A 115,343-nucleotide genomic window follows, 5' to 3' on the forward strand; every position below is an offset into this window, starting at 1 on the left:
CGGCAAGACGACCACGCTGGCGAAGCTGGCCGCGCACTTCAAGCTGCGCCAGCGGCGCCGGGTCGCGCTGCTCTCGCTGGATACGCATCGGCTGGCGGCGCACGAGCAGCTGCGCCGCTACGCCGAGGTCATCGACGTCCCCCTGCACACCGCGCAGACGATTGCCGAGGTCAAGCAGTGCCGCCAGGCGCTTGCCGACGTGGACGTGCTGCTGATCGACACGCCCGGCGTCGGGCTGCGCGAGCAGGGCCGCTTCGCCCGCCTTGCCACACTGCTCCGCGCGGCGCGTCCCGATGAGACGCACCTCGTCGTGCCTGCGTCGCTCGCACCCGAGGTCCAGGTGCGCGTCGCGCAGAGCTTCGCGCCGCTGGGCGTGGCCCGCGCCGTGCTCACGCGCCTGGACGACGCCGTCGGCTTCGGCGTCGTCCTGAACGTCGTGCAGCGTCTGAACCTGGGCGTGTCGTACCTCACCACCGGGCAAAATGTGCCCAATGACATCGAAGAGGCTTGCAGCACACGCGTGGCGGAATTACTGTTAGCGCCCAACGCGTAAGGCGGCGGGGCGCGGTCGTCCGATAATGGACCACGTCCACGGCGTGCATCTGGGACGGGTGGCGGAAGGGAAGCCGGCCGGGGGTTGTGTTGTCACGCTCCTCAGCGGCAAGGGCGGCATCGGCCAGACCAACGTCGCGCTGAATCTCGGCCTCGCGCTCGCGCGCCGCGGCTGCCGCACGCTGCTGCTCGATGCACACGCCAGCCCACCCGCGGCCCGACTCCTACTCGGAAGCTCCCTGTGCACCACGGCCCGCGCGCTGCGGCCGCACGGCAGCCGGCGGCCGCGCGCGCCCGCCGAACTACTGGCCCTCGGGTCTGCGCCGGTCGAACTCGGGCGGGCCGCGGACCGCGACGCGGCCGGCATCGAGAACTCCACGACGCTCACGCGCCTGCGCCGCCGTTACGACGTACTGCTCGTGGATTGCGGCAGCTGCCTGAACCGCGTGACCGTGGCACTCGCGCGGGCCAGCGATCTGCGCATCTGGCTCACCGCGCCGGAACCCGCGGCCCTCGCCGGCACGTACGCCGCGGTGAAGGCGCTTACCGCCTGCGGTTGCCTGGGCCGCTCCGGGGTCGTCGTGAACATGGCGCGCTCCCGGTCGGATGCGGCGCAGACCGCCGGGCGTCTGGCGAGCGTGGCGCAACGCTTTCTCGGACTCACGCTGGAACTGCTCGGTTACGTGCCGTTCGATGCTCACGTCCCCGCCGCCGTCCGGCAGCGCCGGCCGCTGCTCGTGCGGTTTCCGCGCTGTCCCGCAAGTGTGCACATTGACGCGCTTTGCGACCGGCTCGGCCCCGCGGTGCCGGGGGGGCGGCGGCGCAGCGGCGTGTGGGCGCACGTTGCCAGCCTGTTTCTTTAGCCTGATCCTCTGAGGGTTTTCCCTGCCCGGGGACGGAAATGCGGGGGTTCGTCGGGCGCTTCGGGTCTCCGGATACAAGGCCGCGCCGTACCAGACCGATAGGAATCTCGGAAGCCGATATGATCCGACACACCGGTGCACAAATCGGTCTGCTCGCATTTGCCGTCGCGGTCGTGGCGGGTCTGTACGCGGGGAACCCGGCGACGGTCATTCTTATGCGCGCGCTGCTGGCACTGCTGGGCGGGGTCGTGATTGGCCAGCTCGCGGGCTGGGCGGCCAAGCTTGTCCTGCGCGACCACCTGCAGAGACGCAAGCTGCACATCGATCGGGAGCACCTGGAGGCCATGCGGGCGCTGACTCCACCAGCCGACGTGCGTGAGGCGACGGCTGAGCCGGCCGAAGTGAGTTAGGATGATGAATCGAGGCATGCGTTCCAACGGGCGGCTTCGCCGGGTCAGTCGCGACCACCACGCGCAGTCGTTCCCCGATGCCGAGAGCCTGGCCACCGCGTGGCGCGAGTTTCGGGCGAGCGGCGACGATCACATCCGCAACCGCCTGATCGAGCACTACCTGTACCTGGTGCGCTACAACGCCGAGCGGATCGGCGCGAAACTGCCGGACGAGGTCGATGTCGATGACCTGATGAGCGCCGGCATCTTCGGGCTGGTCGACGCGCTGGACGCGTTCGATGTCGAGCGCGGCGTGAAGTTCGAGACATACTGCGCGCCGCGCATTCGCGGGGCGATTCTGGACGAGCTGCGCAACATGGACTGGGTGCCGCGGCTGGTTCGCCATCGGGCCCACAAGCTGGCCGACGCCACGCGGGCGCTGGAGGCCGAGCTCGGCCGCGTACCGAACGATGAAGAGGTGGCCCGCCGGCTGAACATGACCCGGCCGCAGTTCCACAAGCTGCTGCAGGACGCGAACGCCGTCTCACTGATCTCGCTGTCGCGCAAGTACACCGACCCGGACTCGCAGCGCGACGTGTTTGAGATCGACGTGCTGCCCGACGACCGCGGCAGCGACCCGGTGGTCGAGGCGCAGAAGCAGGATCTCAAGGACCTGATCACGCGCGGCCTGAGCCGGGCCGAGCGGCTGATCGTCGTGCTGTACTACTACGAGCAGATGACCATGAAGCAGATCGGGCAGACGCTGGACCTCTCCGAGTCCCGCGTCAGCCAGATGCACTCCGCCATCCTGGATCGTCTGCGGGCCCAGTTGCAGGCCCGGCGAAAGGAGCTGGTGCCCGACCTGCAGTGACCGGCGAGGACGACCCGTGTCCACCATCCCTCCCAACTGGCTCGGCTCCATCATCCAGACCCAGGGTGCGCAGACGCGGGCGGTCGGTGACAAGCAGAGCGCCAGCGCCGCCCAGGCGGAACGCACCGGCGACGGCTTCGCCGAGAAGCTCCAGGACGTGATCGAGGAGACCGACCGCGACAGCCAGGTCTACTCCGACGCCGAAGGCAGCGGCAGCCAAGGCCGCCCCAGCGACACCCCCCCGCCCGAAGAGGAGCTTGCGGCGGAGGACACCAGCCCGCCGGACACCGGCGGTGGCGGGTTGGATTTGCAGGCCTGACCGCCGCCGGGGGGGGGAAACCCATTCAGACGGCCGTGTGCTCGCCGCGCGCGTCCAGCGCATCCCGCAGCGCCTTGAGGGCGCGCTGTGTAAGGGCGACCACCGCGTCCTCGGACTTCCCCAGCCGCTCGGCTACTTCCGTGAGCGGCCGGCCGTCCAGAAAACGCAGCTCGATGACGCGGCGATAGGCCTCGGGCAATTGAGACACGCACGTCATCAACGCCGCGACGGCCTCGTCGTGGCGGACGATGCGACTGGGAGTAGTCGAATCACGATAGATCTGGTCGAGCAGTGTCCCGTACGAACCGCTTTGATCGCCAATCCCCGGCGCTGCCTCACGGGCGACGTCCCGCTGCGCGCGATGCGCACTGCGATACAGATCGACCAACTTGTGGTCGAGAATCGTCAGGACCCAGTTCAGGAAGGATGCGGGTCCACGCTGCTCGAAGCGGGCCACCCGCTGGAAAAGCTGCAGGTAGAACTCCTGCAGCACGTCCTCTGGGCTCAGGCGAGCGCGGATGCTCGGATCGAGTCGCGTGTTCACCCGTGCAACCAGGATCGGATGATACGTCGCCAGCAGCTTGGCCAGGGCCAATTGGTCCCCCGCGGCCGCCGCCGTGATCCACAGTTCAGTCTGGCCGCTGGCACTCATCCGCTGACCTCGGGGCCTGCTGGCCGCCAGAGAGGCGTCGCTATTGTACCGCGCGAGCCGGACGCGCAGTGGCCAGGCGTGCCCGCGTGCCCGCACAGGATTGCCGGCAGACTGGCGGCGAATTACGATGCCCATGTCACCGGGGCCAGAGGCTTATGAGTGTCGGTCCACCCCAGGATGACATGCCCGCCAGCCCGTTGATCGCGGCGCTGATCAACGAGTACTTCGATCGTCGCCAGTCTGGAGAGGATCTCAGCCCGGAGCGCTTCGCGGCCGAGCATCCCGAGGTATCGGCCGAATTGCGTCCGTATCTTGATGGTCTCAGCCTGATCGATCGTGCGCGCTCGGCCGTCAGTGCGGATTCGTTTGCCCCGCCGCCCGCGGCCACGGCTGGGCTGCCGCCGATCGCCGGCTATCAACTGCTGGAAGAGATCGGTCGGGGCGGCATGGGGGTCGTCTACCGCGCCTTGCAGATCGCCACGAAGCGCATCGTCGCGATCAAGGTGATGCTGGCCGGACCATTTGCCTCCGACACCGCGCGTCGCCGGTTCGCGCGCGAGGTCGAATTGGCGGCCCGACTCGACCGGCCGGGCATTGTACGCGTGCTCGAAAGCGGCACCGTGGCCGGGCAGCCATACTATGCGATGGATTACGTCGCCGGCGTCGGGCTGGCGCGCCATCTGAAAGACACGGCGCCCGATGTCCGCCAGATCGTCGCGCTCTTCGCACTAATCGCCGCGACGGTCGAAGAGGCGCATCAATGTGGCGTCGTGCACCGTGATTTGAAACCCGCCAACGTGCTCGTCGATCAGGAGGGGCGCCCGCGGATCCTCGACTTCGGCCTGGCCAAGGCGGTCGATCTGAGCGGGTCTGATGCCGCCTCGTTCTTTACGACGCTGTCGAGTCCGGGGCAGGTCATGGGCACCCTGGCCTACCTCTCGCCTGAGCAGGCCGCGGGCATTCCGACTGAAGTCGACGCCCGCACGGATGTATATGCCCTGGGCGTGATGCTCTTCGAAGCGCTCACGGGCCAGCTGCCGATCGACCCCAACGGCCGCCCGTCGGACGTCCTGCAGCGCATCCTCGAATGTCCGCCCCGCCTGCCTTCGCACCTGGCGCCCCAGGTGGATGCGGACCTCGAAACGATCGTGTTGAAAGCGCTGGCGAAACAGAAGGAGCATCGTTACGCCAGCGCGCGCGAGCTGGCGGAGGACCTGCGCCGCTACCTGGCCAACGAGCCCATCCTCGCCCGGCGGCCCAGCAGTCTGTACTTGGTGCGGAAGAAGCTGCGCAAACACCGGCTGCAGATTGTCGTCGCGGGGGCCGCACTGGTGGTCGCCGCGCTCGTGCTCTGGGGTGGCGGCGCGTGGTTCCAGCGGCAAGAAGCACAGCGTGCGGCCCGCGAGATAGCCGATGCACGGCGCGAGGCCCTCCGCGCCCAACAGAACCTGGACGTCGGCGACATCAACAGCGCGGCCACGCTCGCCGCAGGCATCTACGCGCGCTACGCCACGGTGGTACCAGACGCCCTGCTGGTGCTGGCGAAAACGCGCTTCTATGGGCGCGCCACGGATTCCGCGATCACAGAGCTTGAGCGGCAGCCACGCGATCTGCCGGACTACTGGGCCACGCGGGTATTGCTGGCCGAAATCTATCGCACGCTGGGCAATTCCGTGCGGGCCGACCAGTTGGTCGCCGAGGTCGCCCCACTCATTCCGGACACGGCGGACGCCTGGTATCTGCGCTCGCTCGCCACGCTCAGCTTTGCGGAGGCCGCCCGGTGCGCGCAGCGCGCGGTCGAACGCGATTCAGGGCACGCCCTGGCCTTGTCGCGGCTGGCACGCCTGCAGACCCAGTTGGACCAGTTGGATGAGGCCTTGGCGACGGCGCGCCGGCTTGTGCAGGTCCAACCCGCTGATCTCGACGCACGCCTGCTTGAAGCCGAGGTTCTGCTTCGCCGACACGCCTTCAAGCTGGTCGTGGACATCTGCACGGAGGTTCTGCAGGCTCACCCCGATTTTCAGATCGCGCGTGTGTACCGGGCACATGCGTACCGGCGGCTGAAGCGCTTTGACTTAGCGCTGGCTGATTACGATGCGCTGATGGCTCCGGGAACGGCCCGACCGGGCACGGTGCCCATTTGGTACTGCTACCAGCGGGCTGCCGTCCTATGGATGATGGGCCGCGCCACAGACGCCTTGGCTGATTACGAGCAGGTGCACGCGGTGGTTGGACGCCCGCACTATGCGGACGCGCGGCGCGCTGTGATCTTGCACGAGCTGGACCGCGACACAGAGGCGCTGCTTGTGCTCGATGAAGCTATACGTCAGACCGATGAGCCTTGGCTCGCGCAGATTCTCGCCTGCCTGGCGGGCCGGACAGCGCCCGCGGAACTGGTCCAGGCTGCGGAGGGGATGGCACCGACGGCTCCTGGCGTGCGCGCTCGGACCTGCGAAGCTTTCTACTATGCGGGTGAGACCTGCCTTTGGAGAGGCGAACACAGCGCAGCCCGCGCCTGGTTTCAGCGCTGCCTGCAGACGGGCGTCGAGTTTGACCCCGGCGTCTTCCGCCCGACGCCCATGAATGAGTACGAGCTCGCCGAATGGCGGCTGGCAAACCTGCCCGCCACTGACTCCCAGCCGGGCGGCCCGTAAGCACCCTCAGAGTCCTTGGAGCGCCAAACAGAGCCCCCCTCCTTCTCAGGGAGGGGGCCGGGGGGAGGGTCGAAGCGCCAGGCGTAACACTCCCATCCTGGGAGGAGGACGGTCTTGACCGCCGTTCTTGCTATTGGCGCGTCGTCTGTGAGTTCCGGCGACGTTTCCTTATTAGGCCGGCGGCCTGACGCTTGCCCGCAGGCTGGGCTCGTGGCCGCCCGCCATAAAGGAACACGCGGGCCGGGAAGGGGCCCTGCTCACAGAAGGAGACGAGATCATGAAAGCGTGCACGAGAGCGCTGGGCGTGCTGGTTGCGATGCTGTGTAGCGCCAGCCCCCTGCAAGCGGACGCCGTGGAGTGCCAGGTATCGCCCAACTTGCCGTCGGCATACGATCGTTTTGGCTGGTCCGTTTCGGTTTCAGGCTCCTTGGCGACCACCAGGAGAGCCGTCGTGGGTGCTCCGGAGTGGGCCAGCAAGCCTGGCTCGGTCTACGTTTTCCAGCGCAGCGGGAGCACGTGGCCGCAGCAGGCGGAGCTCAACTTCGGGGGCCCGAATACGAGCTATTTCGGCTCGTCCGTCTGCATCGACCGGGGCAACGGCCTCTTCATCGTGGCGGGCGCACCGGGCAGCGACTCCGGGACCGGCGCCGCCTACCTCTACCGCTACTCGGGCGGGAGCAGTTGGACCCAGATCGGCGCGCTCGCTCCCGCGATGGGGGAGCTGTCGAACGGCGATCGCTTCGGCAAGTCGGTGTCGATTGACCTCGAGAACACGGTCGTCGTGGGCGCTCCGCTGCACCACCACGGAGGCCTGATCGACTGCGGCGCCGCCTATGTCTTCTACAAAGACCCGAACGACCCGAACGATTGGGGATTCAAGAAGGAGCTCGTGGCCAGCGATCGGGCCAAGTGGGACGAGTTCGGCACGGCCGTCGCGATCAGCCCGGTCTACCCGACTGCCAACAACGAATACATTATCGTCGGCGCGCCCAAAGACGATCACAGCGGGCACTCTGACGCGGGTTCGGCTTACATCTTCGAGCGCCACTACGGCGGGATCGACAACTGGGGCGAACGCAAGAAGCTCATCGCCGCGGATCCCACGAGCGACTATTTCGGCTACTCCGTCGCCATCGACGGCGATTACGCGGTCGTGGGCGCGCCCATCAAGAGCGACTTTGACACCGGCACCGGCGCCGTGTACGTGTTCTACCGCAACCAGGGTGGCACGGACCAGTGGGGGCAATTGCACAAGATCTACTCTCTGTTCCCGTCCAACAACGCCAATTTCGGCACTTCGGTCGCCATCCAGGGCACGCGGATCGTGGTCGGTGCGAAGTACGACCTGATCTCCTGCGGCGCGGCCTACGTCATCGAGTTTGACATGTCCGGCTGGGACCAGGTGGCCCAACTGGTACCCAGCAACGGCGCCTATCACGACTACTTCGGCTACTCGGTTGCCGTGGTGGACGACCTGGTGCTCGCCGGGGCACCGGAAAACGGCGCCAACGGCACGGAAGCCGGCATGGCCTACGTATACGACATCAGCGATCTGACGCCCTCCAACGACGATTGCGGCGGCAAGGCCTCCCTGCCCATCGGCGAGGTGCTCGACCTGCCGTTCGCGACGAATGCGGCGACGTTTGACGGGATGGGCACGTGCATGTCGGGACCGAACGTCTGGTACTGCTATACGCCGTCCTTCACGGGCACTGCCACGATCACCCTGGATGCCGCCTATGACGCGAAGCTCGCGGTGTACGACGGCTGCGCGTGCGGCTCCGGCACGCAGCTGGGCTGCGCCGGCGGCCCCGCGGCGCAGTGCACGCTCTCGGTTACTCAAGGCAATCTGTACCAGATCGAGATCGGCGGCAACGGCACGGAGACCGGTCCGGGCCGCTTGAGCATCACGTGTGGCGCCAGCGCGCTGTGGGAGGTGGATTTCAATACCGGCATCCCGGGCGATTGGACCATCATGGACTATGCCGGCACAAACGTATTGTGGCAGTTGAACACCACTTGGGTTGACGACAACTGGACCGGCGGCGACGGCACGTGCGCGGAAGTGAATGCAAACAAGGCCGGTAACAAGCGGTACGACACCGCGCTCATCAGCCCTGAGTTCATGGTCCCGCCCGGGGCCGTGCTCGAGTACGACACGAATTACCAGGACTTCCAGCCCGGCTACGACCTGGCGGACGTCGACATCAGTTTCGACGGCGGCAGCGTCTGGTCCAACCTGTCGCGATGGGACGACGACCACGGCATGTTCAAGAACCTCCCCGGGGAGCACGTTCAGATCGAACTTGGGGCATACACTGGTGCGACCGTCCGCGTGCGTTTCCGCTACTACAATCCGATCGCCAGTTCGAACGAGTACTGGCAGGTCGACAACGTGATGGTGACCGGTCAGGGGATCGTGCTCGCGGCCTGCTGCTTTGACGACAGCTCGTGTCAGTATGTTACGGAGTTGGAGTGCGGCGGCGCCGGCGGCACCTGGCAGGGCGTTGGCACGAGCTGCGAAACCGTCACGTGCCCGCTCATCGCGGGTGCCTGTTGTGTCGGCGGCGCGTGCGTCGCGACCACGACGCAAGCCGCGTGCGTGGCCCTCGCCGGCGAATGGCACGAGGGGGAGGACTGCGTTCTCTTTGAGTGCCCGGTGGCCTCCGTCTGGTACTTCGATGACGCGGGCGTGAGTGGCTGGGGCCAAACCTACGAGGCGCCCCTGTGGGAGTGGATGGACGCAGGTCCGCTGCCGGAATGCACGATGCAGGACCTGGACCCGGAGAATCCCTACTATGCCGTGACCCCAGCGATCACGTACGATTATTCCGGTTACCACTTCTACGCCAAGATCTGGCTGGCGAACAACTATCCCGAGTCATTCGAGCCAGTCACGGTTGAGCTGCACCGCGGCTGGGGTGAGGGCGAGGGCCCGCTCATCGCGTCCACGACGGTGTACGTGACCGAGCAGATGAACGAGGTTTTCCCAGGCTGGCCGCACATCTTTGACCTCGGCACGATTTCTGACCTGGTACTCAACCAGGAATCCCTGGTGCTCAAGATCATCTACACCGGTTGGGGCGGCGACACCCACATCTGTTGGAACGGAGAGTCTTGCCCCAGTGCACTGCACGCGCTGGCCCCCAGCGAGCCCCCCGGCATTGACACGGTGGTCTGCGAGCCGCAGGGCGGTGACAACCCCAGCCATCCGAGCACCTACTGGTATGACGTCACGCCAGGCGATGCGTATGGCCGGTGCGACTTTCACGTGCAGGTCTTCGACCCCAACCCCGAGAATTACCTGGCCTGGTCGATCACGCCGGAGCCCTGGCCGGCAGGGAACGAACCCACCTGGGAGTTCTTCGTCCAGCAGGTGGGCTCCGAGTGGTGGGCGACGTGGCGGGATCCGAACTGCGTCTACCCCATCACGACCGGTACCACCCGCTTTACGTTTGAGAACAGCAACCCGCCGACGTGGGGCGACTGGCGCGTCACCATCGGCGCGAGCGTCAACCCGCATGTCTGGGTCAGCGATTTCAGCGGCGCGCACTTCATGCAGTCCGACGGCGATGGGTACCGCGTACACGTCCCGCTGGCGAACATCCACGCCTTCAACTATACGCAGGACCTAGTGGGCGTCTGGAAAGCGGATTCCGCCTGGGGCGACCTCGACGGCGACGGAGACCTCGACCTCGTCTACTCGGGTGAGAGCAATGACGGACTGGTTACGAAAGTGTACACCAACCAAGGCGGCACGCTCACGTACGCCTACGACCGCTTCGGCGTCCAGAACGAGAGCAGCGGCAACCTGGCGCTGGGTGACTGCGATGGTGACGGCGACCTAGACCTCGTCGTCGCCGGCAACTCGAACGCCGGTGCCAGCAATCGCCTCTACCGGAACGACGGTGCCGGCGTTCTCACCTGGGACCAGACGCAGACGCTGGTCGGCCTGAACTACGCCTCGCTCGCGTGGGGCGACTACGACCTCGACGGCGATCTCGACCTGTACGTCCAGGGGCACGACGGCACCGCCGCGCGGGCCATCCTCTACCGGAACGGCCCGCTCGGCACACTCACCGCGGACACCGGACAGACTCTGGTCGGCCTCTACGCCGGCTCGGCGGACTGGGGCGATTGGGACGGCGACGGCGACCTGGACCTCATCGTCACCGGCGTCGATGGCACCGGTCGCCAGACCATCCTCTACAAGAACAATCCGACCGGCACGCTGGTTAACGACGGCAACCATGCCCTGCCAGGTGTGAGCCTTTCGGATACCGCCTGGGGCGACCTCGAGGGCGATGGCGACCTGGACCTGGCCTTCACCGGCGAGACCAGCGCGGCCCAGCGTTACGCATGCGTTTACACGAACGATGGGGCCGGCGGCTTCACCATGTACGGGCCAAACGTGCGCGCGATCTACCGCAGCTCGTGTGCGCTGGGCGATTACGACAACGATGGTGATTTGGATGTCGCGTTCTGCGGCTACGATGGTGGCGGCCTGTATACCGTCGTCGGCACGAACACAGGGACCGAGTTGTCACAGGACTACTACCTGCAAAGCGTGCGGGAAGGTTCGCTGAACTGGGTCGATGTCGACGCGGACGGCAATCTCGACCTGTTCATGACGGGCGCCGACTGGGGCCAGAAATTCGCCCGACTCTACTGGAACACCGGCGGCCTGCTCAACACGTATCCGAGGCCGGCGAGCACCATGCTTGCCCAACAGTGTGGGGGCCTGTCGCTCGCTTGGGACGGTGCCACCGACACCGAGACGCCCGGCCCGGGGTTGTACTACTGCGTCCGGGTCGGCACCACCAGTGGCGGGAATGACGTCATGTCGGGCACGTACAGCACGCCGTTGATGGGCAATGCCGGCCAGGGGGCCGCGTATTGGCTCGATCTGCCGGCGCACCAGTATTTCTGGAGCGTTCGTGCGGTCGATTCCGGGTTGGCGGCTTCGCCGTGGACGCCCGAGCAGGTGGCCTGGTGCCTGGGCGACGTCAACTGCGACGGCGTCGTCAACTTCCGCGACATCAACCCGTTTGTACTGCTGCTGAGCAACCCGACGGCTTATCAGGCGCAATACCCGACTTGCCCGACGGCCAACGGCGACATCAACTGCGACGGCGCGGTCGGCTTTCGCGACATCAACGCGTTCGTGGCGCTCATCGCGAGCGGCGTCTGCAGTTGATGGGTTCTGCCTGGACATGACGTCCGGCGTGCTGAGAACGGCGGCCGGCACCGAGCGGCGACTGCGGTGCCGGCTGCCGTGACCTTCCCGAGGCCGCCTTTGGCGCCAGGCGCGGGGCGCCGGTCGGCCGTTCTACAGCACCAGCTTATACCCCACGGCGTGCGCGGTCAGGATGTATCGCGGTTTGGCCGGGTCCGGCTCCAGCTTCCGCCGGAGGCTCACGATATGGTTGTCCACCGTCCGGTCCGCCGGGCCGACGCCCACGCCCCAGATGCGATTCAGCATGTCCGCGCGCGGCACTGCCTCGCCCACCTGCTCGTGCAGCATCCGCAGGATCTCGGATTCGTAGTAGCCCAGCGGCAACTCGCCGGTGGGCGCGATGATCACCTGCCGGGCGAGGTCCACTTCGCGGTCGCCGATGCGGAAGCGGACCTGGGCCGCCGGGGGCGCGCCGGCGGCGCGGCGCAGGGCGGCGTGCACGCGGGCCAGCAGTTCGCGCAGGCTGAACGGCTTGGTCACGTAGTCGTCGGCGCCCAACTCGAGCCCGCGGACCTTGTCGATCTCCTGTCCGCGGGCCGAGAGGATCACGATCGGCATCGTATAGCCTGCGGCGCGCAGCCGGCGGCAGATCTCGAAGCCGTCCAGATCAGGCAGCATGATGTCCAGCAACACAAGGTCGGTGGGGTGCTCGGTGACCAGCCGCAGGCCGGTCTGCCCGTCGGCGCCGTGGGCGACGGTGTGCCCCTCGAATTCCAGGTTGTCGCGCAGCCCCATCGCGAGATCAGGTTCGTCTTCGATGATCACTATGCGGGCCATGTCAGGTCTTCACGTTCGCGAAGTGCAGGACCGCCACCGGGCCGAACACCAGCACGGGGATCGCGGTCGCGATCCGCGCCTCGGCGGCGTCCGAGGACATGCTGTGGCTGACGAACACCAGCCCGAAGCACGCCCCGGTCAATAGCAAGGCCTTGCCACCGGCGACGAGCACGTTGCCCGGCTCGCGCGTCAGGAAGAACGGAATCGCCAGCAGCATGAGGATCCAGGTCAACAGCGGCTGTGTGAAGCGGATGTCGCGGGCCTTCGCCACGGCCGGCAGGTTCGGCAGATTGCGGCTCTTCAGCAGCATGTTCATCTGCGCGATGCTCATCAGGTCGGCCCACTGCGACGACTGGCGCAGCAGGATCTGCTCCGGCGACAGCCCGAATGCATACTCGGCCAGCGGCTGCCATTGAATGGGCCGCGCGAGCCCCTCTTCTTCGAACGCCGGCCCCATGCCCTGGCGCGCCCCGCGGTCGAGCACCCAGACCTGGCGGTCGGCGTCGTAGCGGGCCGAGTCGGCGCGGAGCAGGTGCTTGGGGGCGCCGCTTTCGTCCGGCTCGATGATGTAGACGCCGTTGAGCACGCCGGCCTGCAGGTGCAGCTCCTGGGCGACGAGGATGGCGTTGCGGTCGTCGCGGACACAGCTCACCTGCACTTCGCGCACGTCGGTGAGATCCGCGTGCCGCCGCGCGATCTTGTCGGCGAAGCGCGGCACGAGCAGCTCGCTGTTCGCCATCCACAGCGCCACCAGCGCGATCGAACACACCAGCGCCGGCAGCGCCAGGCGCTGCAAGGGCACCCCGGCCGCGACCAGCGGCGTCAGCTCGTTGTTCTTCAGCAGCATGGCGTAGGTGAAGGCGGCGGCGATGGCCATGAGGACCCCGCCGAGCTGCGCGTAGTACAGCGGCAGGTTGTGGCCGTAATAGTCGGCCATGTTGACGAGCACCGCCCCCGCGGAGAGCGTGCGGTCCTTGGTGAACTCGTCGAGGTTTACGAGCACGTCGCTGAAGATGTACAGGCCGAAGCCGATCAGCATCAGGATGAGATAGCTGCCGAGAAACGTGCGGCCGACGTAGCGGTCGATCGTGGTCATCGCCGCACCCCCAGGCGCAGGATCATGCCGTCGGCCAGCAGCATGAGCACCAGCCCGCCCCAGGTGACGAACGGACCGATCGGACTGATGTGGGGGTCCTCGGTCAACTGGCGCCCCAGCACGAGCAGGATGAGCACCACAAAGAACGGGATCAGCGCCAGGCCGAAGGCGGCCAGGGCGCGCGAACCGCGGAAGATGATCCCCAGCGCAGCGCCCATCAGCAGCGTGACCAGTGCGCTGCTGCAGTAGGACAGGCGGAAGTTGATCGTCCCGACGATCTTGCGCAGGAGCTGCTGGGCCGACTTCTGGAGCCCGATGCGCCGGTCACCGAGCGCCTGGTCGAGCGGCAGGTCGACGTCCGGGTCGAGCACGGCGGCGGCGGTGACCCGCTGGGCGTCCTGCACGACCTCGGGCGGGATGTGCAGGCGGTCGAGATTGAGGGTCTCCTTGCGGCGGGCCGCGGCGGGCTGTCCCGGGCGCAGGTCATATTCGAGCACGTCCTGCTCGGGTGACTGCACGAGCCGGAGCTCGACGAGCGGGTCGGGCAGCGGCAACGTGCTGACGTCGATGCGGTGCGCCTCGTACGCGAGCCGGGGTTGCCCGTCGGCACCGCGGACCGCGACGCGGCCGCGCGTCAGCGTCAGGCTGTCGCGGCCGGCCTGGGCCCGCGCGGCGGTCAGCGTGTAGGCCTGGCCGTAGTCGTCGTGCAGTTGCACGGCCTCGCCCGCCTGCAGGCGCACCACGCAGTGCTCGTAGAAGCGGGCCCGCGTGACATCGATCAGGAAGCGCTGCAGCTCGTCGGCGAGGCGCGGCGATTCCCACGGGGCGCGTCGCCAGCGCAGCAGGAGGCGCAGATCGGTGGTGGTGAGCCGGAACGGCGTCGGCGTGGGCACGGTGATGCGGGTTTCCTGGTCGGTGATGGTCAGCGCGCGCTTGCCCACCTCGAAATCCTGTCCGTCCCGGATGTGGAAGGTGACCTCGAGCGGGGTAACGCGCGTGTCGAACGCGCACAGCACGTAGCGCGCCGCGGCGAAGCGCACCAGGTCACCGTTCCGGTTCAGCTGCAGGAACGTCGGGTTGGTCACCAGCAGGTAGTGGAGGCCGTCGGCGACCTCGAAGTACTTGGCGCGCAGCGCGGCGTCCGAAACATAATCCACCTTCTCGGCGGTGAACGTGTAGCGGTCTTCGCCCTCGCGCCCGCGGTGGACAAAGCCCTTCTGCTGCAACTGCTGCGCGACCAGGTCGCGGATGTTGCTGCGCGTGAAGCTGTCGATACGCTGCATGAAGCTCGGGATGATGAAACTGCCGAACAGCAGGCTGAACGCGGCCACGAAGACCGACAGCAGCACTGCGGCGAGCAGCAGGCGGTGGATGTTGATCCCGGCCGCGCGACAGGCCAGCAATTCGTTGTCCGCCGCCAGGCGGCCGTAGACCATCGCGGTCGCGAACAGCGCGGCCATCGGCATGGTTAGCGTCACGACAATCGGGATCAGGATGGGCACGAACCCGAACACGTCGCCGGCGGAAACGCCCTCGTAGCGCACAATGTTGTACAGGCCGCCGCCCATCGTGAAGAGCACGGTGAGGGCCGCCAGCGCCAGACCAAAGGTCTTGAGCAGCTCGCGCAGGACGTAGGTGTGCAGCGTGACCATTAACGCAGCCTGCGCGCAGGGCAAACCACGGGGTGCCGGGCCACGGGCGTGCGGAAAACCGGATGCATCCGGACCAATCTAGTGCCGGCCGGGGGGCTGTCAAGCGGCCGGGCCGCGCCCCCCGCGCCCGGCTGCCGCGAACCGGGTTGCGACCAGCGCGTTGAATTCCGCCGCAAGCGCCCGCTCGTCCAGCGCCGCGATGCGTCCGTCCTGGACGACCGCGCGCCCCGCGACGTACACGCGCTCGGCCCGCGGCGCTGCACACAGCACCAGCGCGGCGAGCGGATCGTGCGCCGCGGCGCCCGCCAGCGCGACGTCGTCCAGGTTGAACATCGCCAGGTCCGCGGCGGCGCCCGGGTGCAAATGACCCAGTTCGGCCCGGTGCAGGCACGCGGCCCCGCCGCGCGTCGCGAGCCAGAGCGCCTCGGCAGCGGACAGCCAGGGCGCGCTGGACTGCGTCAGCACCGGTGGCATGCGGCCAACGAGCAGCGCCTGCTTGGCTTCGGCGAGCAGGTTGCCGCCGTCGTTACTGCTGCTGCCATCGACTCCCAGGCCGAGGCGCACGCCGCGGGCGCGCAGGTCCGCGAGGCGCGGCAGGCCGCTGCCGAGCCGCAGGTTCGACGTCGGACACAGGCTCACCGCGGTACGCGTGCGCGCGAGCAGCTCCAGCTCGGCGTCGTCGAGCCACACGCAATGCGCCAGGTAGACGTCGGGGCCGAGCCAGTCGAGGTCGGCGAGATATTGCACGGGGCGACAGCCGAACCGGTCCAGGCAGTACGCCTGCTCGTCGAGCGTCTCGGCGAGGTGCGTGTGCAGCAGGACGCCGCGTGCCCGGGCCAGCGCGCGGGTGTCGCGCAGCAGCTCGCGCGTCACGTTGAACGGCGAGCAGGGTGCCAGGTCGATGCGACGCAGCGCGTAGGGCGCCGGATCGTGATATGCGTCCAGCACGCGCTCACAGTCCGCGAGCACGTCCGCGTCGCGCTCCACGCAGTCGTCCGGCGGCAGCCCGCCCCGGCTTTGGCCGAGGCTCATGCTGCCACGACAGACGTGCATGCGGATGCCGAGTTCCGCGGCGGCGGCGAGCACGGCTTCCAGCCGCACGTCGCTTTGCGGCGGGAACAGGTAGAAATGGTCGCTCGTGGCCGTGCAGCCGTGGAGCAGCAGCTCCGCGATGCTGACCTGGGCGGCCAGGTGGACGGCGCGGTAGTCGACTTGGCGCCAGTGCGTGTACAGAACGCGGAGCCAGTCAAACAACGGCACGTTCTGCGCCGCCGGGAGGCAACGCGTCAGCGACTGGTACAGGTGGTGGTGCGTATTGACGAGGCCGGGGACGATGGCACGCCGTGTGCCCGGGACGACAGTGGCGAATGCGCCGGCCTGCCGGCGGGCCTCGAAATCGCGGCTGGGGCCCAACTCGGTGACGCGTCCGCCCGCGAGCACGAGGCTGTGATGATACAGCACGCGGACCGCAACGACGGGCGTCGGCGCGGCGGTCAGGTCGCCGGTGGGCGCGTCGGGCGTGATGATGGTGGCGTCATGCAGGAGTATCTGGGTCACAACGACCTCGCACTTGATCGCGGGAGGAGTTTCGGCGATGACCGGCCGTTGTGCAACCGCGGCGCATTGAACGCGGCGTGATTATCGCTAGACTAGGTTATGAGGGGTTGGCCGTTCCCGCCGTGTTGGGCGGAGAGCGCCGGCGTCGAATGTCGGGCGGGAAGCGCGGTTCGCCGAGAGAACCAATGCGGCACAAGGAGTACCGTCTGAGCGCTTTGGGTTGCACGAGTTTGGGAGGCGCGCGGCTGCTCGCCGGGGCGGCGCTGCTGACGCTGTTGGTTGGTTGCGTGGTGCCGCAGCCCCGCGGTGCCGGTCAACTGCAGCGGTTTGTGGAACCGACGACCCGGCGTCCCTATTACTTGTACCTGCCCAGGGATTACATGGCGGCGGATGACACGGCACGGGCGGCGCGCCGCTGGCCGCTGGTGGTCACGTTCCATGGCATGAAACCCTACGATATTGCGCTCTACCAGGCTCAGGAGTGGCAGCAGGAAGCGGATCGCTACGGGTTCGTGGTCGTGGCCCCGGTGCTGACGGCGTTCGATTTCTTCACGGGCGAGTTCCCGCTGCGGACCCTGAACCGGGCGTTCAAGTCGGACGAGCTGGCAACGCTTGCCATCGTGAACCACGTGCTAGAGACGACCGCCGCCGACCCGGAAAACGTCCTGTCAACGAGTTGGTCGTCGGGCGGATACCTGGCGCATTACATGCTGAATCGCCACCCGGAACGCTTCACTTGCCTGGCGGTGCGCCAGTCGAATTTCGCGGCGGAAGTGCTGGACGCCGTCTCCACTTCGCAGAGCCTGTACCACCCGATCCTCATCGTCGGCACGGAGAACGATGTGCCGATTTGCCAGGAGGAGTCGCGCGAGGCGATTCGCTGGTACGAAAGCCACGGGTATCGCAACTTCGCCTGGGTCCACCTCAATCGGCTCGGCCACGAGCGGACGCCGGACACCGCGGCGGATTTCTTCGCGCGAGTCGCCGGCGTGACGCCGAACAAGCCGCCACACGTGCTCGTCGGCCGTCAGGCCATCGACGGCAACCCGGCCGGCCTGGCGCTGCTGGCGGGCAACCTGGGCCAGATGCAGCAGGCCCCGGGCATGGCCGCGCGTGCGCCGGTCGAAGGCGGTGTGCCGTCGCGCCCGGTGACCCAACCGCGACCGGTGATGGTGGCCGTCACGGCTCCGCGCGGCGGACCGGCGTCGGCGCCGCCGGCGGAACCGCCGCCGGCCGAGCCGGTGACGTCGTCGGTCCAGGCGGAACCGACCCCGGCGCGGCGTGCTGCGGCACGCGCGGCCCCGGTCCCGTCGCCGATCGGGATTCGACTGTCGTCGGCCATCGGATTCCAGCCGCTGCTGCTGGTGTATTCCGCGGAAAGCCCGTCGGACTGGCAGCGGACGGCGAAGTTCTACTGGACCCTGGACGGCGAGGACATCGGCGCGGGCGTGAACGGGCAGCGCATGATCGCGCACGCGGGCGACTACCAGCTTGGCCTCCGGGTGGTGACGGCGGCCGGGGCGGAGCATCACGCGACGCGGCAGATTCGTGTGCTCAAGAGCCTGGAGACGAGCGCCGTACCAACGTCGGTGGCGCCGTAGCGCTCGTCCGGCGTGCCGTGGTGCACCGTGCGGTAGTGCAGAATGTCGGAATACCAGAAGAACCTGTGGGCGCCGTGGCGGATGGAGTACATCGCGAGCCTGGGACCGAACGCGGACAATGGCTGCTTTCTCTGCCGCGCCATCGCGGCCCCACAGGCCGACGCGGAGAACCACGTCCTGTGGCGCTGCCCGCAGACCCTCACCCTGCTGAACCTGTTCCCCTATAGCACCGGCCACGTGCTGGTGGCACCTACCACACACGTCGGTGAGCCGGAGGACCTGCCGGACGCCGTGCTGCTCGAGATGATGCAGCGCGCCCGCGACGCCAAGCGCGTGCTGCAGGCGGCCGTCGAAGCACAGGGGTTCAACATCGGCATCAACCTGGGACGGTGTGCCGGGGCCGGCCTGCCGGGCCACCTGCACATGCACGTGGTACCGCGCTGGAACGGCGACGTGAACTTCATGTCGGTGCTGGGGGACGTGAAGGTCATGCCGCGGACGCTGGTCGAGGTCCGCCGGCTGTTCCTGGAAAAAGCGGCGGAACTGGGCCTGGGACAGGCACACTGACGCGGTCGCGGATTGGGGCAGGCAAGCTTGGCACGGTTTGGGCGGCAACGTGAATATGACCAGTCGCTCCTCAACGTCGGCGCGCAGCGCTTGTAGGTGAATTGGGGGCTTGGTTAGCTGCGGGGCGTGCGCTTCAACCGTTGGCCCAAGATCACGCTGCTCACGCAGACGGCGCGGGTGCAGGCGCGGTGGATACGGCGCGACGCTCGGCCGCGGTGCCCCAGAGCAGGAACACGCCCAGCACGATCAGCATGAGCAGGTGCGCACCCATCAGGCGCGGCTCCGGACGAATCCACGCCAGCATCCCCGCCAGCCAGATGAGCAGGCCGGCGCGCCCAATCCAGCGCTCCCGCGCGCTCTCCACGTGGGCCGCCAACTGTGCGAACAGCACCACTGCGGGAAACGCCCAGACGAGGTAATACTGACGCAGCAGCGGCGAGAACACCATCAGGCCAAGCATGTAGACGGCGGCCTCGGCATGTCGGCGACGCACGGACAACTGGGGCCAGGCGCGCCGTGTACTTACCAGCAGCGCAATGCCCAAGGCGGCCGTGATGCCGGCGGCGATGCCGCGTGACGTCTCGGGGGCGAGCTGCACCGGCTGCCACGGCGTGGGATAGCGGTGCGCGGCCCAGGTCCAGCGCGCGAGCACCTGCACGATGGACTGATTGCGGTGGTTGATGAAATGCTCAGGCAGATCCATGTTCAACAGGCCGCGCGCCGAATCGCCGCGCGCGTTGAGTTCCCACCACTGGCGCTGGTACTCCGCCGTGCGCTGCGGCCCGAATGCGAGCAGCGGCGGCAGGACGAGCAGCGCCGCGCCCGCGAGCACGAACGCCACCGCCGCCGACCAGCGGCGCTTGAGCAGCAGCCACGGCAGGAAAACCAGGGGGAGCAGCTTCAGCACGGCGGCGGCCGCGAGGATGCCGCCGGCGACCCAGGGCTGGTTGCGGTCGAGGGCGCTTAGGCCGCCGAGCAGCATCGCCAGCACGAAGAAGCTGAGCTGGTTGAAGCGCGCGGCTTCGATGAACGCCGGCAGCGCTACCGCCGTCGCGACTGCGAAGACCAGCGTCGTGCGCAGCGCGGCCTCGGTCGGGTTCGCGTGCTCGGCCACGCCCCACCGTCGCAGCACGCGCAGGCTGTAGCCGAGGGCCGCCACCTGCGCCACCGACCACAGCAGGGCGGCCGGCACACGTCCGAGCGCCGTGATGGGGGCGAGCGCTGTCGGCACGGTTGGCAGGTAGAAGGGCAACTGGCGGTCCTCGTCCGAGCGGGGGAACGGAACCACATTCGGATTCAGACCGCCGTGGTCCCAAACGTAACGAGCGTCCAGGTAGAAATGGTGGAAATCGAATTTTTCGCGGGTGGCCCGATGGAAGGACAGCACTCCCAGCGCCACGAGCAGCACCACCAGCCCGAGGCGCAGCGCGCGTTCGTACCGGCGCGGCTCAGGCATGGGCGGGCACCTCGGGCCGCGCCGGATGCGGCGGCGCGCCGTATGGTTCCGGCAGAAGCGCGGGGCGGCGTCCCAGCCGGATCAGCAGCACGACCAGGGGCAGCGCCAGCGCGACCAGCGCGGCCAATATGGTGCCCCGCGCCTCGACATGGATGGAGAACAGCGCGAGGTGCGCCGCGACAGACAGTCCCAGGCCCGCGAGCGCGAGTCGCGCCCACGAGCCACGGAAACCACTGTAGTGCAGCGCCGCGCCGAGCATGGCCACGGCCGGCAGCGCGCAGATCATGTGATACCGGCGCATCACCGGCATGAACCACAGCATCATGAGCACGCACAAGGCCCATTCGCAGCGCAACTGCCAATGCGTCAGTGCGGCCGCCGGGCGCCGCGCCAGCCACACCAGCCCGATGAGACTGCCGCCGAGCAACGCGACCGCAATGCCCGCGACCGCGGGCAGCGGCAGATCGACCACGTTCATGGTCAGCGGCGGGTAGTCGACATAGTCGCGCTGGATGCGCGGGTCGTTGTCAAAGCGGTAGTTGTAGTTTGTCGGGTGCAGCCAGCGGCTGAGCACGGCGCCCACCCCCTGGTTGCGCCAGTCCGTCTCGCGCTGTAGCAGGACGAGGTTGCGGTGTGAGCCGGTGCTGACCGCCCGGTGCAGCCACCCGCGATACGCGGCGACCGCATCCGTGGGGCCAAAGACGACCGCGTCCGCCAGGGGACCGGCCAACGCGACCGTCAGTACGGCTACCGTGACTGTGCGGTATTGCCGCTTCAACGCAAACCACAACACGAGCAGACCGGGGGTCAGCTTCAGCAGCACGGCGAGCCCGAGCCAGAAGCCCGCCACCAGCCCGCGCCCGTGCTGCCAGCAACTGAAACTCCCGACCAGCAGCAGCAGCGTCAGCGTGTCGATCTGGTTGAGACGGAACTCCCAGAGCCAGTAGGGTGCCAAGAGCACCAGCGGCAGCAACTGCGTAACGGGCCAGTCCCGCGGCGGGAGACCGACGAGCTCGCGACCCAGGAGCCGCAGAATGGCCCACAACGCAACCAGGTTCAGTGCGAGCCACAGATACCCGGCCGCGTGGAATGGCAGCAGGGCCAGCAGCGACATCACGCGGGGAACGATCGGCCAGTACCAGTCGAGCGAACCGCGGGCCTCGACTCGCCCGTTCACCAAGTCATAGCCGGGATCCAGGGCGCCGCGCTCCGCGAGCCAGAGACCGCCTTTGTAGAAGTACTCGAAGTCTGGATGCTGCCAGAAGATGTGGTCCGCGCCCACGCAGGCCAACCACAGCGTCACCGCGCCCAGTGCCACGTAGCAAAGCCGCCGCACGCCGTCGGGTGCCACGCCCGGCGCGCGCAGCGCGGTTGGTTGGTGGATTGCGGCGAAGGAAGGCTCGTGCATAGGAAGCGCGATTCTACGGACGCCCCCGACGCCGAACAACCGCACGGTCGCCGTCAGCTTGGCTGGACCGCGCGCAATGCGGTGGCAACTTCCGCCGTGGTCACATCGGCAACGCGCACGGTGGCGCCGGGTTCGCGGAGGAGGATGAAGTTCACGGCTCCACCGGCCACCTTCTTGTCACGGCTGCACGCCGTAAAGACGTCCGACGGGTCGAGCGCGCGGGGGAGTCGCGTTGGCAGGCCCAGGCGCTCAAGCAAGGCGCGGATTTCGTCCGCGAGGGTCCGCGCGAGCAGGCCGCGCCCGCATGCAATCTCGTTTTCGGCCACGATGCCGAGGGCGACGCACTCGCCGTGCCGCAGTTCATACCCGAGCAAATGCTCGATCGCGTGGCCGAGCGTGTGCCCATAGTTCAGGATCGCGCGCAGCCCGGATTCCCGTTCGTCGCGGGCGACCACCGCCGCCTTGATCGTGCAGTTGCGTGCAATAAGGGTCGTGACGGCAGCCGGGTCACGGTGGCCGATCGCCTCCACGCTGGACATGTGCCACTCGAGGAACGCGCGGTCTCGAATCAGGGCCTGTTTCACGCTCTCGGCCAGTCCGGACCTGAATTCGCGGTCTGGAAGCGTTTGCAGAAAATCGGTATCCACCGCGACCATCTCGGGCTGATGGAAAGCCCCCACAAGGTTTTTCCCCTGGGGGAGGTTCACCGCCGTCTTGCCGCCCACCGAGGCGTCCACCGCGGCCAGCAGCGTCGTAGGCACCTGGACGAAGCGCACGCCACGCTGCCAGGTAGCAGCCACGAAGCCGGCCAGATCGCCAGCGACGCCGCCGCCGAAGGCGATAATCACCGCCCCGCGCTCGATGCGGGCGTCGGCCAGGCGGCCGTAGAACCGGCTGGCGGTGCGGAGCGACTTGCTGGCCTCGCCGGGGGCGAAGGTCAGGACGAGGAGCTCGTGGTCGAGGGTGTTCCGAAGCGCGCGGAGGTGCAGGCGTGCAACGGCGCGGTCGGCAACAGCCACGTACTGGCGAGAACCGCCTGCGAACGCGTTGCCTGTACGCAACATGGTCGTTGCACAAGGTCCGATATGTATCGGGTAAGAACGCTCCCCGAGATCGACGTGGACCGTGGTGAGGCCGGGGGGCGGTTGCGGCCGAAACTTCTCGGTCCCATCAGCGTACAAGTTCATGGCTCACGCGTGGCCGCGGTCGTCCGTTCGCGAGTATCGGACCGAACCGCTTGTACGGATAAGTCTTTTTGTAGCAACCAGTTAGAGCTTTTCTTGCCTTCGGCGGCACGCGGAACGACTGTCCGTAGGTTATTGACGAAACAGTACTTAATGGTTATCCTGAGCCCCCATGACGCGGATAGCGACCACCAAGCGACCCGCCCCAGCCAGAACCGCTAGGAAGGCACGGCCCAAGCGAGCCCCCACGCGTAGCCCCGATGGCGGACGTTCTATACGCACGTACCGGGCGGCTTTGGAGTTCCTCAACAGTCGGACCGACTACGAGAAGATGGTTCGCGTGGGCTACAACCACACGAACTTCAATCTCTCGCGCATGCTGCGCATCCTAGCCGGGCTGGGGAACCCGCACAAGAAGCTCAAGACCGTGCATGTGGCGGGCACGAAGGGCAAAGGCTCCACCTGCCACATGGTCGCGTCCATGCTCCAGAACTCGGGGTATCGGACCGGGCTGTACACGTCGCCGCACATCGTCGACCTGCGCGAACGCATCGCGGTGGACGGCAAGCTCGTGACGGAACACGAGTTTACGAAGCTGATCGCGCGGATCGCGCCCGTGGTGAACCGCCTGCGGCGGGATGAGCCGACGTTCTTCGAAATCCTGACGGCGGCGGCGTTCCTGCACTTCGTACAGCAGAAGGTCGACATCGCGGTGATCGAAACCGGGCTGGGCGGGCGGCTGGACTCGACGAACGTCATCAAGCCCGAGGCGTGCGGCATCGTCAGCATCAGCTACGACCACATTGCCCAGTTGGGCAACACGCTGGAGAAGATCGCCGAGGAGAAGGCGGGCATTTTCAAGCCGGGCGTGCCGGTGATCAGTGCGCCGCAGGTGCCGGCGGTGAAGCGCGTGCTGCGCAAGGCCGCCGAGCGGGTGGGCTGCCCGTTGCGGTTCATCGGCGAGGACATCGAGTTCAGCATTCGCTTCGAGTCGTCGCGGGCGAGCGGGCCGCACACGCGGGTGTGCCTGGCGACGCCGACGACGCGCTTCGATCATCTGCGCGTGCCGCTGCTGGGCGAGCATCAGGCGTACAACTGCGGCGTGGCCTTGGGCATTGTGGACGCGCTGCGGCAGTCGGGCTTCGAGGTGCCGGAGCAGGGCGCGATCGACGGGCTGGCGAAGGTCCAGGTGCAAGGCCGGATGGAGCTGATCCGCGACATGCCGCGGACGATCGTGGACGCGGCGCACAACGCATCGAGCGTCGCGGCGCTGATGCGCGCGATCGGCCAGAACATCACGTACGATTCGATGGTCGTGATCTTCGGCTGCTCGGCGGACAAGGACATCGACGGCATGCTGGCGCAGCTCCAGCTTGGGGCGGACAAGGTGATCTTTACCACGTCGAGCACGCCGCGCTCGGTCGATCCGCACGAGTTGCATGCGCGCTTCATGGAGAAGAGCCAGAAGATGGCGCAAGTGGGGGACACGCTCGAGGACGCGTACGCGATCGCGTGCAAGAGCGTGACGCGCGAGGATCTGATCTGCATCACCGGCTCGATCTACCTGGTCGGGCTGGCGAAGCGGCTGCGCGCGGCGGGGAAGCTTCAGTAGCCATACGGTGTGGCGGCGTTTCCGCAATCGAGCGATCGTCGCGCGGAAACGTCCGATAATAATAATACGCAAAGCCTGCGCAAAGCACTGTTGCTGCCCACGACCGCGAATTCCGGCGTTCGGCCGGATTTTTTCAAGCGCTTATCGGGAAGCGGCCGATATCGCTGGTGAGCGAGTGGGTCACGATGCGCACTGGACCGCCGAAGGACCGGCGGGCGACGCGTCGTTTGCGTATTCTCACCAAAGCCAACCCGGAGGGCGAATCGCAGCGGTCCGTGCCCGTTTGGGCAGCAGTGCGAGGCTTGGATTGGGACATGAACGAAATCGGATCCGTCAACGAGAAGCGGGTTGGCCCGGGCCCTCAGATCGAGCGCAGCGCGAGCGAGGCGAAACCGGCGCGCCCGGTTACCACCGCGCGCGTCGCCGATGGGGACCGCGTCGAGCTGTCTGAAGCCGCGGCGCAGTACGACCCCCAGGCGGTTGCGGACGCGGCGATGGATGCGCGGATTCGTGACATTCGCGCGCGCATCGCCGACGGCACGTATCTCACCGAGGACAAGCTGAACGCGGTGATCGACGCGCTGTTCCGCGAACTCGTCGGCGCGGCGTAGCGGCGCTGCGCTTGGCGCGGCCGATCCCCGCACACGCTACGGCGCGACCGTGCGCACCCCCGCATTGCGGACCGTGACGGGCAGTGCCCCCTGCGCTGCGCGCACCCGCAGCAGAAACTCGAGCGTGTCCCGAATCGGCGTCCCGTCGACCTCGGTGATGACCTCGCCGATGCGGAAGTTGGCGCGCTCCGCCGGCCCATCCGCGCTGACCTCGATCACGACGATGCCCTCCGCGGCCGCATCGACGCGCAGCAGGCGCCGCGCTTCATCCGTCAAGTCAGCGAGCCGCATGCCGCGCCACTGCACCGCGCCGCTGCGCATCCAGCTTACGCGGCTGAGCTCGCGCCGCTCCACGGTGGCCTGCACGGTGAGTGGCTGCCCGCCGCGCAACAAGTCGATCTGCACCGCCGCGCCGACCGGCGACTGGCCGACCAGCTCGGCAAGCTGGGCCGGTCCGGTGATGGTCTGACGTTCGTAACCGACGACGAGATCGCCGACCGCGACGCCGGCCAGGGCGGCCGGGCCATCGGGCTCGATCTGCTCCACGACGGCGCCACGGCCGACGCCGAGGATGACCCGCTCGGCGGCGTTCGGGGCGCGCACTGTTAGCCCAAGATAACCATAGTGGATGGCCCGGCCCTGGCGCAGCGTCTCGATGAGCCGCTGCTTGAGAGGTGTTAGCGGGATCGCGAAGCCGATGCCCTCGTCCGCTGGGGCCCGGGTGTGCATGGCGGTGACGATGCCGATCAGCTCACCCCGGATATTGAACAGCGGGCCGCCGGAGTTGCCGGGGTTGATGGGCGCAGTGATCTGGATCATGTCGTTGTAGAAGCGGTCATCGACCTCGCCCAGGCCGGGGAGCTGGCGTCCGAGGTTGGCGATGACGCCGACGGAGACGCTCAACTGGCCGTCGAGCCCGAGGCCGAAGGGATTGCCGATCACGATGGACCACTGGCCGCGGGCGACGGCGGTCCAGTCGCCGATCGTGGCCGGGCGCAGCGCGCTGCGCGGGACCTGCAGGATGGCGAGGTCGCTGCGGGCGTCGGCGGCGATGACGGCGGCGCGTTGCCGCTGGCCATCGAAGAACAACACGTCGATATCGGTGGCGCCCTGCACGACGTGCTCGCTGGTCAGGATCACGCCGTCCGCCGCCAGGACCGTGCCGCTGCCGTTCACGACGACATCCTGTTCCAACGGAGTAGGTTTGCCGTCGGGTTCGGTAGGTGGCACCAGCGTCACGTGGTGGCGCGTCGCGCGAATCCCGACGACGCTGGGGGCGACCTGGTCGACGACCTGCTGAAAAGCGCGCTGCAACGCTTCGAGGTCGGCGACCGCTGCGGTCGGGCTGCGCGGCGGCTCAAGCAGCGCGGCAGCGGGGGGCGCGACCAGGGCCAGCACGCACGCCAAGCTGACCGCGAGGCGGGCCGCACGGGAGGATGACTGGATGCCGGCCGCGAGCTGCATTGCGCGTAGCTCTCTCGCTTCAGCCACCTGCTTGGCGGGCAGAGGCACCGTTGCCCCAGCCCAGGGGCCGCAGCATACTTCGGCCAACGCTGCGCAGTCCATCAGGCGATGCGGCGTGCTGTCGGCTGGACGCCCGCCGCGCTCAGCGTTTACGGGACGCAGCCAGCGGCGGCTTGCGATTGGACCCGCCGGCGACCTTGGCTGGTTTCTTCTCCTCGGGCTTCTCATCGGACCTGCCCGTTGCCGCCGCGGGAGTGGCTGCGTTCTCGGCCGCGGGGCGCGGACGCTTAATTTCCAGTACTTTCTGGCGAATCTGGCGGAACACGTCCGAGTTGTCGCGGAGAAATTGCCGGACGTTCTCGCGGCCCTGTCCGAGGCGCGTGTCGCCGAAGCTGAACCAGGTGCCGCTGCGCCCGACGACCCCGCACTCGCAGGCGAGGTCGAGCACGTCGGTCTCGCCGCTGATGCCGGACTCGAAGAGGATGTCGAATTCGGCCTCGCGGAAGGGCGGCGCGACCTTGTTTTTGACGACCTTCGCGCGGACGCGCGTGCCGATGACCTGCTCGCCTTCCTTGAGCATGCCGATGCGGCGGACGTCGATGCGCAGGGAGCTGTAGAACTTCAAGGCGCGCCCGCCGGGGGTGGTTTCGGGGCTGCCGTACATGACGCCGATCTTCTCGCGGATCTGGTTGATGAAGATGACGCTGGTGCGGCTCTTGGCGGAGATACCGGTGAGCTTGCGCATGGCCTGGCTCATCAGGCGGGCCTGAATGCCCACGTGCGTGTCGCCCATTTGACCTTCAAGTTCGGCGCGGGGCACGAGGGCGGCGACGGAGTCGACGACGATGACATCGAGCGCGTTGGAGCGTACGAGCAGCTCGCAAATCTCCAGCGCTTCTTCGCCGCACGACGGCTGGTTCACCATCAACTCTTCGAGGTTCACGCCGAGGCGCTTGGCCCACGAGGGGTCGAAAGCGTGCTCCACGTCGATGAAGGCAGCAGCGCCGCCCGCTTTCTGGGCCTCGGCGATGATGTGCAGGGTGAGGGTCGTCTTGCCGGACGATTCCGGTCCGAAAACCTCGACCACGCGGCCGTGCGGGATGCCGGCGCCGCCGAGGGCCAGATCCAGCGACAGAGCGCCGGTAGAGACGCCGTCGACGGTGGCGGCCTGGTTCTCCGACAGGTACATGATGGTGCCCTTGCCGAAGGACTTTTCGATCTGGGCCACGGCGCGTGAGAGGGCTTCCTTGCGGTTTTCCTCGCGCTCGTCGCGGCGGGTGTCGTCGCGCGTGTCGGTCATGTCCGCGTCCTCGCCTCAACCCCGGCCGGCGCGTGTGGCGGCGGTCGGGCAACCCGGTGGCCGGCGCCCCGCGCGTCGGCCCGCCTGCGCGGCACTATACAAACAAAGCCCTAACTGTCAAGGGCCTGCGCGGGGCGGGTGTGCGGAATTTTCGTGACTGGCCAGCGTGTCGCTTCATGCCGGGCGCAGAGCGCCGCCCGGGCTGGAGTGGCCAGCCCGGGCGCGCGGTGCGGCGTGCGAGACAGCCGCATGCGGTCCTACGGACACACGATGGGCAATGAAGCCGAACTCAAGAGAGCTACGAAGGGGTTGATGTCGTCGAAGCCAACGCCGCCGTTGCCGTTGATGTCGAAGTTCGCCGGGTTGCACTGCTGGCTTGGGGAGCTGAGGCCCGCGACGAAGGGGTTGATGTCCCCGAAGTTCACGAGCCCATCGCAATTGCAGTCACCCGGGCACGTGCGGGCCAGCTCGCAGGCGTCGTCCAGCCCATTGCCGTTGTGGTCGCCCTGGCAGAACGAGCCCGGCTCCAGGGGTGTGCCGCCGATGTCGTAGCAGAAATTCGCCGGCAGCACCTGGCAGAAGTATCCGCCGTCGATGCAGCACGCCGCGGGCTGGTTGTCTTTGATAAGCGCGGTTTCCAGCGTGTCGAAATCCAACGTGCGCTCGAAGTACGCGTAGTAGTCGAAGTCGCACAACTCATAGATCGGATCCGGCTCTTCACAGGGGCACTTCGGCAGGTCCGCCCAGCGGTTCTGGTTGACGGCGCTGCCCGCGGCGCCGGCGGTCACGGCGTCCAGAAACTCCTGAAACGTAACGCTGTCCTGACCCGGCCACCCGGTGGGGTCGAGCTTCGCGAGCAGGTTGTCGACGAACGTGCTGGGTTCCGGCAGGCACGAACATTCGTCGGCCCCAGTCAACAGGCAGATCTGCGTGAGCTTCTCCAGGTCGCCTTCATCCTGTCCATTCCAGAAGCCGCCGCCGTAGCAGCTTGCGAGAATCACGAGCTTGCGCACGCCGTCGGGGAGTCCGGCCAGCGCCGCGCGAAGATCATCGTCGAGGCAGTTCTGGTTGGGCCAGATCGTCTCGTCGCAGGTGTCGGCCGCCGGCGGCACGGTTTCGCCATCCAGAACGTAGCTGCCGTGGCCGTGATAGATGAACAGAAAGATGTCGCCGGCCTGCATGCCCGCGCCGGCGTTGGCGATCGCGGTGGCGATGTTGGCGCAGGTCACGTTGCCAGTGAGCTTGTTGACGTTGTTCTTCCAGTTGCCCCATTTCTCGAGCGACGCGGCCATCTGATCGGCGCGCTCCTGGGCGATCGTGTCGTCGAACGCCGGCCCGCCGGGATAGGTAGGACCGACGACCACGGCCTTGTTGGCTGCCGAGGCAGCGGTACACGCGATGCCAAGCAGACTGCTGAGCACCGCGCCCCTCCAGATTGACATCATTTGCGCATTCATGGCATTCCTCACTTTCGGCTGTGCTTCGGCTCGCGCTTGGACTACAGGGCGGCGCACGGCGTGGCGTGCACCTGCGCTGAGCCCCGGCGGCCGGATGGCACTCAGAATCGGGTTTGCGGTTGCTGATCCGGTCGCCGGGGGCCGAACATCCGGCTCGACGCGGTTGATCTAGTATAGAACCGAAACTGTGCGATTTGACAGAGGGCGGGAGATTTGTCGGGCAGATTCGCGCGCACAGCGCGTCTATGTGGCGCGGCGCAGTGCGGACCAGGCGAGCGCGGCCCAGCCGACGAGAAAGAGCACGCCGCCGATCGGCGTGATCGCGCCCCACCAGCCGGCCTTGGTCAGGGCGAGCAGGTACAGGGTGCCGCAGAAAATGATGGTCCCACCAGCAAACCCCACACCCGCCGTCGCAGTGCGTCGCTCTGCCGGCAGCAGGCCGAGCAGCACGAGCGCGAGGGCGTGATACATCTGGTACTGCGCGGCGAGTTTGAACACGTTGAGATAGCGCTCTTCAAGGCCCGCCAGCGCATGGGCGCCAAACGCGCCGGCCGCGACGGCGAGAAAGCCGGATACGGCGCCGATGACCAGCCAGGTTCGCTGCATGCACGGATCCTCCTACGTCGGAAGCCGAGACGATTCCAGCAGTCCGGCGCACAGCCTGACTGGTTGCAGCAAGCTACAGACTGAATTCGCCTCGCTGCAACCACGGCGGTAAAATCTAGCCGAAGGGAGCGTGTATGTCCCCACGCCGAAAGACTCGTCAGGTCGCCGTTGGCCGCGTCCGTGTTGGCGGTGATGCGCCGGTCGCGCTGCAGTCGATGACCAGCACGTATACGTACGACATCGATGCGACGCTCGCGCAGATTCACAAGCTCGCCGTCGCCGGCGCCGACTTCGTGCGCGTCGCCGTGCCGGACAAACGCGACACCGAGGCCCTGCAACGGATCGTGCCGGCGGCGCCGGTGCCGATCGTCGCGGACGTGCATTTCCATTTCGAGCGGGCACTGGAGGCGATCGCGGCCGGCGTGCACAAAATCCGCCTGAACCCCGGCAATATCCAGGACCGGGCGAAGGTCCGGCGCGTCATCGCGGCGTGCAAGGAACGCGGCATCCCCATCCGCGTCGGGGCGAACGAGGGCGGGATCGTCGAACGGCGGGACAAGGGACAGCGGGCCGCCGAGCAGGCCGAGCTGGACAAGGACTACGCCGCCGGTCTGATCCGGATCATGCTGGACAAGCTCGACGAGTATCTGCGCGTTTTTGACGCCGAAGGCTTTCACGATGTCGTGATTTCCGCGAAGAGCCCGGACCCGCGGATCGTCATCGACGCGTACACGGCGATCAGTCAGCGGTACGACTATCCGCTGCACCTGGGCGTGACGCACGCCGGTCCGCCGGAGACGGGGCGGATTCGGTCGATCGCGGCGTTGAGTTCACTGCTGGCCAACGGGATTGGCGACACGATTCGCATCTCGTACGCGGCGGACCCGGTGTACGAGGTGGAGGACGGCAAGGAGCTGTTGTGCAGCCTGGGGTTGCGGGCGCGGACGGAGCCGGAGCTGATCGCGTGTCCGACATGCGGGCGGATTGAGGTCGATCTGTTCACGCTGGTGCAGGACGTGCGGGCGAAGCTGGCGGCGGAGATCAAGCTGCCGATGAAGGTGGCGGTGATGGGCTGCGTGGTGAACGGCCCGGGCGAATGCGAAGGCGCGGACGTGGCGATTTTCGCGGGCAAGGGTCGCGGGATCATCTACGTGCAGGGGCAGCAGAAGCAGACCGTGACCGAGGACCGGATGCTGGAGGCGCTGCTGGCCGAATGCCGGGAGCTGGAAGCGCGCGTGCAACGCGGGGAGGCGAAGCTGATCGGCGCGCGCGTCGAGGTGGCGCCGCCGGAGGCGCCGGCGCGGAAGGATGGGAGTGTGCCGCTGAAGGTGCTGCGGCGTTAGCGTGCTCATGGAAATCTGTGGGACAGGCCTCCGGCCTGTCGCTTGACCGACCGGAGGTCGGTCCCCCAAAGCGAGTCGTCACGGGCCCGTGTTCGCGACGCGGCGACGTGGGCGCGCGTCTTGGAGGTTGCCCAAAATGCCGGACAAGGCCGAGCGCGATATCGAAGAGCTCATGCTGGACGACGCGCTCATCGACGGAGCGTTGGTAGACGCCGTCCGTGACGCGCTGCTGCAGCACAAGCGCGCTGGCAATCCGATTGCGGTCTGGGAGGACGGGCGGGTAGTGTGGATTCCACCGGAGGAGATCGTCGTCGAGCCGGGGCCGCGCGCCCCGCGGGATTTGTGAGCACGCGTTCTGGTCTTGCCCGTTAGAAACTGCAAACTATGAAGGGGTGGTACGGGCGTCTCGCCCGTCCCGAAAGCGGGCAGGATGCCCTTCCCACCCGCGGGCAGGATGCCCGTACCACCCAGGTTCCCGACCGGCTGCTACTTCACGCGCCTGCTCGTCCCTTTCATCTCCATCACCTTCATCAGCCCCATGTTCTCGGTCATGCTCCATTCCATCGTGTCGGGGTCGGTGAACTTCAGCGTCCCGGTGTAGCGCGACTTGCCCCAGGCCCCGTAGCTGTCGGAGGTCATGTGCCAGGTGTTGGTCTTCTCGTCGTAGCGCGCCTCGCTCATGCCGCTCATGCCCATGCTGTCCACGAAGTACGAGCGGTACTTCTTCGCGCCGACGTCATACGTCCACAGCTCCATGCCCTGCGTTTCCGGGAAGTCCGCCATGCGCATCACGCCGCGGCTCACGACGAACCACCGGTCACCGTCCCATTTCGCCTCCGACGTCCCGGTCATCTTGACGGGCTCGTCCAGCATCGCGAACCGCCCCTCGGCCTCCCCCTGCCACTTGCCCACGAACGCGTTCAGCCGATCGAGCTCGGCCGGCCGCTGCGGCATCTGAGCCTTCATTTCGTCGAGCGTCATGTGCGGCATGCAGCCGGTCAGCGCGAACGCCGTGATGCCCAACAGAACAGCCAGAACTGAGTTTCTACGGAACATGATTGCTCTCCTTCGATTAACACGCGGACGGCCCGAACTTGGCCGGCCCCTCGTCCTCGGCACACCGCGCGGCAGTCTACGCTGCGACGGGTGTCGAGTCCAGATCGCGGACACCCGGACGCTCAACTGTCGGTTCTTGTCGGATCGCCTGGGTCGCCCCTTGTTCGGCTATACGCCCGTGCGTCAGGATGGCGCAGGCGGACGCGCCGGGGCGGCGCGTCGTTGGGAGGTGTGCGATGAACCTGCGAATCCTGATCGCTCTTCTGCCACTGGCGGTGGTCGGCTGCGCGACGGCGGGCGGCGCCGGCACGCGGTCCGGCTTCGTCGACGTTGACGGCGGCAAGCTCTACTACGAAGCCGCCGGCCACGGACCTGCCGTCGTGCTCATTCATGGCGGCCAGCTCGACCGGCGGATGTGGGACGAGCAATTCGCGTTGCTGGCCAAGGACTACCAGGTCATTCGCTATGACGTGCGCGGCTTTGGCCGGTCATCGACACCCACGCAGCCATTTCATAGCCATGAAGACCTGCGCGCCCTGCTTGACTACCTGAAGGTTGAGAAAGCCAACCTGGTCGGGCTGTCGCTCGGCGGACGGATCGCGTTCGACTTTGCGCTGACGTATCCGCAGCGCGTGCAGCGACTCATCGGCGTCGGGCCGGGCCTGAGCGGCTTTGACTGGTCGCCGGAGCAGGGCGAACGGATCAGCCGCGTCTACGTCGCCGCCCTCGATGAGAGCCTGGAGAAGGCCACCGAGCTGTGGCTGCAGGATCCGTACATGGCGCCGGCGATGGAGCATGCGGAATTGCAGCCGCGACTCCGGCAGCTCGGGCTCGAGAATGCCAAGTGCTACTGGGCGAGTCCCTACCTGGACCGTCCCCCGCGGCCGCTGGCCGCGGAGCGTTTGGGTGAGCTGAAGGTGCCGACGTTCATAATTGTCGGCGAGCGCGACGTGCCGGACATCCAGCGACTCGTAGACCGCGTGGTCGCCGAGGTGCCAGGCGCGCGTAAGGCGGTCATCCCCGGCGCGGGGCACATCGTGAACATGGAGCAACCGGTGGAGTTCAACCGCGCCCTGCTGGAAATCCTGAAGACCGGCGAATAGGGATCAGCGCGACCGGGTGTGTGGGACGGGCGCACACCGGCGCTTACGACTTCTCCGCCGGCTCGATCCCCAGTTCCGCGAGCCACTCGAGCGCCTCCTCGCGCGTGGCTTCGTCCTGCAGCGCGTGCCATTGGTCACGCAGAGCGGGGTAATCGCCCACCACGCGCCGGAATCGACCAAAGGCGCCACGGCCGTCGAGCGCATCTTCGAGGCGCTGGCGCGCGTGAGGGTCCTCCACACGGGCCGCGAAGCGTGACATTAGTTTGTAGTCCGCGTGCGGATCGGGCTCGGGCAGCGCAACGTAGCGTGGGTCTTCGGCCGCGATGGCCCGGGCAACCGGCAGCAGCGCCTGCTCCCAATCCGGGATGTCGAAATCAGATTCCGCGTCCTCGTCGTCACCGGCATCCTGCAGGCGTGACACCAGGTCATGGTCCACGAGCTCGATCTTGCCGGTCTCGGTGTCGAGATAGTGCATGGACTCGTCGAGATGGGTCCGCATCGCCGTTACCAGGTCGTCGAGATCGATCGGCAGTCGCTTCATGGCGGCGTCTCCACGTGAGATGACGTCCGGCACCGCACACCACGATGCCCGCACGGGCTGGCGCTTGTACCGCCGATCGCTCCGCGGGCAAGCGGAACCAACCCCCATTATGGTACCATGCCTTGCGGGTGAACCAGCGGCGTACTACAAGAAGCGGCGCACGGCTGCGGCGCGGACGGGGCGGGCGTCAGCGGCGAATAGTCGTGCATACGGACAGAATCCCCAACGGGAGCCCGCCAGATCGTCTTCAGAGGTCCGGTAGCGATGCAGACACCCGCAACCGATACCGACCACGACGAACGGACTGACGCTCCGTCGCTCGTCGGGCGCGTTGAGACCGACCGCTTCTGCGTCGGCTGCGGGTACAACCTGCACACGCAGGGGGTCTGGCGCGATCCGGCCACGCAGTTACTCGTCTGCCGTTGCCCGGAATGCGGCCGGTTCGATGCGGTCGGCGGCACGGTGACGGCCGGGCAGGTGTGGTTACGCCGGATCGCGCTGCCGCTGTTGTTCCTCTGGATCATCATTGTCATCGGCGTGCCGGTGGGGCTGCTCTTCGGACACGGGGCGTTGGTGGTCGAGACGCTCGAAGAGCTGACCCGCTATCAGCCCGCAAGCACGACCCCCGCGCCGACAACGCAGATGACCTTGCCAAGCGGCCAGGTGATTGCGTACCAAGCCAACGTGCCTTGGACGCGACAGCCGCGCGGGGATTTCCCATATCGCCGACTGGTGATTGCGACGCTGTTGGGCGTTGCCGGGCTGCTGGGCTTCTGCCTCGTGGCGTGGGTGGCGGTCGTGGCGCACCACTGGCGGCGATGGGGTTACTGGATCCTGGCATCGCTGCCGCCGCTCGGTGTCGGCGGGCTCGTCTGGTACATCTGGGCCCACGACTTCCCTTTGCTGCGCGACTGGGCGACGCCGTACGTGGTCGGATTGACGCTGGCCAATGTCGTGGGCGGCGCGCTGGGCGTGTACCTGGGGCGCCCGGCGATGCGGCTCGTGCTGCGGCTGACGTTGCCGCCGCGCATCCGCCAGACCCTGGCGTTTCTGTGGATCGCGGACGGCAAGCCCCCGCCGCACGTGCCAAAGCCCTGAGCGCGTTCAGATTCAGGCCGGGAGTGCATTTGCGTTGAGTTTCACGGGCCAAGCGGGTACATATGCGTATATATGTATCTCACGCTGCGACACTGGGGGGCAGTTCGCGAGGCCGGTTGCCTGTGCCGGCCGGCAGCCCTTATTGGCCTGTGGCTGTGCCTCACCGCGCCGGTGCTGGGCACGACGCTGAAGGAGATGTACGACCGCGCCACGCCCGCGCAGGGCTACGACAAGTACATCGTCCTGCAGACCGGCGTCACCTACAGCGGCGGGCTCTGGCTCGGCGGGACATACAACCCGCTGACCGCCACGTTCGAACCCGGCAAGGACGAGAACGTGCGGATCGTCGGGAACGGGGCGGTGCTCGACCTGCAGGGCGGCGAGATCTGCATCGCGTATTGCACGAACCAGCTTGACATCGAAGATTGCGTCATCCTGAACGGCGATGTGCGCTACCGCGGCTTTGACGGCGGCGAGCTGTACCTGGTGCCGACCGGCTCGGTCCGCTACGTCACGTTCTACCGACCCCACGACTACGGCGTGCGACTGTTCGGCTGCGGCGCGGGCGTTCTGCTGGAGCGAAACCTCGTCGTGGACGCCGTGGACACTGGTGCGGATTTCATGTTCTTCACCGGCGTGTCCAGCGACTGGCTGCCGACGGGGGGCAGCTTCGGACTAAGCTTGCAGGCCGGGTTCAACATCTACGAAAACTGGTCCTATCACGCGGACCCGGCGGCGAATGCGGACCCGGTGCGGCACTTCACGTTGCTGTGCGACTATGGCTGAGTGCTGCCGGCCGGCTGGGCCGGGGCCGGTGCGGCACCCTACAACAATGTGGTCGGTATCGATCCGGAGCTGCGTGATCCGGAGCACGGGGACTATCGACCCGCACTCGGCTCGCCCGCCGCGGCGTATGGCTGTCAGACGTTCGGCGCCGCGCGACCCACGTCGGCGGCTGTTGTGGTCGCGGACCGCGCGGTCGAAGCTGTGCCGCGCCGCGAGACGATCGATGTCGCCGGTCGCATCAGCGCGGACACGGTGTGGGACGCGGACCACGTGCGCGTCGTGGGGGATGTCGAGGTACAGCCCGGCATTACGCTGACCATCGCCCCGGGTGTGCGCGTCGAGTTCCAGGATTACTACCGGCTGGTGGTCAACGGGACGCTGCTCGCGGTGGGCATGGCGGACCAGAGGATTCGGTTCACGACGGATGAGCCGAGCCGGTTCACGGTCGACACAGCGCACGCCGGTTGCTGGAACGGCATCCGCTTCGAGGACACCGCGGCGACGAATGCGCCGTCGCGCCTGGCGTACTGCACGCTCGAGTACAGCAAGGCGACCGGCGGCGGCAGCGGCGCGTATCCGTATGGTGGCGGGGCGCTGTCCGTTGTGGGATTCGCGCAACTGTCCGTGGAGAATTGCGTCTTCCGGCACAACGTGGCGGACTACGGTGGCGCGGTGTTCCTGTATCGGCAGGCCAACGTGCGCATCGCGGGCTGCCTGATCGTGGACAATCACGCGCTGCAGAACGCAAGCGCGGTCTGTTGCGCGTACTCATATCCGGAGCTGACGAACAACACCATCGTGCGGAACCCGATCCACAACGAGGCGAACCCGTACATCGAGAGCTGCGCGGTGCTGAGCTTCATCGCGAAGCCGGTGCTGACGAACCACATCATCCGCGACAACGAGCCGAGCTACGTGTACATGCACACGCAGCTCTGGGGGACGAAGAACTACTACACGCATTACAACAACGTTGCGGGGTACCCGGACCTGGATGACAACCTCGACGTTGATCCGCGGTTTCTCGCGCCCGACGGCGTTGATGGCATCCCCGGTACGCCGGACGACAATTTCCGGCTACACGCGGAGTCGCCGTGCATCGACGCGGGCTGGAATGCGGCGGTGCCGCCAGCGCTGAGCCAGGACCTGGACGGTGTGACGCGGGTCTTTGACGGCGATCTGGATGGAACGCCGGTCGTGGACATGGGGGCGTTTGAGTCCGGCGACTGTGACGGCGACGGCGTGCCGGATGTGACGGAGATCACCGGCGGCCAGGCGGCCGACTGCAACGGCAATCTCGTACCTGACGAGTGCGAGCTCGAAGTGTTCGGCACATCGCTCGACTGCAACGCCAGCGGCGTGCCCGACGAATGCGAGACGCTCGGCGGCGGCGATTTCGACGGCGATGGCGACGTGGACGCGGTCGATCTCGCCACCTTTGTCGCCGCACTGGCCGGGCCGGATCTGGCGCCGCACGCGGCGCTGCCGGAGTGCGTTGGCGCGCTGCGGGCAACATTCGACTTTAACACGGATGGCGATCTCGATCTGGCCGATTTCGCTGGCTTGCAGTCCGCACCGGCGCGATGATCTCCCCCGGTGACCGGGGAGTGCGTCTACCGCGGGAGAACGCCATGGCTGCGGATTTCCTGACGGCGGCATTCGGGCGCGGCGGGCCAGAGGTGTTCCGGCTGGGTCTGTCGGCGACGTATCGCCCGGGGCGCGCTGCGATTCACTACGCACTCGATGAAGGCATCAACGTCTTCTTCTGCTACGGGTTCGATACGCACATGACGCGGACGCTGCGCGAATTGCCCGCGAGCCGGCGCGAGCGCATCGTCATCGCCACGGGGGCGTACAACCTGCTGATCGGCCATTTCAGTCTGCGGCGGACGCTCGAAAAGCGCCTGCGGCAGTTGCGGACCGATTACCTCGATGCGTTCCTCTACTTGGGCGTCACGAAGCCGAAGCACTTTCCGCCGCGGACGCGCGAAGAGCTAACGCGGCTGTGTGAGGAGGGCAAGGTCCGGCGGATCGGGATGTCGTGCCATGATCGTCGATTCGCCGGCGAGCTGGCGGCGGCGGGTGCGCTGGACGCGTTCATGGTGCGCTACAACGCCGCGCACCGCGGAGCGGAGCAGGACATCTTCCCGCATCTCGCCGCGCACGATCCGGCATTAATCAGCTACACGGCGACGCGCTGGCGCTACCTGTTGCGCGCCCCCAGGGGCTGGCCGCCGCGCGGGCGTGTGCCGACGGCCGGCGAATGCTATCGCTTCGTGCTGACGAACCCGCACGTGGACGTCTGCCTGACGGCGCCGTCGAATGCGACACAGCTCCGGGACAATCTGGCAGCGGTGCGGGCCGGGCCGCTCAATGACGACGATCTGGCGTTCATGCGTCAGTTCGGCGACGCAGTGCACCATACGGCTGGGTGGTTCATGTGACCGGGGCACAACGCGTTCTTTTTTTGCGCGGCCTAATTGGCACCCTTCGTTATTGGGACGTTGAAGCTGTCAGCCGTCAGCCCTCAGCCGGAGCCATTAGCCGCAAGCTGCAAGCCGTAAGCCGTAAGCCCGAGTGTGCGCCTCTGGCTTGAGGCTTAGGGCTTATGGCCTCCTCCAAGAAGATACACCGCGGAGAACGCAGGGAATACTAGGATTGATAGATTCTGTTGCTGTGGGCGTGGGAATGTGGGAACGGGGGAACGGGGCGCCGGCGGAGCCGCCAGGGAACGGGGAACAGGGAACAGAAGAGGCACGTGGGGACGTGGAACGGGTTTCCGAGCCGCGAACGGGAGTGAGCGAACCAGCCGCGCCGCCAGAACGTCAACCGGATAGCGACAGGCGTCCCCAGATCCGCGCGCTAGATCCGCTCGATCAAGTGCCATCATTTGCCGCAGCCAAACACCCGGCTTCGGAGAGCGCGGCACGTGGTGTTGGCACAGGCGCTACTCATTGGCGCTTTCGCGCGGCAGCGGCGGAAACCAGCGGAGCCGTGCGGCCTCGCGACCCAGTTCCGTTTTCCCACAGCGCCGCACCAACGCCCTGTAGAACCGCTGCGCGGCTTGCGGATCTCGGCCCTTCAACCAGGATCCGGCTTCGCACAACACCCGGGCCGTCTCATCGGATTCATCGGGCAGCAGTTCCGCGGCCTGCCAAGCCCAGTTCGCGGCCAGGTAGCGGTAGTGCCAGCGCTTGCCGAGCGGGACGCGGCTTCGATCCGCACGCTCGCGCTCATCGGCCGTGCTGGCGGTCAGCTTCTGCCTCGCGCGCGCGCCGCGGACCTGCGACACCGTGGGCAGCTCAAAATCGCCTTCGTACGCCGCGTACCAATCGGGTTCCAGTTCCGTCCCGATCAGCTCCATGCCGTCGTAGCGGCAGAGACGCGCGGCCTGCCACAGGGCCCGCGCGCGCTCCGTGTTGGCCTGCACGTGATCGCGACTGAGTCGCAGGTTCCGTACGTAGGCGTCGAAGTCCGCTTGGCAGCGTGCCGGAAAGTAGGCGCGTGCCTCGGACCAGCGCTCCGCGCGAGTCAAGCGACGCGCGAGCAGATGGCGAATGCGAACGTTGACTTCGCCCAACACACTCAGGCCGGTCGGCGGGTCCTGGAACGCGAGGCCGTCATATTGAGAACGCAGCGCTGCCTCGACTTCGCCGCTGACTGCCGGCCAATTCCGATCGACATATCGAACGAGTTCGTCGAGCGTCAGGACGCGCTCGGCGACATACGCGGCATCCAGCCAGTAGTTCGCCCGCAGCAGCGCATCCAGCGCCTCGACGTACTGCCGGCGCGCCAAGCACAACACGCCCAGCTCGCCGAGTGCGCGCCCACTGGGCGAAAGCCCGCTCTCCTCATCGTCATCGGCGAAGTCGGTATTCAGGTTCTCCCAGCGCGCGTCCGGAGGAAATCCACGTGCGGCAAGTGCCAGTTCGGCAGCGGCTTCATCGGTCTTCCCCGCGCGCAGCAGTAGCTTCGCACGGATCCAATGGCCGACACCCGATTGAGTCGGCGCCAGCTTCAGCCAGCGGTCAGCGCTCGCGAAGGCTCCGGCCTGGTAAGCAGCCCACGCCAGGCGCTCGGCGCCCGCGACGTCCGTCACTTGCGCCGACTCGATCATCTCAAGCCACTTCTGCGTCAGAGCCGCCGGCGGAGCATCGTCAATCGACTGTTGCGGGCCGCCCCGGGCAAGCAGGTATGCCGTGACGACACGCCGGGCGTTTTCATCCCGCGCGGCGCGGCGCAACAGTTCGTCACCGCCCTTCAGGATGCGCGCTGCCATCAGACGCAGCGACCAGACGGCCGTTGGGTCGCCGGTCGCCAGTTGCTGGAGATAGAGCTCGACCGCCCGCTCGACGTGGTCGCGCTTCAGTTCAGCGTTGGCCTCCCAGCCCAAGCTCGACGATGCCAGTCCAATGCTGTCGGCAAACCCGTCGCCGGTCAGGGCGCGCACCTGCTGGAAGCATTCCATGGCTTGGGCCGGATCGGACTTGAGCCACGACTTGCCGAGCATGAACGCCGCCCAGGTCGATCGAAACCGCCGCTCCGCGGGCGGCAAGGCGAGCACCGCGCGCCAGGCATCCCGGGCGCCGTCGAACTCGTCGCGGTAGTAGGCGACCGCGCCCCGCAGGTACAGCGCAAACTCCGACGGCAGCCCCTCCGGAATCGTCACGTCCGGCAACCGGGGCGGAACGCTGTCGGGTCGTTGCAGCTCGTAGCGCGCCAGCGCGTCGGCGTGGGCGCGCAGCACCGCGCGCAGGGCGTCGTGCTGCACGATCAGCCGGTCGCGCTGGTCCGCAGGCGTGCGCAGCGCGTCCAACGCCGTGCGCAGGTCCGCGCGATCGGCGTCCGCAGTCTGGCGCGCGTATGCGGACTCACGGTAGTCGCAATCGTCCGGCACCACAGCCCGGAACACAGGCGCACCGGTCGGGCGCAGGCGTTCGATCTCGATGCGGAAGTCCGCCACCGGCGCCCACAGCACCGCGCTATCGCCGCTCATGAGGAGCCGGTTGGGGAAGAACGGGCCGCACGCCCACGCGACGGCCACTCCAGCGCTCAACGCGATGAGCCCGGCCACCAGGGACGTCCTAATGTCGAGTCGGCGTAACATGGGGTTCCACCTCCGTGTCACCGGCGAACCGGAGCCAGCCGAGTGTGCGGCGTTGACCGGCGGCAATCCACTGTGACTCCATGCCGCGACCCAGGCGGAACCGCGCTTGCGCCGGGCCAGTGTCGTCCAGCTCAAAACCAGCCAGCGCATCGCCGGCCACCAGCCGCGACGACGCCCACGCCGCGGTAACCTCCGCGGGCAGGGCCGCATCTGCGTCGCCGGTGTTCACCAAGTCGAGTTCGACCAAGCCAGGCTCGGGGCGGCGGGCATCCACTTCCAGTCGGCCCTGCGGCACGCGTCCGGCCATGACGGCGACCAGCGTCGGCCAGCGCCAGTTCAGCACATCCGCGTCGATCGGCAGGCGGTACCAGATCAGTCCGCGCATCGTGGCCGGTCGATCCGCGCTCCAGCCACGCACCAGTTCAGCAGTTGCGGCGGGGTCTGCGCGCAGCACGCGCACTTGCGTGTCGGCCGGCCAAGTCAACGCCGGCCCGTCCGCTTGGAGCCCGATGAACTGGCCCTGTTCGTCGAATCCGACGAAGTACCCGTATGTGGCCAGCGCCACGCGGAACGGCACGCCGACCCGACCCGCCTGCTCGACGGCGCGCCGGGCCGCCTCCGGGTCGCAAAGCGTCATCGGCAAGTCCGGCCCGCGCGGCCGTTCGAGGGAGTGCACCTGGAGCACGAAACCATCTGTCGCCGTAGCAAGCGGCTGAAAAGCGGCGCTATTCAGCCAGCTTGGGAGGGCGGTGATGACCAGTGGCGTTGGTGTGATCCGCCGGCGAATGGCGTTGACCCAGAGTCGGTAGCCAACGAGCTTGGAGGTGGCGCAGTCGAAATCAAGCTGCAATTCACGCATCTGCACGCCGCTCGCCGCGGCGCGCTGCAGCAGCTCCGCCGCGAGCGCGGCCAGCGCATCCGCCGGTTCGCCGGTTTCCGCGAATGGCCCCGCATAGGGGCCGATGCGCAGAACAAGGCTAATCGGCCCGGAAACCCGGCCGGCGTACGCCCAGTCAATGTCACCGCGAATCACCCGCGGCTCACACTGCTGCCACTCGATCTCGGCAAACCAGAGTGCCAGTCCGTCCAAGGATGTGGCGGCCCGGTCCACGCCGGTGCGTACATCGTCGGTCCAAACGCGCTGCCAGACATAGGCCTCTTGGATGAGCGCACCGGCGGCGCGCGGTGCAGAAGACCTCGTAAGCCACGTTGTAGGTATGACCGAGAGTGCAGCGCCGGCGAGGAGCCACGGTGCCCAGCGTGGCAGAAGCGAATTGGCGCGCCGCCGTTCCGAACGCATGCTGACGATTGACCTGCGGTCCATCGCACGTCCCCGCCGTAGCGGTTGTTTTGCACCTTCCGTGGCGCATGTGCACATGCGCATGATACCAGCGGTGAGCCCTGCGAGACCACCAGCCTCAAAATCCAGGGATATCGAAGATCTGACGATCCGGGGACACCTCACTCAATTCACCGCCAGCGCCCGCTGCGCGGGCTGGAACTTGAGAGAGGAGAGAGGAGAACAGGTGAGCAGGGGGCGCGGTCCAGGGGTTGCACCCCTGGCAACAGCCGCACGCCCCGATGGGGCGAAGAAGCGGGCGACACTGCTCAAGAGCAGTGGCACACGGCGCGCTGCGCGCGGCCCACCCGCTGCCGCTCGGGGTTCCGAAACGCTGCGCGGGGTTCTGATGCGCTGCGCGGGGCCCCTGCTGGCGCGTCGGGCTCGGATGTATCCCTGCGTGGCTGCGTGGCTGTGTCGCTTCGTCGCTTCAGATGGTGGGCGATGCCCACCCTACAGCGGCGACGTGCTTGCCGCTCGGCGGGGGCAGCGATAGGCTGACACACAATCATCTGGTGTAGCACACGGTGGTGCTGATTACACGCGGAGTCGATGGCGGACGCCGACCCTTGGGGCCGCTCGGCCGGCAGTTTGCGGCGTCTGTCCGTTTGGGAACCGACCTACCTGAGAACACAGCCATGACACGCACGACAACCTTCCTGGCCTTGACGCTGAGTCTGCTGATGCTGGTCGCGCGCAGTGCCGCGCAGGACAACCTGGCCAAGGGGTTTCAGAATCCGCCGGACGGGGCCAGACCGCACACGTGGTGGCACTGGATGAACTGCAACGTCACGAAGGAGGGCATCACCGCGGACCTCGAGGCGATGAAGGAGTTCGGGCTGGGCGGGGCCCAGATCTTCAACGTCTCCGAGCAGATCCCCGTCGGACCCGTGCTGATCATGAGCCCGGAGTGGCGTGCACTGGTCAAGCACGCCGTCAGCGAGGCCGGCCGGCTCGGGCTCGAAATCTGCATGCACAACTGCGCGGGCTGGTCCAACAGCGGCGGCCCCTGGGTCACGCCGGAGCACGCCATGCAGATGGTCGTCATCAGCGAGACGCCGACGAAGGGGCCGACGAAGTTCGCGGCGGCGCTGCCGCAGCCGCAGACCAACCGCGACTACTACCGCGACATCGCCGTGCTGGCGTTGCCGACGCCGCGTGACGACGCGAAGCGGATCCCGGACATCAAGCCGAAAGCCGGGTACGAGGCCCGCTACGGCCAGCAGCCGGCGCTCGATGAGTATCCGGCGGACGCCGTCGTGCAGCGGGCGGCCATCGTCGATCTCACGAGCAAGCTCGGCAGCGACGGGCGGTTGACCTGGGACGTGCCCGCGGGCGACTGGACGATCCTCCGCATCGGCTACACGCCGACGGGCAAGGACAATCACCCGTCGCCGGAATCGGGCCGCGGGCTGGAGTGCGACAAGCTGAGCCGTGCGGGCCTGGACGCGCACTGGGCGGGCATGATGGGCCCGGTCATCCAGGATGTCGGACCGCTGGCGGGCAAGACGCTGAACAACGTGCTGATCGACAGCTACGAGGTCGGCCACCAGAACTGGACGCCGCAGTTCCGCGAGGAGTTCAAAAAGCGCCGGGGCTACGATCCGCTGTTGCTGCTGCCGGTGCTGACGGGCCGCGTGGTGGACAGCGGCGAAGTTTCGGAGCGGTTCCTGTGGGACCTGCGCCGGACGATCGCGGACCTGTTCGCGGAGAACTACTACGGATATTTCGGCGAGCTCTGCCACAAGCACGGCCTGCTGGCGTCGATCGAGCCGTATGACGGTCCGTTCGAGTGCCTGCTGTCCGGGCGGCCGGCGGACATTCCCATGGGCGAGTTCTGGGTCGGCGATGGCGAAAGCAACTCGTGCAAGCTCGCGGCGTCGGTGGCACACACGTATGGGCGGAAGCTGGTCGGGGCCGAGGCGTTCACGGCGAACCCCAGCCGCGCAGGCTGGCGGAGCTATCCGTATTCGCTGAAGGCGGTCGGCGACCTCATGTACTGCACCGGCATCAACCGCTACATCTTCCACCGCTACGCGCACCAGCCGTGGCTCGACCGGTTCCCGGGGATGACGATGGGCCAGTGGGGCACGCACTTCGACCGCACGAACACGTGGTGGGGACCGGGCAAGGCGTGGGTGCAGTACCTGACGCGCTGCCAATACCTGCTGCAACAGGGGCTGGCCGTGGCGGACGTGTGCTACTTCGCCGGCGAGGCCGCGCCCAACAACGCCCCGCACAATCCGGAGTTGAAGGCGAAGGGCTATGACTACGACGCGTGCAACGCCGATGTGCTGCTGAATCGCATGACGGTAAAGGACGGGCGGCTCGTGCTGCCGGACGGCATGAGCTACCGCGTGCTGGTTCTGCCGGACACGCCGTTCATGACGCCGGGGCTGCTCGCGAAGGTGCGCGAGCTGGTGCAGCAGGGCGCGACCGTCATCGGGCCGAAACCGGCCAAGTCGCCGAGCCTGGCGGATCTGCCGGACGGCGACGCCAAGGTGCAGAAGCTGGCCGAAGAGGTGTGGGGCAACTGCGACGGCAAGGCGGTGAAGGAGCATGCGTTCGGTAGCGGGCGGGCGATTGCGGGCCAGACGCCGGAAGAAGTGCTCGGCGGGCTGAAGGTGAAGCCGGACTGCGAGTTCGCGAGTGCCGGGTTCAAGCCGAAGATGGCGTGGATTCATCGCGTGGTGGACAGCACCGACGTCTACTTCGTCTCGAACCAGAGGCCGCGATCGGCGGAGGTGGAATGCACGTTCCGCGTGAGCGGCAAGGTGCCGGAGCTGTGGCACGCTGATAGCGGGACGATCGAAGTGGCGCCGGTGTGGTCCGAGCGGGATGGGCGGATCACAGTGCCGATCCATTTTGATCCCGCCGGCTCGTTGTTCGTGGTGTTTCGGCCGGCGGCGGCAGGCGATCACGTGGTTGACGTGACGCCGTCGAAAGCGGATGAGGTCGAGCTGGCGCCGAAGATCGAAATTCGGGCGGCGCGCTACGAGGCCGTGGACGGCGCGGGCGGTGCGGACGTGACCGCGAAGGTCGCGGCGCTCGTGGCGGCAGGCGAGACCAGCATACCGGCGAACAACTCCACGTTCGGCGATCCGACGTACAACCACGTCAAACGCCTGCGCGTGGAGTACGCGCTCAATGGTCAGGTGGTGACGCGGAGCGCGGATGAGAATGCCACGCTCGAACTGGTCGAAGCGGCCGGCGGTGCGGCGAGCCTGCCGACGTATCGCGTGACCGTCACCAAGCCGGGGCAGCTCGAATTGCAGGCGTTCCATCCCGGCGTATACGAGTTCCGTGCGGCGAGTGGCAAAACGACGCCGGTGCAGGTGCCGCCGGTGCCGGAGCCGGTCGAGATCGGCGGGCCGTGGACGGTGCGTTTTCCGCCGGACTGGGGCGCGCCCGCGAGCATCACGCTCGACAAGCTGATCTCGTGGACGGAGCACGGCGAGGCCGGCGTGCGTTATTTCTCCGGCACGGCCGAGTATGAGCGCGAATTCGACGTGCCGGCGGTGTTGCTGGCGCCCGACAAGGCCCTGTATCTCGATCTCGGCGACGTGAAGTACCTGGCGGAGGTCACGCTCAACGGTCACGACCTGGGCGTATGGTGGAAACCGCCGTTTGCGGCGGAGATCACGGATTGCGTGCAGCCCGGCCCGAACACGCTGAAGGTCCGCGTGACGAATCTATGGGTGAACCGGCTGGTGGGTGATGAGCAGCTTCCGGACGATTGCGAATGGGAAGGTGTGCATCTGAAGCGCTGGCCGCAATGGCTGCTGGATGGCCAGGCGCCGCGGGCGCGCGAGCGGTTCACGTTCACGACCTGGAAGCACCACACGCGGGATTCGCTGCTGCCGGAATCCGGGTTGCTGGGTCCGGTCATGCTGCGCGTGGCGGAGCGCGTGACGATCAAGTGACGCACGGTCGGCTTCAGCCGACGGGCGTTTGCCCCCGACTTCAGTCGGGGGTGCGCAAGAGCGACTCTCCCCCTCTTCTGTCTCCGCCGGGCTCACGGAGCCCGGCGGAGACAGAAGAAAAGCTAGAGCGGGTGGAGGGTCGACCACCACCAGCTAAAGCAGGTGGCAAACGCAGGCCGGCTGAAGCCGGCCGTGGCCAACGTTCACGCCGCCGCTCGGCTCAGAAATCGCCGGCCCCGGCGCGGTGGTTGCCTCGCCGGGGCCTGGGCATATGCAGAGCACGACGGGCTTTCAGCGTCGCATTACGCAGAACACGTAGCCGTAATACGCGGAGTACTGGCGGTAGTTGTCAATCTCCGCCTGGATTCCTGCAATCATGTCCAAGCGCTCGGCGTCGCCGGCGTGGCGCATACGGAGCATTTGCAGGCGGGCTTCGAGCGGGTTGTAGTACTCGTCCGTCCACGCCGACTCGGATAGGACGAAATGGTCCAGCACGGTGTACCCGCAGGCCTGCATTGCACGCACGTTCGCATCGATGTCGGCAATGACGGGGTACTCGCCTTCGATGAACCGGCGGCACTCCGGCGGAGCGCCCGGCCGCAGCCAGCAGAGTTCGGTCACCGCCAGGCAGCCGCCGTCGGCCAGCCACGCGCGGCACTTCGCCAAGCCTTCGCGGAAGCCCATGCAATAGAGCGCCCCCTCCGACCAGATCAGGTCGAAGGCGCCCGAGTCGAGCTCAACGGTGCGCATGTCGGCCAGCCGAGTCACGATCTTGCCCTGCACGCCGGCGGCCGCCGCGCGCCGCTGGAGGGCGTCGAGGTACGGTTGCTGGTTGTCGATGGCGAGGATGGGGCCGTCGAGGTGCCGGGCCAGCACGAGCGATTGAGCGCCCGTGCCGCAGCCGACGTCGAGGATCCTGGGCCACGTTTGCCCGGTGGGCGCCGCGCGGCGCGGGCTGGCCGCCAGGACGATGTTCAGCGCCCGCAGCGTGCAGGCGTCGGTGCCCGGACCCAGGCGCAGCAGAGAGGAGTTGAACATCTCGTAGAAAAACTGCATGCGTTCGTTTTCGTTCACTGGTGTCTGTCCTTTGGACGGGCACGCGCCGTGTCGGGCCGTGCGCCGCATTGTTGTATTCTGGCAAGTCGGGCTTACGACGCAGACTCTCGATGGGCGAAGCCACCGCACCGCGCGCAGATAAGCACAAGCCGTTCGTTTCGGCGTGGCCGGGCGGTCCGTGACTTCGATATCAGGCAGTTACCATCCAAAGCCCATCATATGTTCCGTCCGCGGACCGTCAATTGCGCGGCTATTCGCCGAAGCAAAACGCGAAAACGTCGGCGTCTTTGAGCACGAACCGCAACCGCACGGGCTGGCCGGCCAGCGCGGCAACGTTTTCGCCGCCCTTCCAGGTCACGACCCGTTCAAGCTCGTCGCCCCAGATCTCCTCCGCATCCGCGAGCGCATATCCGGGTAACGGCGTGCCGGCCGCGTCCTGTAGCTCGACGCGGACGCTGCCCACGGCGGATGTGGAGAAGTTGACCCGCAGCCGGCAGCCGGCGAAGACGAGTGGGTGGGTGATGAACTCGCCACCGGCATAGCCGGCGTGCATGGACGCGAAACCATCGAGGCGAACGGTGCCGCGGGCCAAGCGTGGAATTCGCGCGCGACCCTCGTTGTCCGTGCCGTAGTTCTCGGCCCAGTAAACAGACAACTCGGTCGGGCCGGTCTGCACGAGGCCCCAGGCCGGCGTGTTGTTGCCGTGGGCACCGCCCCAGCGGCCGGGGTCCAGGCCGGGACGGAGAAACGCCTCGAGGAGCGGCCGCTGCCAGTGGACGCCGTCGCGGCTGGACATGAAGACCGCGTCGGACAGGCCGTCGGTCTTGCGTGGCGGGTAGCCGACGGTGGCGCGCTGCGCGGGCGGCACGAAGCGCATGGGGAAGCCGAGCAGCAGGTGCGGGGCGCGCGGATATGGTGTGATCGCGTTGGTGTAGAAATGCTCGATGGGCGCGTCGCCGTAGTCGAGCAGTACCGGCGGGGTCCAGTGGACAAAGTCGGTCGAGGTGGCGCGGTTGATATTGCGCTTGCCGTCGCGCCCGATCCGGGCATAGCACACGTACGTGGCGCGGGCGGCGTCCCAGAAGGCGACGTTCTGCGAGTCGAAACTGCCGACGGTGAGAATCGGGTCGTCCTGCAAACGTCGCCAGTGAATGCCGTCCGACGAGACATAGGCGGCCAGGACGGGGCGGCGATCACTCTCGCCCGGGAGTTGGGCCACGTCGAGCGTGACGGCCTTCCAGCGCTGGTCGGGCGGCGCCGCGGGATTGGCGTCAAGGAAGGGTGTGAAGTTATGGGCCTGGCAGTAGGCCGGGTTGGGGCCGGTCCAGATGATGTTGTTGTCCTTGGATCCATTAGACTCGAACAGGCCGAGGGTGGGGCGTGTCCACTGGCGACCGTCCTCGCTGAAGGCCAGGCAGGCGTGTTCGCGGGTCTGCTCACCGCCGCCGCGGTAATACATGCGCCAGCGGGTGCCGTCGTGCAGGATGGCGACGTAGCCGCTTTCGGGGCCTTCCCAGGGGGCATCGAAGGTGAAGACGGTTTCCTGTCGGACGGGGCTGTGCAGGCGCAGCGCGGCGCCCTGCGTGTGGGCGATGAGCGCGGCATCGACGAAGAGCTCGAGCTGCGAGCCGATCGTGACGGGCTGCGTCGCGGGCACCTGCGCGCGGGTGGGCACCGCGAGCAGTATGAGCAGGAGGGGTTGGGCGATCACACGTGCGGTGCACATTGGCAGACCTCCATCCGGCGTCCGACGAATGCGTGCGAGCTACGAAGCGTCGATCGAGCATTGTGACATCGCAGTGGACCTCGTGCGACCTCGGCAGACAGCGTTGACCCGCTATGGCGCCGGCCGCGCTTGGAACGGTCACCGTCGCGCGGTACAGTGCCATGGTGTCCGCCGGGCACGTCATGTCACAAAGGAGATCACGTCATGTCGAACGTAGCAGGCGCGCGTTGGGTAGCGCGGCTCCAGGCAGGTTGTGGCATTGTGCTGGGTGTGTGCGTGTTCGCGCTGTGCGGATGCGAGGTCATCTGCGACGGAACCTACATCGTGGAAGCGAACTATGCGAACTCGGACACGGAGAACATCCGCATGTTCGTGTCCGGGAAGGAGACGTTCGACCTGTCGAACCGCGTGTCGCCGGAGGGCACGCGCCGCGCCCAGTACCAGGGCTTTTTCTTCGAGCCGATCGAGTGGTTCATCCTCACCTCCGATAATGCCGCGATCAATGACTGTGACGACGCAGTGCGGGAGGCGGCGAACAGTCCGCAGACCTGGATTTTCCAGGCGGGCCGCAATGGCGTGGTGCTGGCCACCCAGAACGTGACAATCAAGTACGAAGACATCGAGAATAATCATACATATTCGGTCGACGTCGCCTGGGACGGCACGACCCTGACCGTCACCAAGCGCTAGCCACGGCCAGCCGGGACAACTGAGCCGGTCGACAAGGGCACTGCAACAGCCACGAAGGCTGTTGCGCTTTGGGGGGTGCGGCGTGACCGCCGTCGTGATACGACATCTTGACGCGGTCCGGCGGAGTGACAGAATGATCCGCAGCCGCCTGTCCGGGGTACGTCGCCGCTTGCGGCGCGCGGCGCGCGGTGGGTGAATCCCGATCGTTTTGGCGATGGAGGAAGTCATGGAGCAGCGCCTGGTGCCGGCGTTCGCGACGGCTGCGTTGCTGTCCGCCGCGCTTTGGGGCTGCGCCGGGCCGAACGTGCCCGGGCTGCCCGACCCGTTCCGTCTGACGGAGCCCAAGCAATTCACGGCGCACCGCGTGTCGTCGAACAACCCGGACTGGAGCTCGAACGACGACAGCATGCGTCCGATCCCGGGCGAGACGACCGTGCTCGCCGACCTGGAAGGCCCCGGCATCGTTTCGCACATCTGGATCACCGTCGCCGACAACGAGTACGGCTGGCCGCGGCTGCTGCGCCTGCGCGTGTACTACGACGGCAGCGACACGCCCAGCGTCGATACACCGCTCGGCGATTTCTTCGCGGTCGGCAACGGCGTCGAGCACGAAGTCGAGTCGCTGATGGTGCGCAACAGCTCCGACGGCCGGGCGCGCAACTGCTACTGGCCAATGCCGTTTCGCAAATCGTGCAAGATCACGATCACGAACGAAGGCCGTCGCCGCGTGACGAACCTGTATTACCACGTCGATTGGCAGAAAGTGTCGTCCTTGCCGGCGAGCACGCCGTATTTCCACGCGCGCTACCGGCAGATGCTGCCGGCGCCGGCAGATGGACGGCCGTATGAGATCCTGAACGTCGCCGGGCGGGGCCACTATGTCGGCACGGTGCTGTCGGTTGTACAGTGCGAGGCCGGCTGGTTCGGCGAAGGCGACGAGTTCTTCTGGGTCGATGGAGCGGCGCGGCCGTCGATCGAGGGGACCGGCAGCGAGGACTATTTCAACGATGCCTGGGGCCTGCACGTGAACGACGGGCCGCACTACGGCGTGACGGTCGCCGAGGGGACGGACCTGGGTGCGCGGATGACCGCGTATCGCTGGCACCTGGTGGACCCAGTGCCATTTACGAGATCGCTGCGGTTCGAGATCGAGCACAAGGGCTGGACGTATCAGCCGAGTGGCGCGGTGAAGTCCGCGTTCGGCGAGCGGACCGATCTCATGTCGAGCGTCGCGTTTTGGTATCAGGAGGGCATCGCGCAGGATCAGCCGCCGGTGCCGTACGGTCCGGCCCGGCTGCCGCAGGGCAACGCCGAGCAGATCGAGGTGGAACGCGCGCTGGCGGAGTGCAAGTCTGAACAAGGCAAGGTTTCGATCCTGCCAGAGCTGTTCTGGGCGAAGGACGTGCTGTACTTCGAGGCCCAGGGGCCGGGTGCGCGACTCGCAGTTCCGTTCGACGTGCCCGCGGATGGCGAGTACGAGGTCTACACGGAGGTGGCGCAGGCGCCGAACTACGGGGTTTACACGGTGCTGCTGGACGGCCAGCCGCCCGCCGCGGCACAGCTCGAGCATGAACCGGGGGCGGACCTGCTGCCCCGGACGCACTTCGACGGGTATGCACCGGAGACGTACGTGGGGCTGGGCTTCCAGGTCGGCTGGCCGCACCTGACGCAGGGCCGGCACACGCTGACGTTCGAGTGCGTGGGCAAGCGCGAAGCTGCGGACGGCTTCAACCTCGGCGTGGATAACATCGTGCTGGCGCGCACCGGCGCGGCGGCGTGGGCGGCGGCGGCGAACATCCAGCCGCCGCGCATGCCGACCAGCAGCGTGGCGGAGATCGGGCAGGCTCTATCGGATCCTGACCCGGTCCTGCGTGGACTGGCGGCGATCGCCCTGCGCGACATGGGGCGCGCGGCGCTGCCCGCGCTGCCCGCCCTCATTGCAGCCCTGAAGGATGGCGACCAGAACGTGCGGCTGATGTCCGCGAATGCGATCGGCGCGATCGGCCAGGATGCGCGCGACGCCGTACCGGCGTTGATCGCGGCCGGCTCCGCGAAGGACGAGCACGTGCAGGTGCTGCGGTCGTACGCGACGGCCCTGGGCCGCATTGGCAAGCCGGCCGCCGTGCCGGCGATTCCGCTGCTCAAAGAGCTGGCGAAGATCCCGCGGGTGAAATGGGCGGCCGACGCGGCGCTGAAGAATCTTGAATAGCGGTGCCGGTGCTGATTCTCACGGCACGCAGCGCGCCATGAACACGCCGTGGCGCGGCACCGCGGCCTTGAGCTGGCCGCGGTCGACGGGCAGGTCCTGCTGCCGCCAGAGGTCGCGGACCTGCCGCGGGCGGGCAATGCCCAGCTCCTTCCAGCTCACGCCGATCTCCTGCGGCACTTCGGCGAGGTTGAACAGGCCGACCGCGACGGAGCCGTCCACCAGCGGCTTGGCCATGATCAGTCGCTCGTCGTCGCGCTGGACGACCCGGCCGGCGCGGCCGAGCGGATCCTGATCGACGGCGATGACCTCGGCGTTGCACAGCACGTTCACGGTGAACGGGTCGAGCTGCGTCGGGTCGCCGCTGAAGATTAGCGGGGCCGCCAGCAGGCACCACAGCGACATGTGCGTGTACTGCTCGTTGGGCGTCAGCGTCGTCGGGCGGCTGGAGCCGTCGCCGCCGATCATGCCGATCAGAATGTAGTCGGGGTCGTTCCAAGCGCCGGGCTTGGCCCAGTCATCGAGTTTCGTCGTGGCCAGGCCGACCAGGTAGATGCCGCGCGACAGCGCGCCGCCCTCGTTACCAAGGTCATCGGTCGTCCGCCAGCAATGGCCGCCCACCGCCGCGCCCCATTCCCACACGTTGGCCATGCCGTACTGGCAGAGGTTGTAGATCACGTCGCGGTCGAGCGTCTTCAGGATGTCGCCCATCTGCTGATACGGGGCCGTGAAGTACTCGCGCGGGCGACTCAGATCCCGCGGGCCGTACGAGCACCAGTCGTACTTGAGGAAGTCGAAGCCCCACGCGGCGAACTGCCGCGCGTCCTGCTCCTCGTGGCCGCCACTGCCGGTGTAGCCGGCGCAGGTGGTGGGGCCGGGCGACGTGTAGATGCCGGCCTTGAGGCCCAAGCTGTGGATGTAGTCGGTGAGGGCGCGCATGTCGGGAAACCGCGCGTTCGTGCGGATGTTGCCCGCGGCGTCGCGCGGTTCACCACCCAATTCGGGATTGGAGCTGCCTGGCAGCACGGCCCAGCAGTCGTCAATGTTCACGTATGAGTAGCCGAAGTCGGCCATCCCGCTCGAAATGAGCGCATCCGCCGCGGCGCGCATGGCCGCGTCGGTCACGTGGTCATAGTAGATGTACCAACTGTTCCAGCCCATCGGCGGCGTGAGCGCGAGCGTGTCGCCGACGACGAGCTGGAAGGCCCGCTCGGCGCGTCCGTGGGCGTTGACCGCGCGCAGTGTCAGTGCGTACTCGCCGCGCGCGGTCGGCGTCGTGCCGGTGATAATGCCGGTCGCGGCGTCCAGTTGCAGCGACGCCGGCAGGTTGTCCACGGCGAAAGTCATCGGGCGCTCGCCGGTGGCGGGAATCCGGTACAGAAACGGGCGGCCGGGACCCGCGCCGTAGGCGAGCGCGCTGTTGAGCTGCGGGGCCGGTCCGGGGCGTGGCGTGAGCACCACCGGCTCCTCGACCGGGACGGGGACCGGCTGGGGCGCTGCGCCACGGCAATGGAACGTGGCGTCGGCCCAATTCGCGTGGTCATAGTCGATGCCGTCGTCCGCGGCCTCCACCAGCAGGATGAGATGCCGGACGCCGGTCAGCGGGACATCGACCGGGCGCGCCGGCTGGCCGCCGCTGATGACGCCGCTGTCGAAGAGGCGGCGCTGGTCGCTGTAAACCTTGAAGCGCACGGAGCCCTTGCCGGCGGTCTCATCGTCGACGCCGACGTGGGCGGTGAAGCGTTCGACGCGGCCGTCGAGCGCGAGGTGCAGCACGGAGTGGGCGTGGGTGCCGACGCCGCGCTGGAACGTGCGGCCCGCGATAGTGAGCGGGCGTTCCTCCACGGAGCGGTCCACCTGCACGCGGCCCCAGCCCTGCTGAATCGACGTCACCAGCGGGAGGTCGCCAAGGGAGACGCGCTGCGGTGCGGCGCAACCGGCCACGACCAGCAGTAGCAGCGGAAACAGAAGCAGGCGCGCTCGCGCCGGCGCCATGAACCGGGCAGCACAGGTAGAGATCATCACATACTCCCTCGTTTGCGGGTCATTGCGTTCAGACTGATCACCCAGACGCTCGGTCGCGTGTTTGGCCGCCGAGCAGCCGCGATCTTAACACCACCGGGTTCGTGTGAACCAGTCCGCCGGGCGACGTTGCTCAACCGCCGGCCAGCAGGTTCACGAAGGGATTGATGTCACCGAAGTTGACCTGACCGTCCCCATCGATGTCGCCGTTGGCGGTCGGACAGCCGGGGAACAGCGCCTGGTACTGCGCCGGGTTGCTCAGGAGCAGAATGAACGGGTTGATGTCCGCGAAGCCGACGGTGCCGTCGCAGTTCAGATCGCCCGGCAGGTGCGCGATGACCTGCAGGTAGAAGTGCTCTTCGGCGTAGAACAGGTCGGCCGTGTCGCCGAACTTTCCGGCCACGGCGAAAACGAGGTCGTAGTAGTCGAGGGCGGCGCCGGGGCGAATCTCGAGCGCGTAGCTGAACGCGGCGGGGCCCGTCTCCCAGCGAAAGGAGACGGCGGGCTGCGTGTAGTACGGGGCGGACTCGCCCCACTCCGGCCAGTCGCAATCCGCGCCGTACGCCAGCGTGCCGCCGGTTTCGACGCCGGCGAAGCGGAGGCGCTTGAGCTGGATGGCGTACGTGTCGTTGGGGAGCAGCGCCGCGAGTTGGGCCGTCAGGGGGCGCGTCGTACCCGGGTAGCCCCGGAAGACCTTCAGCGGCCCGCGATCGGGTGCTCCAGTGGCACTCTCGTCGGGGTCGGCCACTATGTTCCAGTTGGCCACCTGGAGCACGTCGGACTGGAGCACGCCGTGGCAGCTCAGGCAATTGCCGCCCCAGGCTGGCTCAAAAGCCACGGCGGTCGCGGCCGTCAGCAGCGGGAGACACAACGCGGTCGCACAACTCAAGCGGTTCATAAGCGCACTTCCGTTCAGGCGTTCGGCGCGGGGGACGCCGGGGCAGCCGGCGCCGCCGGGCGCACTTCAGCCAAAACCAGTTCGACGACTTCGGGCACGCATTGCGCGACCTCGGCCGACAGCTCCAGGCCGCAAGCCACGTTCTGCGGCTGCACGCCGAAGATAACCACTTCTTCCGGGGCAGCGCCGAGGTGCCGCGTGGCCGCCAGGGCTTCGAGGAAACCCACCTCGTGCAGCGATACCCCACGCGCCGGGCACGGGGCGAGGTCCGCCGGCAGCAGGCGCGACACCGTCCCCGGCGGGTGGTGACCGGCGAACGCGTCGATGACGATCACCTTGCGCCGGCCGACGAGCGTGTCGACCAGGGTCAGGCCGGCGGTGGCCCCGTCGACCACCTCGACGCCAGGCGGCAGGCGAGTGCGTTCCAGCGCCTGCACCACGCGGACACCCACGCCCTCGTCGCGGAGCAGCAGGTTGCCCAGCCCGAGCACCAGTGTCGGGCAGGGCCGGGGCGCTCCGTCGGCCAGGTTGGGCGTGCGTCCAGTTAGCATATCAGTCCGTCGCGCGTGGTCGCAGCAAATGCACCGAGCAAGCCAGGCACGGATCGAACGAGTGGACGATCCGCAGAACCTCGACCGGCTGGTTCGCGTCCGCGACGGGCACGCCCACCAGGGCGGCTTCGAGCGGGCCGGGCTGGTCGAGGTGATCGCGCGGCGCGGCGTTCCAGTTGGTCGGGGTGACCACTTGGTAGCGGCTGATGACCGAGTTCTCGATGCTCAGCCAGTGGCCCAGCGCGCCGCGCGGCGCCTCCGTCAGGCCGGCGGACGTCGCCTGGGCCGGGATCGCACTCGGCGTGATGGTCGGTGCGCCGGGGACCAACTGGTCGAGCCAGTCGTCCATCGCGTCGGCGATCTTCTTCGTTTCCAGGGCGCGGGCCATGATCCGGTCCATGGCCGAGATGCCGTGGTTGTAGTCGTTGTTGATCCACATGCGCGCCAGCGGGCCCAGCTCGTAGGGTTGATTGGCATAGCGCGGGGCCTTCGACCACGAGTACGCGCCGGGCTTGTCGGCATCGGGCTCAGTGACGCCCTGGGCGGGATGCAGATTGCCGGACGCTGGCGTGTACCACGCGTAGGTCACCTGCTCGGCGATTTGCGCGGGATCGAGGGCTGCGGGCGCACCGCCCGTGTAGCGCCCGGGCGCAAAGAGCTTACTGCTCCCGCTGGCGTTCAGCTCGAACACGCCGAACGAGAGCAGGTTGCCCGGGCCCTGGCCGAGCTGGTAGTAGGCCGGGAACAGGCTGGCGAGCGTGTTCGCGTCCGCGAGGTACACGTTGTCGACGAACGCGCGGATCTCATCGAGCAGGCTGCGGAACTGCGCGACCTTCTCGGCCGTGACCTGCTCGGTGCAGCCGCCGACGACGAATGAGCCGATGCAGGGCAACTTGCCGCCGAATAGCGCGCCGGCCTGGTGCGCTTTCCGCCGGATGGCAAACGCGGCCAGGTAATGCTCGACGAGCGTGGCCGCGGTGGCGCCGGTGGCCATGTCGGGCGCGACGTAGCGCGGCATCCAGGGGGCCTGGTCGAGCAGGCCGATAGTATTGACGAAATCCAGGACCGAGAGGTGGTAGAAGTGCAGCAGGTGCGAATCAATGAAGTTCGCCCCAAGCACGAGGTTGCGCAGCAGGCGCCCGTTGTCCGGCGCGGTCACGCCGAACGCGCTGTCGAGCGCCAGGCACGCGGCGAGGCCGTGCGGCACGGGGCACACGCCGCAGATGCGCTGTGTATAGGGGGCGGCGTCACGCGGATCGCGCCCGAGGAGGATGATCTCGAAGCCGCGGAACATCGTGCCGGCGCAGCGGGCACTGACAACCTGGGGCTGGCCGCCAACGGTGTCGACGGTGACCTCGACGCCGAGATGGCCTTCGATACGCGTAACCGGGTCGATGTTGATGGTGGTTGGCATGGGCTAGGCACTCCTGCCCGGATCTGTCGTGCGCAGCACCCGGCGCCGGCGCTGTCCGCCGGCACGCGGCGGGGGCGGCGGGCTGGCTTCTTCCGTCTCACCGAGCTCTTCCTGGTGCCTGGGCGTCGGCGAGAAGACGTAGAATGGCGACATGCCATCGGGAAAATTCGGCTGCACGCAACCGAGGCAGGGGCTATGCGCGCCGACGCACCAGTTCACGCCGTACTGACCCGCCCCGCCGCTGTTCCATTTGCGCAGGGGGCAGTCGGAGTAGGTCTTCTTGCCCTTGCAGCCGAGGTGCTCCATGCAACCTTCCTCGCCGAGCTCCTGGGCGAAATGCGTGGTGCCGCAGAGCTTGTGCCGCTTGAAGCAGTTGTCGTGGATGCGCTTGCCGAAGTACTCGAGGGGGCGGCGGTGTGCGTCGAGGGGTGGCACGCGGCCGTTGGTCATGAGATACACCAGCGTGCCCACGAGCCAGTCCGGGTGCGCGGGGCAGCCGGGGATGTTGATCAGGCGCGGGTCGCTGCCGAGGAACTGCCCGACGCCCTTCGCCTGCGTGGGGTTCGGCGCCCCGGATGAAGCTCCGCCAAACGCGGCACATGAGCCCAGCGCGACGATGTAGGCGGCGTTGGCGGCAAAGGTCTGCACGCCCGCGGCCATCGTCATGCCCGGCCACAGCAGGCAGTACTTGCCGGCGGCGCCGGTCGGAATCGCGCCCTCGACGATGAGGATGTAGCCGGGCTGGGCGCCCGCGGCCTGGGCGGCCGAGACGGCCAGGTCGCCGGCCGCGGCCATCACATTGTTCTGGAACTGCACGTTCAGCGTGTTCGCCAGCAGATCGTTCGCGGTCGCGAAGTGGACGCTGTTCAGGAACGAGACCGCGCAGCCATCACACCCGGCCCCTTGCAGCCAGATGACACGCGGCGCGTCCCGCTGCGCGAGCGCCGCCGCCAGCTTCGCAAGGGCGGCGGGCGCGAGGCGGCCCGCGGCCACCGCGGCCGCGGCCAGCTTCAGAAAATCACGGCGACCGATCGTCATCGCTGCACCTCTCCACGCGGCAGCTCAACCAGGGGAATCGCGCTGCGCCGGTTCAACCAGTCCGGCGGCCGGCGCAGTTCCCAGGGCGGAATGCCAAAGAACGTCTCCGCCTCGCTCAGCAGCGCCCGGGCATACGCGGGGGCGTGTGCACCGGTCGAGCGATCGGCGACGACCATCTGGTAGTCAAACTGGGCCCGCCGGTACTGCTGCAGTTGACCCGGACCCAGCGCATCGGGATCGACGTACAGCGGATCGGCCGGATCGAAGCGGCGGGCGATGTCGCCGAGCCGGACGTCGAACTCCTCATGGAGCAGGTCGACCAGGAGCGTGGCCGTCGTCTCGGAGTGGCACGGCTCACATGCCCGCAGGTTGTGCCGGAACGTGTGGCCGCTGTTCATCGGCAGGCCCGGACCCGCGGCCGGCTCGAAATGCACGTGGCATTGGACGCACTCTAGGGGCACGCCCCACCAGTGCGTCGAGTACGGGCCCGTCAGCGGCGTGCCGTTGAGCCGATAGCCGCCGGTGGAGTGCAGCGTTTCGGCCTGCGGCTGCTGGGGCTCCTCGCCGGGCACCGCGCCGCCCATCGTGTGGCAGTCGGCGCACAACTGGTGCGGCGGCAGGCGTAGCTGCCCGACATTGGGGCTTCCGTGCGCCCGGTGACACGCTGCGCACTCGATGTCGTAGAACACCTCCCAGAGGGTGGGCTTTTCGCCCTCGGGCGCGAGGCGGTACTCGGTCGAGTGGCACTGGAGGCATTCGTCGGTGGTGCCCGGCTCCCACTGGATCAACTGGAGCGCCACGGAGTGCTTGGACTCGAGCCACTGCTCATGCTGCGGGTGGTGATTATCGCCGCACAGCCCGTGGCAGGACTGGTGGCACGCACCGCAACTGTCGGAGTCCAGGTTGACCTCGAGTGGAACATTGTTCGGGTCCGAGACGTGGTTGCTGCCCGGGCCGTGACAGTTTTCACACTGCACGTTCGCGAGGTGCGGCGTGGTGGCGAGGTCGATGAAGCCGCTGGCCTTGCCATAGCCGACCGCGTGGCACGGGAAGCACAGGTAATCGTCACCCGAACCGACCTCGAGCAACGTGTTGAAGGCCGTGGCGTGAATGGTCATGGCCCAGTCGGTGTGAATATCGGCGTGGCAGGCGAGGCAGGCATCCGCACCGACGTAGAGCGGCGGGCTGATCAACGGGCCCGTGAAGTTGTGCTGGAGGATCGTGAAGTCCGCGAGGTCCGCGTCGCCGTCACCGGTCAGGTCGGCGCGCCCGAAGTTCGCCGGCGTGCAGGCGGGCGGCACGGTGGCATCCGGCCCGCCGAAGCAGCTTATGAACAGCGTTACATCCGCCTCATCGACGTCGCAGTCGAGGTCAAGGCAGCCGAGCGAGCGGCCGAATGCATCGACGCCAGCGGGGGCGGGGACTTCCGGGCACGAGTCACAGGGATTGCCAAGCCCGTCGCCGTCGCTCTCGTCCTGGTGGGGGCTGTGCAGAGTCAGGCAGTTGTCGCAGGCGTCGCCGAAGCTGTCCTCGTCACCGTCGGCCTGACTGCTGTTGGCAGCCGTCGCGCAGTTGTCGCACACGTCGCCGATGCCGTCGCCGTCGGCGTCCGCCTGGTCGGGATTGTGGCGCGCGGGGCAGTTGTCGGCGCCGTCGAGGTGGCCGTCGCCGTCCCCGTCGCCGGGGTAGGAAATCAGCGGCCAGACGCGGGTAGCGGCCTGATGGACCAGGAAGGGGAATGTGGTGCTGGGGGGCTGCGCCCACGCGATGATCTTGATGTCCTGGGGGCTGGCCCAGCTATCCGCGTCGAAGGTGAAGTCCTGCTCAATCACCTGCGCTTGACCAGGCGCGAGCGTGACGGCCACCGTCGGCGCGGCCTGCTTGAACGTGTTGCGATGGTAAAGCTGCTCCGGCGGCCAGTGGTCGAGAACCTGGACCATGTAGAGGTGCATCGTCTTGGCGGTGCCGCCGGCCTCGATGCCGACCGTGGCGACAACCCGGTAGCTCTGGCCGCCGAGGTATATCGCGCCGAGCGTCAGCGTGACATCGGTGGGGATGGCGCGTTCGGGCAGGAAGTGATTGGTGCGGTAGATCGTGTATTCCTGATCGACATCCGGCACGGCGCCGACAGTGCGATCGCTGCCATCGAAGACGGTGGTGGGCGTGTACTCGCCATTGAACAGCGCGAAGCGCGCGTTGCCCCACTCCGTTTCGTAGCCGTCGAAGTGAACGTGGTACTGGATGTAGGCGAGCGAGTCTGGGTAGACGTCGCTGAGCATACTCAAGGCCGGGCCGGCGTAGGCGCAGCCGAAGCACCAGATGTTGGTGAACTCCTCGCAGAGGACGGTGCGGTCGGCGGCGCGGGCCGGGGGTATGGCGGACAGCCAACCGGCGGCCGTGAGGAACGTGAACACGACGAACGCGCGGCGGCGCGCGGGACTCGGCCGGCGTGAGAACATGCACTGCACCTCGGTCACGGCGCACGGTGTCCGGCGCACACCCAACTTCTTTCCGCGAGGATTGGGCGGCGCTCGGGGAGGTCCCCGGCGCGCTGGCACAAACCCATTACACTCGGGCCGCCGCAGACAAGTCAAGCAGATAATGTTATCTCGTTAAATTGCAGACAGTTATATATCAACCGCCGGAACCTCCGGTATCGGGTGGCTGGCACCAGCGGCGACGGGCGGCGACAATGGCCACGGGCGGCGCGCCGGGCGCGCGGCCCGGTCCTGTAAGGAGTGACACAATGCTGGCCCGAACCCGGCTGGTTGTGACGTTGGCGGGTGCCGTTCTGCTCGTGGGGGCGGCGGTGGGTTGCCGCGCTACGCCTGGCGCGCCACAGCCACAGGTGACTGCGGGCGCGGAGAAGCCGGAGATCGTCGAGGAGCGCTGGCCAAACGGCCAACTCCGGGTGCGCAGACAGGTGCTGACGCTGGCGGACGGGACGCAGGTGAACCACGGCGTCTACTTGACGTGGTACGACAACGGCCAGAAGGAATACGAAGGCGTTTTTGTGCGGGGCCAGAACGACGGCGTCGCCACGAGCTGGCATCGCAACGGCCAGAAGCGCATCGAAGAGCGTTACGCCCTCGGCAAGCGCCACGGCGCCCGGTACACCTGGGACGAGAACGGCACGCTCCGCAAGGAAGAGCACTTCGTCGACGACCAGCCCGACGGCGTCTGGACCACCTGGGACGCCAAGGGCCAGGTCAAAGCCCAGCAGCGCTTCGATCACGGCGTGCCGCAGTAGGAGCGGGGCGAACCGTAGCCTCGGGACGCAAACGGGATGTCACGCCGGCGCACACGGGTGGACAGCATACGACGGCGCGTGCAGAGTGGTCTGCGCCTGGTCAGCCGGCTGTGGGCCAATCCGGACCGCTTGCTGACGACCCTGGCCATTCTCGTAGGCCTGACGACCGGCGTGGGGGCGATGGGGTTTTCCGCCTTAATTGACTGGGTGCAGCGCATCTGCTTCGACTGGTGCGGCGGTGGCCTGGCGGCCCGCGGGGTCTACGAGTGGCTGTTGCCGCTGCTGCCGATGGGCGGGGCGCTCCTGGTCGGCCTGATCACATTCAAGTTTGCCCCGGAAGCGGAGGGCCACGGGGTACCCGAGGTCATGGACGCGATGGCGCGGCGTGGCGGGCGTATTCGCCCGCGGGTCGCCGGGGCCAAAGCGGTGGCGTCGGCGCTGACGATCGGCTCCGGCGGCTCGGCGGGCACGGAAGGTCCGATCATCCAGATTGGGGCGGCAATCGGCAGCGGTTTTGGCCAGTGGCTGCAAATGAGCTTGAATGATCTGCGAGTGCTGATCGGTTGCGGGGCGGCGGCCGGCATCGCGGCGATCTTCCACGCGCCCATCGCCGGGGTGCTGTTCGCGATTGAGGTCCTGCTGCGGGACGTTTCGCTCCGCAATTTCGTGCCGATCATCATCAGCGCGGTCATCAGCAGCACGGTCACGCAGGCGGTGCGCGGGCACAGCGATCCGATCTTCCCGGTGCCGCACGAGTTCTTCAGCGCCGAGCCCGTGTATCAGTTCACGGTCAGCGAGATTGGCAATTACGCCGTGCTTGGCCTGTTATGCGGTCTGGTCGCTGTTGCGTTTGTCCGGTTGCTGTACCTGTCGGAGGACCTGTTCCGCAAGGTTCCCGTGCACCGCGTGGTACGGCCGGTGCTCGGAGCACTGCTGCTCGGCTGGGTGGCGCTGGGCACCCAGCAGCTCACGGCTCGGCACCTGCCGGCGACGTCCGCCGCGGTGCCGCGCCCGGCCGTAATGGGCAACGGTTACCCGATCATTGCACAATCGCTGGAGCCCGGTGCGTATCCGCGGCCCGGCTCCGGCGCGCCCGGCTGGACGCTGAACGTGCTGCTGCTGTTGCTCGTCGGCAAGCTCGTGGCGACGGGGCTGACGCTGGGCAGCGGCGGGAGCGGCGGCGTGTTCGCCCCGAGCCTGTTCATTGGCGCGACCACCGGCGGCGCGTTCGGCCTGCTCCTGCAGATGACGGGCTGGTTTCCGGGGGCGAGCCCGGGGGCGTACGCGCTGGTCGGCATGGCGGCCGTGGTGGCATCGTCCATTCATGCACCGCTCACCGCCACATTGATGATCTTCGAGCTCACCCGCGACTACAAGGTCATTGTGCCGATCATGCTTGCCACGGTGGCCGGCCTGGCCGTCGCACAGAAGCTCGAGCCGGCCTCGATCTACACGCTCAAGCTGTTGCGCCGCGGCGTGCGTCTGGGGACGGCGGAAGCGCGGCTGCTGCAGCGGATTGCGGTGCGCGACGCGCCGCGCATACCGGCTCCCCAGGTCCGGGCCCACGATCCCGTGGACCGGCTGTTGGCATTGATGCGGACGACGGCCGCACAGGACTTCGTCGTGCTGGACGAGGAAGGACGTCTCGAAGGCATGGTGCTCGGTGACGACCTGCGGATCATGCTGCTCGAGGCGGAGGCGCTGCCCCTGCTGACCGTCTCGGACGTTATGCGCGCGGACCTGCCCACGGTGCAACTGGACGAAACCCTGGACCAGGTGCTGGCCAAGTTCGCCGGACAACCGATGCACGCGTTGCCGGTAGTCGACCCCGATCATCCGGGGCAGGTGCGCGAATTGATCACGCGCGGGGCGGTAATGAACCGTTACTACCAGAGCCTGAAACCGTCAGCGAGTGCATGACCGGCACGCGGCTTGCGCGCGGGACACCCTCCGCCACGGCCGCCGCCGTTGAGCGGAGCTGCATCGTGGCCTAAGATAGGACAAGGCACACGCTCCAGGAGGCCCCCCGTGGGCAGCGCGGCTGACAATGAGGCGATGAACCGCAGCATCCTCATCGCGTTGCGGCGGATCATCCGTGCGATCGATCTGCACTCGCACCGGCTGATGGATGAGCACGGCCTGACGGGTCCACAACTCGCCGCGCTGCATGAAATTGCGCGGGGCGGCGTCGTGTCGGCAAGCGAGGTGGCGCGCGCCATGCAGCTCAGCCAGCCCACCATGACGGGGATTCTCGACCGGCTGGAGCGGCGGAAGCTCATTACGCGGACCCGCAGCGGGACTGATCGCCGCACCGTGGACATCGGCATCACGGACGAGGGCCGGCGGCTGCTGGCGACCGCTCCGCCGCTGCTCCAAGAGCGCTTCTCGACCGCGCTGGCCCGCCTGCAACCGTGGGAACAGACGATGATCCTCGCGACGCTGCAGCGGATCGCGGCGATGATGGACGCCGAGGACCTGCCGGCGACGCCGCAACTGGTGACCGGCCCCGAGCAGCTGTGACCCTTCCCCCCGGTCGGCCGGAGGAATACGCGGGGGTGTAACGCCCGGCATCCCGGTCCTCCGCTGGCTGCCGCCCCGCACGGGAGCGATGCGGCGGAAGATTTTCGGACGTTCATCGCGTGCCGGCGTCGCTTGCGGTAGGCTGTTCGCCGGATCGGGCGCGGCCGGCGTCCAAGCGGGCGGCCGGGGCGCCCGATAGTATCAGGACCGGCCCGGGCGTGGCCGCGGCGCAACCGGAAGCACGCATGATCCGAGTCGAAGGATTGACGAAAGTCTTCCCGAATCCGGACGGGACGGAGAAGACCGCCGTCGATCACATCAGTTTCGCGGTGCAGCCCGGGGAGATCTATGGTCTGCTGGGGCCGAACGGCGCCGGCAAGACCACGACGCTGCGGATGATCAGCGGCCTGCTGCGGCCGACGGCGGGGCGGGTTTGGATCCGTGACGAGGAGGTCACCGGCCAGCCCGAGCGGGTGAAGCGGCACATCGGCTATCTGACCGCCAACACTGGCTTGTACGCCCGGCTGACGCCGCGCGAGATGCTGGAGTACTTCGCGACGCTGTACAACATCCCGCGCGGGGTGGCGGACCGGCGGATTGCGGAGCTGGTGGCGTGGCTGAACATGGGGGAGTATGTAAACCTGCGCTGCGGCGCGCTGTCCACGGGTCAGAAGCAGCGCACGAACATTGCCCGCGCGCTGATCGCCGATCCGCCGATCCTCGTGCTGGACGAGCCGACACTCGGTCTGGACGTGCTGAGCAACCGGCTGATCCTCGAGTTCATCCAGACGCAGGCGGACGCGGGCAAGGCGGTACTGCTGTCCACGCACGCGCTGGACGAGATCGACAAGATGTGCCGCCGGATGGGGCTGATCCACAACGGCCAGTTGATCGCCGAGGGCGAGCTCGACGTGTTGCGGCAGCGCACCGGGCAGCAGCGGCTGAGCGAGGTGTTCCTGCACCTGGTCGGCGCGCAGGAATCGGTGTTTGGCGCCGCGGCGCACGTGAAGACGTGACCAGGTAGCGAGGTAACAAGGTGACCCTGTGGGCCCGCGCGATGGGGTCTAGGGTGCGCTGCGAAACGGCCCTGTACCGGCGTGAACAATGATTCGTTTTTCCCGCATCAACACGATCTGGCGCAAGGAGCTGATCGACACGCTCCGTGATCGGCGCACGCTGATCGCGATGATCCTGGTGCCGATGGTGCTGTACCCGGCGATGATGCTGGGCTCGCTGCAGGGCTTCGAGCTGCAGGTCAGCCGGCTGAAGCAGGAGGAGTACAAGGTCGCGGTCACGTCCGAAGCGGCGCGGGCCTGGCTGCGGCAGTTGATCGACAGCGACCCGGCCCGCCGGCCGCTGGCCGAGAGCCGCCCGGCGGAGGAACTGGTCGCGATGGACAAGCGCGGGGAGCTGAAGGGCGAGCCGGAGACGCGCCCCGCGCCGCGCGACCAGTCCGCCGCCGAGGCCGCGCGGGCCGACGTCCGCGAGCAACCGCCGCCCTACGACATCCTCGTGGTTCCGCACCAGGCGGAGCTGGCGGCGCTGGTCGCAGCGGGCACGGTGCATGTGGCCGTGCTGGTGCCGGCCGAGCTGCCCAACCGGGAGAGTACCGGGTCGGCCACGTTCACGCTGATGCTGGACCAGACCGACATCCGCAGCCAGATCGCCACGTCCGGGTTGGAAGCGATCCTGCAGCGCGCCGGCGACTACCTGCTGGGACAGCGGCTGAAGCGGGCCAACCTCGAGCCGGCGTTCATCCGCCCGCTGGAAGTGCGGCAGGCGCCGATTGCGTCGCCCGAAAAAGTGGGCGGCTCGATACTCGGCCAGATCGTGCCACTGATCCTGGTCATCATGACGATCACCGGCGCGATCTACCCCGCGATCGACCTGACGGCCGGCGAACGCGAGCGCGGCACGCTCGAAACGCTGATGGTCGCGCCGGTGCCCACCGTCGACCTGATCGCCGGCAAGTTCGTCGTGGTGGCGCTGATCGCCATGCTCAGCGCCGCGCTGAACCTGCTGTCGATCGGCGGGACGATCTACCTCGGCGGGCTGGGCAAGCTGCTGAGCCAAGGCGGCACGGTCGTGATCCCGCTTGGCGCGCTGCCGTGGGTGCTGCTGGTGCTGATCCCGCTGGCGGTGATGTTCAGCGCCGCCCTGCTGGCGGTGTGCAGCTTCGCCCGAAGCTTCAAGGAAGCCCAGAACTACGTGATGCCGGTGATGGTTGCGGCCATGATCCCCGCCGTGGTGGGCATTCTCCCCGGCACGCGGCTGAGCGGCCCGCTGCTGATCATGCCGGTGACGAACATCGTCATTCTGACGCGCGACCTGTTCATGGGGCGGTTCGACGTGTTCGCGATTGTCTGGGTCACGCTCTCGACGACGCTGTACGCCGGGGCGGCGGTGGCGGTCGCAGCGAAGCTGTTTGGCCAGGAAGCCGTGCTGTTCGCGGACAGCGGCTCGATCAAGACGATCTTCAAGCGCCGGTTCTTTAAGCCCAGCACGCGGCCGACCACGTCCCAGGCCTTCCTGGTGCTCGCGGTCGTGTTCTCGGCCAACTTCTTCGCGCAGCAGCAACTGCTCACCGCGCCCGGCATCGCGGGCACGATGTGGTTCTGGATCGGGCTGGCCGCGATCATCGTCACGCTGTTTCTCGCGTTTCCGCTGGTCGCCGCGGCCTACATGCGCGTGCGGATCGCGCCGGCGTTCGCGTGGCACGCGCCGCCGCTGATGTCCCTGGTCGCGGCGCTGTGCTTCGGGCTGTCCACCTGGGTGCTGGCGCAGGCGTGGTTTGCGTTCCAGCAGACCTGGCTGACCATGCCGGTTGAGATGGAGCAGGCGTACGAACAGATGGTCGCACTGCTCGGCGACATGCACCCGCTCGTGATGATCGTATTCCTGGCGCTGATCCCGGCGATCTGCGAAGAGTGCCTCTTCCGCGGCTACGTGCTCAGCGGTCTGCGCGGCGGGCTCGGCCCCGTCACCGCTGTGCTGGTGGTGGGCGTGGCGTTCGGCATCAACCACCACAGCGTGCACCGCCTGATCGTGACGAGCGCCCTGGGCATCGTGTTCGGCCTGCTGGTGCTGCGCTACCGGTCCCTGTGGCCGGCGATCGTGGCCCACTTTCTGCACAACGCCATCTCGGGCCTGAGCGGGCGCGCGGATGCGCTCCAGCCGCTGCTTGACCGCCTGGGTTTCGCCGTGGGTGCGGATGGCATGCCGCCGCTACCGTGGGTCGTCGGGGCGGGCGTGCTGACGGCGATCGGCGTGGTGCTGTGTCTGTACGCACCTGCCCGGGAAATCGCACTGGAAAGCGCCGCCAGAACACGCCAAGATGAGGGCTTGGGCAGCCCGGAGCCGCGCTGACCTTACGATAGGCCCATGCGAATCACACGCCGCCTGCTGCAACTGGGTTTCCTCGTCCTGACGCTGGTCGGGGTGTTCGCCGTGGGCGGGCACGCCGAACGCTGGTGCCCGTTCGGGGGCGTCGAGGCGCTCTACACGTACGCGTCGGCGGGCAACCTGATCTGCTCGCTGGGCGTGTCGAACTTCTACGTGCTGGGCGGCCTGCTCGTGCTGACGCTGCTGATGCGGCGCGCGTTCTGCGGGTATGCCTGCCCAATCGGGACCATTTCCGAATGGCTGCAGGCGCTGGCACGGCGCTGCGGGCTGCGCGCGTGGCAGGTGCCTTATCACCTGGACCGCGGGCTGGCCCTGCTGAAGTACGTCGTGCTCGGCGTGATCGTGTACTTCACGTGGACGATCGGCGAGCTGGTCTTTCGCGGGTACGACCCGTGCTACGTCCTGATCAGCCGGCACGGGACGGACATCACCATGTGGGCCTATGTCGTGAGCGGAGCGCTCGTGCTGTTGTCGCTCGCGATCATCGTGCCGTTCTGCCGCTGGTTGTGCCCGCTGGCGGCGGTGTTCACGCCGTTCTCGCGGATCGGCCTGGCGCGCGTGCGGCGCAGCGGTGAGACGTGCATTGATTGCGGCCTGTGCCGGCGCGCGTGCCCGATGGCGATCCCCGTCGACAAGGTTGCGGAGGTGACGGCCGCGCGCTGCACCTCGTGCCTGGAATGCGTCGCTGCGTGCCCGAAGAGGGCCGGCGGGGCGCTCACCTGGGGGCCGCCGCGCTTTATCGGCGGGCATTGGCCGCAGGCTGTGGTCATCGGCGTGCTCCTGCTCTGTATCGGCGGGGCGGTCGCGGCGACTTACGCCTTCCCGCTGCCGTCGTTCATCGAGACCATCGGTGAGGCGCCGGCGCAGACGGCGTCGTTGCGGCTGCGCGTGCAGGGTGTGAATTGCCGACACAGCAGCGAGCAGTTCGTGGCCTACCTGCGCCGCGACGACGAGTACAGCGTCCGCGGCTACCTGCGGGTCGAGGCGTGGCCCCAGCCGGGGATGGCGGACGTGCGGCTCGTGTACGACCCGACGCGGACCAACGAGCAGGGCATCAAGCGCGCGATCACCGAGCCGTATTACGACCTGGCCGCGGGCGCGTGGACGTTTTCGGCGTACCGGATTGAAGGCTACGATCCGCTGGCAGAGCCATAGCGCGCGGCGCGCGGAGGGTTGCACACGTGCCCATTCCACGCGGGCCCGACCCACACGACCCGTTCCCGATCCCTGAGCACCCGCGGCTTGCGTACCTTAAGAACCACGTGACCCGGCCGAACATCATCGTCGGTGACTACACGTACTACGATGACCCAGCCGGAGTGGCCAACTTCGAAGCGAATGTCCTGTATCACTTCGACTTCATCGGCGATCGGTTGATCATCGGGAAATTCTGCGCGGTCGCGACCGGCGCGACGTTCATCATGAACGGCGGGAACCACGCGATCGCCGGCTTCTCGAGCTACCCGTTCTCGATCTTCGGCCACGGCTGGGAGGCGGACCTGCCGCCGGACTTCGCGTTTCCGAGCCGGGGCGACACGGTGGTCGGCAACGATGTGTGGCTGGGCTATGACTGCCTGGTCATGCCGGGCGTACGGATCGGCGACGGGGCGATCGTGGCGTCGCGCGCGGTGGTGACGCGGGACGTGCCGCCGTACCACATCGTCGGCGGCAACCCGGCGCGGACCATTCGCGCCCGCTTCGACGAGGCCACCATCGCCGCCTTGGAGGAGATTCGCTGGTGGGACTGGGACGCGGCCAAGATCACGCGCAATCTCGCGGCGATCTGCGGCACGGACCTCGCCCGTTTGCGGAACGCCGTGTGAGTGCGATCCACACTCCTTCCACTGCCCCCTCCCTGCAAGGGAGGGGAGTTCTGCCTGGCGCGCTCAGCTTTTCTTCACGACGGCTTTGGCCTGGATCCGATTCGGTTTCAGATCGACGACCTCGAGCCATTCCGCAAAGGGCTTTTCGGTCAGTAGCTCCGCCAGCGTCTGCGCCGACATCAGGGCCTTGATGCGGAACTGCCCCGCGCCCTTCGTGAAATCGCCCTCGACCGCGCGGATGCGCTCCGGCGCCAGCCCGGTCAGCGCCTTCTTCAGCTCGACGAAGGTCTTGAAGTCCAACCCCTCGACCTCGAGCTCGATGTCGCCACCGGCCGTGAGCTGCGTCGCCCACTGTTCCATCACGGCCTCGAACAGCTTGATCGCCAGCGCTGGCTCGCGCCGTTGCTCGGAGCGCGGAAACGTCGCCGCCACCAGCGCGGCCCGCGCCGCCTGCGGGCTGAACTCGTGCCGCGAACGCGCCCCGCGCCGTGTCACCGGCATCGACTCGCTCGTGAGCAGCCGCCCGCTGTCGGTGTAATACACCTTCGCCTGCACGTCGCAGTTGTAGAACGCTGCCGGCGTACCGTACAGATTCTCGATTCCCGCCCGGTCCGCATTCGCCGATCCGCGGATCAGGATGTGCGCCCCGGCGTCCTTCGCCAGCCGTGCGAGCTTCGTCGCGTTCCTCTCATCCTGTGCTTCCGCCGCCTCGCGCCGCCGGATGTCTTCGACGGCCTCGCGCGAAACCAGGTCGAACCCGGCTTTCACGAACATCTCCTCGATGCGGCTCTCGACGATCGAATGGGGCTCGTACTGCCCGTCGATGCGCTCGTCGATCCAGACCATGAGCTTGGGCCGGCCAAGCTGATCGAGCACGTTCTGCACTTCGCCCCACATTTCGGCCACGGCACTGGGCCGCACGGTCGCCTCGATCGTCACCGCCCACAGACCACCCGCGATCTCGCCTTCCTGCAGGATGCGGTAATCGCGGACGATGCCCGCGGCCCGGCTGTAAATCGTGTCGCGCACCAGCGCGAAGTTCTCGACCTGCGAGTAACCGGCGAGCTGCACGCCCGCCCCCTGCTCCAGCGCCTTGCGCAGCGCCTGCTTGAGCGCGTCGTCCCGGTTGTACCCCTCGGCGGTGACTTTGACCGTCTTGGCGTCGGCCGGCGGCGGCGCCGGATCGGCGGCGGGCGGCGGCGCGACGGGCTCCTGGGCCAGCAGGGGCGTGCCGCTCGCGAACAGCAGCGCGAGAATCACCGCTCTCATGGGGTCGTCCTTTCCGCGGGCGCGGCCGGCGCGCTGGCCGGCAGCTCCACCTCTTCCAGCTTCATGTTCCGCCGCACGATCTCCCACAAGCGTCGCAGCGGCAATTCGACGCGCACCTCCACGCTGCCGTTGCTGGTGGTCTCGGGTGCGCCGACGACGCGGGCCCCGCTGAGAAACAGCGCCACGTCGTCCTTCAGGTCCTGGTGATAGCCGAGGTACTCGGCCAGCGTGACAGGCGGCTGAATGACCAGCGCCGCGACCTGGCGGTTCAGTTGGTCGATGCCGTCGAGGCGGGCGGCAGCGGCCTGCGCGGCCGCGTCGGCGGGCTCGTCCGCCGCGGGCTCATAGCGGCCGACGGCGCTGAGCGAGGTGGCCGCCCAGGCCGGGGCGTTGAACTCGATCGGCTCGTAGCGGCCGCGCCCACCGGTCGCGCTGGGCGGCGCCGCCAGGCCCGTCGCGACCAGCTCGTCGCGCCCGGCCAGCAGCGTCATCTGCCGGAAGTCGGCGGCCGCGAAATCCTGGCCGCGATAGTGCTCCTGGTGGACGCGCGTCAGGATGCGCAGCAGCTCGCGCAGGTCGATGCGGACCTCGACGACCGCGACCTGGTCGGCCGCGAAATCCGCCTTGGCCCGGGCGGCCCGCTGCAGCTCGGCCTGCACCGCGGCGCGCACCTCCGGCGACGAGTCGAGGAACTCGCGCAGGCGGCGGGCGCTGGTGACCTTCAGGCGCCCGGCCTCGGCCAGCAGCGCGCCAAAGGCATCGGCGGTGGCGGCGGCCCGGGCCAGCTCCGCGCCCGCGGCGCTGACGTCCTCCCAGCCGCGGGTGGGGCCGGCGCGGGTGACCCGGTCTAGCGCCGCGCGGCCCGTGGCCCACAGGATCGGCCAGTCGCGCGCCGCGCGCTTGAGCTGCGCGGCATCGAGCTCGTCCGGAAAGGCCGCGGGGTATTCGGCGCGCAGGCGGAGCAGCTCCTCCAGCAGGTCGGCCGGCAGCGCGCGCACGTCGACCTCGCAGACCGCGTCGGAATAGTGGCGGGCATTGCCTTCCCGCGGACGGGTACGCCCCCACAGACGCAAAGCCCGATCGAGTTCGACATCGCGCAGCACCCGGTCGCCAAGCGTGACGCCCTGCGCAACCGGCAGCGCGCTGATGCGCTCCAGCAGCGCGGTGCGCGCCCGCGCGAGCGCGATCAGTTCCAGCTCGTTCTGCTGCTCCGCAGTGGGCGCGGCCGGCTGCGCCGCCGCCGGCCAGACGCTCAGCGCCACCAGCAACACAACGGCACCGCGCGCGGCGCGCGGCACGGCGTGTTTTTCAACCCGGGTCAGCGACACCATGTGCGGGCCGCCCTATTCAACGATCATCTCGCCGGGACTGACTTCCTGCACTTCGCCCTCGCGCTGCTCCTCATGGTAGCGCACCTCGCGGTGCTTGCGCTCGGAGCACGCGCTCAACACGCATACGAAGGCCAGCCCGCAAGCCAGCCATCCCAGTCGGCGATACCATGACGACATGATGGACTCCCTGCACGATCCCAACATCCCCCTTCCTTCCCAGGGAAGCGATAGGGGGAGCGGTGTTGATACCTAGTGCCGCGCCAGATGCGCCAGCGCTCCGTTGATAATTTCCCAGACCTGCATGCCAGGGACCGCGACCGTGACGCGCGCCGCGCTCGCGCTGATCTCGGTCTTCGTCACGAGCGCCGTCACCAGCACCGCGTCCACCAGGCCGCGGATACTTTCGTTCCGGGCCACGAAGTCGCGGACCGTCATGCCAGGCTCGATCTCCAGACCCGCGATCCGCTCCGCAAGCTTGCGCTTCGCGTCCAGCTCCGCGGCCCGCGCGGCCTTCAACCGGCCCTGCGGCGTATCCAGCGCCGGGTCTGTGCCCTCGCCGGTCGCCTCGAGTGGCCCCATCGTCCAATCCGGCAGCGGGACCGCGGCCGACTCGTTGTATCGGCGGAGGTACGGCGGCGGCGGGATGCCTTCGCCGGTCGCCTCGAACTCGCGCTTCACGGCCGACCTGACGACGTCCTCGATGTCGTGGCCCTTGACGTCATCGCCCTTGTAGTAGCGGCTGTGCAGTTCCTTGACCGTCGCGATGACCTGCTCGGTGGGCACGCGCATCGTGACCTCGGCGATCAGCTCATCGTGGTGCAGATAGGAGCGAACCTCCTCGGCCCCCTTGAGGAACGCGTCCATCTGCGCGGTGATTTCGTCGCTTTCGGCGATGAAGTCGCGCACCTGCGTGCGCGCCGTGAGGCGCAGCCCCTTGATGCGCTCGGCGAGCTTCCGCAGTGCGTCGACCCGCGCCGCCCGCAGCGCCATCAGCCGCGCCTGCGGTCCGACCCGCTCCCAGACGGACGGAACAGGCGGCTGGGCCGCCGATGACGCGGGCTCCGGCCCCAGCGCGTCCATGACGCCCAGCGGTAGGTCCGGCGGCAGATCCGGCCGCGGCACCCCAGTGCCAATGACCCGGATGACGTTTTTCTCGATCCGGCGGGTGATCGACTCGAAGTCGGCCGTCTTGAGGTCGTCGCCCTTGTAGTAACGATCGTGTGCGGACCGCAGCGTCTCGACCACCTTGGCCACGGTCACCTCGGCCGGCACCTCGCAGGTGCCGTCTTCGAAGTAGGTCGGGTCACCCAGGCGAATGCCCTTGATGAACGAATCAACCTCGCTGCGGATATCATCCGACTCGGTGGCGAAATCGCGCACATAGGTGCGTTCGTTGATCTGCAGTCCATACACAATCTCGGCCAGCTTGCGGTATGCATCCGCGGTGGCCGCCCGCTTCGACAGGAGTCGGGCCTGCTCCAGCGACGCGTCCTGGGCCGGAGCGAGCTGCATCCCCCCGAACAGGGCGATTCCGAACACGATCCAGTGCGGCTTGCACATCGCGTCATCCTCTTCGGTCCACGGGTCTGGATGACCGGCCGGACATTTCGCCCGGACGGTATCCACGTTGGACAGTCATCCGGCCGTGAAGTTAGTCAGCCCGCGTCCGATATCCACTTAATCCATACTAGCACCGCCCCGCCCGCCGGAATAGCCGGCGTGTTCCAACCCCTGCCGGCGGCGGGTATAGTGCGACGGCCGCCGCGGGTCTCCGCGGCCTGTGCCGCCGGTGCCGAAAGGACCCATGCCGAACGCGCAACTTGAAACCAGCCGCCCGGTTCTATTCCCGGCCGTCGATCGTCTGGCCGAGGCGCGCCCGGACATCGTCCTGATGGCCCCCCTGATGGTCTACATCGGCTTGCTGAGCTTGATCTACGCGGTCCCCGCGCCCTGGCAGCCCGTGGTCATCGCCCTGCGCGGCCTCGCCTCGCTGGCCGTGGTGTGGATATTTCGCCGGCACCTGCCGCCGTGGGGGCGACCCCACTGGACGATCGCCATTGTCGGCGGGGCGCTGGTGGCATGGGGTTGGGTGGTCGGGCAAGCGATCTTTGACCAGCTCGGCCTGGGGGTCCGGTTGCCCATCATGCCGGGGCAGAGAACGGTCGTTGATCCACGTGAGACTCTGGGCGCGGCGAAGCTCTTCTGGACCACGTGGTCGCTCCGCCTGGCCGTGGCCTGCATCGCCGTGCCGGTCGTCGAGGAACTTTTCTGGCGGGCGTTTCTCCTGCGGGCGTTCATCGACTGGCAGAATTTCGAGCGGATCCCGCTGGGCACGTTTACCTGGCTGTCCTTCCTGGGCACGTCGGCTGTTTCAACCCTGCAACATCCGGACAACTGGGGCGTCAGCATATTGTGCTGGCTGGTTTTCAATGGCGTGTTCTACTGGACGCGCAGCATCCTGTGTCTTGTCCTGCTACACGGCTTCACGAACCTCGTGCTGTATCTGATTGTGCTCCGCACCGGCGATTGGTCCTTCTGGTGATGCGAAACGGCGGCCGCATCCAAGCCGTGGTGTGCGTCGTGGCGCTGGCGGGCGCGGCGCGTGCGCTGGCCAACGAACCGCCGGGCGGCGAGCTGCCGGTTGACCGCGAGCAGCAGCTCTGGGAGCGCATCATGCCGCTGACGCAACCGGTGGCGGCCACGCAACCCTATGAAGATTGGTTCGAGGCCGCGCGCCGGCAGCGCCAGGTGTTGCTGACTCGCCTGCGGCTGTACCTGACGGTGTACCCCGGAGGCGCGCACCGCGACGAAGCGCTGCGCCTGGAACTCGTGACGCTCTTCGAGCTGGCGACCCTGCGCGATGGCGCGCTCGACGAGCTCTGCGCGCGAGTGGAGGAACTGCTGCGCGCCCCGCCGAGCGCGGACGTTGGCGAAGAGGCGGCCTACTGGGCGATTCTCTGCCGCCACCGCGCGGCGCGGAGCGCGACCTCGAGGCCGACCTCGGCACCGGTGGGCACGCCGGACCCGACGCTGCTCAGCCTGTACCGTGAGTATTTCCAGACGTACCCGCGCAGCCGCTACGCGCCGCGGCTGGCGGACCTGCTGTTCGCGGATGCGGCCCGCCGCGACGACCGTGCCGCCCTGCAGGACGTACTCACCCAGATGCGCACACACTTTGCCGACCACGCGGTCACCGCCGCGTTGGAGGGACAATGGCGGCGGATCACAGCGGTCGGGGAGTCGTTCTGGCCTGCGTTGCGAACGCTGGACGGGCGCGAGGTGCACCGCTCCGATTACGAGGGGCACCCGACGCTGATTATCGTCTGGGCCGGATTCGACGACCGCGCCTGCCGGAGCGTGCAGGAGGTCAACCACCTCCGGAGCACGCACGCGGAATTGCGGGTCATCGGCGTGGCGCTGGACGAGACCGCGGCGCAAACGGCGACAGCGGCGCGCGAGCTGGGGCTCGACTGGCCGCAATGCAACGATGAACTGGGTTGGGGGGGCGAGTTTGTGCGGAACTGGGGCGTCACGCACGTACCGTTCGTGTTCATCCTCGATCGAGCCGGGCGACTGGTCGGCACGGCGACCGAAGCGGATTGGGCGGAACTGGCCCGGCCGGCCCTGGAACCGAGCCCGAATTGACAGGGGCCGGGCATGCGGGTACACAACAAGCTCGGACAACCGGCGAACCCGCCGAGCCCCGGTCGCCGCGCTCACCGGCGCGCGCCCGGGATAGGTGGGAGTATGTGTCCAGTCGGAGAATTGCCGTGAAACCCCCCATCCTGATCGGCATCGCGCTCGGGCTCGTGATCCTGGCGGCCAGCATCTTCGCCCCCGCGCTGCGCAGCAGCGCGAGCAAGCAGGCGGTGCTGGCGCAGGATCAGGCCACGCTGGCGCTGCGCCAGTTGGCCCGCTACAACCTGGCTCTGCCGCGCCTCAACACGCTGGCGGCCCCGGAGGCGATGAAGCAGGCGGACACGGCGGCGCTGGAGAGCGCGGTGGCGGCGGCCAAGGAGTCGCTGGAGCGGACGGCGCGCGACTACACCCAGGGGGCGCGCAGGGCCCAAGAGACCGCCGCGCTCAACGGTCTGCCCACGCCGGAGCTGCCGAAGTTCAGCCCGGATGCGGCGGGCGTGCAACGGGCGATCGCCGACTTCGCCCGGGCGGTGCAGGAGAATGACGCCCTGCTGGCCAAGGCGGCGCAGGACGCGGCGGCGGCCATGACCACCGATGCCAGCGCGCTGAGCGTGGCACAGACGGCGGGGATGATTGACTACGTGCGGGCGGCGAATCTGAGCAGCGCGGCCGAGGCGCTGCGGGCCAAGCAGGCCGCGGCGCTCGCGCGGCTGCTGGAGGTGGGGGTGCAGTGGAAGGTCACGCAGGGCGCGCTCGATGAGTACCGCGGGCTGGACACGGCCCAGAGCCTGCAGCAACTGGGCGCCGACCAGGAGGAGCTCGGCGGCCTGCGGCGCGCGGCGGACGAGGCGGTGACCGCGCTCACCGCGCAGGTCACGGAGCGTCGGGCGGCCCTGACGCAGGTGGAGCAGAACCTGCGCGACACGCAGCGGGCGCTGCAGACGTTGGAAGAGCAGGGCTTTCGCGCCGGGCACGACGACGACCCGCAGGGTTTTCCCGGCTATCGCACGCAATACCTCGGGCTCCATGCACAGTTACGTGAGCTGCAGCAGCGCGAGCAGGAGCTGCGCAAGGGCGTGCTGCGCGGGGCCGAGCTGGACGGCGACGACTGGGCGGGCAGCCCGCTGAGCGGTGGCGAGGCCCTCGTGGGCCTGGAGGAGCTGGAGCGCCGCCTGGCGACGGCGCAGGAACGCGCGCGCCGCCTGGAAAACGCGGACGCGTCGCTCGACGCCCAGGCCGGCTACCTGACCGAGGTCGGCCAGCGGGCACAAGCCGAGGCCGCCCGGTTTCAGGCACGCCTGACGGAACTGGAAGCCGCGCAGCAGGCACTCACCGAGGAGATCCCCAAGCTGGCAGCCGCCGCGTTCAACAAGGAAGAGGAGGCGTTGCAGGCGGCGCGGCGGGCCAGCGACGCGTTCGCCAAGTCGCAGCGCGCCGCGGATACCTGGCTTAACGCGGCGCGGACGCTCCAGCGCGAGCGCGACCCGAATCGCAAGAATGAACGGCTCGCGCTGGTGTTGCGCGACGTGTATCTCGAGCACGTGGGGCGCAGCGCCGAGGCCGCGGCGCGCCTGCTGGCGGGCCGCATCTACGCCCAGCGCGCCAGCGCCACCCAGAGCCTGATCGAGGACATGCGCCGCTTCACCGAGCTCTTCACGACCCAGCGCTTCACCTTCGACCCGAGCGAGTTCCAGGCTCAGCTTGACGCCGCACGCACCACGGGTATCGAAACGGTGGACAAGGCCGCGGAGCTGTACAACGCCGTCGCGGAAAAGCTCAGTTCGCAACCGACCGCGTGGGTCCCGCTTGGGGCGCTCGCGGCCACCTACCATCTGCGGGCACAGCTCGGCCCGGACGAGGCAGCCACGTACCTCGCGCGGGCGGGCGAGGCCGCCCAGAAGGCCGTCGAGAAGCGCGAGCGGTTTCCCTACGCGGCGACCCTTGTGCGCTTTCGCGACCACCTGGCCGCCGCCGGCGTCGTGGGCATCACGCCCACCGCGCCTACCGCACCTGACGAGCCGACCGAACCCACCGAGCCCGAGAGCGACTTCTTCGAGGAGTAGGACGAACAGGCCCGCCGGCGACTACTTGCTCACCCACAGTGGTATCACCGACAGGCGGCTGGCGCGCTTGAGGTCCATCAGGGCCGCCAGCGCGCGCGCGTTCAGGGCGCGCGCCAGTTGCGGGTCAGTGGCGCCGGGGGCCGCGAGCGAAATCGAATAGAGCGTCAAGTCTGCTTTTTCCAGCATGCGCCCCGTGCGGCTCAACGCCGGGGGTAGCGCGCTCGCCAGGAGCGGCGCTTCGCCGGCGGCCAGCGCGGCGCGATACCACACGCGCAGCGTCTCGTCCAGCGACCAGGTCCCCGGCGTCAGCACGCTGGCGGACGGCACGTACACGATCCAGCTTGGATCGCCGCCCGTGCCGCCGGTGCGCGGCAGGAGCGAGTCCTTCTCGAAGTCGAGCCAGCGGGCGTCCGGGGGGCCGTCCAGCGCGATCATCACGCGCGCGTCCGTGACGTTGGCGGGCGGCCCCAGGCTCAACGCCGCCGCGACCACGTCGGACACGTGGCCCTTTTCGGGAATGACCTGTGCAATGTACCGGTCGGTGTAGGTCTGGCCCCCGATGCGGGTCACGTACTTCTCACGATACACCGCGACGCCACAGGCCGGCGCAGCGCCGGCGCCGCCGGCGGAGCGCAGTTCCAGGATTTCGACAAACAGATAGACCCACGGTTCGTCGTTGCCCAGATCCTGCAGGAGCTGGCCGAGTGAACGCGGGGTCACCGCGGCGCCGGCGTCCAGTTCCGCGGCCTTGGCCTGCTGAATCGCCTGGAAGACCCGATCCGCGGCTGCATCGCCTCCGCCGGCGGCCCCTGCGAGCGCCGCGCGCACTGCCTGCTCCTGCTGCGCCCGCGCGGCCCGCCGCGTCGCCAGGAAATCGCGCGCCAGCGGCAACCCGCGCGCTTCCGCCAGACGCCCGGCCACCAGTCGCACCAGCCAGCCCGCGCCTTCCGCGTCCACGGCCCGCAGCGCGCCGCTGTTCACCACGCGAAACCGGCCCCACGGTGCGCGCGCCGCGTCCAGGGTCGCAGCGGATGCCGAAGTTCCGTTCTCCGGGCAGGCGGCCAGCAGATGGGCGAGCGCCGCCCAGCTCCACAGGTCGCGCGCATCGAGCGCCGCGGCCACGGCGGACCAGGCGGCCGCGTCGTCGCGATATTGCAGCGCGGTCCCGCGCCGGGCGCTGTTCGCGTCGAGGCCGAGCGCGCGATCCACCAGGGCCAGACTCACCTGGAAGGCGGCAGTCACCGCTTCATCCTGGCCTGCTTCGCTGAAGTCCGCCGCCTCGCCGGTCGACCACGTCCCATACGCGTCGGTCAGACGCTGCCGCAGGTTGCGCAGGTCCCAGAACGGCGGCGACTGCGGGGCGCCGGCGACGCGCTCCAGCACCGCGCGCGGAACGTCCCACGCCGGGGTCTCGCGCTGCGGAAACATCAGCGCCGGGTCGCAGCCGCGCGCCAGCAGCGTGAAACGCTGGAACGGCGTGAGCGCGGCATACTCCGCCGGGTCGCTGGCCTGCGCCAGACGGTCCCGGAGCGCGGCCGCGTCCGTCAGTTCATGCGCGGCCGTCGGGCCCGCCGGCTCCGGCAGAGTGGCCCAGGCCGACCAGTCGGCGGCGCAGTCGGCCAGCAGGGCGCCGAGTTGCTGGCCGCGCTGCCGCGCTGCCTCCGCGAGAGCCCGCGCAGCGTCGGCGGGCAGCTCCGGCGCAGCAAGTTGCCGGCCGAGCCAGGCAAGCTGATCACAGGGGGATGAGAGCAGGCGACTCAGTGCGAGCAGGTTCGCCGGATCGTAAGCAGCCCGCGCGTCCTGCTGCGCCAGTTCCTGCAGCAGGGCATCGAGGGCCGCGACCTCGGCCGGCTCCGCCGGCGCGCGCGGCGCCGGCTGGGCCGTGGCGGGCGGCAGCCACAGCACACCCGCGACAAGCAAGCTGGGCAGTAGCAACGGGCGCATCATCACTCAATGAGCGCGGCCGGCAACGGCCTAGCGCCGGGGTGGCGCGACGCGCGGCTGATCCACAACCCGCGTCCGATTGGGGTCGTGAGGACGCCGCTCACCGGACATCTCCTGCCGATCGCGCTCGAGCGTGTCCGTGGCGCGCTCGGCATCGGATTTGGCCATCACGTCAGCGGGCTGCTCACTGCCGGCGGACTGGGCCGCGGGGGGGCTCTCCGACTTGGGTGTCGTCTGGCATCCGAGCGTGGCGCCGAAGACCAGCAGGCAGCCGACCAGGGCAAGCGCCACCGTGCGACGGTGCATGTGAGTCATGGCTGACCCTTCCTCTTGCGATCGCGTGGATTCACCACGGAGAATTGTACGCGGTGGCCGGCAGAACAACAGCCCGCGGACCGGCCGCGGGTCGGCCGGTCCGCGGGCGCTCACAAGCCGGGGGGCGCGCTGCGGGGCGCTAGTTTCTGCGCCGCCGCGTGCGTCCGGCGAGTTGCAGCCCGGTCAGGCCAATCAGGCCGCCGACCAGGCCTTCGACCACGCCGAACGCGCACACGCTGGACACGACCGTCCCCGGGCCGGGGTTGGTGCAGTGCGCGTCCGGGGGCTGGGTCGCGGGGTCTTGCTCGTTGGGGACGCCGTCGTTGTCGAGGTCGGCGTCGCACGAGTCGCCCAGCCCGTCGCCGTCGTAATCGAGTTGGTCCACGTTGTTGAACGTCGGGCAGTTGTCGGTCGGGATCAGTTGCTGCGTGGCCTCGTCGAACGAGTCGAGGACGCCGTCGCCGGACTGCGCCCCATCCGCCGAGCGGATGATGCGGTAGGTGCCGAAGAGGGCCGCGCCCTCGTTGGAGCTGCCGCAGCGGCTGTCGTAGGGGCCGGCGGTGCCGCGCCCGACGCCGCCAACATCGAAGCCGTCCGTGAGCGTGCCGTCGTTGCTGAAGTCGATGCCGAAGGCCTGCTCGACGGTGGCTTCATTCCAGCGGGTGAAGTCGGGGAAGCCGTCGCCGTTGGCGTCCGGCGCCTCCATGAACCCGTCGCCGTCCTGATCGAAGTTGAGCAGGAGGCGCTGGAAGTCGTCGATCGTCTCGGGGAACGTCGCCAGGGCGGTGGCGGGGAACGTGGCGCGGATCGCGGCCAGATCGGTGTCGTCGAACACGCCATCCGCGTCCTGGTCGTAGCCCCAGCGCGCGGGGTTGATCTGTGGCGCCGGATCGCTGGCGTCGTTTGTGCCGTCGTCATCGGTGTCGGCCCGGGTCGGATCGGTGCGGATGCCCTGCACGGGCTTGGTCACCTTGAGGCCGCCGCGAGCCGCGAGCGCGCCCAGACCAATGCCGGGGACGCTGCCGTCGGCCGCCGCGGCGCGGGTGTACGCGTTCACCTCGTTCCAGTCGTTGATATCGTCACCATCGGTGTCCGCCTGGCGCGGGTCGGTGAACACGCGCGTCACGGTGGCATTGACGAAGCGGCCGGACGTGGAGCCCGCCGCGTAGCGCGTGACCAGGAACCCCGCCAGCTCTTCCTGGTCGCTCAGGCCGTCGCCGTCGGTGTCCCAGTTGCGCGGGTCGGTCTCGCCGGCATCGAGCACGCCGTTATGGTTGGCATCCTCGTCGCCGTCGATGAGGCCGTCGGCGTCGCTGTCGCGCTCGGCCGGGTTGGTCCCGGTCTGGCGTTCCAGCGCGTCGCCCAGGCCGTCCGCGTCGGTGTCCTCGTCGTTGTCGAACGTGCGCGTGGCCAGCGGGTCGACCGCCGAGCCCTGCTCGTCGACCGGCGCGTCCGCGCGGAAGATGCGCGCCGGCGGGATGCGGAAGCCGGCCTCCTCTTCCGCGCGCGTCAGGCCGTCGTTGTCCGCGTCGGCGTTGGGATCGGACGTGTTGTTCAACGTCGCGACGACGTTGTTCGTCTCGTCCAGCTCCGCGACGATCTTGCCGTCGTCGATGCGCGCCTTCAGGTAGAACGTCGCCGGCACGGCCGTGGCCGCAGGGATGTTGAGCGTGAACGTCTTGGTGATGGCCGCGGCGGCGAGCTTGTCGGCCGCGGCGCTGATGGTGAACGTGGCCAGGCGGATGTCGGCGGCCAGCGTGGCTTCGTCCACACTCGCATTGGTCGAGACGTAGAACTCGATGGTGAAGTTCTCACTGACCGAGTTGTTGGCCACAGTGTAGTTGATGGTCGCGTCGAAATCGCGGCCCAGGCCGGTGCCCGGGAACAGCAGGCGCGTCAGCGCCAGATCGACGTCGTAGGTCGTCTGGCCGAGCCCCTGGTTGTTGCCGGCCGGCTCGACCACGACGTCGGTGGAGTCGAGCACGGCCACGACGCGGACGGTCGCACCCGCGGCGATGTTCCGCGCCAGGAACTGCGTCGGCAGCGGGACCACCACCGCGTGCGGGCCGGGCGTCACGTTGGTGCCGGCCACGGTGAAATCGCGGAGCACGTCGTCGATGTTGCCGTCGTTGTTCGTGTCGCGACCCAGGCGGAGCGCGAACGCGCCGACGCTGGCCGGGCTGGTAATCGCGTACGACACACGCGCGCTGGAATTGGCGCCGCGGATGTCCGGCGCCACGGCCGTGAACACCAGATCGACACTCAACGCCGCGCTGGTGAGATTGTCGGCCTCGCTGGTCTCGGCAACGGCGCCGCCGCTGTCGAGCTGCGCCACGATCAGGTCGCCGTCGCGGACGTTGCCGTCCAGCGGCGGGCGGATGTTGCCAAGCGCCACGGTGTGCGAGCCCGGTGCCCGCAGCGTGGCGTCGGTGACGTTGATCGTGCCGAAGACGGTATCAATGGGCGGCACGGGGCCGGCCGTGCGCTTCAGACCGAACGTGATCTGGAATGACGGCACCGTCGCGGCGCCCTCGATCGTGTACGTGACCGACGCGTTGGTCTGTGCGGCCCCGATGACGATCGAAACCGCGCCGGGCACGACCGCGATGTTCGTGCCCGGGGTGATGTTGAACGGAGTCGAGATGTCCCCCGTCAGGCCGACCGCGTTGGCGACCAGCCGGTAGCCCGCGCCGACGGCGGCGATCTGCAGGTCGTTGAACGTCGCGACACCGGCCGCCGCGTTCCGTACCGTGGTGCCCGCGAGCGGCACCGGCGCCGAGATGGCGTCGACCGCCGCCATCGTGATGGCGTTCACCGCGGTCGTCACCAGGTTGTCATCCGCGTCAAAGACGCCGACGGTCGCCACGATGTTGGTGCCCACGTCCGTGTTCGTCGGCTGCTGCTGGAACAGGAGCTTGGCCGGCGTCCCCGGGCTGATCGTGAACGCGTTGGAAGTCGCGGCCGTCAGCGCGCCGGACGTGGCCTGCAGCGTGTAGGCCACGCCGACCTTGTTGATGCTGAGCGCGGGGAACGTGGCGACCCCGGCCACGGCCGCGACCGGACCGCCGCCGGTCAACGTCCCGCCGCCGGGATTATTCAGGATCGTCAGCGTGATAGCGTCCACGTCCGCCGTGCGGAGATTGCCCCGGCCGTCGACGATCTCGACCGAAACCGGAGGTGCGATGGCCGCCCCGGCCGCGGCATTGGTCGGCTGCTGGCTGAAGCGCAGGGCCGCCGCCGCCCCGACGGTGATGTTGAACGGGTCCGAAGGCGGCGAGTCGGTCAGGCCGACCGCGCTGGCGACCAGCGTGTAGCCCGCGCCGACCCGATCAATGTTCAGGTTGTTGAACGTGGCAATGCCGTTCACCGCGCTCTGGGTCACCGTGCCGGACAGCGTCCCGCCGCCCGGGTTGGTGCCGATCGCGATCGTAACCGCATTGCTCGCGGTGGTAACCAGGTTGTCCGCCGCGTCGAGGACCTGCACGGTGAAGCCCGGGATCACGCCGTCCGCCGTGGCGTTGCCGGGCTGCGTGCCGAATACGAGCTTGGTCGCCGCCCCCGCCGTGACGTTGAACGCCACCGACGTGTCGCCCGCGAGCCCCGCCGCGGTGACGTCCAGCGTGTAGCCGATGCCGGCCGTGTCGATCGCCAGATCGTTGAAGGTGGCCACCCCGGCAATCGCGGCCTGCGTCAGCGTCCCGGACAGCGCCCCGCCGCTCGGATTGGTGCCGATGGCGATCGTCACGTTGTCGGTCGCCGTCGTGACGCGGTTGTCGTTCGCATCGCGAATCTCGACCGTCACCGCCGGCGTGATCGTCGCATTCGCCGCGACGTTTGTCGGCGGCTGCAGGAACGCGAGCTGGGTGGCGGTGCCCGGCGTGATGTTGAACGTGCCGGACACGGCATCCGTCAGGCCCGCCGCCGTCGCCCGCAACGTGTAGCCGGTGCCGACCTTGTCGATGTTCAGCGCGTTGAACGTGGCCAGGCCAGCCACCGCCGCCGTCGGCCCGCCGCCGGTCAGCGTGCCGCCGCCGGGGTTGTTGTCGATCGTCAGCGTGATGGCATCGACGTCAGCCGTGCGATTGCCGAAGGCGTCCACAATTTCGACGGTTACGGCGGGCGCGATGAACGCGTCTGCCGCGGCACTCGTCGGCGCCTGCACGAAGCGCAGTGCGGCCTTCGCACCGGGCGTGACGTTGAATGTCGCCGACACGGCCGGCGTCAGCGCGCCGGAGACGGCCAGCAGGTCGTAGTTCGCGCCGACCTGGTTGATGCTCAGGTTGTCGAAGGTGGCGATACCTGCCACCGCGGCCTTCACGGTGGTGCCGGCCAGCGCCCCGCCGCCGGGGTTGGTGTTGATCGCCAGCGCGACCAGGTTGGTCGCCGTCGTCACGACGTTGCCGCACTGGTCCTGGACCTCGACGGTCATATGCGGTGCCGCCGGATTAATCGTCGCGTTGACCTCCGTGTCCGTCGGCTGATCGGCAAACGCGAGCTGCGCCGGCACACCCGGTGTCACGGTGACGGTCACCAGGTCGAGGCCGGCCGGGCTCGCGTTGGTCTCGATCGTAATGTGCGAAGTCAGGCTCGCGTCGGCGCCCGCGCAATTCGCCGGCCGCAACTGGATGTCGGAAAACGTGATCGTGGAGGCCACCGTATGGGCCCCGGTGACGACGAACACGATTGTCTGCCCGTCCGCGGATGCCACCGTATCGTCGACCAGCGCGACCGCGTTGGGCGACGGCGGCGTGATGACCGCGGTGCATTCGTTGCCGGCGCCGATCGCGAATTCGAAGCCCGCCGGCACGCGCAGGGTGATGGTGCTCGCGTCGGGCCAGTCCGCGGCGGCGGCCTCGGTGATCGCGGGCAACGGCGCGCCGACGGTCGTGAAGGCGGCGCCCGCCGTGTCCGCGTCGATCGCCACCGCGCCGAGCTGGGCGATCGAATCCGCGTAGCTCGGCGCGCCGCTCGTCAACAGGAGCCCCAGAATCGCCATTCCGGCCATCCGCCGGACCATTAGGTGAAGTACGCTCGTCTTGCTCAACATGACTAATTCTCCCGTCCGAGCGGTCGGCCCGGAAACTGGCGCTTACGAGGGACGCAGACTCGCACCCGCGAGTGGCCAATCACCTTCGCCCTGCGACACCGTGTCACCGGACACGCCTCCGTGTGCCGATTCAATCGTCGCCTGGCATCCCTGCGGCGTGCGGAAAGTGCTGGACTCCTGGCGGACGTCGGGTGGTGGCTCGGCCCACGGCCCCACCCAATCATTCGGCCATCCGTTCCTTATTCTATCCTTACGCCCCGGCGAACCGGGAGCGCTTTTTGCGCATCAGTGTATCGGACCTGGGCGGCTTTGCTCAGGGCTGCGCTCCCAGCCCCGCCGGCCCGAGCGTCCGCGTTCCACCGTCCGAGAAGCCCGGGATCGCCAGTTGCAGCAGTCCACGGAATCCGAGCCCCTGGCTGCCGGTCAGCACCAGGTATGTCCGGCCCTGCGCGTTCAGCGTAATGGCCGTCACACCCGCCCCCAGATCACGGATGTTCTGCACACTGGCCCCGGCCGGCGACAGTGGCGGCACCTCGTTCAGCGCGAAGTCCGGCCGGACGACCGTCTGCACGGTGGGGTTCTGCACATTGGACTGCACCGGCGTAGTCACCGTCTGGACGGTCTGGCGGATTTCCGGGTCGAATTTCGGCGGCTGGAGCCGCGGCACCACGTGGCCGGCGCCCGCGTAGCGGTCCCAGGCAATGATGTTGCCGAACAGGTTCGCCTCGACATCGACGCGTGATTCGCGGGCCGACTCCACGCCCAGCTCGCGGCCCCAATCGTCCGTGAAGCCGGACTGCGACAGCCAGTCCCCCAGCGCGACCACCTCCGGCGCGCCGCCGCCCGCCACGGTCAGACGCTGCCCGCCAGGTACGTTCACCCTGCGAGTTCCCACGCGCACCGCGAGCGCCTCTGCACCGCCGTCCGCTTCGTAGCCCACGCTCACGCCGGCGTCCGAACGCGACACATAGGTGCGGCCACCGTCCGCCTGCACCTCCACAGCCGGCTGGGGGGCGGCCGCCTCCACGCGCACGAAGATGGTCGGTGTGCTCTCCGGCGGACGCGCCGCCGCCAACACCAGTCGCCCTGACTCCAGCCCTACCACGATTTCGTCGCGCAACTCGTCGCGGACGACCGTCAGCTCGGCCGGGCCGAAGACGATGGCAACCACTCCGGACGGTTCGAAGAACATCAGCTTCGCGTCGGCGACCACGCGTACGGTGCCGGGGGAAATCGAGCGGCCGACGGTGAGGTCCAGCGCGGTTTCATCGGGCGCCACCAGCGTGACGGTCCCCGGGCGCGAGACGCCGGTCACGAAGAAGACGCCCTGAGCGCGTCCGACCGCGGCCCCCCAGAGCAACCCGCCCGTCAATACCAGCAGCGCTGACCGTGTAGGCGTGTTCATGGCGATGTCCTGTCAGGCGGCGTGGCGCCGGCGGCTAGAAGCCGACCTCGAGCTGCACGCCGTAGATGGCCCGATCGTATTCGTAGATGTCCTCTCCCAACCGGTTCCAGATGTTCGAGTTCTGGAACGTCAGCTCGACGCCAGTCCGCAGCTTCACATCGAGCGTCCGCATGGGCGCGTACTCGCCGCGGGTGATGATCGCGTAGGTGAGGCTGAAATTGTAACGTTGCCGGAAGTCGGCGCGTTCCTGTCGCGTGAAATCGAAGAGGCTCGCGGCGTGGTAGTCTTCCCAGGCGAACTCGGCGTCGAACTCGAACCCGAAGCGGTACGGCAGCGGCACGTCGACCCCGCACAGCAGCGAGTGCCCGGACAGGTCGAACTCGGTGCCCACGGTCTGCTCGTCGCGGAATTCGTAGCCGATGTAGACGCTCAGCCAGTTCTGCCCGAACAGCTCGCGCGCCCGGGCATGCGTGTTGAGGTAGTCCGCCATGTAGGGCAGCTCGTCGGCCCGCCACAGGTTGAACGTGTGCTGCGCGCCCAGCGACTGGTACGTGCCGTCGCGGTTGAGCTGGAAATACGCGATGCGATCCATGTAGCTGCGATCGTCATGCGAGTAGTAGAAATCCGTGTGCCCCAGGTCGCGCGCGTCCGGCGCGGAGTCGCGCCAGACCTTCGAGATCACCGGCGTGACGCGCTGGCTGGAGATGTACGGGTCGTGCCCGAGCTGCGTGTACGAGTACTCATACTGAAACCCGAGGTACAGGTCGCGCACCGGCTGCCAATTGACGTAGGCCCGCGCGGGGTAGCGGTTCACGTCGAATTCCGACACGTTCGGGTGCCACAGGTTCTGCGTGCCAGCGCCCAGACCGATCGTCAGGCTCTCACCGACCCACGGCGCTTCGGTCTTGGGAATGTAACGACTGATGTTGAAATCAAACGCGATGCCGTAGCCATAGTCGTCCTGCCGCTTGTAGCCCAGCGGCAGTTGCGTGTCCTTGCCCAGCAGGATGACGTTCGTGTCATACGCGTTGCCCACCCGCAGGCGCCCCTCGAACTCCAGCGGGCCGATCGGCGGCGGCACGTCCAGCCGGATCGGCAGCGGCGTGCCCGACTCCACCTCGTCCAGCTTGCGCACGATCGCCGCGGCGTTGCGGGCCAGCTCGGTGCCTTCGGCCCGCGTGGTCACCTCGGTGAACAGTTGCCGCGCGCCGTAGTTGTTGCGCTCCAGAATCGCCAGCAGGGCGCTGTAATACGTTACGACGGTCTTGAAGCTCTCAAACGCCTCGGGGCTCAGCGCCCCGCTGTCCCGATCGGCCGTCGCCAGGGCCTGCGCGCGCTCCAGGTTCAGCCGCGCGGCCGCCACCGACTCGCCGTACTCGCGCCCGCGTCCCGGTTTGCCCCGGTATTCATCGGCCAGGCGATAGCGCGCCACGGCGAGGTAGAAATGGCCATAGCGGTCGCGGGCCCCCGGCTCGGTCTCCGTAACGTAGCGGCTGAGCGTCTCCTCCGCCCGGCGGGCCAGCTTGAAAGGCGCCTCGGGATCCTGTTCCGCCGCCTCCTTGTAGTCGCTGGCCAGTTGCGCGATGCCCAGCAGCAGGGCGGCGTTGATCATCTCCGCGCTGGGGTCGGCGACCGTGATCACCTGGCCGAAGAACGCCTGGGCCTGCTCGTACTCGCGCCGTGCCGCCGCGGCCGCCTGGGCCGCCTCCTCCGGTGCCTGCCGCGCGGTCGCGGCCTGGGCGGCGGACGAATGTCCCAGCCCGCGTTCGAGCGCGATCAGCCCCAGGTAGTACTGGCAGGTGATGCGGAACTCGGCCTGCTGCTGCTCGGTCAGCAGGCGCTGGAAGATCTCGGCCGCCGCGTCGCGGTCCTGCTCCAGATAGGCCTTGATCGCGCGGTTGAGATCGACCAGCGCGGCGCTTTCCGGCGCCGGGGCCGTGGTCTGCGCCCACGCCGGACCGCTCCACCCCATCAGCGTGACGATCAGCAGTGGATAGATGAATCTGGCCATGCTCACGCCCCGAACCGGCGGGCCTGCGTCCCGGGCCGCCTGGCGTGCCCAAGCCGCGCGGGGTGCCGCGCGGCGCCGGGCGGCCGTGCGGGCGCTACGCCGTTGCCTGTACGTAGACCTGGAACAATCGACCGACGCTGTCCGCGATGACCCGGGCGAACTCGGTTCGCGTGAAATCAAAAAGCTGCTGGCTGCTGACACAGCCCCCGATGGCGAGCAGCAGCCCGCTCGCCACCCAGCATCGGCCGCGCTGAATCAATCTGCGCATGGGAAACTCCAATCACTGGCCCCTACGTCGTGAGACGCACGAGCGCGTTGTCCAGGAAGAAAAACACGGTGTCCGACAACACGCTGCTGACCAGCGCCAACTGCTGGTCGGACAACGCACACGACCCGGTCTGCAACAGCAGACCCGCGCTGCACAGCACCATCGCCCAACGAGACCGGCGCCCCTTGCTGACCATGTTTGAACTCCTCGGCCCGAGAGCGGCTCGCCACCCGCCGGATGCGAGGCCGGGCAGGCCATCTCCACGTGCAATAACACCCAACTGCCAGTCAACGCTACTCCGCTGCCAACGTGGCGTCAAGCCGTAAATGGCGCCGCGCGCTCCCGCCGCCCGATGTTCCCCGCTACACTTGGCGACCCTGGACGTGCACGCAGCTTACAATCGCACTGGAAGGACCCTGCCCGCCGGGCAGGTGGGCAACGGCACCCATGGCTGGCCAGTTTCGTCGCCTCATCCTGAAGCCCGTCACCGCGACGCCGGACCGGCTGACGCAGCTCTGCCACGCGCTCGACGAAGCCGTGCTCACACAGAACCGTCTGGCCGCCATCTCACCCTACATACTGCGCTTGGCCGGCCCGGTGCAGCAGGACGACCAGGCCTTCTTCATTGAACACGAGCCGGCGACGGGCTGGCGGCCCGCCGAACTCTTCGACCCGGAGAGTCCGCCGGCTTCGGCCGAGCTGCTCCTGCAGGCGACAACGGCCCTCGCCGACGCGCTGGCCGCCGCCCACGGCTCCGCCGGCCGCCCGGTCGTCCACGGCGGGCTGTGTCCGGGCGTGCTGCTGACCGGCGAGGACGGGCTGCCGCGGGTCAGTGACTTCGGCTTCGCACCCGCGATTTGCCGCGTGCTCGGCGTCGACGACTATCTGCAGGTGGCCGTCGGACCACATCCCGACGCCACCGCCGCCTGGGAGGTACTCGACCCGAACACCATCGATCGCGACGATCGGCTCTGCGCCTTCATCGATCCGGACAAGTACGGCCAGGACACCCTGACCAGCTTCGAGCCCGGCTCCGACATCATAGGCGCCGGGTTCATCCTGCGTCTGCTGGCCGAGCACAAACACCCGTATTTGCACTATGAGCCCGGCGCCCACCGCGTCCTGGACATGGCCCAGATGATGAGCTTCGGCGTTCCGATTCGCTTGATGCGCAAGGACTTGTGCGAATCGGCCGACCCCGGGCTGCGCGCCGCGTGCGAGGCGGTCGCCGCCATGCTGGCGCGGGTGCCCGCCGAGCGGCCGTCGGCGGCGGAGCTGGTCGCGCGGCTGCGCGCTGCGGGTCCGCAACGCGCCGACGTGGGCACGCTCAAGGTCCAGCGCTGGGTCGCGCAGCTCGAGGCGATGCTCGAGGCCAAGGCGTGGGCGGAGCTCGACGCCGCCCTGCGCGCGCGACCCGCGGTCACGGAGTGGCCTCAAGAGCTGTTGTCGCGCGCCGCGAACGTGGAGCGCCGGGTGGCCGAGTACGTCTCCGAAACCGGCCGCCGCGCCGCCGCGGAGGCGGAACTCCAGGCGGCCCAGAAGTGGTTCGAGCGGCTGCAGGCCGCGGTGAACGCCGAGCAGTGGGACGTAGCCCAGGAAGTGGCTGACGCGCGCCCGCAGGTCGAACACTGGCCGGAGCACGTGCCGCGCGAAGCCGAAGCGTTGATCGCGCGCCTCAACCAGGCCCGCGCCGCGCAGAAAGCCGCGGCCTGGGCCAAGGCGCTGCAGAAAGCCCACCAGGCCAAGGACTGGACGGCGGTCGGGCGCCGTTTCGCGCAGCGTCCGCCCCTGGACGACTGTCCGTCCGACCTTCAGCCTGTCATCGCCGCCATCGAGGCCGCGTACCGGCAGCACCTGGACGACGAGGAACGCGCCCGGCGGCGCATCGCCAGCGAGCACAGTGAAGTGCGGGGCTGGCTCGAACGCGCGCAGCATCTCGCCAGCACGGACCAGTGGGTGGCGGCGATCGACGTGCTCGCCGAGCCGCCCCGGGTCGAACACTGGCCCGAGGGCGCTGAGGCCGAGGCGGAGCAGCTCCGCAGCGCGTGCCGTGTGCACCTCGGCGAGGCGGTCACCGCAAACCTGGATCAAATCACCGAGAACATCCGCCGACAAGGCGAAACGCTGGCGCGGGCGGTAGTCACCGGGCAGTTCGCCGGTCTGCTGCCGCCGGAGCGCCTCGCCACCACGGTCGAATATGTAATGTGGGGACCGCCGGAGACCGACGCCGACGGGCGCGCGCCGCTGACCTTCCGGCTGGCGCCGCCCGCCGGTCCCGCGGAGGACGAGGGCGCGATCGCCGCCACGCTGGACTTCCGGCTGCGGGGCGAAGACATCGAGGTCTGCGCCGGCGTGGACGAACTGCGGGCGCAGTTCAGTGCGGGCCTGACGCAGCAACTCAGTCGAATCCAAGGGGCACAGCTCGCCGCGTTCAAACAGAGCCTGCGGCAGAGCGTGTTCAAGGACGCGGAGCTGAAGGCCACGCTGGACGGACTTCCGCGGGAGTTGACGGGCGAGGTCCACTGGCTCGGGCCCGACGTGGAGGAGGGGCGCGTCGGCGTCACCCTGCGCTGGGACGCCGCCGCCCTGCGCTGGGCGCCCGTGGACACACGCGGGCTGGCGGCCCGCGCCTGGGCGCTGACGCGCGCGGCGACCGCGCGTGCCGCGCGGCAGGAGCTGCTCGCCGGGTCAGAACTGCTGCGCGCCTATGAGCCCGCGCTGACCCTGGAATTGGCGGAGCCGCCGGTGACGGACGTCCTGCCGGCCAGCGCGGCGTTTGACACGCGGATCATCGTAACGACCGGGCCGCGTGGCGCCGCGCAGTTGCTCGGGTCGGGCACGGCGCGCTGCACGCAGATCGGTGCCGCAACACTCGACGTCAACCTCGCCACGGTGGACGCAAAGCTGGCGGCGCTGGTGACCGGCGCACAGAACGAGTCCAGCCGGGCCCTGGCCGCTGAGATCGAGGGCATCATCCGCAAAGCCGGCAGCCGCGTGAAGTTGTCCGCCCCCAAGCGCCTGCGCACACCAATGGACGAAATCGCATTCGAGCTGCGCCCCCGGACGGTGCCGCCGCTCAGTCTGACCGCGAAGTGGGAGCGTGCGTCATGGGCGTACGTGCTGCCTGCCGACTGGCAGTCACGCGTCGCCGAGGTGCTCCAGGCCGAGGCCGCCACCAAGCAGGCTGCCCGCACCAAGCCGACGATCTCCCGGCGTGGTCTGGTGCTCGGCTCCGCGGCGGCCGTCGTGATGCTGGTTGTCGGGCTCGCCCTGTACTTCGGGTTGTCCGGCCGGCGCCCCGATCAGCCGCCCGGACCCAGCGGTCCGAGCGCGGAGATTCAGCCGCCGAAGCCCACCGGCGCGAGCGCCGAGGTGCAACCACCGGAGCCGACCGGTCCGAGCGCCGCGGCGCAGCCCCCGGAGCCCACAGGTCCCAGCGTGGAGGCTGAGCCATCCGGACCCACCGGCCCGAGCGCCGCGGCGCAGCCCCCCGAACCTACGGGCCCCAGCGTGGAAGCCGAACCGTCCGGGCCCACTGGCCCCAGCGCCGAGGTTCAACCACCGGACCCGGTGGCGGTGTTCAAGACGGAGTGGCGCGAGCGGGTCGGTCTGAACGACATAGGCGAGGCGCGGCTGGACGCGCTGGTGGCAGAACTCGTGACACCGGAATCTCGCACGGACTTGGACAACTTCCTCATCACAGCCGCCCAGCCGCGGGCGACGGTGAGCGACATCCGATCTAATGGCGAGGACGCCGTGACGCTGACGCTGACGGTGCGCCTGAAAGGTGGCGTCGGTGACCACTCCGCCGACTTGGGCATGCGTCAGAGCGACACTGGCTGGGTTCCAGCCGAGGGGAACGCGGCCGCGCTCGCCGGACTCGCCGCGGCAGCGCGCGAGGGCCTGCGAGCGAGCGTTCAGGCAGCCCGCACCAAGCTGGAAGCGGAGTTGACGGCCGGGCGACTCGCCGCGGCGCACAAAGCGGCGGCCGGCGTGGCGGAGCTCCTTCCGCTCCTCCAGGGTGACGCCGGCGTTGCAGAATTCGAAGGCCTGGTTGGCACACTCCCGCCGTCCTGGCAACAGATGCAAGCCGAGCTGGGCCGGGCAGGATACGTTGCGGCCGGGGAGCCGGAGGCGGCCACCGGATATCCGACGCGTCTCCGCGATGCCCAGCAGCGGGAGCTCGCGCTGGTGTCGGTCCCGCCGAACGATGCGCTCTGGCAGCAGCTCGCCCCGCTGGTCGCAACCGGCGGTCCGTTGCAGCCGGTTGCCGCCAGCCCGGTGAGCGACCGTCGCTGGCAGATTTACTACGTCGACACAGCGGAGTCGCCGGTGACGAACTACGACGCTGCCGTCTCCGCCGCGACGGAGCGCAGCCGGGCGCTGCCGACGCGCGATGAGTGGTTTCTGGCAGCGCTGCGCCTGCGTGCGGAGGGCGCGGCGCTGGGTCTGTTTGGCGGGCTGTGGGAGTGGTGCGTGGACGCGGGGGGTGGCCAACCCTGGCTGTGCGGCGGGAGCCGGGTCCTGCTGGAGCGCTCCGCGACCAGCCTGGCGTTGCCGAAACCCGACGACGACCTCGCGGCCTGGTGGCGATGGCTCACGCATCCGCTGGTGATGCAGCGGCGCGCGGCGCAGTTTGGCGACGAGCTGACGGGTATGCGCAGCGTGCTGCGGATTGCGCCGCGGACGTGAGGGCGCGGCGTGCGCCGCGTGCAAAACGCACTTGCCGGAGGCAGGGGGGGCGTATATAGTCCGGGGTCGTGTTACTTCGGGTGCGTGGGCTGCGCGGGTCGGGCCCCGGCAACCGCGCACGGGCTGATGTCTACGCACGCTTCTCGCCGGCAGCGCGTCGACCGGCACGGTTGTTTATGCACGCTACGGCTACGCCATTCAACAGGCAATCGGGGCCTCGAAATGCCTGAGTCGTCGGAACAGCGCGGCAACGCTGCGGCGGGCACCGACGCCGGCGAATTGCTCGGACGGCTGGAGGCGGCGCTGCTGAGGATGCCGGAGGCGGAGCGGCTGCGCACGCTGGGAACGTTTTTGGTGGATTTCGCGGGCCGGCAGGACACGGCGCGGCGCGGCGCCGGACCGGATGCGGACGGGCTGGCGAAAAAGCTGCAGCGCCTAGGGGAAGAGAAGGCGCAGCTTGAGGACGCCCTCGCCGCGACCAAGGCGGACCTGCTGCTGCGCGGCAAGCAGCTCGAGGGCGAGCAGCAGCGGGCCCAGGAGATGGAGCGGATCGTCAACGACCAGCGCACGCGCCTCCAGGCCGCGCAGAAGGAAGTCATGGACCTCGAGGGCCAGCTCACGGCGAAGAACGAGCGGCTCTACGAGGCCGAGAACGAAGTCGAGCGACTGCGGCTGCAGGCGCAGCGCGCCGAGCTGAAGGCCGGCGACACGTCGCGGACCGACCGGCTCGAAGAAGGGCGGCGCGAGCTGATCGTGCAGCTTGAAGAGCTGCGCGCGGCCCACGAGCAATTGCGGCTCGACAAGGACAAGCTCATCGAGCAGCTCAGGGCGGAGCTGCAGAGCGCCCGGGGAGCGGCCGGAGGCGGGGGCGAGGCGGCGCTCGGGGCCCTCTGGGAGCGGCTGGCGCGCGTCAAGCCGGCGCTGGCGCCGGGCGGCCTGCGGCCGACCCAGCAGGCGGCTGAGCGCTTGTTCGACGCGTTCATCGAGCTGACGCGGTTCGCGCACGATTTTGACCAGGCGCTGCGCCCCTTCTTGGGCAGCTTCATCAAGCACAATGCGGCGCTGGCCCGGCCGTGGGACGTGTACGCGCGCTCCCCCGGCCTCCAGGACGTGGTGCGCGAAATCATCGACGTGGAGCACGGCAAGCCGGCGGGCGTCCTGAAGATGCGGCTGCTCGGGCTGCAGCGCTGGACGCTGGCGGCAATCATCGGCGCCGACACGGCGATCGAGTCCATCGCGCACGAACTGGAGCAGCATCTCCGCGGTTCGGAGGGCATGGCGTCGGACCCGAACCGCAAGATCAAGGACTACATCCGCGACGACGGGCATCATCTGTTCCATCAGCAGATTCGTGAGCTTCGCGGCCAGAAGCTGGCCGAAGCCTACACCCATGGAGGATGACGGCATGCAGAACGCGACTTTTCAGCGGTTTGCGGCCCGCGCGCCCCGCGTGAGCTGGGGGGCCCTGGCCGGCAGCGTGCTCCTGGCAACACTCGGCGGCGGCTGTGGCCGGAGCCTGACAATCCACCAGGATCCCTACATCAATACCGCCGCCCAGGCCAACCGACCGGCGGACAGACGCACCGGCGAGCCGCTCGAGCTGGCGATCGTCGTCGTGTACCCCGACGACGTGAAGAAGGCCGGCAACGAGGCCCTGCGCGCGGACTCCAAGATCACGGCGAAGGATTGGTACGAGCGGCGGCCGCAACTGGGTGGCGCCCAGACCGGCCAGCGCTTCGACCTGCCCAAGGAGCAGGTGTACGTGCTGACCAACGATGACGCGGTCTTCGGCCGCCACATCGGCAGCGCGCTGCGCGGGGCGACGCTGGATGGCGCGAACCCGATCCGCAAGAGCAACATCGCGCTCAAGTGGGATCGCGTCCACGACAGCCACACCGTGATCTACGTGTTTCCGAAATTCATCGGCCGCGACGGCAGCGTGCTGCCCGTCGCCCCCGCGCGCTTCTGCCCCCCGGGAGCCTACAAGGCTGACCTGAACGTGAAGATCGGCGTGCGCGCGGACCGCCCACTCGATGATGCGCAGTACATCGAGGTGATCGCGCCGCGGTAGCGACGCCACAACGGGAACTGGCCGGGGCTCGGGCCGCCGGCGGCCATCCACAGGATCTTGCGGACGCGCGTTCCGGAGAGGACGGCGCATGACGTTCTGGACCGAAATCCACTGGTATGAGGGCATGTTCCTCCGGCCGCACCACCTCCAGGCCGCGCAACGCCGCCTGGAGACGCTCTTGCGGAGCTCGCTCGACGTCGCCTGCACGTTTGCCTGGGGCTTCGTCGAGCTGGAGATCGCCAAGGAGCCGCTGGAGAACTGCACGCTCCGCGTCGACCGCTGCGAAGCGCGGCTCAAGGACGGCACCTGGGTGCGCGTCCCCGAGAACACCGACGTCGCCCCGCTGAACTTCGAGGCCGCGCTCGGCACCGGCGGCGGCAGCGTCGATCTCTATCTCGGCGTACCCCAGATGCAGGAGGTGCGCGCCAACGCCGTGCCGCTCGAAAACCCCGAACGCGTCACCGGCGCGCCGCGCTACGAGCCGCACGCCCTGACCCGGCGCGACGAGAACACCGGCGAGAATCCCCAGACGCTCTACATCCGCCGGATGCGCGGCAAGCTCTTCTACGCCGGGCAGGACATGACCGGCTACGAGGTCGTCCGCCTCTGCCGCGTCAAGCGCACCGACCGGCCGGGGGCCAATCCCGAGGTGGACGATCTCGGGGCGGGGCCGCTGCTCGCCATCCAGGCCGATGCCGGGCTCTCCGGACTCATCAAGTCCCTCGCCGACCAGGTCGACGCCAAGGACGACGTCCTCGCCCGCGAGGCCCACGAGCACCGCATGGCCTTCACCGACGGCGTCGGCGCCAACACCGAGCACCTCCTCAAGCTCCACGCCCTCAATGCCACCCGCGCCGAGCTCCGCGCCCTGCTCCAGAGCCCGCTCCTCCACCCCTACGACGTCTTCGTCGGCCTCTGCAAGCTCATCGGCCAACTGTCCGTCTTCCACGACGACCTCGTCCCCGGGCAGCTCCCCACGTACGACCACGACCGGCCCGCCCAGTCCCTCGACGAGGTCCGCCGCCGCCTGCTCGTCCTCCTCGACGCCCTCCGGCCCCTGGCCTACATGGAACGCCCCTTCGCCCGCAAGAAGGACACCCAGGGCCGCGACGGCCTCGAGGTCGACCTCGACCGCGCCTGGATCGACGAGAACCTCGACATGTACGTCGGCCTCCACGCCGACGACAAATCCATCGAGGAGGTCCAGCAGATCATCTACTCCCAGCTCGACATGAAGCTCGCCTCGCCCCAACGCAGCCCGCGCATCCACAACATCGCCGTCCGCGGCCTGCGCCTCCAGGTCAAGGCCGTCCCCGCCGGCACCCTGCCCCGCCGCACCGGACTGCACTACTTCCGCGTCGACAAGACCATCGGCCCCGACCGCACCGACTACTGGCGCGAGTGCGAACAGGAACGCGGCATCCGCATGAGCATCCGCGAGGGCCAGATGGCCGCCATGGAACAGTTCCGACCCACCCTCTACGTCTGCGCCAAGGGGACCGGCCGATGACCACCGCCGACGAAACCACGCCGCTGCGCCTGACCGAAATCTGCTGGCCCGTGTTCGACTACCTCATCAACCTCGCCCGGCAAATCCACCACGGCAGCCCCCCACCCCCCGACCAGGTCCGCTACGAAATGCTCTCCGCCCTCCGCGACGCCGAAGACCTCGCCCGCCGCGACCCCCAGGCCGAACGCATCTGGAACGACCACCTCAAGGCCATGCTCGTCTACCTCATCGACTACAAACTGCTCAACACGGCCTGGCAGGGACGCGACTACTGGTTCGAAAACCGGTTCGAGACGGACCCGGGGATTCTGGATCATGTGGAGGCGCTGGGGGGCGAGAAGTTCTTCCAGGACTGCGACGAGGTGCAGCGCGAATACGAGGTGGCGGAGCGGCGCGAGCGGCGGGACACGCACGAGCTGGCCGAGCTGCTGAACCTGTATTTCATCTGCCTGCGGCTGGGATTTCGCGGCCAGTATCACGATCGCCCGCAGGAACTGGCGGATTACACGCGGCGTCTGTTCTCGCGCCTGCCGGCCTACGCCACGACCCGCGGCAAGGAGATGTTCCCCGAGGCGTACAAGCACAACCAGGAACTGAAGGTGGACTACAAGCTCGGCATGAGCCTGGCCCTGGTGCTCGTCATCCTCGGCGTCGTGGTGGCCGTGGCGCTGGGCACGTTCCGGATCGCGTGGTACCGCGAGACGGCGGAGATTGCCCGGGCGGCGCAGGCCTGGGACCAGCCGGAGGCGGGCGTGGCGACGAGCCAGCCATAGCCCGGCACGTACGAAGTCAGAAGTATGAAATCAGAAGTCACAAGTTGTGAAGTCAGAAGTTGGCCACGCGCGTCACGCCGCTGGCCGAATTGGCTGGCGGTGGCCACCACCAGCCCCCCTCGCTCCCTTGCTCCCACGTTCCCTCGATCGCGCCCCATCCCCGGGAAGACCGGCTGCAAGCCGATTCTACACCTGTTCCCTGTTCCCTGTTCCCTGTTCCCTCTCCTCTACCGTGCCCCTGAGAGGTCATTGATATGAGGAAACTCCTGGCGTTGTATGGCGGCCTCCCGCGGGAGGTGAAGATGCTGGTGGCGATGGCTGGACTGGCCACACCGATCGGCATCATCTTCTTCCTGCAGCGATACCTGTTCCACGGCGCGCCGACCTGGCTCATCATTCTGGGGGTGGCGGCGTTCTTCGGCGTCATAGCGCTGATCAGCTGGGTCCTGTCGAAGCTGTTCGGGCGGGCGTCGCGGCGGCGGGCGCGGCGGATGGAGGCGGAGCTGGCGGGCGCGGGCGCGGCGGGTCCGGTGTCGATGGACCTGCGGGCCGCGATCAAGTCCAACAACGAGAAGTTCTTCAACGCGATCAAGGAAATGCGGCGGCTGGGGATTCGGGTCTACGATCTGCCGTGGTACGTGGTGATCGGCGACTCGGGCTGCGGCAAGACGAAGCTGATCAACGAGGGCGGGCTGACGTTCTCGACGGGCAAGCCGGAGGGCTACCAGCTCGGCACGCTGAACTACAACTGGTGGTTCACCGAGGACGCGATCTTCATCGACATGGCGGGGCGCTTGTGCAATCCGCAGGAAGACGCGGACCGCCGGGAGTGGGAAGCGTTCCTGAAGACGATCGGGACTGGGCGGCGCGGCTACCCGATCAACGGCGTGCTGTGCTGCGTCTCCGCCGAGCACCTGCTGCAGGAATCGCCGGAGCAGCACGAGGCCGACGCGAACACGCTGCTGGAACGGCTGCGCGATTTGCAGGCCAAGCTGGGCGTGACGTTCGCGACGTACCTGGTCGTGACGAAGTGCGACAAGATCGTGGGCTTCATGCAGTTCTTCGACCGCGCCGAGCGCGACATCACGATCAAGAACCAGATCTTCGGTTGGTCGCGCCCCGGGAACTTCAACGAGCTGCGCGACCCGGAACTGTTCACCGCCGATTTTGACGGCGTGTACGGGCGCCTCAATGAGCTGCGCCTGCGACGGCTGAACGACGAGGTCGACGAGCATGAGCTGGGGCTGGCCTACAGCTTCCCGGAGGAGTTCCGGCAACTGAAGGAACCGCTGCAGACCTACATGCGGACGCTGTTCCCGGCGATCAAGAACCCGCGGGCGGTGAAGAACCTGATCTGCCGGGGCGTGTATTTCACCAGCGCGACGCAGCAGGGCGGCCTGATCCTGCGGCACCTGACGGAGCGGCTGGGGGCCGACGCCGCCGGCCAGTTCCCGCCGCTGGAAAGCCTGTATCCGCGGCCGCGGCCGCACTTCGTGAAGGACCTGCTGTTCCGCAAGGTGTTCCCGGAGGAAGGGCTGGTTTTCCGCAATGAGCAGGAGGTCGTGCGCAACCGCAAGCTGGCCCGCGCACTCACGATCGGGACGGCCGTGCTGGCCGTCGGGCTGATCGCGCTGCTGGTCGTCGGCTCGATCAAGTTCGGCCGCCTGATCGCCGAACCGCGCAGCAATGCCCAGCAGTCGCGCGAGTTCGCCACCCGCCCGGTGGCCGAGACGTTCACCGAGGTGGTGAAATTCGGGCAGTACGCGACGGGCCTGCGCGCCAGCATCTGGCCTACGGTGCTGTCGGTGGGGTTCGGCTCCGAACGGCCAGCCAACGATCTGAAGCACATCCAGATGCGGCTCTTCGAGCGCGGCGTGCTGCGCCGGGCGATGGACAAGATCGACGCGGCGCTGCGCAGCGCGCCCATCGTGGCCGACGAAACGACGGAGGGCGGCGTGCCGCGCCCGGTGTTCGAGGCATCCCTGCGCGAGTACGTGCGCTGGACCGGCTGCGCGCCGCTCGAGCAGCGCTCCGAGGCCATCAACCAGGATAGCTTCCAGGCGCTGTCGGCGCCGGTGGCGGCGACGCCCGAGCTGGCGGTGCTGACCAGCACCGAAGGCCGGACCCTGGCCGGCCAGTTCTTCAGTTACACGCAGGCGCGCGGCGGGGCAAGCAACCCGGCCCGGCTGATGACCCAGGGCGGGCGCGACCCGAGCGCGACGATCCACGCCGCCCTCGTGAACCTGCACAATTACCTGCAGGCCTACGCCACGCTGAACGCCGCGAACCCCGATCCGGTCATCGGCGAGTGGATGCGCATCCGGGACTGCTGCGAGCAGATCCGGGCCGCCTACGCCCGGTTGCTCGCGGCGGCGGACCAGCCCGCCGAAACGCAGGAACAGCTCGAGGTGTTCCGCAAGGACTTCAACGAGAACTACGCGCGCCTGACGCAGGCCCTGGCCGACTGCAACTGGCGGCTCAAGAGCGGCGGGACCTATCTGCGCATTCCGCTGCTGCGCGCGGCCATTCGCCGGCAGCGGCAGGCCTGGCTGGACTATCAGGCCGAGCTGACCAAGGCGTACGCCACCTGCGGCGTCCATTCGGATGCGTCCAACGACTCCGTGACCCAAGCGGTGGCCGCCCTGCTCGCCGGCAACGACCAGGATATGCGCGGGCTGCAGCGCGTCTTGTGGGAAAGCGTGGTCGCAGCCGGACTGGCCGACGAACGCCCATACGCGGCGGAATACTTCGGCGACGCGTTCGACAAGCTCGTCCGCGAGGTGGACGAGACGTATGGCTTCATCATCAGCGTCAAGCGAGTCGACGAAAAGGGCGCGGGCGACGACCTGCTCACGGCGGCCCCGGAGCTGCGTGACACCATCGTGCCCGTCCTGACTCAGATTCATGACCAACTGGCATCGCTCGACGCCGCCACGTCCGCCGCGGCGTCCATCCAGACCTGGGCCGCGGCCCTGCGCGAGCTCTATCCGAAGACCGGGGCAGCGGCGACGCCGGGTAATATCGCGGGGCTGTCCGCGGCCTGGCAGCGGGAGAAGCTGGCCCGCCTGAACGACACGTATCGCGAACTCGTGCGGCGCGGGGCCGTCACGGCGGTGCTGCGCACCATCGAGACGCGTTTGCCGGCGACGGGCGAGTGGGCCCTGGCCGAGCTGGTCCCCGAGTGGCGCACCACGCAGCGGTCGGCCTTCTTCATCCCCGTGCCGGCCGGCGCTGAAGCGCCGGTCAAGCCCGCGGAACCCGAGCCTACGCCCGCGCCGCCCCCGAGTACTGGCGGTCCGCCGCCGCTGATGGGCGCGCCCCAGCCCCCGGCGCCAGCGACCCCCGCGTCTCCGGCCGAGCCCGCGGCCGCGCCGGGCGAGCGCCCCGCCGGCGGGGGCCTGATTCCGAACTGCGCCAGCCCCGAATTCTTCAACGAACAGGCCCTGGGGTGTGTCCAGCTGCTGCGCTACCTCGGTGACTTCGGCCCGGCGACGTACTTTGCCGTCGCGGCCGATCGCACGCCGCTGAACGAGCGTTGCGCCGCGCTGGTAGAGACCGCGTGGCGGCGCTACTGCGCCAGTTACGTGCGGGCCTGGGATTCCGCTTATGGCAGTGCGCCGCTGGCGCAGCTCGAACGCCTGGGCCGTCAGAGCCCAGGGTGGGAGGCGTTCGCCCAGCAGTTCCAGCCGGGACCGGGCGGAGCGGCCGGTGATGCCCGCGTGGTGATCCAGAATGAGTTTCAGCCGGCGCTGAGCGAGGTGCTGCACGCGCTGCGCTGGCCGGCGTACGCGGCCGAGCGCGGCGCCTGGCTGGAGCAGCCGGACCCGGAATACGGCCCACAGAAGCAGCGCATTGCCGCCGCGTATGCCGGCGCGCTGGGCACGGAGTGGCGACAAGGCCAGTTCGCCGCGAGCGCCGCGGTTGCGCGGGCGAGCGCGGCGACCAACCTGCGCCCTTGGGAGGCGCTGGCGGGCGAGGTGGCCGCGCGCTGGACGGAGTGGTGTGCCGCAGTGGGCGCCGCCGCCGTGCTCCCCCGGCGTTTCGACACCGTGAGCGTCACCCGGCCTGGCGCGATTCCATGGGACGGCCTCACGAAGCTGCAGAGCGAGGCGAACCTGTCGGACGAGCGGTTCACGCGGCAACTGGTGGAATTCCAGAAGCTGGCCCAGGGGCTGCTCAACGCGGAGTTGACAAACCGGTTCGCCGGCCTGCAGGCGGAGTGCTTCGGCGAAGGTGTGCCGTACGACGGGTGGCCCTATGTGAACCAGGGCGGGACGGGCCTGACCGCGCTGGAGACGGTCGACTTCGCGCAGTTCACGAAGTTCCTCGGGCTGGTGCAGCGGGCCACGGAGACGTTCCAGGCGCTGGAGCAGGGCCTGCCGGACGATCCGCTCCGTCGCACGCGGCTCGAGTTCGTCCACGCCTGCGAGCAGTGGCGGGACTTTCTGCAACTGGATGCCAAGGGCGGCACGACGCCGCTCGAGGTGACGGTCTCGACGGCGGATCCGGTCGGCGAGCCCGACGGGCTGGAGCGCGTCGATGACGCTGGTCAGCACTACTACCGCAAGTCGCTGCTGCGGCTGGGTCTGCGCCTGCAGGAGGCCGGGGACCTGGCTGCGTTTCGGCCGCTGGAGTTTCAGACGACGGCGGACGCGCGGGGGCGGCGCGTGCGGGCGGTCTGGGACTGGACGCGCGTGGCCGAGCAGGCCGAGTTGACGTACGAGCTGGTGGAGGGCATCCAGCCCGAGCGCCAGGACTTCCGCTATCCCGACATCCGGCCGCGTGTGCTCGGCAAGCCGGGCGCGCTGGCGTTCTGCGCTTTCCTGCACCGCTACGGGCGGTTCGTGGATGGCAACTGGGTCGTGACGTTCGGCGTGGACCTGGCGGAGAAGTTCAAAGAGGCGAACCAGGCACAACTGGTGGCGCAGCTTCCGAGCGGCGCGCGCATCATTGGCGAGAAGTACATCTTTCGGCTTCCATCGGGGCGCGAGTTGCCCGCGCCGATCGCGAAGCTGACGGCGGCAGGCGCGGCGCGTTGAGACCAGCCATCGTGGGCCGGATTGATCCGGAGCGGGTGTGAGGGCTGAGGCATGGGCTGGAAGGACCTGTTCAAATCCAAGGCGCCGAAGGCGGAGCCGGACCCGCGTCTGCGCTGGTTCGGCAAGTTGCCGACCTACGCGGACTATTACAGTTCGGCGACCGATCAGGACTGGGCCGTGGAATTCCATGAGTGGGTCCTCAAGGGCTACGAGACCTACCTCATGCGACAGCGCGAGCAGCCGCGTGAGAGCCGCCTGCCCTCGGCCGCCGCCATCCTGCGGCTGCCCAAGTCGGGCATGACCGTGTTCGCCTCAATCCAGGACTACGGCGGGGACATGCGCGGGCGACCGTTTCCGCTGTGTTTCTATACGGGTGTGCCCAGCGTGCAATGGCCGGGGCCGACGAGCGCCCGCGTCCCGGCCGGGCTGCGCGTGCTGCGTGACCTGACCGACCTGCGCGAGGCGGTCTTTCACTTTTTCAACGCGCCGGGGCGCTTCGAGGCGGTGTTCAGCGGGCGCGAGATTGATCTCAGCGGGGTGGACGAGCAGACCAGCGACACGTCGTGGGAACCGGCGGCGCGGGCCCTGAGCCTGGCGCAGTGGTTCGACAGCGCGAAGGCCTGCCTGAAGGTCGACGACGTGCAGGCCTGGCTGCGCCTGGCTACCGCGTGGGGCGACAACATCGCCCGGCTCGAATCAGACGAGTTTGAGCCGACGCTGCGTTTTCCCCTCGTCATGGCCATCCCGTTCGATGTGCAGGTCACCGGCTGGTTGCGCTGGCTCGAGCGCCGCATGAATCTGGAGGAGCGGTTCGTCTCACTGTTTGTGTGCAAGGACGAAGCCGGCGACACGGGCCGGCTGACCATCGTGGCGCGCGAGCTGATGACCGACGATTTCCTGCTGATCTCCGCCCACGCCTGCACACTGCCCTACATCGATGATCTCTGCGTGCTCGGCGGCAGTACGCTCTCCGCAACCGCGGAGGCGCCAAGCGCGCCGGCGGAACCGTCGGACGGCGGTTTCGTGCGCGCTCCCGCGCAATGGGCGGATTTCGTCGAATCAGCCGTTTCTAAATGACTTGTCAAATAGTACCTCGACGAATAGCATATGGAGTCGGGCTTGAGTTTGAACCACGAAGATCCTGCCATGCGGCTCGTGCTTGGGCTGCGAAGGCTAGTCAGTCGCTCCGGGAACGGACCGGGTCGTGGTGTACGCGCATGGGCAATCGTGCGCGCGGCCGTTCTTCGGTGCGATCTAACCGTGAGCGGTATCGGCGCCCAGCGCCAATTCCGGCTCGCCGGCTGAGAACACCATGGCCGCGTTTGATGAAGCACCGTTAATCGACCTCGGCAAGACGCCGATCGCGCCGGACGCGCCGTGCGGGATCGATGTCGCCGACGACGAAGACTATCTGCTCATCGAAGCGGAGATGGCCAAGCTCGATCGCATCGACCTCGGCGACCCGGACTGGTATCGCCTCGAGGACGCCGCCCTGCGCATCCTTCGCGAGAAGTCCAAGGACGTGTCCGTCGCGTGTGCGCTGGGACACGCGCTCTTCAAGAAACAGCGCTACGCGGGCCTCGCGGCGATCCTCGCCACGCTGACCGAGCTGACCCGGGGGTCTTGGGACGGGCTCTTCCCGCAGCGCCCCCGCCGCCGTAAGGCGCAGATGGAGGCGCTGACCGAGCGGCTGGTCGAGGGTGGTTGGTTCCGCGACGCGCCGCCCAAGCCGGATGATTTCGACGCCGTCGACCTCTGTGCCACGCGCATCGGCGAGTTGCAGGCCGCCCTCACCGAGAAGATGCCGGACGATCCGCCGGACTTCGGTAAGTTCGTGCGCAAGATGAAGGAACTGGCGGGCGGACGGCCCAAGGCCGGGGCGCCTGCGAGTGCGGCCGCGCCGGCGGCGCCGGAAGGTGGCGTGCCGGCGGGCGGAGGGTTCGTGGGGGGCGAGGTGCGCGACGTCTCGGGCGCGGTGAATGCCGTGCTGAATGCCGCGACGTTTCTGCGGAAGGCCGACGCCGCCGACCCGCTCCCGTACGCGCTGGTGCGCTGCGTCAAGTGGGCGGGAATCGAGTTGCCGCCGACGGACGCGGGCCGGCACGATCTGGAGCCGCCCGACAAGGAATTGGTCGAGACGCTGAAGTTCCAGTTCGACAACAAGGTCTGGGAGCACCTGCACGTCAACGCCGAGGCGGCGTTTCGCTCCAACGACCCGCTCTGGCTGGATCTGCAGCGCTACGTGTGTGCCGCGATGCACGGTCTGGGGGCGAAGTATGACCCGGCCCGGGCGGCGGTGGTGCAGGCGACGGGCGGGCTGGTGCGTCGGCTGGGCGGCGGGCTGTACGACTTGACCTTTCGGGGCGGCTTGCCGCTGTGCAGCGGCGAGACGCGCGTGTGGATCGAGAGTGAGGTGGTGCCTCCGGCGGGAAGCGGCATGGGCGGCGGGGGGGCCGGGGCCAGCGACGGCAGGTTGACCGAGGCGGCCGGTGCGGCCCGGAAGCTGGCGGGCAGCGGTAAATTTGCCGAGGCGGTCAAGGCCTTCCAGGATGGTTTGTTGAGCTGCGCGCAGCGGCGCGACCGGCTGCTCTGGCGGTTGCGGATGGCCGAGTTGTGCGTGGACATGCAGCGGCTGCAGCTGGCGGCACCGCTGCTGGAGGAGTGTTCTGAGGAAGTGCGGCGCTATCACATCGACGAGTGGGAGTCGTCGCTGGCGGTGGAGGTGGCCCGCGCATTGTATCGGTGTCGCAAGGCGCTGACGGCGGCGGAGAAGGAGCCGACCGCGGCGGCGCACGAGCGGGTACGCGAATCGTTCGCATGGCTATGTCAGTTGGATCCCCTGGCGGCGCTCGCCGCCGAGCCCGCTGGCAAGTAGGTGGCGGCGAAGTCCAAGCAAGTGGAGGCAAGTCATGGCCAAAGGACCGTCGAAGGCGCGGGAGTCGCGAGTCAACATTGTGATCTCGGATAAGCTGAAGGGCGGCGCCGAGCCGGAGCTGCCTTTCCGCATGCTGGTGATGGGCGACTACACGCTCAAGGACGACAAGCGGGCGATTGAAGACCGGCAGCCGATCGACATCAACAAGTCGAACTTCGACTCGGTGATGCAGAGCTTCAATCTCTCGCTGGACACGAGCGTCGCGGACCGGATCAGCGGCACGGGGGAGATGCCGGTCTCGCTGAAGTTCGGCACGTTGAAGGATTTCCGGCCGGAGGCGATTGCCCGGCAGGTCCCGCAGCTTAAGAACCTGCTCGAGCTGCGCGAGGCGCTCAAGGCCCTGCGGCCGGCGATGGGCGACAAGGCCGCGCAGAAGAAACTGCTGGACGCCATCAAGGACCCGGAAGTGCGGGCCAAGATCCTGGCGATGATCGCGACCCCGGAAGGCCAGGCGGGCGCGGCGGAAGGCGGCCCGCAGGGCTCGTAGGCCCGGCGAGCGGACGACGAGAAACGATCCCACGCCAGCCGGCGTGGTTCCCGACGATGAAGGGAGAACAACGACATGGCAGAGCAACCGCAAGCAGCAGGGGCCGCCGGCGCGGCACCGGCGGACACCTCGACGGTGGACGCACTCATCGATCAGTTGGACCTCGATCACGCCTACATAGATCTGTACCGCAAGGGGATCGCGGGCCTCGTGCAGAAGGCCGCCGGCCTGGACCTGAACAAGGTCACGCTGAACAAGCAGGTGGTCGACGACTTCATCAGCGAGATCGACCAGCAAATCAGCGCGCAGGTAAATGAGGTTCTGCACAACGACCAATTCCAGAAGCTCGAGTCCGCCTGGCGCAGCCTCTGGTACCTGATCAGCAACACCGAGTTCCGCCAGAACATCCGGATCGAGGTCCTCAACGCGAAGAAGGAGGACCTGCTCGAGGACTTCCAGGACTGCAAGGACTGGCAGAAATCGGGCCTGTTCAAGACGGTCTACCGTGACCAGTACAACACGTTCGGCGGCAATCCGTACGGGTTGATGGTCGCGAACTACGAGCTGGACTACCGCAACCCGGACGTCGAGCTGATGAGCGAGATCGCGCGCGTCTCCGCGGTCGCGAAGTGCCCGTTCATCGCCGGTGCCAGCCCGAAGATGTTCGACAAGAAGATGGACGATTTCGGCCACCTGCCGAAGCTGGCCGAGATGTACGAGATTTTCGAACAGCCCATGTACACGAAGTGGAACTCGTTCCGCGACTCGGACGACGCCCGCTACGTGGGGCTGGCGATGCCGCGCTTCCTGCTGCGCGCGCCGTACACGGTCGCAAACCAGGATGTGAAGGACTTCGTGTTTGAAGAGGACGTGCGGACCGAGAACCACGACCGCTACCTGTGGGGCAACGCCGCCTTCGCGCTGGCCGGGCGCATGACCGAGAGCTTCGCCAAGTTCGGCTGGTACAACGCGATCGTCGGACCGACGAGCGGCGGGACCGTCCCCAACCTCCCGCTGCACCAGTACGAGGCCACCGGTCAGTATCACACGAAGATTCCGACCGAGACGCTGATATCCGAGGACATGGACGTCGACCTGTGCAACTTCGGCTTCATCCCGCTCGTCATGCGCAAGGGCAGCGACAACGCGGCGTTCTTCGACGCCCCGTCCGCGAAGCGTGTCGGCAAGTTCCCCGACACCGCGGAAGGCAAGGAGGACGAGACCCGCGCCCGGCTGGGCATGTCGCTCCCCTACCTGATGATCCAGTGCCGTATCGCGCACTACATGAAGGTCATCTGGCGCGAGAACATGGGCCGGGTGATGGACGCCGAAAAGATGGTGAACGAAATCAACAACTGGCTGAAGCAGTACTGCCGCCAGGGCACGCTCGACGAAGAGCTGGCGTCCAAGTACCCGCTGAAGGAAATCCAAGTCTCGGCGACGCCCGTGCCGGGCAAGCCGGGCATGTTCAAGAGCGAGATCCAGATGATCCCGCACTTCCGCCTGAAGGGCGTCGAGGTGCAGTTGTCGATGGTGGGCCAGTTCGACCCGCCGCCGCAGTAGTCGCAGGATCGGGAGCGCAGCCACGGGCCACTGCGGAGTGCCAGACCGTGGAAACGTCGGGCCGGGCCGGGATTGCTGTCAGACCCGTCCGCCCGGCGGACTATTCGTTAGAACTCGCATCGTGTGATGCCGTAGGGATAGGTCGGTTTAACGTTCAGGCCAAGGAGAGTTCGTCATGCCAACCCCGTGCAATCTGAAGGTGAGTGAGTATCCCGGCTCGTCGGAGAAGGAAAACCGCGCGGATACTTCCGACGTGTTTGAGATCGAGCACCACATCCATCAGCCGGTCGATCCGACGACCGGGATGGCCACCGGCGTGCGCGTGCACAGCCCGTTGCGGGTCGTGAAGGTGATCGACAAGGCGACGCCCGGGTTCCACAAGGCCCTGTGCACCGGTCAGAACCTGCAGGAGGCCGTTCTGTCGTTCTACCGAATCGACCCGAAGACGCGCCAGGAGAAAGAGTACTACAAGATCACGCTCAAGAACGCCCGCATCGTGGACATGCGGCCGTACATGCCGATGAGCTTCGTGCCCGCCAACGAATCGTACCGGCACATGGAGCAGGTCAGCTTCGTGTACGAGACGATCGAGTGGAACTGGCTGCCCGACAGCGTGGTCGAGATGGACGAGTGGCGCAAGCCGTAACGGCGCGACCCAGCGTCCGGCGGACCGGCAGCCCTCAGTCGGCCGGGAGCGGTAGTGCTCGGCGCCCGGCCGACTGAGAGCCGCGGGCGCCCGGTGAGGTGCCCGCCGCGGCGCGACCGGGCGGGCGGCATGCGCCGCTGCGCATCGGGACGCCGGCCAAGGTGGTGGAGATGGGGCGCGAGAAGACCCTGCTGGACCGCGTGGCGGCATCCGGCGCCGAGCGCGTTGCGGGCCGTTATGACGCGACGACCGCCGAAGACCTCGAAGGGCGCATGGAGTCCGTGCGGCGCCACATCACGCGCCTGCTGAACTCGCGGCACGGCATGAGCGAGGCCGCGCCGGATTACGGCCTGCCGGCCCTCGCGGACCTGATGGCCGGCAGCGACCAGTATGTGCGGCTGGTGCAGGACGCCATCCGCGCTACGATCGAGAAATACGAGCCGCGGCTGCGGCGTGTGCGCGTCTCCCAGCAGACAGACGAGGCGCCGAGGCACACGCTGGTCTTCCGCATCGACGCCGTGATGGTCGGGCGCAGCGGCGAGCACCGCGTCTGGTATGAGACAGCGCTGGCTCCGTCGGGCGAGCTGCGCGTTTCGGGCTAGTGTGTCACCGTGAGCAACACGTATTACCAGGACGAGCTGCGCTACCTGCGCGAGGTCGGGCCGGAGTTTGCCCGCGCCAACCCCGAGCTGGCGCGCTACCTGGCTGATCCCGGCTCGGATCCGGACGTCGAGCGCCTGCTCGAAGGCGTCGCGTTCTTGTGCGGCCGCATTCGTCAGAAGCTCGACGATGAGCTGCCGGAGCTGACCGCCAGCCTCATGTCGCTGCTCTGGCCGCACTATCTGCGACCGATTCCGTCGCTGACGATCATGGAGCTGCTGCCCGAGGTCGAGGGCATGCAGGCACCCGTGCGGGTGGAGCCCGGCGCCGAGTTCGCCAGCCGGCCCATCGACGGCACGCGCTGCCGCTACCGGTCGACGTGGCCGGTCACGTTGCGCCCGTGGGTCATGCGCGACGCGCGCCTGGAGGCCCAGCCCGGCCAGCCGGCACGGCTCGTGCTCACGCTGCAGGTCGCCGCCAAGGCCAAGCTCGAAGACCTCGAGCTCGACTCCGTGCGGCTGCACCTGGCCGGCGACCCGCGCACCGCGTTCACGTTGTACCTGCTGCTGGCGGCGCATGTCGCCGGCGTCACCGTCAGCAACGGCGCGCGCGGCGGCGCGCGGCGCGAGTTCACGCTGCCGCCGGGCCACGTCCACGCAGCAGGGCTCGACCGCGCCGAAGCCGTCATCCCGTATCCGACGTACATCTTCCCCGGCTATGGGCTGATCCAGGACTACTTCGCCTTCAAGGAGCGCTTCCTGTTCGTCGATGTGCGCGGCCTGGACCGCGCGGTGCGCGCCCTGCCGGGCGGGGACACGCTGGAAGTGACCTTCACGTTCAACCGGCGGCTGGAGACGTATCCGCTGGTCGCGCCGGAGAATGTGCGGCTGCATTGCCTGCCGGCCGTCAACCTGTTCGCGCACCACGCGGAGCCCATCCGCCTGAGTCACGATCGGGTGCGCTACCTGGTGCAGCCGGCGCGCGCCGGGCTCGCAGACCGGCGACACGCGGAGGTGTTCTCGGTCGACCGCGTGCTGGGGCTGGTGCGGGCGCAGTCGCTGGAAGCACACGAGTTCCAGCCGTTTTATTCGTTCGCCCACCTGGGCACGCACGACCCGCGCGCGGCGACGTACTACCAGGTGCATCTGACGCCCAGCATGATCGGCGACGGGGCGCGTTGGGGGACCGACACCTTTGTCTCGTTCGTGGTCGGCGGGGAGGCCGAGAGCGTGCCGGCCGAAGAGACCATCTCGATCGAGCTGACCTGCACGAATCGCGACCTGCCGCGCGAGCTGCGGGCCGGCGACATCTGCGATCCGACCGACCGTTCGCCCGCGGGGGTGCGCTTCCGCAACCTGGTCAAGCCGACGCCGACGATCAGCCCACCGCTGGGGGGCGGGCTGCATTGGCGGCTGATCTCGCACCTGTCACTGAACTACGTGTCGCTGACGCGCGTGGAGCACTTCCGCGAACTGTTGCGGGTTTACGATTTTCAGTCGGCCTACGACGCGCAGCGGGCGCTGGCCCACCAGCGGCTGCTCGATGGCATCGTGGCGATCCGCTCCACGTACCGCGAGCGCATGCTGCGCGGCGCGCCATTGCGCGGCGTGCAGGCCGAATTGGACCTGAACGAGGATCACTTTGTCGGGGAGGGCGACGCGTACCTGTTTGCGGCGATCGTGGACCGCTTCCTGGCGGCGTACGTGACCATCAACGCCTTCAGCCAGTTGCGCACCCGCTTCGTCCGCACCGGTCAGATCTACACCTTCCCGCCACGCGCGGGAGAGCAGTCCACGCCAGCGGAAGCACGCGATGACGGCCGTTGAGACCAACTCGAGCGGTCCGCCCGCGCCGGAATCGGCCGCGCCCAGCCTGCTGGAGCGGCTCCAACGGAACCCCTGCGCGTTCGAGTTCTTCCAGGCCGTCTGGCTGCTGGAACGCTACCACGGCGGCGCGGTCCTGGCCGGGGAGCGCGGGCCGGTGGCGGCGGAGCGCCTGCGCTTTCGCCCGGACACGAGCCTCGGGTTCCCGGCCACAGACCTGCGGCGGATCTTCACGCGCAGCGCCTCCGACGGCAGCGCCCCGCAGTACCTGCTGGAAATCGCGTTCCTGGGGCTGTACGGCGTGGCGACGCCGTTGCCGCTGCACTACGCGGTCGACGTCCTGCGCGGCGTCGAGCCCGGACCGCAGCCGAGCGCGCCGGGAACGGGGGATCGGCCGGCCGCCGCCGAACCGACCGGAGCCTCCAGCCCCGTCCGTGACTTTCTGGACATCTTCCATCACCGGGTGATCTCGCTCTTCTTCCGCAGTTGGCTGAAATACCGCTACGAGCGCATGTTCGCCGCCCCGCAGCGCGACGTGCTCACCGAATATCTCTGCCTGCTCAACGGCTGCCCGCCGACGTACGACCAGGAAACGCTCGGCGTCTCGCCGATCCGGCTGTTGCGCTATGCGGGGACGCTGACGCAGCGCCCGCGCTCGGCGACGACGCTGGCGGGCTTGCTGTTCGACTATTGGGGCGACATCCCCGTGCGGATCCAACAGTTCGTCGGCCAGTGGGTGCCGCTGCAGGAGGCTGACCAGAACCGTTTCGGACTCATGAACTGCCGCTTGGGCGAAGACCTCACGATTGGGGAGCAGGTCTACGACCTGAGCGGCACTTTTGGCATTGAAGTCGGGCCCGTGGATTGGGCGACGTACCTGACCTTCCTGCCCGGCGGGTCCCGGTACAAACAGACGCGGGCCCTTACGAAGCTGTACTGCGGCGACCCGCTGGCGTTCACGATCGGCGTGACGCTGCAGGCGGGGGAGATCCCGGAGTTGCGGCTGACGTCCGACGACCGCGCCGGCGCGCTCGGCCTGACCAGTTGGGTCCGGACCGCCGACATGGGCCAGACCACCGTGACCTTCGCCGGCAGCGAAGAGACCGCCGTGACGCTCGGTGGCCGGCCACCCGGCCGCCAGCCAGGAACCGCGGGGCCGCAGGTCGCGGCCGCCGCCACAAGGAGCAAGTAAGACATGAGCGAAGCTGCGTCCGCCCCCGCGACCGCCGAACAACTGCGGAACCTTCTGCGCCGCTGCGACGCCCAGGCCATGCAGGTCTTCCAGGGCGCAACCAGCGTCTGCGTGTCCCGTGCGCAGTACGAGGTCACGCCCGAACACCTGCTGCTGCGGCTGCTCGACGAAACCGTCGGCGATGTGACGCAAATCCTGAGCACGTTCAAGGCAGACCGGGCGCGGCTGCGCCGCGGCGTGCAGCGCGCCCTGGACGAAATGCCCGGCCAGCACCGTGCCAAGCCCGCGCTGTCGCCCAAGTTGATCGAGCTCTTCCAGGCCGCGGGCGTGCTGGCCGACGAGTTCGGCTTCGAGCAGATTCGCCCCGGACTGCTGATGCTGGCCCTGGTGCTCAACCCGGACCATGTGCGCCTCGGCGAGTTCGCTTCCGAGCTCGAGCGCATCAACGTCGATCAGCTCCGCGACCATTTCCACGAGATCGTGCTCGGACCCGCGGTCGCCGGCCCCGCCGAGGGCCGTCCGGCACCGGGGCCCGGCGGCGCTGGAACGGCGCTGGCACAATTCACGATCGACCTGACCGCGAAAGCTCAGGCGGGCAACATCGACCCGGTCTTCGGCCGCGACCCCGAAATCCGCCAGATGATCGACATTCTCGGCCGGCGGCGCAAGAACAACCCAATCATCGTCGGCGAGCCAGGCACCGGGAAGACGGCGATCGTCGAGGGCCTGGCGCTGCGCATCACGCAGGGCGACGTGCCGCCGTTCCTGCGCGGCGTGAAGCTCGTCTGCCTGGACCTGGGTTTGCTGCAGGCCGGGGCCGGCGTGAAGGGCGAGTTCGAGAACCGCCTGAAGAACGTCATCCGCGAGATCAAGGAAAGCCCGACGCCGATGATCACGTTCATCGACGAGGCGCACATGATGGTCGGGGCCGGCGCGGGGGCGGGCGGCGGCGACGCGTCGAACCTGCTCAAGCCGGCGTTGGCGCGCGGTGAGCTGCGCACCATCGCCGCCACGACCTGGGCCGAATACAAGAAATACTTCGAGAAGGACGCGGCGCTGGAGCGCCGCTTCCAGCTCGTGCGCTGCAACGAGCCGGCGATCCAGGACACGGTCGTCATGCTGCGCGGGCTGAAGGAGAAGTACGAGAAACACCACAAGGTCGTGCTGCTCGACGAGGCGGTGGTCGCCGCCGCGGAACTCGCCAAACGCTACGTCAGCGGACGCTTCCTGCCCGACTCGGCGGTGGATCTGCTCGACACGGCGGCGGCCCGCGTGGCCGTGGCGCTGACGACGCGGCCCGCCGGGCTGGAGGACCTTGACCGACAGCTCACAAACCTGGACACGGCGGTCGCGGCGCTGCATCGCGACCAGGCCGCCGGGCTGAGCATCGACGAGAAGATGCTGACCGAGATGGAGGCTTCGCGCGCCAAGCTACTGGATGAGCGAGTGAAGACCGAGGAGCGCTGGCAGAAGGAACTCGCGGCGGTGAACCGCGTGCGCGACCTGCGGGCCAAGCTGCAAGGCGCCGACAGCCCCGACGCCATTGCGCGCCGCGAAGAGGCCGCTACACAGAAGCCCGCCGGGGATGGTCAGCCGGCCGCGGCCGCCGGCCCGGCGCCGGAAGCGCCCGCGATGGACCAGACCGAGCTGCGCCGGCAGATCGCCGAGAGTATGGCGGAATTGCAGGCGATCCAGGGCGACAACCCGCTGCTGTTCCCGCAGGTGGACGCGAACGCCGTCGCGGCCGTGCTGTCAGATTGGACCGGCATCCCGGTCGGGCGCGTGGTGCGCGACCAGATCGCTGCGACGTTACAGATGGAAGAGCGGCTGAAGAGCCGCGTCGTGGGACAGGACCACGCGCTGGCGATCGTGGCCGAGAAGCTGCGGGCCTCGAAGGCAGGCATCGGCAACCCGACGCAGCCGATGGGCGTGTTCCTCTGCGTCGGCCCGAGCGGCACTGGCAAGACGGAGCTGGCCCTGTCGGTCGCCGATCTGCTGTTCGGCGGCGACCGCTTCCTGACCTCGATCAACATGTCGGAGTTCATGGAGAAGCACACCGTCTCGCAACTCAAGGGCTCGCCGCCCGGGTACGTCGGCTACGGCGAGGGCGGCGTGCTGACCGAGGCCGTCCGGCAGAATCCGTACTCGGTCGTACTGCTCGACGAAGTCGAAAAGGCCCACCCCGACGTGATGAACCTGTTTTACCAGGTCTTCGACAAGGGCAATCTCGCGGACGGCGAGGGCCGCGTCATCGACTTCAAGAACACGGTGATGTTCCTGACCAGCAACCTGGGCACGGACGTGATCCAGCAGATGTGCGAGTCCGGCGAGGAGGTGGACCCGAAGGAGCTGCGCGAGGCGATTTACCCGCACCTGCGCGAGCACTTCAAGCCGGCCCTGGTCGCCCGCATGACCGTGATTCCGTTCTTCACGCTCAAGGACGACGTGCTGCGGAACATCGCGCGGCTGAAGCTCGCCAAGGTGGGTAAGCGCCTGGCCGCGGCCCACAAGATCACATTCAAGGTGGATGATGCCGTGTATGCGGCCGTCGCGGCGCGTTGCCAGCAGGTGGACCTCGGCGCCCGCCAGATCGACCATGTCATCGATCAGGCCGTGCTGCCGATCCTCTCGCGTCGCCTGCTCGAGCAGATGGCCGCCGAGAAGCTCGCCCCGGTCATCCGGATGGGCGTCGACGACGCCGGCGAGTTCACGTACGAGTTCTCAGACACCTAGCGCAAACAGCGAGGTGAGCGATCATGGCCCTGGCGCGAGACATGAGTAAAGCCCAAATGGCCTTTCAGGTTGCGGGGCGCGACCTGGATGAGTTCCTGGTGGTCCGCTACCGCGGGACCGAGGGGCTCTGCCAGCTCTACAAGTTCGAGATCGACGTGGCCACCCAGACCGAGGGCATCATGCTGGATGCCATCGTGGGCAAGCCGGCCGTATTGAGCATCAACACCGCGACGGGGGAGCGCTGGTTCCACGGCATCGTCGGGCGGCTCGAGCTGACCCAGGAGACGGTCGGCCAGACGTATTTCCGCGTCGAGCTGGTCCCCGCCGTGTGGCTGCTGACCCACCGTTACCATTCGCGCATCTTCCAGGGCAAGACCACCCAGGAGATCATCACCGCCGTGCTGACCGAGGGGGGCATCGCCAGTGACCGCTTCAGCTTCGCCCTGGAGCGGGACTACACGCCACGCGAATACTGCGTCCAGTACCGCGAGACCGACTACAACTTCATCGCCCGACTCATGGAGGAAGAGGGCATCTGGTGGTACTTCGAGCAGACCGAGGAGGGGCACACGCTGGTGATGGCCGACTCGCGTTCGGCATACAGCGCGATCGAGGGCGAGGCCACGCTGGCCTACCGCAGCGCCACCGGCATGAACGTGGAAACGGAGCACATCGTCCGCTTCCGCGTTGCCCAGTCCATGCGCCCGGGGGCCGTCGTGCTCAACGACTTCAACTTCGAGAACCCGCAGTTGCGGCTCGAAGCCCTCGATGACGCCGGCCGGGACCAGGCGCTGGAGTTCGCCGATTATCCGGGCGAGTTCCTCGAGCAGGGCCAGGGCACCACGCTGGCGCAGATCCGCAAGGAGGAGTTTCAGGCCGGCCGGCTGGTCGGCATCGGGCGCAGCAACTGCAAGCGCCTGGCCGCCGGCAAGACCTTCACGCTGAAAGACTTCCCCTCGGCCGGCTACGACGACGACTACCTCGTGACCACGCTGGTTCACCAGGGCAAGGAGGCGACGACCCGGACTACCACCGGCGGCAACGGCCGGACGCACATTCTGGACACCCGCGCGCATCAGTCGCTGTTGCAGGCGCGGACCAACGAGAACCCAGTTATTGCCCAACTCGCCGAGGCGCTCCTGCAGATCGCGACGCGGCTGCAGGCCGGCGACCCGACCGCCCACCGCGCGCTGACCTCGTGGCTGTATCAC

The 115,343-nt window shown here is 68.2% G+C and carries 82 protein-coding genes (2 of these 82 running past the window's edge); 47 read left to right on the forward strand and 35 right to left on the reverse strand.

All coding sequences use genetic code 11. The features are described from left to right. The 5 genes from KA383_02585 to KA383_02605 all read left to right on the forward strand — a co-directional run. On the forward strand, positions 1-553 hold the 3' portion of the coding sequence (locus KA383_02585) for a flagellar GTP-binding protein (GenBank protein MBP7744990.1). Its footprint begins 464 nt before the window's first position; the window shows 553 of its 1,017 coding nt (coding positions 465-1,017); the start codon falls outside the window, past its left edge; the stop codon is at positions 551-553. A 25-nt stretch (positions 554-578) separates the two neighbouring features. Next, positions 579-1,415 carry a P-loop NTPase gene (locus KA383_02590; GenBank protein MBP7744991.1) on the forward strand — a complete coding sequence of 279 codons (837 nt, stop codon included), beginning with the start codon at positions 579-581 and terminating at the stop codon, positions 1,413-1,415. Between the two features lie 119 nt (positions 1,416-1,534). Then, positions 1,535-1,825 (forward strand): hypothetical protein, encoded by a 291-nt coding sequence (locus tag KA383_02595; GenBank protein MBP7744992.1) that lies wholly within the window; start codon positions 1,535-1,537, stop codon positions 1,823-1,825. Positions 1,826-1,841: 16 nt separating this feature from the next. Further along, positions 1,842-2,675, forward strand: a complete 834-nt coding sequence (locus tag KA383_02600; protein MBP7744993.1) for a FliA/WhiG family RNA polymerase sigma factor — start codon at positions 1,842-1,844, stop codon at positions 2,673-2,675. Positions 2,676-2,691: 16 nt separating this feature from the next. Further along, a complete protein-coding gene (locus tag KA383_02605; GenBank protein ID MBP7744994.1) occupies positions 2,692-2,994 on the forward strand; it encodes a hypothetical protein in 303 nt (100 codons plus the stop codon). 25 nt (positions 2,995-3,019) lie between these two features. Here KA383_02605 and KA383_02610 read toward each other — a convergent pair whose 3' ends face one another. Next, positions 3,020-3,646 carry a sigma-70 family RNA polymerase sigma factor gene (locus tag KA383_02610; GenBank protein MBP7744995.1) on the reverse strand — a complete coding sequence of 209 codons (627 nt, stop codon included), beginning with the start codon at positions 3,644-3,646 and terminating at the stop codon, positions 3,020-3,022. A gap of 182 nt (positions 3,647-3,828) precedes the next feature. Between KA383_02610 and KA383_02615 the strand changes: the two genes are divergently transcribed. Next, positions 3,829-6,300: a protein kinase gene (locus KA383_02615; GenBank protein ID MBP7744996.1), complete on the forward strand. Its 2,472-nt coding sequence runs from the start codon at positions 3,829-3,831 to the stop codon at positions 6,298-6,300. 277 nt (positions 6,301-6,577) lie between these two features. Continuing rightward, complete coding sequence (locus KA383_02620; GenBank protein ID MBP7744997.1) at positions 6,578-11,497, forward strand: VCBS repeat-containing protein; 4,920 nt, start codon at positions 6,578-6,580, stop codon at positions 11,495-11,497. Positions 11,498-11,629: 132 nt separating this feature from the next. On the opposite strand, the gene KA383_02625 is transcribed toward KA383_02620, so the two are convergent. The 4 genes from KA383_02625 to KA383_02640 form a co-directional block, all read right to left on the reverse strand. Continuing rightward, positions 11,630-12,313, reverse strand: a complete 684-nt coding sequence (locus KA383_02625) for a response regulator transcription factor (GenBank protein MBP7744998.1) — start codon at positions 12,311-12,313, stop codon at positions 11,630-11,632. A gap of 1 nt (position 12,314) precedes the next feature. Next, positions 12,315-13,409 (reverse strand): LptF/LptG family permease, encoded by a 1,095-nt coding sequence (locus KA383_02630; protein MBP7744999.1) that lies wholly within the window; start codon positions 13,407-13,409, stop codon positions 12,315-12,317. Further along, entirely contained in the window at positions 13,406-15,061 is a 1,656-nt protein-coding gene (locus KA383_02635) for an LptF/LptG family permease (protein MBP7745000.1), read from the reverse strand. The genes KA383_02630 and KA383_02635 overlap by 4 nt, the downstream gene beginning before the upstream one ends. Before the next feature lie 99 nt (positions 15,062-15,160). Beyond that, entirely contained in the window at positions 15,161-16,618 is a 1,458-nt protein-coding gene (locus tag KA383_02640) for an 8-oxoguanine deaminase (GenBank protein MBP7745001.1), read from the reverse strand. Between the two features lie 185 nt (positions 16,619-16,803). Here KA383_02640 and KA383_02645 point away from each other — a divergent pair, with 185 nt between their 5' ends. Together KA383_02645 and KA383_02650 are read left to right on the forward strand one after the other, a co-directional pair. Beyond that, entirely contained in the window at positions 16,804-18,219 is a 1,416-nt protein-coding gene (locus tag KA383_02645) for a prolyl oligopeptidase family serine peptidase (protein MBP7745002.1), read from the forward strand. Between the two features lie 42 nt (positions 18,220-18,261). Further along, complete coding sequence (locus tag KA383_02650) at positions 18,262-18,786, forward strand: HIT domain-containing protein (protein MBP7745003.1); 525 nt, start codon at positions 18,262-18,264, stop codon at positions 18,784-18,786. A gap of 160 nt (positions 18,787-18,946) precedes the next feature. On the opposite strand, the gene KA383_02655 is transcribed toward KA383_02650, so the two are convergent. The 3 genes from KA383_02655 to aroB are packed head-to-tail and all read right to left on the reverse strand — an operon-like array spanning position 18,947 to position 22,669. Continuing rightward, a complete protein-coding gene (locus KA383_02655) occupies positions 18,947-20,242 on the reverse strand; it encodes a DUF2029 domain-containing protein (GenBank protein MBP7745004.1) in 1,296 nt (431 codons plus the stop codon). Then, positions 20,235-21,650: a DUF2029 domain-containing protein gene (locus tag KA383_02660; GenBank protein MBP7745005.1), complete on the reverse strand. Its 1,416-nt coding sequence runs from the start codon at positions 21,648-21,650 to the stop codon at positions 20,235-20,237. The genes KA383_02655 and KA383_02660 overlap by 8 nt, the downstream gene beginning before the upstream one ends. A 53-nt stretch (positions 21,651-21,703) precedes the next feature. Continuing rightward, positions 21,704-22,669, reverse strand: a complete 966-nt coding sequence (gene aroB, locus KA383_02665; GenBank protein MBP7745006.1) for a 3-dehydroquinate synthase — start codon at positions 22,667-22,669, stop codon at positions 21,704-21,706. Positions 22,670-23,174: 505 nt separating this feature from the next. Between aroB and KA383_02670 the strand changes: the two genes are divergently transcribed. Further along, a complete protein-coding gene (locus tag KA383_02670) occupies positions 23,175-24,446 on the forward strand; it encodes a bifunctional folylpolyglutamate synthase/dihydrofolate synthase (protein ID MBP7745007.1) in 1,272 nt (423 codons plus the stop codon). A 314-nt stretch (positions 24,447-24,760) separates the two neighbouring features. After that, on the forward strand, positions 24,761-25,057 hold the full coding sequence (locus KA383_02675) for a flagellar biosynthesis anti-sigma factor FlgM (protein ID MBP7745008.1): 297 nt from the start codon (positions 24,761-24,763) through the stop codon (positions 25,055-25,057). Positions 25,058-25,093: 36 nt separating this feature from the next. On the opposite strand, the gene KA383_02680 is transcribed toward KA383_02675, so the two are convergent. The 4 genes from KA383_02680 to KA383_02695 all read right to left on the reverse strand — a co-directional run bounded on the left by KA383_02680 (position 25,094) and on the right by KA383_02695 (position 29,884). Further along, entirely contained in the window at positions 25,094-26,521 is a 1,428-nt protein-coding gene (locus KA383_02680) for a trypsin-like peptidase domain-containing protein (GenBank protein ID MBP7745009.1), read from the reverse strand. Between the two features lie 142 nt (positions 26,522-26,663). Then, the gene (recA, locus tag KA383_02685; protein MBP7745010.1) at positions 26,664-27,821 is read right to left on the reverse strand and encodes a recombinase RecA; all 1,158 of its coding nucleotides are present in this window, start codon (positions 27,819-27,821) and stop codon (positions 26,664-26,666) included. A 257-nt stretch (positions 27,822-28,078) separates the two neighbouring features. Further along, positions 28,079-29,242, reverse strand: coding sequence for a caspase family protein (locus KA383_02690; protein MBP7745011.1), 1,164 nt, complete (start codon positions 29,240-29,242; stop codon positions 28,079-28,081). A gap of 279 nt (positions 29,243-29,521) precedes the next feature. Beyond that, positions 29,522-29,884 carry a DUF423 domain-containing protein gene (locus KA383_02695; protein ID MBP7745012.1) on the reverse strand — a complete coding sequence of 121 codons (363 nt, stop codon included), beginning with the start codon at positions 29,882-29,884 and terminating at the stop codon, positions 29,522-29,524. 134 nt (positions 29,885-30,018) lie between these two features. Here KA383_02695 and ispG point away from each other — a divergent pair, with 134 nt between their 5' ends. Beyond that, positions 30,019-31,227, forward strand: coding sequence for a flavodoxin-dependent (E)-4-hydroxy-3-methylbut-2-enyl-diphosphate synthase (gene ispG / locus KA383_02700; protein MBP7745013.1), 1,209 nt, complete (start codon positions 30,019-30,021; stop codon positions 31,225-31,227). Between the two features lie 136 nt (positions 31,228-31,363). Continuing rightward, entirely contained in the window at positions 31,364-31,573 is a 210-nt protein-coding gene (locus tag KA383_02705) for a hypothetical protein (protein MBP7745014.1), read from the forward strand. A gap of 140 nt (positions 31,574-31,713) precedes the next feature. Here KA383_02705 and KA383_02710 read toward each other — a convergent pair whose 3' ends face one another. Continuing rightward, positions 31,714-32,283, reverse strand: a complete 570-nt coding sequence (locus KA383_02710; GenBank protein ID MBP7745015.1) for a DUF1579 family protein — start codon at positions 32,281-32,283, stop codon at positions 31,714-31,716. Positions 32,284-32,519: 236 nt separating this feature from the next. Between KA383_02710 and KA383_02715 the strand changes: the two genes are divergently transcribed. Next, complete coding sequence (locus tag KA383_02715) at positions 32,520-33,386, forward strand: alpha/beta hydrolase (protein ID MBP7745016.1); 867 nt, start codon at positions 32,520-32,522, stop codon at positions 33,384-33,386. 43 nt (positions 33,387-33,429) lie between these two features. Here KA383_02715 and KA383_02720 read toward each other — a convergent pair whose 3' ends face one another. Then, positions 33,430-33,927, reverse strand: coding sequence for a hypothetical protein (locus KA383_02720; GenBank protein MBP7745017.1), 498 nt, complete (start codon positions 33,925-33,927; stop codon positions 33,430-33,432). Between the two features lie 264 nt (positions 33,928-34,191). On the opposite strand from KA383_02720, the gene KA383_02725 reads away from it, so the two are divergent. From KA383_02725 to KA383_02740, 4 genes are all read left to right on the forward strand, one after another. Further along, positions 34,192-35,025 (forward strand): hypothetical protein, encoded by an 834-nt coding sequence (locus KA383_02725; GenBank protein MBP7745018.1) that lies wholly within the window; start codon positions 34,192-34,194, stop codon positions 35,023-35,025. Between the two features lie 72 nt (positions 35,026-35,097). Further along, a complete protein-coding gene (locus tag KA383_02730; protein MBP7745019.1) occupies positions 35,098-35,811 on the forward strand; it encodes a hypothetical protein in 714 nt (237 codons plus the stop codon). Further along, positions 35,812-37,398 carry a right-handed parallel beta-helix repeat-containing protein gene (locus KA383_02735; GenBank protein ID MBP7745020.1) on the forward strand — a complete coding sequence of 529 codons (1,587 nt, stop codon included), beginning with the start codon at positions 35,812-35,814 and terminating at the stop codon, positions 37,396-37,398. 44 nt (positions 37,399-37,442) lie between these two features. Beyond that, the gene (locus tag KA383_02740; GenBank protein ID MBP7745021.1) at positions 37,443-38,255 is read left to right on the forward strand and encodes an aldo/keto reductase; all 813 of its coding nucleotides are present in this window, start codon (positions 37,443-37,445) and stop codon (positions 38,253-38,255) included. A 503-nt stretch (positions 38,256-38,758) separates the two neighbouring features. On the opposite strand, the gene KA383_02745 is transcribed toward KA383_02740, so the two are convergent. Together KA383_02745 and KA383_02750 are read right to left on the reverse strand one after the other, a co-directional pair. Next, positions 38,759-40,918 (reverse strand): hypothetical protein, encoded by a 2,160-nt coding sequence (locus tag KA383_02745; protein MBP7745022.1) that lies wholly within the window; start codon positions 40,916-40,918, stop codon positions 38,759-38,761. Next, complete coding sequence (locus tag KA383_02750) at positions 40,896-42,008, reverse strand: DUF3142 domain-containing protein (protein MBP7745023.1); 1,113 nt, start codon at positions 42,006-42,008, stop codon at positions 40,896-40,898. Before KA383_02750 ends, KA383_02745 begins: the two co-directional genes overlap by 23 nt. Before the next feature lie 887 nt (positions 42,009-42,895). On the opposite strand from KA383_02750, the gene KA383_02755 reads away from it, so the two are divergent. Continuing rightward, positions 42,896-46,180, forward strand: a complete 3,285-nt coding sequence (locus KA383_02755; GenBank protein MBP7745024.1) for a hypothetical protein — start codon at positions 42,896-42,898, stop codon at positions 46,178-46,180. Between the two features lie 291 nt (positions 46,181-46,471). Here KA383_02755 and KA383_02760 read toward each other — a convergent pair whose 3' ends face one another. Next, entirely contained in the window at positions 46,472-47,254 is a 783-nt protein-coding gene (locus tag KA383_02760) for a methyltransferase domain-containing protein (protein MBP7745025.1), read from the reverse strand. Positions 47,255-47,486: 232 nt separating this feature from the next. Continuing rightward, a complete protein-coding gene (locus KA383_02765; GenBank protein ID MBP7745026.1) occupies positions 47,487-48,962 on the reverse strand; it encodes a hypothetical protein in 1,476 nt (491 codons plus the stop codon). A gap of 204 nt (positions 48,963-49,166) precedes the next feature. Here KA383_02765 and KA383_02770 point away from each other — a divergent pair, with 204 nt between their 5' ends. Both KA383_02770 and KA383_02775 read left to right on the forward strand, forming a co-directional pair. Continuing rightward, positions 49,167-49,652, forward strand: coding sequence for a hypothetical protein (locus KA383_02770; GenBank protein ID MBP7745027.1), 486 nt, complete (start codon positions 49,167-49,169; stop codon positions 49,650-49,652). Positions 49,653-49,878: 226 nt separating this feature from the next. Further along, positions 49,879-51,861 (forward strand): DUF2961 domain-containing protein, encoded by a 1,983-nt coding sequence (locus KA383_02775; protein MBP7745028.1) that lies wholly within the window; start codon positions 49,879-49,881, stop codon positions 51,859-51,861. 18 nt (positions 51,862-51,879) lie between these two features. On the opposite strand, the gene KA383_02780 is transcribed toward KA383_02775, so the two are convergent. The 6 genes from KA383_02780 to KA383_02805 all read right to left on the reverse strand — a co-directional run bounded on the left by KA383_02780 (position 51,880) and on the right by KA383_02805 (position 60,240). After that, positions 51,880-53,880: an NPCBM/NEW2 domain-containing protein gene (locus tag KA383_02780; GenBank protein ID MBP7745029.1), complete on the reverse strand. Its 2,001-nt coding sequence runs from the start codon at positions 53,878-53,880 to the stop codon at positions 51,880-51,882. Between the two features lie 133 nt (positions 53,881-54,013). After that, positions 54,014-54,778, reverse strand: coding sequence for a hypothetical protein (locus KA383_02785; GenBank protein MBP7745030.1), 765 nt, complete (start codon positions 54,776-54,778; stop codon positions 54,014-54,016). Between the two features lie 14 nt (positions 54,779-54,792). Further along, positions 54,793-55,329 carry a hydrogenase maturation protease gene (locus KA383_02790; protein MBP7745031.1) on the reverse strand — a complete coding sequence of 179 codons (537 nt, stop codon included), beginning with the start codon at positions 55,327-55,329 and terminating at the stop codon, positions 54,793-54,795. A gap of 1 nt (position 55,330) precedes the next feature. Continuing rightward, a complete protein-coding gene (locus tag KA383_02795) occupies positions 55,331-56,743 on the reverse strand; it encodes a nickel-dependent hydrogenase large subunit (GenBank protein ID MBP7745032.1) in 1,413 nt (470 codons plus the stop codon). A gap of 3 nt (positions 56,744-56,746) precedes the next feature. Next, entirely contained in the window at positions 56,747-57,781 is a 1,035-nt protein-coding gene (locus KA383_02800; protein MBP7745033.1) for a hydrogenase small subunit, read from the reverse strand. Next, positions 57,778-60,240, reverse strand: coding sequence for a thrombospondin type 3 repeat-containing protein (locus KA383_02805; protein ID MBP7745034.1), 2,463 nt, complete (start codon positions 60,238-60,240; stop codon positions 57,778-57,780). Before KA383_02805 ends, KA383_02800 begins: the two co-directional genes overlap by 4 nt. Positions 60,241-60,527: 287 nt before the next feature. Here KA383_02805 and KA383_02810 point away from each other — a divergent pair, with 287 nt between their 5' ends. From KA383_02810 to KA383_02840, 7 genes are all read left to right on the forward strand, one after another. Beyond that, complete coding sequence (locus KA383_02810; GenBank protein ID MBP7745035.1) at positions 60,528-61,031, forward strand: toxin-antitoxin system YwqK family antitoxin; 504 nt, start codon at positions 60,528-60,530, stop codon at positions 61,029-61,031. Positions 61,032-61,088: 57 nt separating this feature from the next. Further along, positions 61,089-62,951, forward strand: coding sequence for a chloride channel protein (locus KA383_02815; protein ID MBP7745036.1), 1,863 nt, complete (start codon positions 61,089-61,091; stop codon positions 62,949-62,951). A 135-nt stretch (positions 62,952-63,086) separates the two neighbouring features. Continuing rightward, complete coding sequence (locus KA383_02820) at positions 63,087-63,551, forward strand: MarR family transcriptional regulator (protein ID MBP7745037.1); 465 nt, start codon at positions 63,087-63,089, stop codon at positions 63,549-63,551. A 245-nt stretch (positions 63,552-63,796) separates the two neighbouring features. Continuing rightward, positions 63,797-64,567: an ABC transporter ATP-binding protein gene (locus KA383_02825; GenBank protein MBP7745038.1), complete on the forward strand. Its 771-nt coding sequence runs from the start codon at positions 63,797-63,799 to the stop codon at positions 64,565-64,567. 88 nt (positions 64,568-64,655) lie between these two features. Continuing rightward, entirely contained in the window at positions 64,656-66,917 is a 2,262-nt protein-coding gene (locus KA383_02830) for a CPBP family intramembrane metalloprotease (protein MBP7745039.1), read from the forward strand. A gap of 15 nt (positions 66,918-66,932) precedes the next feature. After that, a complete protein-coding gene (locus KA383_02835; GenBank protein ID MBP7745040.1) occupies positions 66,933-68,108 on the forward strand; it encodes a 4Fe-4S binding protein in 1,176 nt (391 codons plus the stop codon). A gap of 26 nt (positions 68,109-68,134) precedes the next feature. Then, a complete protein-coding gene (locus tag KA383_02840; protein ID MBP7745041.1) occupies positions 68,135-68,776 on the forward strand; it encodes a CatB-related O-acetyltransferase in 642 nt (213 codons plus the stop codon). A gap of 63 nt (positions 68,777-68,839) precedes the next feature. On the opposite strand, the gene KA383_02845 is transcribed toward KA383_02840, so the two are convergent. From KA383_02845 to KA383_02860, 4 genes are all read right to left on the reverse strand, one after another. Next, positions 68,840-70,045 (reverse strand): hypothetical protein, encoded by a 1,206-nt coding sequence (locus tag KA383_02845; GenBank protein ID MBP7745042.1) that lies wholly within the window; start codon positions 70,043-70,045, stop codon positions 68,840-68,842. Beyond that, entirely contained in the window at positions 70,042-71,376 is a 1,335-nt protein-coding gene (locus KA383_02850; GenBank protein ID MBP7745043.1) for a hypothetical protein, read from the reverse strand. The genes KA383_02845 and KA383_02850 overlap by 4 nt, the downstream gene beginning before the upstream one ends. 12 nt (positions 71,377-71,388) lie before the next feature. Next, complete coding sequence (locus KA383_02855; protein ID MBP7745044.1) at positions 71,389-71,553, reverse strand: hypothetical protein; 165 nt, start codon at positions 71,551-71,553, stop codon at positions 71,389-71,391. Positions 71,554-71,625: 72 nt separating this feature from the next. After that, on the reverse strand, positions 71,626-72,936 hold the full coding sequence (locus tag KA383_02860) for an LPP20 family lipoprotein (protein ID MBP7745045.1): 1,311 nt from the start codon (positions 72,934-72,936) through the stop codon (positions 71,626-71,628). A gap of 244 nt (positions 72,937-73,180) precedes the next feature. Between KA383_02860 and KA383_02865 the strand changes: the two genes are divergently transcribed. From KA383_02865 to KA383_02875, 3 genes are all read left to right on the forward strand, one after another. Then, positions 73,181-73,918 carry a CAAX prenyl protease-related protein gene (locus KA383_02865; protein MBP7745046.1) on the forward strand — a complete coding sequence of 246 codons (738 nt, stop codon included), beginning with the start codon at positions 73,181-73,183 and terminating at the stop codon, positions 73,916-73,918. After that, positions 73,915-75,021, forward strand: coding sequence for a TlpA family protein disulfide reductase (locus KA383_02870; GenBank protein MBP7745047.1), 1,107 nt, complete (start codon positions 73,915-73,917; stop codon positions 75,019-75,021). The genes KA383_02865 and KA383_02870 overlap by 4 nt, the downstream gene beginning before the upstream one ends. Before the next feature lie 125 nt (positions 75,022-75,146). Beyond that, positions 75,147-77,078, forward strand: coding sequence for a hypothetical protein (locus KA383_02875; protein ID MBP7745048.1), 1,932 nt, complete (start codon positions 75,147-75,149; stop codon positions 77,076-77,078). Positions 77,079-77,099: 21 nt separating this feature from the next. Here KA383_02875 and KA383_02880 read toward each other — a convergent pair whose 3' ends face one another. The 7 genes from KA383_02880 to KA383_02910 all read right to left on the reverse strand — a co-directional run bounded on the left by KA383_02880 (position 77,100) and on the right by KA383_02910 (position 88,264). Further along, complete coding sequence (locus KA383_02880; protein MBP7745049.1) at positions 77,100-79,022, reverse strand: hypothetical protein; 1,923 nt, start codon at positions 79,020-79,022, stop codon at positions 77,100-77,102. Positions 79,023-79,052: 30 nt separating this feature from the next. Next, entirely contained in the window at positions 79,053-79,337 is a 285-nt protein-coding gene (locus KA383_02885) for a hypothetical protein (protein ID MBP7745050.1), read from the reverse strand. 139 nt (positions 79,338-79,476) lie between these two features. Then, complete coding sequence (locus tag KA383_02890) at positions 79,477-84,384, reverse strand: thrombospondin type 3 repeat-containing protein (GenBank protein MBP7745051.1); 4,908 nt, start codon at positions 84,382-84,384, stop codon at positions 79,477-79,479. Positions 84,385-84,697: 313 nt separating this feature from the next. After that, entirely contained in the window at positions 84,698-85,789 is a 1,092-nt protein-coding gene (locus KA383_02895; protein ID MBP7745052.1) for a hypothetical protein, read from the reverse strand. Between the two features lie 34 nt (positions 85,790-85,823). Further along, on the reverse strand, positions 85,824-87,806 hold the full coding sequence (locus KA383_02900) for a hypothetical protein (GenBank protein MBP7745053.1): 1,983 nt from the start codon (positions 87,804-87,806) through the stop codon (positions 85,824-85,826). A gap of 88 nt (positions 87,807-87,894) precedes the next feature. Next, on the reverse strand, positions 87,895-88,068 hold the full coding sequence (locus KA383_02905; protein MBP7745054.1) for a hypothetical protein: 174 nt from the start codon (positions 88,066-88,068) through the stop codon (positions 87,895-87,897). Positions 88,069-88,090: 22 nt separating this feature from the next. After that, entirely contained in the window at positions 88,091-88,264 is a 174-nt protein-coding gene (locus tag KA383_02910; GenBank protein MBP7745055.1) for a hypothetical protein, read from the reverse strand. 251 nt (positions 88,265-88,515) lie between these two features. Between KA383_02910 and KA383_02915 the strand changes: the two genes are divergently transcribed. The 16 genes from KA383_02915 to tssI form a co-directional block, all read left to right on the forward strand. Further along, positions 88,516-92,760 (forward strand): hypothetical protein, encoded by a 4,245-nt coding sequence (locus KA383_02915; GenBank protein MBP7745056.1) that lies wholly within the window; start codon positions 88,516-88,518, stop codon positions 92,758-92,760. Positions 92,761-92,982: 222 nt separating this feature from the next. After that, the gene (locus tag KA383_02920) at positions 92,983-94,161 is read left to right on the forward strand and encodes a hypothetical protein (protein MBP7745057.1); all 1,179 of its coding nucleotides are present in this window, start codon (positions 92,983-92,985) and stop codon (positions 94,159-94,161) included. A 4-nt stretch (positions 94,162-94,165) separates the two neighbouring features. Then, positions 94,166-94,831: a hypothetical protein gene (locus KA383_02925; protein MBP7745058.1), complete on the forward strand. Its 666-nt coding sequence runs from the start codon at positions 94,166-94,168 to the stop codon at positions 94,829-94,831. An 88-nt stretch (positions 94,832-94,919) separates the two neighbouring features. Continuing rightward, the gene (gene tssK, locus KA383_02930; protein ID MBP7745059.1) at positions 94,920-96,341 is read left to right on the forward strand and encodes a type VI secretion system baseplate subunit TssK; all 1,422 of its coding nucleotides are present in this window, start codon (positions 94,920-94,922) and stop codon (positions 96,339-96,341) included. Continuing rightward, positions 96,338-97,114 (forward strand): DotU family type IV/VI secretion system protein, encoded by a 777-nt coding sequence (locus KA383_02935; GenBank protein MBP7745060.1) that lies wholly within the window; start codon positions 96,338-96,340, stop codon positions 97,112-97,114. The genes tssK and KA383_02935 overlap by 4 nt, the downstream gene beginning before the upstream one ends. A gap of 254 nt (positions 97,115-97,368) precedes the next feature. After that, positions 97,369-102,153 (forward strand): hypothetical protein, encoded by a 4,785-nt coding sequence (locus KA383_02940; GenBank protein MBP7745061.1) that lies wholly within the window; start codon positions 97,369-97,371, stop codon positions 102,151-102,153. Between the two features lie 51 nt (positions 102,154-102,204). Beyond that, a complete protein-coding gene (locus KA383_02945; GenBank protein ID MBP7745062.1) occupies positions 102,205-103,230 on the forward strand; it encodes a DUF2094 domain-containing protein in 1,026 nt (341 codons plus the stop codon). Between the two features lie 235 nt (positions 103,231-103,465). Continuing rightward, positions 103,466-105,028: a type VI secretion system protein TssA gene (gene tssA, locus KA383_02950; protein MBP7745063.1), complete on the forward strand. Its 1,563-nt coding sequence runs from the start codon at positions 103,466-103,468 to the stop codon at positions 105,026-105,028. A gap of 34 nt (positions 105,029-105,062) precedes the next feature. After that, entirely contained in the window at positions 105,063-105,575 is a 513-nt protein-coding gene (gene tssB, locus KA383_02955) for a type VI secretion system contractile sheath small subunit (GenBank protein ID MBP7745064.1), read from the forward strand. 75 nt (positions 105,576-105,650) lie between these two features. Next, complete coding sequence (gene tssC / locus KA383_02960; GenBank protein ID MBP7745065.1) at positions 105,651-107,138, forward strand: type VI secretion system contractile sheath large subunit; 1,488 nt, start codon at positions 105,651-105,653, stop codon at positions 107,136-107,138. A 175-nt stretch (positions 107,139-107,313) separates the two neighbouring features. Continuing rightward, positions 107,314-107,784, forward strand: coding sequence for a type VI secretion system tube protein Hcp (gene hcp / locus KA383_02965; protein ID MBP7745066.1), 471 nt, complete (start codon positions 107,314-107,316; stop codon positions 107,782-107,784). A gap of 98 nt (positions 107,785-107,882) precedes the next feature. After that, positions 107,883-108,386, forward strand: coding sequence for a type VI secretion system baseplate subunit TssE (tssE, locus tag KA383_02970; protein ID MBP7745067.1), 504 nt, complete (start codon positions 107,883-107,885; stop codon positions 108,384-108,386). 9 nt (positions 108,387-108,395) lie between these two features. Further along, a complete protein-coding gene (tssF, locus tag KA383_02975; protein MBP7745068.1) occupies positions 108,396-110,210 on the forward strand; it encodes a type VI secretion system baseplate subunit TssF in 1,815 nt (604 codons plus the stop codon). Further along, entirely contained in the window at positions 110,197-111,399 is a 1,203-nt protein-coding gene (tssG, locus tag KA383_02980; protein MBP7745069.1) for a type VI secretion system baseplate subunit TssG, read from the forward strand. Before tssF ends, tssG begins: the two co-directional genes overlap by 14 nt. A 3-nt stretch (positions 111,400-111,402) precedes the next feature. Further along, positions 111,403-114,132, forward strand: coding sequence for a type VI secretion system ATPase TssH (gene tssH / locus KA383_02985; protein MBP7745070.1), 2,730 nt, complete (start codon positions 111,403-111,405; stop codon positions 114,130-114,132). 23 nt (positions 114,133-114,155) lie between these two features. After that, positions 114,156-115,343, forward strand: the 5' portion of a protein-coding gene (gene tssI / locus KA383_02990; GenBank protein ID MBP7745071.1) for a type VI secretion system tip protein VgrG. Its footprint extends 1,455 nt past the window's final position; the window shows 1,188 of its 2,643 coding nt (coding positions 1-1,188); its start codon is at positions 114,156-114,158; its stop codon lies beyond the right edge, outside the window.

This window comes from Phycisphaerae bacterium (assembly GCA_017999985.1).
Taxonomy (GTDB): Bacteria; Planctomycetota; Phycisphaerae; order UBA1845; family Fen-1342; genus JAGNKU01.

Excerpts from the sequence above, each read along its gene's own strand:
- KA383_02855 (MBP7745044.1), bottom strand. The coding sequence starts at position 71,553 with ATGTCGTCATGGTATCGCCGACTGGGATGGCTGGCTTGCGGGCTGGCC.
- KA383_02890 (MBP7745051.1), bottom strand. The coding sequence starts at position 84,384 with ATGTTGAGCAAGACGAGCGTACTTCACCTAATGGTCCGGCGGATGGCC.
- KA383_02595 (MBP7744992.1), top strand. The coding sequence starts at position 1,535 with ATGATCCGACACACCGGTGCACAAATCGGTCTGCTCGCATTTGCCGTC.
- KA383_02695 (MBP7745012.1), bottom strand. The coding sequence starts at position 29,884 with ATGCAGCGAACCTGGCTGGTCATCGGCGCCGTATCCGGCTTTCTCGCC.
- tssB (MBP7745064.1), top strand. The coding sequence starts at position 105,063 with ATGGCCAAAGGACCGTCGAAGGCGCGGGAGTCGCGAGTCAACATTGTG.
- KA383_02740 (MBP7745021.1), top strand. The coding sequence starts at position 37,443 with ATGGCTGCGGATTTCCTGACGGCGGCATTCGGGCGCGGCGGGCCAGAG.
- tssH (MBP7745070.1), top strand. The coding sequence starts at position 111,403 with ATGAGCGAAGCTGCGTCCGCCCCCGCGACCGCCGAACAACTGCGGAAC.
- hcp (MBP7745066.1), top strand. The coding sequence starts at position 107,314 with ATGCCAACCCCGTGCAATCTGAAGGTGAGTGAGTATCCCGGCTCGTCG.
- KA383_02895 (MBP7745052.1), bottom strand. The coding sequence starts at position 85,789 with ATGAACACGCCTACACGGTCAGCGCTGCTGGTATTGACGGGCGGGTTG.
- KA383_02625 (MBP7744998.1), bottom strand. The coding sequence starts at position 12,313 with ATGGCCCGCATAGTGATCATCGAAGACGAACCTGATCTCGCGATGGGG.
- KA383_02645 (MBP7745002.1), top strand. The coding sequence starts at position 16,804 with ATGCGGCACAAGGAGTACCGTCTGAGCGCTTTGGGTTGCACGAGTTTG.
- KA383_02745 (MBP7745022.1), bottom strand. The coding sequence starts at position 40,918 with ATGTTACGCCGACTCGACATTAGGACGTCCCTGGTGGCCGGGCTCATC.
- KA383_02925 (MBP7745058.1), top strand. The coding sequence starts at position 94,166 with ATGCAGAACGCGACTTTTCAGCGGTTTGCGGCCCGCGCGCCCCGCGTG.
- KA383_02675 (MBP7745008.1), top strand. The coding sequence starts at position 24,761 with ATGAACGAAATCGGATCCGTCAACGAGAAGCGGGTTGGCCCGGGCCCT.
- KA383_02820 (MBP7745037.1), top strand. The coding sequence starts at position 63,087 with ATGAACCGCAGCATCCTCATCGCGTTGCGGCGGATCATCCGTGCGATC.
- KA383_02905 (MBP7745054.1), bottom strand. The coding sequence starts at position 88,068 with ATGCGCAGATTGATTCAGCGCGGCCGATGCTGGGTGGCGAGCGGGCTG.
- KA383_02705 (MBP7745014.1), top strand. The coding sequence starts at position 31,364 with ATGCCGGACAAGGCCGAGCGCGATATCGAAGAGCTCATGCTGGACGAC.
- KA383_02630 (MBP7744999.1), bottom strand. The coding sequence starts at position 13,409 with ATGACCACGATCGACCGCTACGTCGGCCGCACGTTTCTCGGCAGCTAT.
- KA383_02885 (MBP7745050.1), bottom strand. The coding sequence starts at position 79,337 with ATGACTCACATGCACCGTCGCACGGTGGCGCTTGCCCTGGTCGGCTGC.
- KA383_02830 (MBP7745039.1), top strand. The coding sequence starts at position 64,656 with ATGATTCGTTTTTCCCGCATCAACACGATCTGGCGCAAGGAGCTGATC.
- KA383_02655 (MBP7745004.1), bottom strand. The coding sequence starts at position 20,242 with ATGCCTGAGCCGCGCCGGTACGAACGCGCGCTGCGCCTCGGGCTGGTG.
- tssG (MBP7745069.1), top strand. The coding sequence starts at position 110,197 with ATGACGGCCGTTGAGACCAACTCGAGCGGTCCGCCCGCGCCGGAATCG.
- KA383_02860 (MBP7745045.1), bottom strand. The coding sequence starts at position 72,936 with ATGTGCAAGCCGCACTGGATCGTGTTCGGAATCGCCCTGTTCGGGGGG.
- KA383_02790 (MBP7745031.1), bottom strand. The coding sequence starts at position 55,329 with ATGCTAACTGGACGCACGCCCAACCTGGCCGACGGAGCGCCCCGGCCC.
- KA383_02850 (MBP7745043.1), bottom strand. The coding sequence starts at position 71,376 with ATGGTGTCGCTGACCCGGGTTGAAAAACACGCCGTGCCGCGCGCCGCG.
- KA383_02920 (MBP7745057.1), top strand. The coding sequence starts at position 92,983 with ATGCCTGAGTCGTCGGAACAGCGCGGCAACGCTGCGGCGGGCACCGAC.
- KA383_02800 (MBP7745033.1), bottom strand. The coding sequence starts at position 57,781 with ATGACGATCGGTCGCCGTGATTTTCTGAAGCTGGCCGCGGCCGCGGTG.
- KA383_02795 (MBP7745032.1), bottom strand. The coding sequence starts at position 56,743 with ATGCCAACCACCATCAACATCGACCCGGTTACGCGTATCGAAGGCCAT.
- KA383_02710 (MBP7745015.1), bottom strand. The coding sequence starts at position 32,283 with ATGTTCCGTAGAAACTCAGTTCTGGCTGTTCTGTTGGGCATCACGGCG.
- KA383_02835 (MBP7745040.1), top strand. The coding sequence starts at position 66,933 with ATGCGAATCACACGCCGCCTGCTGCAACTGGGTTTCCTCGTCCTGACG.
- KA383_02650 (MBP7745003.1), top strand. The coding sequence starts at position 18,262 with ATGTCGGAATACCAGAAGAACCTGTGGGCGCCGTGGCGGATGGAGTAC.
- KA383_02880 (MBP7745049.1), bottom strand. The coding sequence starts at position 79,022 with ATGCGCCCGTTGCTACTGCCCAGCTTGCTTGTCGCGGGTGTGCTGTGG.
- recA (MBP7745010.1), bottom strand. The coding sequence starts at position 27,821 with ATGACCGACACGCGCGACGACACCCGCCGCGACGAGCGCGAGGAAAAC.
- KA383_02940 (MBP7745061.1), top strand. The coding sequence starts at position 97,369 with ATGAGGAAACTCCTGGCGTTGTATGGCGGCCTCCCGCGGGAGGTGAAG.
- ispG (MBP7745013.1), top strand. The coding sequence starts at position 30,019 with ATGTCCCCACGCCGAAAGACTCGTCAGGTCGCCGTTGGCCGCGTCCGT.
- KA383_02825 (MBP7745038.1), top strand. The coding sequence starts at position 63,797 with ATGATCCGAGTCGAAGGATTGACGAAAGTCTTCCCGAATCCGGACGGG.
- KA383_02615 (MBP7744996.1), top strand. The coding sequence starts at position 3,829 with ATGCCCGCCAGCCCGTTGATCGCGGCGCTGATCAACGAGTACTTCGAT.
- KA383_02720 (MBP7745017.1), bottom strand. The coding sequence starts at position 33,927 with ATGAAGCGACTGCCGATCGATCTCGACGACCTGGTAACGGCGATGCGG.
- KA383_02935 (MBP7745060.1), top strand. The coding sequence starts at position 96,338 with ATGACCACCGCCGACGAAACCACGCCGCTGCGCCTGACCGAAATCTGC.
- KA383_02660 (MBP7745005.1), bottom strand. The coding sequence starts at position 21,650 with ATGCACGAGCCTTCCTTCGCCGCAATCCACCAACCAACCGCGCTGCGC.
- KA383_02845 (MBP7745042.1), bottom strand. The coding sequence starts at position 70,045 with ATGAGAGCGGTGATTCTCGCGCTGCTGTTCGCGAGCGGCACGCCCCTG.
- tssA (MBP7745063.1), top strand. The coding sequence starts at position 103,466 with ATGGCCGCGTTTGATGAAGCACCGTTAATCGACCTCGGCAAGACGCCG.
- KA383_02785 (MBP7745030.1), bottom strand. The coding sequence starts at position 54,778 with ATGAACCGCTTGAGTTGTGCGACCGCGTTGTGTCTCCCGCTGCTGACG.
- KA383_02725 (MBP7745018.1), top strand. The coding sequence starts at position 34,192 with ATGCAGACACCCGCAACCGATACCGACCACGACGAACGGACTGACGCT.
- KA383_02635 (MBP7745000.1), bottom strand. The coding sequence starts at position 15,061 with ATGGTCACGCTGCACACCTACGTCCTGCGCGAGCTGCTCAAGACCTTT.
- KA383_02910 (MBP7745055.1), bottom strand. The coding sequence starts at position 88,264 with ATGGTCAGCAAGGGGCGCCGGTCTCGTTGGGCGATGGTGCTGTGCAGC.
- KA383_02945 (MBP7745062.1), top strand. The coding sequence starts at position 102,205 with ATGGGCTGGAAGGACCTGTTCAAATCCAAGGCGCCGAAGGCGGAGCCG.
- KA383_02620 (MBP7744997.1), top strand. The coding sequence starts at position 6,578 with ATGAAAGCGTGCACGAGAGCGCTGGGCGTGCTGGTTGCGATGCTGTGT.
- KA383_02715 (MBP7745016.1), top strand. The coding sequence starts at position 32,520 with ATGAACCTGCGAATCCTGATCGCTCTTCTGCCACTGGCGGTGGTCGGC.
- KA383_02600 (MBP7744993.1), top strand. The coding sequence starts at position 1,842 with ATGCGTTCCAACGGGCGGCTTCGCCGGGTCAGTCGCGACCACCACGCG.
- KA383_02610 (MBP7744995.1), bottom strand. The coding sequence starts at position 3,646 with ATGAGTGCCAGCGGCCAGACTGAACTGTGGATCACGGCGGCGGCCGCG.
- KA383_02770 (MBP7745027.1), top strand. The coding sequence starts at position 49,167 with ATGTCGAACGTAGCAGGCGCGCGTTGGGTAGCGCGGCTCCAGGCAGGT.
- tssC (MBP7745065.1), top strand. The coding sequence starts at position 105,651 with ATGGCAGAGCAACCGCAAGCAGCAGGGGCCGCCGGCGCGGCACCGGCG.
- KA383_02755 (MBP7745024.1), top strand. The coding sequence starts at position 42,896 with ATGACACGCACGACAACCTTCCTGGCCTTGACGCTGAGTCTGCTGATG.
- KA383_02775 (MBP7745028.1), top strand. The coding sequence starts at position 49,879 with ATGGAGCAGCGCCTGGTGCCGGCGTTCGCGACGGCTGCGTTGCTGTCC.
- KA383_02865 (MBP7745046.1), top strand. The coding sequence starts at position 73,181 with ATGCCGAACGCGCAACTTGAAACCAGCCGCCCGGTTCTATTCCCGGCC.
- KA383_02730 (MBP7745019.1), top strand. The coding sequence starts at position 35,098 with ATGTATCTCACGCTGCGACACTGGGGGGCAGTTCGCGAGGCCGGTTGC.
- KA383_02680 (MBP7745009.1), bottom strand. The coding sequence starts at position 26,521 with ATGCAGCTCGCGGCCGGCATCCAGTCATCCTCCCGTGCGGCCCGCCTC.
- KA383_02915 (MBP7745056.1), top strand. The coding sequence starts at position 88,516 with ATGGCTGGCCAGTTTCGTCGCCTCATCCTGAAGCCCGTCACCGCGACG.
- KA383_02780 (MBP7745029.1), bottom strand. The coding sequence starts at position 53,880 with ATGATCTCTACCTGTGCTGCCCGGTTCATGGCGCCGGCGCGAGCGCGC.
- KA383_02810 (MBP7745035.1), top strand. The coding sequence starts at position 60,528 with ATGCTGGCCCGAACCCGGCTGGTTGTGACGTTGGCGGGTGCCGTTCTG.
- KA383_02590 (MBP7744991.1), top strand. The coding sequence starts at position 579 with ATGGACCACGTCCACGGCGTGCATCTGGGACGGGTGGCGGAAGGGAAG.
- tssK (MBP7745059.1), top strand. The coding sequence starts at position 94,920 with ATGACGTTCTGGACCGAAATCCACTGGTATGAGGGCATGTTCCTCCGG.
- KA383_02765 (MBP7745026.1), bottom strand. The coding sequence starts at position 48,962 with ATGTGCACCGCACGTGTGATCGCCCAACCCCTCCTGCTCATACTGCTC.
- KA383_02805 (MBP7745034.1), bottom strand. The coding sequence starts at position 60,240 with ATGTTCTCACGCCGGCCGAGTCCCGCGCGCCGCCGCGCGTTCGTCGTG.